Genomic DNA, 115343 nt, shown 5'->3' with positions numbered 1-115343 from the left:
ATCTGATCAATCCTCTCGTACAGGATATTCTGGCAACCGGACTTACAGGAACGACCTGTGTACTGACAAAAACAAATGATGAAGCATTGCAAATTACAGGCTTGCTTTTGAAAAACGGAATGCAGGCAAGACTGATTCAAACAAACGATGGCTTCAGCCTTTACAATCTTTCTGAGATTAGATTCTTTTTGAACAAACTAAACTTAAGAGACGATATTTTCATCATTGCAGATAACAGTTGGGAGAGAGCAAAAAGGGAACTGATAAACAGATATCATCATAGCACTAAATTACAAGTCTGCAACAACATTATAAAAGATTTTGAGGCAACTAATCCAACAAAAAAATATAAATCTGATTTGGAAGTTTTCATAAGGGAATCCAGGTTAGAAGACTTCTTTAATGAAAATGGGGAAACGATCTTCGTTTCAACAATTCACAAGGCGAAAGGCAAGGAATTTGACAATGTTTTTCTATTACTTGAAAATTTCGATATAACTACAAACGAAGCCAAACGACAGTTGTATGTAGCAATGACAAGGGCTAAACAAAACCTAACGATTCACTTGAACTCAAATTTTCTTGATCATATCTCAGCAGAAAATATGGAGCGGATTGAAGATACGGGAATTTATTTACCGCCAAACGAAATTGCAATACACCTGACTCATAAGGACGTTTGGCTGGATTATTTCCAAGACAAACAGTATCTGATTTCTCAACTTACAAGCGGAGATATTCTGATTGTCGATGAAAAAGGATGTTCAAATTCCGAAGGGCAATCGGTTTTGAAATACTCAAAACAGTTTGCCAGACAAATTGAAAACATGAAGGAGAAAAATTATGTATTAAAAAGCGCGAAGGTTAATTTCATCATTTATTGGCTGAAAGAAGATACCGATCAGGAGATTAAAATTATTTTACCCGAACTTTATTTTGAAAAAATCAGTAGTTGCTATTGTGATAAAGCTGTCTCATCGGAACCTATCGAATGAGTAAGCGACATTGACATTCAATCCGAAAACATCGATGCGGAAGGTAAATTGAAAAGCAGAACAAATCCGGATGATTAGCCTTTATTTCCCAAATACCATATTTAGAAAAATAGAGATGCTAATGACTTTTTCAACATCTATATACACATATACGGTTTAGAGGATGGCAGCAGCAGAAAAAACGGTGCGGAAAAGCCCCTGTTCGTCCAATTCGGCAGGAGTTCCCGTATGCATCACGCCCTCTCGATCCATTAACCATATCCGATCGGCATATTTCTTTGCCAGATCCAGTTCATGAGTGCTCATAACGATGATTTTCCGTTCTTCCGCATGAGCCAGATCTCTCAACATGGCACACACGCTCACCCGGTTAGGTATATCGAGGTGCGCAGTGGGTTCGTCCAATAACATGACCGGGGTTTCCTGAGCTAAAGCCCGCGCAATCATAGAGCGTTGCTTTTCTCCATCGGAAAGTTCGGAAAGATGCCGGTCGACGAATTTTGCCAAACTGCACCTTGCAAGAGCTTTTTGGACAATTGCAACATCCTGTTCGTCGAGTTTTCCCCTGAAACCGGTGTACGGATAACGCCCCATCTCGACAATCTCTCCGACTCGCAAGGCATCGCTGCCCAAGTTCCCGGTCAAAACAATCGAAATAAGCCTTGAACGTGCGGATATAGATAAATCCTTAACCGAAATATCGTCAAACAACACTGCCCCATCCAGCGGTTTTTGCTCCCCGATAATCGTTCTCATCAAAGTGCTTTTGCCACATCCGTTGGGTCCCATCAACATAATAAGTTGCCCTCTATGGGCTGTCAGATTCAGCCGGGCGGAAATAACCTTTTGAGCATTGTTTTTCACGTAACCTGTGGTAAGATTACGTATATACATGCTCTGTATGTCGTTTTTACGTGAAACCATGCTTTATCCGAAGATCTTTCCTTTATGACTTCTTTGCTTCAGGATAATGGCAATAACCACCGGAGCCCCCAACACAGCAGTGATGGAGTTTACAGGCAACACCATACCGTTAGATGGCAGATAAGAAATAATATCGCAAACAAGCATCAAACTTGATCCTAAAAGTAGCGTAGCAGGAATCAAAATACGATGATCCGATGTTCTGAGAAGTATTCTGGCAGCATGAGGAATTGCGATCCCTACAAAAGAGATAGGACCGGTAAAGGCTGTGGTTGCACCGATAATGATACTCGTGACTAAAATAACGGCAAGACTCACATGTCTTGTACGGATACCGATACTCCTTGCATAAGCATTTCCCAGTAATAAAGCATTCAGGTATTTGGGCATCAAAAGCATCAAAGTAAATCCTATCGCACATATAGGAATAAGCCATTGCAATTGAGCCCAACCGACACCGGAGAGGCTGCCGAAAGTCCAAATCAAATAGTTTTGAATGATTTCCGGATCACTGAAATACTGGAGAATAGAGACCATAGAAGAGGCAATAAATCCCACCATAACACCGACGATGAGAACGGAAACCATATCCTGAATACGAAGCGCCACCAGAGAAATAACAAACAAAACTGCCAAAGCTCCCACAATGGCAGATAAGATCATACCTGTATAAGAAAAAGAAGGAACAAGCGATAACGCCGGAAAGAGAGAGGAAGACATTAAAAAGATTGCCACACCGAGTCCGGCTCCACTACCAATACCTAAAATGGAAGTATCGGCGAGCGGATTACGAAACAACGTTTGCATGGCCAATCCTGTAACAGCCACTCCGGCACCGGCCAAAACAGCCGTAATGGCCTTAGGCAGTCTTAACTGCATGAGGATAAAATGAAAAGAAGAGTCAGACAACGGGCGCCCGGAAACGAGCGCACCGAAGTCTGACAAAGGAATAGGTATGCCGGCCATCAGAATATCGGCAATAAATGAAACCACACAGAATAAGATCATGAGACCCATCCATATCATTTGCTGCCTGTTCTTCATCACCGTCATAAACAGAAAAGGTATTAACTAAAAGAAAATAATCTTTTTAGGACTTATGCCGGCAGAAAATGTTTTTTTGAATTTACCGTTTTTGTCGAACACATGTATCTTACCGGTAGATTTATAATCCAACGGATCAGCAATATAAATATCTTTATCGAAAGGATCTATCACGATAGCACGCACATCAGAAATCATGGATGTATCTTGTAAAAAAGATTCCTTTTTCACTTTTAGAGTATTCAAATCCAAGATATTATAAGTCAAATCATTCTTCTTTTTCTCAAAATTATAGACCGTGGTAATATAGTAAGCTTTATTCCCGCTTACCGCCAAAAGGCCGGGCAAAGAACCATCGATGGCTTTTACTTTATCCGTTTTAGGATCATAAACCAAAAGACCTCCATTATCTTTAACATAATCACCATTTCTTCTAATAAGAAACTTATTGTCTTTGATCGGGAGAATAGATGTTGGATTTTTACCGACCTCTATTGTGGAAATATCACCCGTTTTCAAATTTATTTTAGAAAGTGTATTGTCGTAATTAGGATAATTCATTCCTCCGCTGTTGACTACATACACATAACCGTTTTGATAGGCTATACCTTCGGGATTTCTACCTACTTCATACAATTTAGAATCCAATTTGAGCGTAACCGTATCGATAACGCCGACATGTCCATCAAAGAAAGAAACAAAAACCTTTCCCTCTCCTGCTGCAAATTCACGCGGAGCACGATCTTTGCCAGCAGAAATCTCACCCAGCTTGTTAAGCTTTTTATCAGTAATCAGCAATCGACCGGAACCGTAAATCGAAATATAAACTTTGTTTCCATAAACCAATATATCCTGCCCGGTATCGCCCAAAGGTTCGCCATTCATGCGTTTATAATAAAAATCCGTTCCAATTTCATCATGCTTATTATACAGCATAATGGAGGTATTATTTGCCCTGAAATTTCCTTCATTCAGAATATAGGCAAAATTCGTTTTGGGATTTTCGTCCGGATTAAACTCCGGATCCTTATTGTTATCACTGTCGCAACCGATGAGGCTGAATGCAAATACGGCTACCAAAAGCAGCCAGTATTTTTTCATAAAAATCGATTTCATAATTTTCAAATTAATTGATTTGATATGTTAACTTTAATTCATAGGTACGTCCCGGCATCGGATAGAAGCGAATAACCTCATAATTTTTATCGGTCAAATTTCTGACCGTTGCCTGCAACGTATATTCATGTTTTTTGATAGAGAATGGAACAGATACGGAAACCGTATGGTCTCTGTAAGCCTTGATACGGTTATGAACCGTATTTTCGTAGCTTGAATACCGAACGCCACTGGCTATCATATTATAGCTTATGTTACAGACCGGCAAAGACAATAGCATCTGCAAACTGCCGGAATGACGGGGTATATAGGGTATCTGTGCTTTATAGACACTCTGTGAAGGGTTTGTTACGTCGATAACCTTTTGATAGCTGTAATTGCCATTAACAAACAGCTCCCAGTTTTTCTTTAACCTGAATGATGTTTGCACACTCAGATCGATACCGGAAGAATTCACTTTATCCAGATTGACCATACGCCATATAAACATGGTGGGTATGGCTACGATTTTATCTCTGACATTGTATTTGTAAGCATCGACACTAAGGGAAAGATTTGTAAACCACGAAGAAAGTGCAGCCTGATAAGTAACACCTAAATTAAACTGATGCCCATTCTCGGGATTTAAGCGGTTATTTCCGATACGATCATAATAAAGTTCATTAAAAGTAGGTAACCTGTATATCTGCTTCCAGGAAGTTCGGAAACGGATATATTCACTTTCCCATGGTTTCCATATCAAACCGACATGTCCTGTGGTGGCATATCTGTTTTTAGCCGCATCTCCTTCTTTTACGCTTTCATGGGTGAATAAAGACAATACGCCGGCAATAGCGATAATACGTGCTCCCTGATATCGGGCTTGCAGATGATTTACAGCAGTGTGCCTTGCCGGTTCGTTTTGCGCCGGCAAAGTATTAGTCAGAGTATTATACCAATAGTCCGAAGCAAAGGCAAAATGCCATCTCCGGGATCTATTGGCATTATTCAGAGATGCCGACAGATAGTATTCGTTTTCCCAATACTTATCATTCTTTTCTCCACCTTCATATTTATTGGAAATATCGCGATAGTGAGTGTAATGATGGTTATACTTCGCATATACGTTCAACCTCAACGGACTGTTATCAAAAACCTGCTCCCATCGCCCCTGCATCCTTATTTCCTGATCCCAAAGTCGTTCGTTGTTATAGTCGTTATAATAAACCACCGACCCCGGCAGTCCGCGGTTAGAATTAAGATAAGAAGTTTGCAGCGTAATCGACGTATTTCTCCAAGAGCCGAAATAATCTATCGAGGAGATCAGTCTTTTAACATCGGAATTCGTTCTCTTTCTCTCTTCTTTTCTCTTACCCAGATCGACAGTAAACGGATAATTGCCGGAAGCCTGTTCCCAATTAACCTGCCACGCTATGGAGCTGTGCTCACTCAAACGAAGTGCAGCATAAACAACAGGGTTAATCAGGGCATAAGAACCGGCACGAATAGAGACATTCAGAAGACTGTTTCTCATGTCAAAAACAGGGTGTCGGGAGGTAAGCATCAAAGCTGCAGGATTCATGGCAATACGTGCCGGCAAATCCAACTGCACGGGAGAACCGCCGGTAAGACTGATTTGCTCCAGACGGCTTAATGAGATCTGCCCCAAATCCACCTGTCCGCTACTTATATTACCAATGGCTATACCATCTACGGCCACTCCTGTCATTGTAGCATCGAGTCCGCGTACCGAAACGGTTTTAAGCCCCCCTACGCCACCATAGTCTCTGACGGTAACACCGGAAAACTGTTTAAGCGCATCGGCCAAACTCTGTATACCCATGCGCTCAAGATTTGCACGTTCAAGAGTTTGCTGCGGCACAGCCACAGACAAACCGCTCTGCTTTCGCTTCTTTTTTACATCGATATTTTTCAGATGATAGACCGTATCTCTGCCTATTGCCTCCGGGGGTTGGGGCAAATTATAATGCTGAGCAGCACTCTCCGTGGATATTGCCGTAAAAAATAAAATAGCAATAACCTTCGTAATCAATAAAAAGAGGAGAAATCTCCCTAAATATTTTTCCTTTTGAAGTATCATTATTTCTTCAAGACAATTACACGTGCCCCTAAAGATTGATTAGATGACTGACAGGGCAGGTATTCTGACTTATCACCAATGCTTTTTCTCCGATATTCAGCCTTCCCATTTTCACAGTGACTGAAATGGATTTTTACGAAAAAGCAGAGCCTTATACAATACACAATCACATAAGGATGATGCTTACAGCTACGTGTTAGTATCGGTCTCTCACCGATTTCCCTAATGGATTACGAATATAAGAATACATAAACCATTAAATTACCCCGGCAATCTATTATGCAGATAAAGATAATGCTATGTTTTCGATAAAAGCAAATATGGAAATCTTTAACAGAAGATTTCTTTTAACGACCGATAGAAAAACAGGTTGACGTGTACTGAAAAATTCTCTGCCTGATGGTTGAAAATTCTTCAGGCAAAGAAAAAAAATCCAAGTTAACTTCGATAAAAATCCGTCAGGCAGAGAATTTTAACCGTTGCGCAAAACGTTTACTTGCTTGAGGATTAATCAATTAAATAATGTCCGATATTTTATATGAATACGCCGGCCGGATTATTATTTATAATTTATCCATTCATGAAAAAATAAATTTTCACCCTTTTCACCTCCAAATGCCTTGTGAGTTGCTTCAATTCTGAATATGCAACGGTCGCCCGTAACTTTTACCGGACGATCGAATTGGATGATAAATGCCGTTTGCGACTTTCCATTTTTGCCGGTATATTCCTCGATTGTTTGAACGGAACGAACAGCCAAAGGTTCTTTATCTGCAAATAATTGGAACTGAATATCATCCTTAAGAGGTGAAATATCTTCAATATCACCGGTTTCCAAAAATTTACCCATACTCATCGGACGAACATAGGCCATTAAAAAAGGAGAGCCTCCAATAACTTCAAAAACCCGAAAACCGTATAATTCCAATCGGTCGTAACGGGGATTTATCGTTAAATCTCTGTCGGCAACTACGTTCCATGCCCAAAATTCCAAACGCAGATTTTCAGCGGTAAGAGGTTCAATACCAAACATCCGTTTAGATAATGGATGTTCATTCAGACGTATGGCAAGCAGTGCAATATATCGCCCTTTTTCCACCTCTTGGAGTTTGTAATGTCCGGTTTTGTCAGAAAAAGTCATTTTTGCCGGATTAAAATTTTTTTGCATCAATATGACGGCGCAACTGTCAATGGGATTTCCTTCAAAATCCGTAACTTGCCCTGAAATAACGATTTTATTATCATCTTGAGCAAATAGTTTGCCTCCTAAAACAAAAACCAACAACAGTAAAAGAATCCTTTTCATTTATTTCAAAACAAAATTTATACTTCATTTTCATTTCATGGTCAAGACACTATTTTCCACTTACAAATAATACAATACCATAAAAATATCTAAGCTTTCTTTTCATCCGAGTCCAGCGGTAGAACCAGATTGAGCACTACTCCTATTACAGCCGACAATCCGATACCGGTCAGAGAAAAATTACCCCATTTGAAAATAGCACCGCCGATACCGAAGGTCAGCGTAAGGGAAACGATAACAATATTTCTTGTGGAATTGAGATTAACACGGTTATGAATCATACTGGAAACGCCGGCACTGGCAATCGTGCCGAAAAGCAACAGCATGATACCGCCTAAAACAGCAGGAGGAATGGACTTCAAAAGAGCACTTATTTTACCGATAACGGAAAAAACAATCGCTGTAAAAGCTGCTATGCGGATAACCTGAGGGTTGGTGACCTTAGTCAATGACATGGCACCGGTAACTTCGGAATAAGTTGTTACAGGGGGCCCTCCGAGAAAACCGGCCACGAGGCAAGCCAACCCGTCTCCCAACAAAGTGCGATGAAGTCCCGGATCTTTGACAAAATCTTTTTGGGCAACGGTATTGACTACATAAACGTCCCCTATATGCTCAATAACCGGAGCAATAGCAACAGGAATCATATAGACGATGGGTTCCCATGAAAATTTCGGGAAACTGAACTGCGGAAGACCGATCCAGCCGGCCAATTGAACTGCACTCAAATCAATCTTGAAAAAAAGAATAGCAACAAGATAACCGACAACGATACCGGAGAAAATAGGGATCAACTTCCACAGTCCTCTTCCCCATATAGTAACGAGTATCGCCGTAAGTAAAGAAATGGCTGCCAGGATCCAATTTTCCTCTGCCATTTTCACCCCCGTTCCGGCCAAAGACAAACCGATAAGGATAATAACCGGGCCGATTACGACAGGAGGGAATAATTTGTCGACTACCTTTACCCCACGCCATTTTACCAGTGAACTGATTGCAAAATAAACCAAAGCAACACCGACCATACCGGATAATGTGCCGGCCAAGCCATATAACTCCGTCGCACTGATAATGGGAGCAATGAAAGCAAAGCTGCTGCCTAAGAAAATCGGTACTTGACCTTTGGTTACCAAATGAAAAATCAGAGTGCCTATTCCGGCGGTAAAAAGAGCAGTAGAAGGATCTAAGCCGACCAACAGGGGAACCAGTACGGTAGCACCGAAAGCTACGAATAAGAATTGGACTCCGACGAGTCCTTTTTTCACAGGGGATAGATTAACTGTATCCATAAATCAACAATTGTATTTCTCCAATGGCAAAAAAGCGTATATACTTCAACGATTCCATTTCTCTGCAAAGATAGGCCTTCAACCGGATTTTTTTATCGATTTAGTATTTGATTGTGGTAATGATTGTTGAACAGCAAATCAAACTTTAATTTATATACGGCTGTTTAGCAGAAAAACAATCGTATATGAAAATCGTAATCTTAGACGGATTTGCAGCACAACCCGGAGATCTCGACTGGAGCGAAATACAATCACTTGGAGAATGTGTTATTTATGATACCACTTCTACAGAACAACTTCACGAACGAATATCGGATGCAGAAATCGTCTTGACCAATAAGACTCCGATAAAGGCAGAAGACATGGACCGGTCACCGGAACTGAAGTATATCGGAATCATGACAACCGGAACCAACCTGATAGATATACAGGCGGCACGCGAACGCGGCATCGTGGTTACAAACCTTCCGGCTTATTCTTCGGAATCCGTTGCCCAAATGGTTTTCTCGCATCTTCTTAACATTGTCATGTCGGTAAACAAATACAATGAATTCATTCATAAAGGTCTGTGGCAAAAAGAACAGCCGATGGATATGAGGCGTGCGGATTATATCGAGGTCTATGGACAAAGCATCGGTATCGTAGGCTTCGGAAACATCGGTTCTGCTGTGGCTCGTATAGCACATGGTTTTGGTATGAGCGTCCTTGTATATACTTCCAAACCTCAAAAACAGCTACCGGCCTATTGCAAATCGGTCGGCCTGAAAGAGTTATTCTCTTCTGCCGATGTGGTAAGCCTGCATTGCCCGCTTACAGCGGAAACAAAAGGATTAGTGGATACCGATAAATTAAAATCGATGAAGCCGACAGCTATACTCATCAATACAGCGAGGGGAGCTCTGGTGGACGAAGAGGCACTAAAAACGGCCCTGATAAACGGCAGGATTGCAGCGGCAGGATTGGACGTATTATCGGAAGAACCTCCCGGCTGTGAACATCCTCTATTCAATCTTCGAAATTGTTACCTCACCCCACATGTCGGATGGGCAACAAAAAATGCATGCAGACGAATTGCAGACCATACGGCCAAAAACCTGACTGCTTTTCTTTCGGGAAATCCGATCAACACCGTTCTCCGGTAAAATCGATTGTATAAAACAATCCTGCCCGAGCCATAGATAAAATAAAACAGGCTATCCTTAAAGTTGCTCACTTTTCGGATAGCCTGTTTCTTATGATATAGAGAATATCTTTTACCTTCTCTAAAGATGATTACTCTGCACTTTCTTCTTTGTTTGCAGTCTCTTCTTCGGCTTCAGCAGATTTTTCTGCTTCATCCTTGGCATTAATCTCTTTTACATTTTCAGAGATTACCTTAAATGGAATTTCAACAGAAACTTCTTTGTGCAGACGAATTTGTGCCACGTAGTCTCCAACTTCTTTAACGGCATTTTTCAAAACGATGATCTTACGATCAACTTCAAAGCCTTTCTTAGCCAGTTCTTCTGCAATCTGAATGTTGGTTACAGAACCGAAGATTGTGCCCAAAGAACTTGTTTTAGCCTCAATAACAAGGCTTACGCCTTCCATCTTCTTAGCTTTTTCTTCAGCTTGTCTTTTGATCTCCGCGATCTTGTGAGCACGCTGTTTTAAGTTCTCAGCCAATACTTTTTTTGCCGATTCTGTAGCAACGATAGCTTTACCTTGGGGGATTAGAAAGTTACGGCCATAGCCGTTCTTGACGGTGACGATATCGTCTTTATAACCAAGATTGATTATGTCTTCTTTCAAAATAACTTGCATATTCTGTCTCCTCGTGGTTTAATTATTTCATGTTGTCTGTTACGTAGGGCAGCAAAGCCAGGTGACGGGCACGTTTAACGGCTCTTGCAACACGACGTTGGAACTTGAGTGAAGTACCGGTGATACGACGAGGCAAAATCTTACCTTGTTCGTTCAAGAATTTCTTCAAAAACTCAGGATCCTTGTAATCAATGTATTTAATACCGGCTTTCTTGAAGCGACAGTATTTTTTCTTCTTATTATCTACCGACAGCGGAGTGAGGTAGCGAATTTCTGATTTTTGTGCCATTGTTGTTAGTTCTGTTCTTTGTTAGACTGTTGTTTCAAACCTCTTCTTTTTGCAGCATATTCGGCAGCAAACTTATCTTGACGGAAAGTCAGGAAGCGGATTACGCGCTCATCGCGACGATAGTTCGTTTCGAGCAGTGCGATAGTCTGAGGTTCGGCTTTGAACTCAACAAAATGATAGAAACCGGTAGATTTTTTGTCAATAGGGTAAGCTAATTTCTTCAGTCCCCAATTCTCTTCGTTCACGATTTCTGCACCTTCTTTGCGCAATAAATCAGTGAACTTTTCTACCGCTTCCTTCATCTGAGGTTCAGACAAAACGGGAGTTAAGATGAAAACGGTTTCGTAATTGTTCATTGTTAATTAAATATTATGTGAATAACGCCCGCAAAGATACAACTTTCTAATAAAATATCAAAGAGATATATTACTTACAACAGTCAAGGTATCACAATGTTATGAGATTCATTGTGAAACTCTGTTAAGGTTTTTCTGCTATTCTACTGTCGATAAGATCGATTATAGCCTCTTTTTCTGTCGGATCAAACCAATGAATATCACCCTGCCTTTTCCACCACGTAAGCTGTTTACGAGCATAAACACGACTGTTTTTCTGTATCTGCCTGATGGCTTCTGTCAAAGAAATATCACCATCCATATAAGCAAACATTTCTTTGTATCCGACGGTATTCAATGCATTCAGATTTCTATTCTCGTAAACAGCACGAGCCTCTTTTTCCAGACCGGCTTCGATCATCTTGCAAACACGCCGGTTGATGCGCTCATACAACAAAGGACGAGGCAATATAATGCCTATCTTAAGAATATCGAACGGACGCTCTTTTTTAGCCCTGGTATGATAGCTGCTAAACGGCCTGCCCGTACTCAAACAGATTTCATAACCGTGCAGTACTCTTTTGTAATTTTTCTTATCGACATTCTTATAATAAACCGGGTCAAGGTCTTTCAACTCTTCCAATATATTCTCCAGACCTTCCTGTTCCCAACGGGTATATACCGCTTTCCTGACTTCAGGCTTTACATCCGGAATATCATCGATACCATGGCATAAAGCATCCACGTACATCATCGAACCTCCCGTAACCAAGGCAATATTGCGTTCTCGAAACAAGATGTTCAACAGACTCAAAACATCCTGTTCATAAAGACTGGCGCTATATGCCTCCGTAATAGACTTTGTGCCGATGAAATAATGTTTGCAGCTATTCAAGTCTTCTGAAGAAGGAGCTGCCGTACCAATCGGTATCTCCTTATATACCTGTCTCGAATCTGCCGAAATAACATCAATATTATAATGTCTGGCCAAAGCAATCGCCAAATCCGACTTCCCCACTCCCGTGGGGCCAATCAGAACGACCAATAAAGGTTTCTTTTCCAATGAACTAAAATAAATTGCTTTTCTCAGTATAAGTCGTTGAGGCCGGTTTCATCCAATGAGCTATACCCCTCGGCATCCAAATCGTCCACATCGACCTCTTCGTCCATAAAATCCTCTCCGAATTCATCACCGGCCCTGGCAGCAGCCGGTGTAAACTCTTCAATTGCCGGTATCGATGTTTGTTCGGGCGCATCCCCTTCGGATAAGGTCATCACAGGTTTCTTCAGCGATTTCCCCGGAATCATTTCTGCCAATACGATGAAAAAGCCTCGCTCCGCAAGCATATCGAATACATAAAACAGCTGCTGTTGCTCCTCCTCGAGCAAATCTTCCAAACGGGTTTTATCCATCGTATAGCAATCTTCATCGGAACCGGTTTCTCTTTCAAATAGCGATATCTCCAACTTCCTGTTCCATTCTTCATCGCACAAATAGAAAGTAGACAATTCGCTCTTGTCGTAATTTACACTTTCCACAATAGCATGATGAAAATCCAAAAACGAGGCATCCGAATTTATATGTATTTCGCGCTTAAAAAAGTCATCTTCTTCACTTAAAAGTACAAAACGGTATATCATAAAATCAAAATATTGAGAGTTTATTCAAATGTAAAAAATTATCCAACATCAGTAGCCTATAATTCGCTCAGCAATAGATTCGTATCCATATTTTCCAGGCTCAACCGACTAGCCTTCATCGCTTCCCAATGGGGCTTAAAGCTAACAGTTTTATCTACAAGAAAATCTTCAGTGCCGCTCTTATCAACCATTGTAAGCAGTGCCCCCACAGTCAGTTTGCTCGAATCCAAAGCCGGTAGATAATACCTCTCTTCATTCTCCCCATAATTAACCTGAATGATGGCTCCAACCTTAAGCAAAACATGAATGGCTTTATTGGCCAGCTTGATGGGTATGCAGCATTCGTTAGCCAGTTTATCTGCACGGGAAAGAGATCGTTCTCCGCCATTAACAAAACGTTTTACGATACTGGACATCATCACAATAAGAATGAAATCAAAATATCTTCTGGAAATATTTTTTGTTTCTTTCTCAAAAGCGAAGTTATCTATGTTCTGTATGGAAAAACACAACTGTGCCCCAAACAAAGTAATCGTCCACGAAAGATTGATCCAAAGCAGCAATAAGGGAAACACGGCAAAGCTCCCGTAGATTGCATTGTATTTTGAAATCCACATCACCCCGTTTATATAGAGAAACTGGAATATCTGAAAAGCAATACCCGACAAAGTACCCGAGATCAAGGCCGGCAAAAATCTTACTCTGACGAAAGGCAAAACCATATACATCACGGTAAATCCGATTATAACCATAACATACGGGGCCAAATTCAACAGATTGTTTAGAAAAGGTTGGATAAAAATATAATCTGAAAAGAATGTATTATTAAATGTTCCCATCATAATGGTAAGACCGCTCGACACTATGATAAGTAACGGAAGCAGGATCATAAAGGCCAGATAATTAACGATTTTACTTCCCCATGTTCTTCTTTTCTGAGCTTGCCAGATTTTATTGAAAGTCTCTTCTACAACTGCTATCAGGTTTATAACCGTGTAAAGTAAAATAATAAGACCTAATCCCAGAAAAAGGCCTCCCTTGATTTGAGCAAAATAATTTTCGACCGACTGAAAAGCCATTTCCAACTCATGCTGGTGACTCGGCAGATATTCCAATAAAGCACGATAAATAATTTCCTGTAGTCCAAAGCCTTTTGCAATACCTACAATAACAGCCAACAACGGCACAATGGATAAAACCGTGCTATAAGTCAGAGCAGAAGCTTCACGTCCCAAATTTTCGTTAACATACGATTTGCCGGTCATAATCAAAGCCTTGAGAGCATTAAAAAAGAAACCCTGACTTTTATTAAGATCCTCATCCGTCATCCGCCACATATCGATGGAAACGAATTTTATCCAACGAAAAATTCTTATTCGCATCCTGCGGATACTTTTTTTTATTCTATGCCTCTTTTGACTCATACACAGGAATAAATTAAAAAAGGAAGCAGCAGACCTGTAAGCCGGGTTCTGTGCCTGACGGCTCACGAGCCCTCAGGTGTCTGTCATTTATCTTGGCCATCGGTCGCCCGGTGGCTCCAGCGATCTACCCCCCGACATCGGACGAGTAACCCTCAAGCGCCGGTGTACATGATCTTACAACTCACAATTCGTACGGCATGCCTCGTCACCGAAGCATCCGGTAAGCTCTTACCTTACCTTTTCACCCTTACCTCCACTCCTTATGCACAAGGCATATACAGCGTTTTATACGGCGGTTCTTTTCTGTTACGTGCAATCTACCCTCACAGATAGCTTCCCGTTAGGAAGTGTGATACTCTATGTTGCCCGGACGTTCCTCATCGTAACGATGCGACAGACCGGTCTGCTGCTAATTATTATCTATAAAGATACGATTATCTACCTTTTTGTGACCTCGACTTTCTCAGTAGGTGCTATATTACGGTTTCTTTTTTCAACTTCCTCCACAACTCTTTGAGCCAAATGGGCAAAAGCCATACCCGTAATACTGTTTTCATTCATAGCCACAGGCTTGCCGGCATCGCCACTTTCACAGATGCTTTGTACAATCGGTATCTGTCCGAGCAAAGGTATTTCCAATTCTTCAGCCAAACGTTTACCTCCCTCCTTACCGAAGATATAATATTTATTCTCCAGTAACTCGGCCGGTGTAAACCAAGCCATATTCTCAATAAGTCCCAAAACCGGCACTTTAATTTTCTCATCCAGAAACATATTGATACCCTTCAGAGCATCAGCCAGTGCAACCTGCTGAGGGGTCGTTACCACAACAGCCCCGGTAAGCCCCAATGTCTGCACCAGTGTCAAATGAATGTCGCTTGTACCGGGAGGCATATCCAAAATAAAGTAATCCAATTCTCCCCAATTACCTTCCCGGATCAGTTGCCCCAAAGCATTGCTGGCCATAGAGCCTCGCCATAAAATAGCATTTTTCGGATCTACGAAAAATCCGATAGAGAGCAATTTAATACCTTCTGCCACTACTTCAGGAGCAATCAGTTCTTTTCCGTCCACACTCTCCAATACGGGGCGAGCATCTTCGCAGCCAAACATTTTGGGCATAGAGGGACCAAAAATATCTGCATCCAATAAACCTACTTTATAACCTGCTTTTGCCAAAGCCACCGCAAGATTGGCAGAAACCGTGCTTTTGCCTACACCGCCTTTTCCTGAAAAAACGGCAATGGTATTTTTCACATTAGGCAGGATAGGTGTTTGTTTGACTTCTTGAACTTCCGGATAAACAGCCGTTATATTTCCCTTTATCTCCACTTCGGGTCCCACATAGGTAAGAACAGCCGTTTCTGCAGCTTTGATTACCGATTTTGCGAACGGGTCGTTCGGTTTATGAAAGATAAGCGAAAAGCTCACTTTATTTCCATCAATTCTTATGTTGTCTTCAACCATCTCGGCGGTAACCAGATCTTCACCGGAACCGGGATAGCGAACTTTCTTTAATGCATCGATAATAAGTTGAGGATATAATGTCATTTTTATCTGTTTTATTTTGTTGTTGAATAATTACGCCCGAAACTTCTATAAGAGTCGAATTCGATCTCTATATCCGGCTCCGTTAATGGTATCGATTTATCTCCCGGCTTAAAACATAGATACTTTATGGTCAATCCGCGATCCAGCCATTGTTTCTCGTAATAAGTCCGTATATCGGGAACATTCAGATGTTCCATCGTAACTCCATGATACAAATCATCCGTGTCGGCCATCACAGCCAAACCGTTCAATTCGATCATCGCTTTCGTATAGGTATATAAAAAAGCACTGTCTGTCTTAAGATGTATCAGTCCTCCGGGAGAAAGCACCGAGCGGTAAATATCCATAAACCGGGTGGATGTAAGCCGTTTATTAACTTTCTTCATCTGAGGGTCCGGAAAAGTAATCCATATCTCACTGACTTCTCCGGGAGCGAAAAAACGGTCCAACATTTCAATTTCCCCCCGTACAAAGGCTGCATTTTTGAGCTGCTCTTCCAAAACAATCTTTGCACCGCTCCAAATACGTGCACCTTTGACATCCATACCGATAAAATTAACATCAGTATTCCGGCGAGCCAAACCTACGGTATACTCGCCTTTACCGCAGCCCAGTTCGATAACAACGGGATTATTATTTTTGAAAAAATCTGCGTGCCATCTACCCTTAAAAGGGAACTCCTCATTTCGTAAACGCGCAAAAGGATATTGAAGCACATGAGACATGCCTTCCAGTTCGGCAAATTTTGCCAATTTATTTTTACTCATCAGTAAAGCGCCTTCCCTGTTTTGTTGCCTACCGGTTATTCTTCGTACATGCCTATGCTTTCGCAATAAGCCATCTCGCCCAATACGACCTGACGAATATCGTCTTCTTCATATTTACCCATACCGTCTTTTTGCGCATTCTTCAGCACATAAGAGAGTAACTCATCTTCATCTATTTCCACAAATTCCTCATCGCTCTCATTGGCCAGCTCCAAAAGTCCACGGCTTTCGTAGTAATCATAAATCAGATCGATCAGATATAAAATTTGATCTTCATCGAATTTTTCTTTCAGATCCTGAGAAATATAGTTTCTTACGTATGCTACAGCCGCAGCATCATCATAAGGTATCATCTCTTCCATAACTCTATCTCTTTATAGTGAAACCAATAGTCAAAGATAAGACATATTGGGCACAACTCTATATCCGGCCAAACGTTCTACGGGCACAGAATACGAATAAAAGAGAAAAACGGCCTTAAAAAAAGGAAGTCTCTCTCTTTCAATAATATAAATACGAAGCATGAATCTATTTCTCGGCAAATTCCATCAGGTATGCCTTAATAAACTCATCGATCTCGCCATCCATCACGGCATTCACATCGCTTGTCTGATAGTTTGTCCGGTGATCTTTAACCCGCCGGTCATCGAACACATAGCTCCGTATCTGCGATCCCCACTCTATTTTCTTCTTACCGGCTTCTACCTCCGCCTGTGCCGCTCTTCGTTTTGCCAGCTCACGGTCATAAAGCTGAGAACGCAAAAGTCGCATGGCATTTTCACGGTTATCGGTCTGAGAGCGGCTTTCTGTGTTTTCGATCACGATCTCTTCCTGTTCACCGGTATCGGGGTCTTTATAGTTATAATGTAAACGAACCCCCGTTTCCACCTTGTTTACGTTCTGGCCTCCGGCACCGCTGCTGCGGAAAGTATCCCACCAAAGATCAGCCGGGTTTACCGTTATTTCTATGGAATCGTCGACTAAAGGAACGACGAAGACAGAAGCAAAACTGGTCATACGCTTGCCCTGTGCATTGTATGGCGACACTCTGACAAGCCGGTGAACTCCGTTTTCGCTTTTCAGAAAACCGTAGGCCTGATCTCCCTCTATCTGCATCGTAACCGTCTTTATTCCGGCATCATCTCCATCCTGCCAGTTCGTTATCGTCAGTTTATAGCCATGCTTATCCGACCATCTCTGATACAACCGGACTAACATTTGCGCCCAATCCTGACTTTCGGTACCTCCCGCACCTGCATTTACTTTCAGAACAGCCCCGAAATTGTCTTCTTCGGCACGCAGCATATTCTTAAGCTCGGCGTCTTCAGTAAAGGATATAGCCTGAGCATAAGCATTGTCTACCTCTTCCTCCGAAGTTATCCCCTCCTTACAATACTCAAAAGCTAACTGAACTTCCTCAACGGCGCTGTTCACTTCTTCAAAAACAGCAATCCACTTACGCAAAGTTTTCACCTTTCGCATTTGCTCTTCCGCTCTTTTATTATCTTCCCAAAAGGCGGGGTCTGCCGTTCTTAATTCTTCCTCTTTTAATTGGATACGTCTGTTATCGACGTCAAAGATACCCCCTCAGCGCATCACGGCGCTCCAACAGATCATTCAGTTGGTCTAATGTAATCATCGTATAATTTTGATTAAAAAGTAATAATATCTATTTATCTATTGTGAATAAACTCCTCCAAATGTTCGGTAACATCGTAGGTCTCGTTATACATCTCTTCAATCTCTTTTGCATAACGTTCATTGATAACCTTGCGCTTGAGCTTGAGCGTATTGGTAAGCAAACCGTTTTCTATAGAGAACGGCTCCGTCAAAATGGTAATACGCTTAACTTTCTCGAACCGTGCCAAAGATGCCTGTGCTATCTCTATATGCCCCATAAGCAACCTGTTGACCTCATGATCTCCGGCCAGATCTTCTGCAGTTCTGTTATTTACAGAAACACCTCTTTCGGCAAGTTTCTTCCGCAGCACATCCCAGTTCGGATAAATCAGAGCACTCACAAATTTGTATGTGTCTCCGATGGTTGCCGCCTGTTCAATAATGGGATCATTGAGCAAAAGCCCCTCGATCATCTGCGGAGCCACATACTTTCCATTAGCTGTTTTGAACAAGTCTTTTATCCGTTCCGTAAAATAAAGCGTTTTCCCTTCTATACGTCCGGCATCTCCCGTCCGGAAAAATCCGTCCAGTGTAAAACTTTCCTGATTAGCCTGCGGGTTATTGAAATAACCGCTTGAAATACTCGCTCCTTTAAGTAAGATTTCATTATTTGCCGGATCGATCTTCACCTCCAATTCCGGTACAATATCTCCCACGGAATAAATATCGAATTTATTTCTACTGTAACAACTTACCGTTGCGGTGCTTTCCGTAAGGCCGTACCCGCAAATTATAGGGAAATTGACCGATTGGAGAAAAACGTTAATCTCAGTGCTCAAAGGCGCTCCTGCCGTCGGGAAGAAACGCCCCTGTCCCAAGCCGAGCACCCGTTTGATTTGACTGAATACCATTTTATCATAAAACTGAAACAGCAGGGTCAATCCCAATGGAGCTCTCTTCCCTTTCGTTTCATACTCCACACGGTAACGGTTGCCTGTTTTCAGGGCATGGCGATACAGGTGCTGCAAAAATTTGGGGCTGTCATCGATTTTCTGCTGTACACCGGCATACACTTTTTCCCAAAAGCGAGGCACATTGCACATCAATGTGGGCTTTACCTTAGGCAACGCCTGCAAAATCTTTTTAGGATTGCTCAAAATAGCAACAGTAACTCCCTGGCTCAGGCAATAGTACGTCCAGGCTTTTTCAAAAATATGACTAAGCGGCAGAGCACACAAACTGGTATCCCTTGATGTGATAAAATCAAACATCTTTGTGTGTACGGTCAACTGGTGGATAAAATTGCTATGATGCAGCATGACCCCTTTACTTTTTCCCTGAGTGCCGGAAGTATAAATAATAACGGCCAAATCGGTGACTAAAGCATTAGCCGCCGAAACTTTCGCCGCAACCTCATTATGCATCGAGTCTCCCAAGCGAACGAATTCATTAAAAAAAATGGAAGTCTTGTCCTCGGGATGTAAAATGACATTTTCATCAAAGATAACAATGCGTTTTATCTGATCGGACTGTTGCTGCACGTAGAAAGCATTGTTATACTGGAATTGCTCTCCCACGAAAAGAGTTTGAATATCGCCATCCTCCACCACAAACTGAACCTGTTCGGGCGAAGCTGTCGCATACAACGGAACGGAAACGCCACGCATCATATAAATACCGAACTCCGTGTAAAGATAGCGCACCATATTTTGAGAGTATATCCCTACCCGTTCTTCCGGTTTAAGCCCTATCTGGTTAAAAGCTTTCGCCACATTGATCACTCCCCGCCGAAAATCATCACCGGTCAATTTGTCCCAATGCTGAGTCTCTTCATTATAATGTTTAAGAACTGTTTTATTGGCAAACGAATCGCAGATTCGTTGTGGAAATTCAGCCAAATGGTATATCTGCATCATTTTTATTGTTTAGAGTGAAACAACGAATAAAGATATGAACTAAGACTTTAATGCCGTAAGAACGGCTCCAGCAGCGCGTTCGGAACAAGGAGTATTTCCCAGTTTTTCATAAACATCCCGATAACCTTTGATCTGACGGGTACGCTCGGCACCTTCGGATAAAACGGCTTTCAGATGTGTGGCAATATTGTCTACCGTTACCTCATGAGCAAGCAGCTCCGGTACCACATCGAAATCCGCCACCAAATTGACCAATGAAAAATATTTAATGGGAAACAAATATCTAAATCCCCAGCGGATTATCCGGGAACCGCCGGCACGATAGCAAACGACCTGCGGAGTACCTAAAAGACAGGTCTCCAAAGTAGCCGTGCCCGAAGTAACCAGTGCAGCCCTGCTTTTCTCCACCAGTTCATAAGTGGCTCCAAAAACAATCTCCACTTTTCTGTCTTTCAAATACGGGGCATAATCTTCCATGGTCAGGCCGGGAGCACCGGCAATAACAGGCCTTACGCCACCGACTGAAGCAACGGCCTCCAGCATATACGGCAAATTGGTTGCAACCTCTTGCCTGCGACTGCCGCAGAGAATCGCCACAACCGGTTCACCTGTTTCGATATTCAAGTTCAACTTCGGCTGTGCCGTTACACGATAATTATTTACAGCATCCACACACGGGTTACCCACAAAAACCGTCTTAATGTCGTATGGCTTAAAAAAAACGGTTTCAAAAGGCAATATACACAAAAGAGTATCTACATATTTCTCCAGTATTTTCACTCGCCATCTTTTCCATGCCCATACTTTGGGAGAGATATAATAGACAACAGGGATACCCAGCAGATCGTGAACATAAGGAAGAATATACTTAAAATTGAATGTACCGAAATCCACCGGAATAACCACATCCGGATTAAATTCCCGAATAGCTGACTTCACCTTTTTTGCGGCATCTGCGATCTCACCCAAATGTCTCAGAACAGGTAGAAAACCCATATAGGCCACTTTTCTGTAATGTACTACCGGCTCGCAGCCGGCTGCTTCCGTCATCAAATCGCCACCCATAAAACGAAATTCGGCCTGCGCATCTCTGCCGGCAAGCGATTTAATAAGGTTAGAAGCATGCAAATCTCCCGAAGCTTCGCCGGTAATCAAAAAGTACTTCATTCAAAATCTTATTCGACTCGATTATCGCAGTCAACCATTTCGCACAATTCCTCCAGAAAGCGGTAATCGGTCATATCCACATTTACAGGCGTCAAAGCTACATACCCCTCTTCCAAGGCCTCCAAATCTCCGGGAAATTCCGGTGTTTTGTTAACCTGATGCCCCTGCATCCAGAAAACTTCCTTGCCGCGGGCATTGACGCTGCGCATATATTCGTTGGTAAAACGTCCATTCGTCAGCGGGCACACATGTATACCTTTCGGTTTTTCTTTGGGTACATTCATAGACAACAGCGTATTCTTGGGCAAACCGTTTTCCAAAATCATGGAAGCAATCTTCAAAGCCCACTCACAAGCGTATGTAGTATCGATTTCCTCGGCATGGTCATTCAGCGAAACGGCCAGAGAAGGAATACCGCAAACAGTTCCCTCCATGGCTACCCCCAACGTGCCGGAATAGAGCACGCAAACTCCATCATTACGTCCGTGATTGATACCCCCCACAACCAGATCCGGTTTTTCGTCCGCAAAAATCGTATTCAGAGCCAGCTTGACACAGTCCACGGGTGTACCGGTAGAGCTGTATACGGTAAGGCCTTCTTCCTGATGACGCAGCTTCATGGTAATCGGCACAACCGATGTAATAGCCGATGAAAAACCGGAGCGTGCACCGTCCGGGGCTACCACCGTCACATTGCCCAAAGGCATCAATGCTCTCATCAAAGCTTTTACTCCGGGAGCTCTGAAGCCATCATCGTTAGAGACCAATATTTCATATTTCTTTTTTTCTTTCATAGTGTCTTATCAATCTTAAATAAAATAAAAAGGGCGCAGCTCAAAAACTGTGCCCTTGAAATATTTACTGTGCATCCTCCGGGATTATGTCATCCAGTCTTACTACATATTTCAGGGCCGAATATGAAGGGATACGGTATTCCATGTTCATACTTTGCCCGTAAGCCATATACCACGGAACAATCAGTTCCACCTCGTCTCCTTTCTCCATGTTCAGCAAACCGATACGCATGCCCAGCGTTACATTTCGGCCGGAATCTCCGCGATAGACAGCAAAACGTTCGCCCGTTTCACTGGAATAATTATCATATACAAGGAAATGTTTGCCTTTCTCTCCCAATAAATATATTTTGAAATGGATGTCTACACGACTCGTAAAAATAGGCTTCTGATTCGTTTTTCCCTCCTTGAGCCATTTGGCATAAACATACTTATCGCCGATCAGACCGTCCATCGTAATGGCCTTATACTCGGCGTTGCCTTTGTATTCCCTGAAAGCTCGCTCACTGTTTAAGCGGTTTTGTTCTTCTGTATTTATTTTGTCATTACAGGATGCAAAACCCAGTAAAACAAAAAATGCCAGTAATAATTGCAGGAATTTAGTTCTATTATTCATAAGTCAATATCTATTTAATCTTCTGTAGAAGACTGCGCATGGAAACAGATTCGCCGATGATATGTCTCAATTCCGAGATATTCACACGCTCCTGTTCCATCGTATCCCGATTTCTGATTGTAACGGTATTGTCTTCCAGTGTTTGATGATCCACAGTAATACAAAATGGCGTACCGATAGCGTCCTGTCTTCTGTATCGTTTGCCGATAGAATCTTTTTCATCCATCTGACAGGCAAAATCGAAACGAAGATCTTCTATAATCTCTTCCGCTTTTTCGGGCAGCCCGTCTTTCTTGACCAAAGGCAACACGGCCAGTTTCACAGGAGCCAAAGCGGGTGGCAGCTTCATCACCACACGGGTTTCTCCATTTGGCGTGGGCTCTTCCGCATAGGCTCCGAAAATCAGACTCAGGAACAAACGGTCTACACCGATGGACGTTTCTATCACATAAGGCGTATAATTCTCACCCAACTCCGGATCGAAATATTGCATCTTCTTGCCACTGAATTCTTCGTGACGCTTAAGGTCGAAATCGGTACGGCTGTGAATACCCTCTACTTCCTTGAAACCGAAAGGCATCTTAAACTCGATGTCTGTAGCTGCATTGGCATAGTGAGCCAGTTTTTCGTGGTCATGAAAACGGTAATTACACTCTCCCAATCCAAGAGCCAGATGCCAGTTCAAACGCGTATTCTTCCAATAGTCGAACCATTTGAGTTCTTCACCGGGGCGAACAAAAAACTGCATTTCCATCTGTTCGAACTCGCGCATACGAAAAATAAACTGGCGGGCTACGATTTCATTTCTGAAAGCCTTACCGATTTGTGCTATACCGAAAGGTATTTTCATCCTTCCCGTCTTCTGTACGTTCAGGAAATTCACGAAGATACCCTGTGCCGTTTCGGGACGGAGATAAACCTTCATGGCAGAATCGCTCGTAGACCCCATCTCGGTGGCAAACATCAGGTTGAACTGACGCACCTCCGTCCAATTACGCGTACCGCTAATGGGACAAACGATCTCACAGTCCAGAATCAGTTGGCGCAAAGCCTCGAAATCGCCATTGTTCATGGCTTCGGAAAAACGGGTATGTACCTCATCGTACTTCTTCCTGTTTTCCAGCACACGCGGATTGGTTTGCCTGAATTGTTCCTCATCGAAGCTGTCGCCGAACTTTTTACGTCCTTTGGCTACCTCTTTATCTATTTTTTCCTCGATCTTAGCCAAATAATCTTCTATCAGCACATCCGCACGATAGCGTTTCTTAGAATCTTTATTGTCTATCAGAGGGTCATTGAACGCATCCACATGTCCCGAAGCTTTCCAAATCTTAGGGTGCATGAATATGGCCGAATCTATGCCCACCACATTACGGTGTAGCATGGTCATGGCCTGCCACCAGTATGTTTTTATATTGTTTTTGAGTTCGGAGCCATATTGTCCGTAATCATATACAGCCGCCAAACCGTCATAAATTTCAGAAGAAGGGAATACATAACCGTACTCCTTACAGTGAGAAACTATCTTTTTGAAAAGATCCTCTTGTTGCGCCATCGGGTCGTTCTTTTTTTATAGATAAAGTAATAATGATTATCTAAAAATCACCATTTTAATAAAACTTTTACAAAGTAACTAATTTTTATTGAATGAGGTTTACCAAAATTTCAGGGGATTGCTTAAATCAAAAGGAACATCGAAAATATTTCGCATGGAAATAACCGACGAAAAACACAACTTCTTCCGAATGCAGAAAACATTGGGAAACAAGGTTGACGTTTACTTGACGTGTACTGAAAATAAGGTTTTGAAGAAAAGCCGAAATTCTCTGCCTGACGGTTGAAAATTCTTCAGGCAAAGAAAAAAAATCCAAGTTAACTTGGATAAAAATCCGTCAGGCAGAGAATTTTTATTCTTTGCGCCATGGATTTTTATTGTCCTCAACTTTTTTCAATACACGTCACACGTCAACGTCAACGTCACACACGCCACTCATCATACCCATACCGATAAATCTTAAGTATGATAAAAACACACAATAAAACAGAGCTGCCACAGTACGGAAAAATATCTCGACTGAAAACATACCTGAATATTGCTCATCTTTTATCTCCGAAGCCCACATTAAAAAAAGCACAATAAAAGATAAGATAGCCATTAAACGTTTAATCGATAGTATTTTATATTAAGGCTAACAAGGCTTTTTGTTACCTTTGCTGCGTTGTGCATTTATATATATGGTATATTGCACACCATAAAAAAGTCAAACAACATGCTGATATAAATATGAGTTGGAAACGATTTAACCTGGTCAATAACATTCTCGGTTGGGCAACATTCCTCATCGCTGCCACCGTTTACCTCATGACCATTGGCCCCACAGCGAGTTTGTGGGATTGTGCTGAGTTTATTGCATGCGTTAACAAACTGGAAGTAGGGCACCCTCCCGGCGCTCCTTTCTTCATGCTGGTTTATAACGTAATTACTAACCTGACGGGCGATCCGACTAAAGTGGCGTTCCTTGCCAATGCAACAAGCGCCCTGCTCAGCGCTCTTACTATTCTTTTCCTTTTCTGGACTATCGGACATATGGTTCGCCGCATCATCACACCGGATGTGCGCCCGTACGATCTCGAGCCTGTACGCACCGAACTGACCCTCACCGAAAGCATCCTCATTTGGGGCAGCTCTTTGGTGGGAGCATTGCTCTACACTTTTACGGACTCTTTTTGGTTTAGCGCCGTAGAGGCGGAGGTTTATGCTTTCAGTTCGTTATGTACAGCATTGGTTTTCTGGCTTATGTTCAAATGGGAAGAGCGCAGCGAACAGCCTCGCTCGGACAGGTGGCTCATCCTGATAGCTTATTTTATGGGTATAAGCATCGGTGTACACCTGCTCAACCTGCTCTGCATACCGGCCATGGCATTGCTCTATTATTACAGACGATATAAAACTCCGAATATCAAAGGGGCTTTGATCACCCTTATCATCTCTTTCGGCATCATCGTTGTCATGATGTACGGCATTATTCAAGGCGTACCCAAAGTGGGCGGTGTTTTCGATGTATTCTTCGTGAACAACTTCGGAATGAGTTTCAACTCCGGTCTTTATATCTATCTGGTCCTGCTATCTGCCATTTTAGGCGGTACGCTATACCTTACCGACAGAGCCTCAAAAGGACTGAAACATAACGATAAACTGATGCGTGCAGGCATACTTGGCGGTGTAATGCTGATGGGCATTCCATTCTTCGGAAACGGTATGGCAATCGGTATTATACTGAGTGCAGCTTTGGCCATATTTCTTTTCACGCGGAAAAGACTCCCCATCAAACTGTTCCACACATTGCAGCTTTCGCTGGTGGTCGTACTCATCGGTTTTTCCTCTTACGGAGTTATTCTGGTACGGGCTATCGCCAACCCTCCTATGAATGAAAACAACCCACGAAATGCACTTACACTGCGCAAATATCTGGCACGCGAGCAGTACGGCAGTACCCCGCTCTTTTACGGCCCCACTTTTGCCTCGAGACCGATAGCAGTGGAGAAAAACGGCGAAGTGATTGGCGAAGCTCCGAGAGACAGCATAAACAATAAAGATAGATACATCAAATACTACGATCGTAACAAGTATATCTATCCCGCTAATGCCCAGATGCTATTTCCCCGAATCTATTCTCCTCAAGCCTCTCACATACAGGTCTACAACTCCTGGATGGGACGTGCTTACAACGACTATACGATGCCAACATTCGGAGATAACCTGCGTTTCTTCCTGACCTATCAGGTGAACTTCATGTATTGGCGTTATTTCCTTTGGAATTTTACAGGTCGTCAAAACGACATTCAGGCCGACGGTGGTTTACTGCGAGGCAATGCGATGACGGGTATCCGCTTTATAGACAACCTCTTCCTGGGCGATACTTCTAACATGCCTAAAATGACTACGGAAAACAAAGGGCACAATGTATATTATATGTTGCCACTGCTTTTGGGATTGCTCGGCATTGCTTTCCAGCTCCTCAAAGGAAAAGAAAAGGGAGCACAAAGTTTTTGGATTACATTCTTCCTGTTTTTTATGACCGGTCTGGCCATCGTATTATATGTGAACCAGACACCGCTGCAGCCACGTGAGCGAGATTATTCGTATGCGGGTTCTTTCTATGCCTTCTGTATCTGGATCGGCATGGGAGTCACAGGCCTATGGGTCATCCTGAAAAAACTGAAGATGAAAGACACGGGAGCCGCGATACTGGCATCGGCACTGGCTCTGATCGTGCCCGTACAAATGGCTTCGCAAAACTGGGACGACCATGACCGCAGCGGACGTACCATAGCACGCGACATCGGTAACAATTACCTCGAAAGCAGCGAACCGAACGGGATTATTTTCTGTTTCGGCGATAATGATACCTTCCCGCTATGGTATATGCAGGATGTGGAAGAGGTACGCCGTGACATACGTACGGTAAACCTGAGTTATCTGGGCGGAGGCTGGTACTGCAATCAAATGCAGCGTAACAACTATGACGCTCCGGCTCTGAAAATGGAATACCTCACTCCTCATTTCCTCGCTCATAACGAAATGGTGGGCATCGAAGCCGTTAAACCGATGATGGGATTGGCGGAAGGTCTGCACTTTGCCACGACAAACGAGGCAAAAACACTGCCTACGGATGTATTGGTAGCTCCGGTCAATAAAGAAAAACTACTTAAACAGGTTCCCGAACATCTGCATGAGAACATTTTGGAGAACCTCCCCATTTCGGAGCGTAATAAACGATACTTGGGGCTGGACGGATTGGGTGTGCTGGACATCATACACGGCAACGACTGGGAACGCCCGATATACTGGACGGTAGGTAGCCCACGCGATGCATTTTCCAATCTGGCGAACTTCCATGTTCAAACAGGTATGTTATGGAAATTCCTGCCTGTCAACCTGCTTAATTCGGATAGCACGAGCATAGCGCCGATCGATTTGGATCGTACCTATGATCTGGTAATGAATAAATTCAGATGGGGCGGTGCCGAGAATCCGAAGGTCTACATGGATATGACCTGCCGCAATCTGATGATGACCTACCGTACAAATGTATTCGTACCGCTGGCAAAAGGATTGCTGCAAAGAGGAGAAACGGAAAAAGCCCGTGAAGTGCTGAAAAAATGTCTGGTATCCGTTCGTCATGAAGTGGTACCGCATGACGAATTCAGCATATATCTCATGGAAGTTCTCTATGATGCAGGGTTGAAGAAAGAAGCCGATGAAGTAGCACAGCATATCGCTTCGTCTGTGATGAGCAAACTGGACTGGATGTTCGGCATGATCACCACAAAAACCGATATCTTCTTCAAACTGATGGAAGCGGGTGAGGTAGACTATGAGATGCGTAATGCTATCGGATTGATTCAAATCTGCAACAAAAAAAACAGTCAGATAGTCAATAACCTTGTACCTCGAATAGATACATACAGGCAGTTGATAGAGACTTCGTCCGAAAAAAACAAAGAGCGGAATAATCCGTTGTAAATCGACGACAATAAACAAAAACTTCGGTTCCATAAATCTGTTATCGACAGTTTATGGAACCGGTTTTCGAGAAAATATCCCTGTAAAACAAGAGACCTCAAAAACAGGGTGTACATAAAGAAAGGTGCAACATATCCCGAAACCAGTGTACACATCCAAACCGCCGGTTTTCATGTTCTTAAGACAATATCTACAGATCTCTCGATTTCACACTCATAATAGAAGCGATATCTATGATTGAACATTTTATTTGTCAGGTACCGCTCTTTTACCGGGCTCTTATCCCGGGTGGACGATGGTGCATACCCGCATACCGCGGGAAAAGCGTTTATCTGACATTCGATGACGGTCCCATTCCCGAAGTTACTCCATGGGTATTGGACAAACTGGACGAACTGGATGTAAAAGCTACTTTTTTTTGCGTGGGAGACAACGTAAGAAAATATCCCGAAGTGTTCGAAGAAATCAAACGACGAGGACATCAGGTGGGCAATCATACATTTCACCACATCAAAGGACTGGAAAAAAGCGCTCGCAGCTATATCGAGGATGTGGAAGCTGCCAACGATCTCATACACTCCCGGTACTTCAGGCCCCCGCACGGGCATTTGCTGTTTTCGCAGGTACGCGAGTTGAGCAAACGCTACGAACTGATTATGTGGGATGTAATTACACGCGACTACAACAGAAAACTCTCGCCGGAACGGGTCCTATATCACGTTAAACGCTACACCCGTAACGGTTCGATCATCGTTTTCCATGATTCGCTGAAAGCGGAAAAGAATATGCGCGAAGCCATGCCTCAGGCAGTTCGCTGGCTAAAGGAACAAGGCTACACATTTATGCGCATAGGGGATATGCGCTGATACAATAAAAAAGAACTGCCTGAGTGTATTCCTTACAGGCAGTTCTTTTTTATTTAATCGTATTCATCGCAAATCGACGACTTCAGCATGAGGATACCGGGCTTTACTTAAGCGGAAGAAAGACGAATCCGATTTTCCTCCATAAGGATCTAAGGAATGAACCGCTACTTCCATGTGTGAGCCATCGCGACCATAGATTAAGATCTTATGCGGAAGTTTCGTTTTCGTAATAAAATCGACAACAAAATATTTAAGCATCTCAGACTTTGCCGGAGTAAATCTCAAAGAGTTTCCTCCCTTGAATGCACCCTCCGTTTTCACATGAAAACCTTTAGCACGCGATGAAAGAAAAAGCAACGGATTGATCTGCAATAATTCTTCACCGGATGGTTTGGAAATCGTCAATGTATTCTCATCCTCATTATAGACAGAGAGCAATCCATCAGAATAGGCAGCAGTAATACCGCCGTACTCCAATCTGAATTTTTCTTTCTCCATATACAGCGTACCGCTAATTACAGAAACAACATCGGAAGACGTGACAGACGTTTTTGAAGTAAATGAAGTCTTTACGATCTTATCGGTAAATATCGCTTTTTCTGCATCAGCCAATATCTGAGACGGATTTTGTGCCTGCAACAGGGAAAAACAAAACAATAGTAAAACAGTAAAAATACTGTAGCGAGCGATCTGTTTCATTGTCATTCTGAATTTTGATTACATAGAGTTAGACAGCAAAAAAGCCTGTCGTTTATCAATCGAGCGTGGAAAGAAGACGGGCAAGGGACTCTTCGTCGGAAATAAGCACATCGCGGGGCTTACTGCCATCCTGCGGAGAAACGATTCCGGCAGCCTCAAGCTGGTCCATCAAACGGCCGGCACGATTGTACCCGATGTTAAACCGACGTTGTATATTACTGGTAGAACCGATCTGACTGTTAACGACCATACGTGCCACTTCTTCAAAAAGCGCATCTTTTTCTTTGGAGTTGAAGACCTTCACATTCTCATCGTTGTCGGCTATGTACTCAGGCAAATCGTACGGATGGCCGAAACTTTCCTGGCCTTCTATACACTCCACAATATCTTCGCTCTCGGGCGTATCGACGAAAGCACACTGCAGGCGAAGCATATCCTTGCCCTGATAGAAAAGCAGGTCTCCCCTACCCACCAACTGATTGGCACCGGGAGAATCCAAAATAACACGGGAGTCTATCTGGCTGAACACCTTAAAGGCTATACGTGCCGGGAAGTTGGCCTTGATAACACCGGTAATAATATCAGAAGAAGGACGCTGGGTAGCAATAACCATGTGAATACCGGCAGCCCGGGCTTTCTGTGCGATACGGGTAATGGGCGTTTCAGCCTCTTTGCCATTGGTATTCATAATAAGGTCTGCATACTCATCGACAATGAGCACGATGTATGGCATAAAATCATGTCCATCCAAACGAGACAGCTTACCCGCCATTACCATTTCATTATAATCCTTGATATTCCGCACACGGGCATCGGTAAGTTTACGATAACGGTTATCCATTTCAATACAAAGAGAATTGAGTGTAGGCACAACCTTAGACATATCGGTAATAATAGGATGCTGCACATCGGGCAGTTTCGCCAGATAATGGTTTTGCAAACCTTCATAGACACTGAACTCCAGCATCTTGGGATCGACCAAAACAAACTTTAATTCTTCCGGACGCTTACTGTACAAAAGTGAAGTAATCAACGCATTCAGCCCGACACTCTTACCCTGTCCGGTGGCACCGGCAATAAGCAGGTGCGGCATCTTCGCCAGGTCAAAAATAAAAGGCTCGTTGGTAATGGTTTTACCCAAAGCAACCGGCAAAGCCATTTTTTCTTTAATATCTTCAAAGCGTTTGGAGCCTAAAACAGAACGCATGGAAACGATCTGAGGAGAAGAGTTCGGTACTTCTATACCGATAGTGCCCTTGCCCGGCATTGGGGCTATGATACGAACTCCTTCGCTTTTGAGGCTCATGGCAATATCGTCTTCCATAGCCCGTATGCGGGAAATTTTGATACCGGCATCGGGGATCACCTCATAGAGGGTAACAGTAGGTCCGATCGTAGCTTTATGAAACGAAACGCCCAACTTAAAGCTATCCAATGTGGAGATAATTTTTTGCTTATTCGCCTCAATTTCTGCCATGTTGTGCTCCTGCCCGGAGTCGTAGTTTTTGAGTAACTCCAAAGAGGGGAAACGGAAATGTGCCAATCTTACGCCGGGGCCAACCTGAGAACGGGAAATGGTATTGATATCGACCATTTCCGTTTCGGGGGCTATCTCCACGATCATCTCATCGTCCCTTTTCTTCTCATTCCGACTTTGAAATGGGGGTACGACAGAAACCGGAGGAGTTTGAACGGTCAAAAAATCATCCGGCTCCTCATCGTCAAGAAGAGTTTCATCTTCATTGACGTTCTCCTCCTCTCTATCTGCCTCTGCATTTGACGGAGAAGTTTTTTCCTGTTTTTTTCTTCTCTTAATCCACTTCAAACCCAATAAACTGCGGAAGAAAAGGACGGCATCCTTTTTGACCAAAACCGCTATAACGATAAAAAGAGCTAACAACAACAAAACGAAACCGACGGAACCAATGGAACGAGACAGCCAAAGAGCCCAACTTTGACCGTGTAAACCACCCCAAACGAGGAAACTGTTACTGTCTACCAACCCTTGGAGCCAACCGAAAAACAAAGAGAACCAGATAGCGGCAGAAGCACAGAAAAGAAAACGTTTTACATAAGAAACACGCTCCAAAAGCCCCATCAACTTCAGACTGATCGAAACAATATAGATAAACAGAAAAACGATGCCGAAACCGAATAAACGGTTGAACAGGAAATCGCTCAAAACAACTCCCTGAGGTCCGCATTTATTGGCTACATCTATTCGCCCCAATAGAATATCTGCCCATGGTGCACCGTTGATAACACTCTGGTCTTTGCCCCCTGAAAAGAAAAAGGAGCCTAATGCTATGGAAGAATAGATAATTAAAAGGAGCAACACTGTGCCTACGATAAAACCGGCACGGTCACGACTGAAAGAAAAAGAGAGAGAATTCTTAAGCCTTTGCCATACCCGGGAAACAGATCGTTTCTTCTTTGTTGGATTTTGTCTGGATGCGGATTTATTTGATCTTCGAGTTGTTCTTTGATGCCCGGCTCGTTTCTGATTTGTCATAATAATATAAAGGAATTTAGTCCTTTACAAAAGTAATAAAGATTTGCCTTAAGCTGCATATCATGCAAGTAAGCCGCCAAAAGCTCTCTGTATTAAAGTTGCATGTTACCGAAAAGTAACATACCTTTACTGTTACCTTTCGGTAACATGCAAAAAGAAAGACAATGAAAGATCGGGATTTAACAGAAAAGAAAATTCTGGACGCTGTAGGGAATATAATTATCCACGAAGGATTCGAGAATGTAGGTGTAAACTCCGTTGCACAAAAAGCAGGAGTTTCAAAAATGTTGATTTACAGATATTTTGGCAGTTTGGATGAATTGATTACGAAATACATTCTGCAAAAAGACTATTGGATTAACATCACTGTCGATCCTGTAAAGTCATCCAACTTAAGCCGCAGCATCAAACAACTTTTTCGGCAACAAATAGCACAACTCAGGGAAGATACTACTCTGAAAAGACTTTACCGCTGGGAACTATCCGCAAAGAATGCCTCCACAAACCGACTGCGAGAAAAGAGAGAACAAAACGGTTGTCAACTAATCAAAATCGTCAGCGAATTAACACATTCATCCGAAAAAGAGGTAGCAGCTTTGGCAACCATCCTGTCTGCATCAATAAGCTACTTAGCTCTCTCTGAAGAACTTAACCCGACCTATAACGGGATAAATCTACAAAGTGAAAAAGGTTGGGAGCAAATAGCAGAAGGAATGGATCTAATCATCGATTTATGGTTAAAACAGGAACGGCAATGAAAAGACAAACGATACTATCAACTTTATTCATTTTTGTTTTTATGAGTATTATACATGCACAAAGCCCGGACTTTCTGTTTATGATCGAACAGGCGGGAAAAGCTCCATCAGGACACAATACACAACCCTGGCTATTCAAAATAAATGAACCGGTCATAGAGATTCATCCGAATTTCGAGAAATCATTGCCCGTGGTGGATTTCGACAACAGAGAGCTTTTTATCAGCCTCGGATGTGCAGCAGAAAACCTTTGTATAGCCGCAATCCACAAAGGCTACAAGCCAACAGTCTCAGTCGGCCAACAGGGTGTGATTACCATTCATCTTACCAAACAAGATACACCGGCGAATATCGAAACGTTAATAGAACAAATAGCATTAAGACAAACGAACAGAAGTATTTACAACGGGAAAATGATTGCGGAGGATACGATAAGACTATTAAAGTCTATCGACATTCATCCGGAAGTAAACATCTATTTTTATGAAAAAGGTTCTCCGGAATTCGACACCATCGCTCAATATGTATTCAGAGGGAATTTGTTACAGATGCAAGACAAAGCCTTCAAAAACGAACTACGAAGCTGGATGCGTTACAACAAAAAGCATCAGGACGAAACAAACGACGGCTTGAGTTATGCTGTTTTCGGAGCGCCCAATCTGCCTAAATTTATCGTAAAACCGATAATGTCAAAGGCAATAAACGGGAAATCGCAAAACAAAAGCGACAAGAAAAAAATCGAATCCTCATCACACTTCGTACTCTTTACAATACAAAACAACAATATTGCCGAATGGATAAACCTGGGACGAACATTAGAACGTTTTCTGCTCAAATCCACGGAATCAGGTATTGCACACGCTTATCTGAACCAACCCAATGAGATACGATTTTTGTCCAAAGAAATGGCTAAAGCCATCGATATACAAAATGGACACACAGCCATCCTGTTAAGAATAGGATATGGTAAAAAGATGCCCTACTCCAAAAGAAAAGACGTCCGTCAATTGATAATCAAAGACTGAGAAACAAGATTTGGTTCTACAATATCGAAAAGATACTTATAGAGCTACTTTATTTTTATGTGCCTGTATTTTTGAAAAAGTAAAATCAGGAAATGGCACTCCAATCCGTATCATTGCTGAAAATTAAGCGCATACGTTCTTTTAACGGAGCATAATAATCGGAAGAGAGATCGGAATCTTTGGCAAAGATACGTTCTGCCAGCTCTCTGGTGAGTTGTACCATAGCTCCGTCTCGTGCAGGATTAGCAATGCGCAGTGTCATCAACCTGCCGCTTTGGCGTGTACCGTCCAATTCTCCAAAACCTCTTAATTTCAGATCTTCTTCGGCAATCACAAAGCCGTCATTTGTTTCCACCATAATTTCCATACGCTTCCGGGTCTCTTCGGACAGGTTGCCTCCGGTAATCAGTATACAGTAGCTTTCCGCACCTCCCCGTCCCACTCGACCCCGAAGTTGATGAAGCTGCGAAAGCCCGAAACGCTCTGCTCCCTCTATAACCATAACGGTGGCATTCGGTATATCTACCCCCACCTCAATTACGGTAGTTGCCAGCAATATCTTCGCTTCGACCGAAGAAAAACGCCGCATTCGCTCCTCTTTTTCCATGGCTGTCAATCGTCCGTGCACCCATGTCAGATCAATATCGGGAAATATTTCGCAAAAAGTATTGTATCCTTCTTCCAAACTTTTATAGTCTTCGGATTCGTCGATCATCGGGTAAACGACGTAGACTTGATATCCCAGCTCTATCTGCTTCCTTAAAAAACGATAAACCGGAGCCATATCGTTATCATAATGATGAAATGTCTGCACCGGCTTCCTGCCGGGAGGCAGTTCGTCTATAACGGATATATCCAAATCGCCATAGAGTGTCATGGCCAATGTGCGGGGAATAGGAGTAGCACTCATAATAAGGATATGGGGTAAAATATCGGTACTTTTTTGCCAAAGCTGCGCTCGCTGCGCCACACCGAAGCGATGCTGTTCGTCTATGATAGCCAATCCCAGCCGGTTAAAAACCACTGTCGGTTCCAACAAGGCATGCGTACCTACCACAATACGCAGACTGCCATCGGCCAATGCAGGTAAAATGTTTTTTCTTTCCGAAACTTTTGTGCTTCCTGTGAGCAATGCTACCTCTATACCCAAAGGCTCAAGCATACGGCTGAGCGTTTTATGATGCTGACGTGCCAATATCTCTGTGGGAGCCATCATGCAGGCCTGATAGCCATTGTCCAAGGAAAGCAGCATACACATCAAAGCCACCAACGTTTTACCGCTTCCCACATCCCCCTGCACGAGCCTGTTCATCTGTTTACCGGTCAGTGTATCCTGCCGTACTTCTCGAATAACCCTTTTTTGTGCACCGGTTAACTCAAAAGGGATATGACGGGTATAAAAGGTATTGAACAGAAAACCGACTTTCTCAAATATAAATCCGTGAAAAATGGCTTTGCGATGGAATTTGAGCGATTGCAGTTTGAGTTGGAGAAAAAACAATTCTTCGAATTTTAACCGTCTGCGCGCTCCTTCCAACAGAGTTGCATTTTGTGGAAAATGAATATTGACAATGGCATCGGCATAACTCATAAGATGAATATGCTCCGTTATCTCCGGCGGTAAGGTTTCGTACAGGTACGGGGCAACCTGTTTCATCAGCGTATCCATAACAGTGCGCATGACACGGTTAGTTATTCCGGCTTTTTTCATGGCATCCGAAAGCGTATACATAGGCAAAAAGCCTCCGCTAAGCAAGTCTGCTTTCTCCATTTTATCGATTTCCGGATGTGCAATGTTATAAATACCGTTGAAGAATGTGGGCTTACCGAAAATCAGATACTGTCTTCCTATGGTCAATGACCGCTCTATTTGGCTGATATTTCTGAACCATACAAGTTCAATGGAGCCGGTTGCATCGTAAAAAGTAGCTTGCAGTCTTCTCTTTCGCCCTGTACCCACCTGTTCCATGTGGCGTATGACACCCGACAACTGTATGTGCGGCATATCGGAGGTCAGTTCTCGAATGGTATAGATACGGCTGCGATCTACATAACGATAAGGATAGTTCTGCAACAGGTCCAAATAAGTATGAACATCAAGATCCGCAGCCAGCACGTCCGCCCGTCTTTGCCCGACACCCGGCAGTCTGCTTACCGGAGTTTCCCAGATCATTTTTGCCATACTTCCATCCATCACTGCTTCTTCCTATCTTCTTTCCAACAATAATCGAGCTATTTCCATATCGACAGGATCGGTCAGCTTGATATTTTCTTGATTTCCGGCCACGGTAGCAGGGTATCGGCCGGGATATGCCGCTTCATAGACAGAAGCATCATCGGTAAATTCTGTTCGATACGGCTGTTCGTAAGCCCGGCGAATTAAAGCCAGATCAAATGTTTGCGGTGTCTGTACCATGACATATTCACTGCGTGGTACAGCCCGGCTGCTTCCGTCCTTATTCAGTTTTCTCAAACTCTCTATAAGCGGCATGACAGGAACAGCCGCACCATCTGCTTCAGCTGCTTCGAAACATCTTTCGATTGTTTCCGTGCTAACCAAAGGACGAACACCGTCATGTATTGCCACCAGACCGCTATCAACCTCCAAAGCCAGCAATCCGCTCCGGACCGAATGAAATCTGGTTTCTCCTCCGTCTGCAATCCGGTGAGGTACATCAAACCGATATTCGGCACACAGCTCTTTCCAGACTTGCTGCTGATCTTTGGGCAATACCAACACGCACTTTTCGCATAAAGCATACCACTTGCGCAGAGTATGCATCAATACCGGTTCCTTTCCTAACAGAAGAAACTGTTTGGGTATGTCCGATCCCATGCGGGAACCCCTGCCCCCTGCCACGACAATGGCATAGCGCAGGGGTTTACTGCTGTCGTTACTATTCATGAAAAAAATTTAATCGTCGCTTTCACTTTTCCCGGAAACAAAAGATTTGCCATTACTCTCATCCAAACGCGCCATCAATGTTTCCAACTGTTTATCCGTCCCGGTCAGTTTATTGCGGCAGAAAGCCACCAGTTCCACCGCTTCTTCCACCAAGCGTGTCAACTCATCTACATCAGGGTTGTTATGTTCGATAATGGCCACGATCTCTTCCAACCGTGCGGAAGCTTCATTATAGGTTCTGTTTTTACTCATAAAAATACAATGGGATTAATTTTCGGCAGAGAACATCGGATCCCATGCCGGCAATCTTACCGGTTCGGTCTTCAATAAGGCCTTAACCTTCGGAGTAACATAACGCTTATCGATAACAAGACGGAAAGTGTAGGCATCGAACCAGCGATCTGTCATGATCAAGTGACCGTTGAAGCCGTTCGTTTCACCCCAGCTGTTCTCTACCATCCATTTTGTCGGTTTCCCTTTTTGATCCAGATCCACTGCAACCAAAGTCATGGCATGAGTGGAACCGCTATCGAACGTAGCAATACGCTCTTTCTTGTTCATATTGAGATCGATACCAAGAAGCGAGTTATAGTCGAAGTTCTCCAAATCAAGATAACCTTTTTTACGGTCAAGTTCTTTGCCTACGTCGCACGAATAATACATCATCGTACTGTCTTTGAGAGAAGCAATCGCCATTTGCTTGATCTCCTCCATCGGCAAATTTACATAAGTCCAGTTTTTTCCGTCGTAGCTATGCCTGTCATAGTCGATTTCGTAAAGTTTGTTATACGGACGGGAAGGGTCGTTCATCAGCATCACGTATTCGTTGCGCATATCCCGGCCGATAAACTTGTTATAGAAACTTTGAGGCGTATAGGTTTCCGTACTGACAATATTGCCTTTGGCATCACGCAAACTATAAGTAAAAGTCTTGGGCGGAATACCTAAATTCATAACCAAAACGCGATAAACATCTTTCAAACAAGCTGTTTTCTGTTGCATCAATTCTTTTTCGGATACCCCTTTTTCGGCAGCAGCACGCATTCTGATACCGGCTTGACGCAATAAGCGAGATAGAATCTTGTTCATTTGTCCGGTGTTGTTACTGGAATATGTTTCAGGCATCACGTCTGCGGGCACCAATCCGTATTTATAAAGATTGTCGGAAACACCGGTAAACTGTCCGCCGTCTCCGATGGGGTTCTTGAACAGCCATTCTACCATCTTATCATCCATAGGTTTTTGCCGGGTATCGATAATGCCCTGAAGAAAAAGGTTGGCTTTTTCCATCTGATCCCAAAAGAAATTGTAATTGTGCGAAAAGAAGAAAGCTCCCAGCCCATAGTCCGTAATCATACGGCTGCGCAGTACGTTCAGCCCGGTAAAGAGCCAGCAACGACCGCTGCTAAGTTGATTACTGATACCTTTCGTACTTACACGGTATGTAAAATCCTGATCTATACCGCTAAACTTGTTTGCATCCAGGACCAGACTGCTCATATTGTTATTGATGATAGCATTACGCAATGCTTTTTCCGTAGGTGTGTTTCGATAAGAAGCTTCAATTTCTTTGAGTATTTCCGGACTGATGCCTCCCTGTGCAGTTTGTGCAGACAAATCAGTTCCCATGACACTAATGCTCAAAAAAGCAAAACCAAACAAGATCTTTTTGTTCATTGTAGTAGCTGAGGTTATTAGTATTTGAATTAGCAGGTGTATTATGAAAAATACACCTCGTTTATTTAAATGATATTAACTGTAAATGTAGTTAAAATCTATCGATAAAAAAGCTTACCCGAACTGTACGACCGGGCAAGCTCTTCACACTTACAAAACGTTGAGACAGGCTATTCTTGAACTTTCAGTGCTTGCGATGCTTTTGTATGACCGGAATACTCGGGAGCATAAGCACTTTGAGCCGTAGCAATACCATTTTGATAAGTCCCCGTACGTACAACCACCTGTTCGTATTGAAGTCTGTATTCACCCCTTGTCAGATGGTTGAAAAAGAAGCGCGTTTCATTGTCACGGATTTCACAGTAATATCCGGTTCCGGCTCCCCATTGATAACCGCTGATTTGCGTAACCGGCTCCAGACATGCAGGTCTCATATCATGCAGAGAAACAAAGTCCATACTACGATTCAATCCCAGAAAAATCACAGTAACAATTTTTTGTCCCGGCTTCAACATCATCCCTTCGCTCAGACGCTCCAGTTTCTCCCGGCCATCTTTCACTGTAGGGATATAAAGTTCTTTCCGTACAGTAATATCTTTGCCGGAGCTTTGTACTTTGTCCAAAGGCATTTCATAAGAGGCAAAGACTCCGCCCCAAACAGGAGACTTACGGCTATGGGAAAGGGTCAACTTCGATTTTTCCGGCACTTTATTCAAAGGAACAGTATGATTGACGACCTCACCTCTGGCGGTAAGAGTGCCATTGACCAGCGGCATACGAATTTCCAATTTATCGGGTTGCAACTTCTCTACACGGTCTTCACTGCTCAACAAAGCATATACGGCATCTGCCGTAGCTATTGTGGAAGCCCATTGCGTGGTACGTTTTTGAGCCAAAAGCCATCGTTGCATTTGAGCCACGACCTTAGGATGTTTTCTCATCATATTCAAAAGCTCTATGGTTCCCGTATGAGTGGAAAACGTTCTGTCCGTCCACCAGTATTCGCCCGTATGCAACATGGCAAAGAATGCCCCCTGTTCCTGATCCGTTGTAAGGTGCTGAATAAGGCTCTCTGTCAATTTATCCGCCAAATCCTTTCTACCCATACGATAAAAGATAATAGCTGCTTCGGGCATTTCGTAAAGAGACAGTTTCGCAATATTATCGGTCAGTATTTTCAGGAAATACCCCTTTGTGCTTTCATACCGGTCTTGTGTGCTTGCAGGACGGCTACTATCCATGGCTATAAGATATAACCAATTCAGAGTTCCGTAAGGCAAATACGGTTTTATTTTCGGATTCTTTTTTAGCTCTTTCTCAAGTTCGGTTTTCTTATTAACAGCCATTCTATCCAAAGCTCGCCACCCTTTTTCATACATTATTTGAAACTCTCTGCCGGGCTTGAACAATTGAATAAACTGTTTCTGACGTACCAGAAGAGTCATAATATATGATGTCAGATAAGCGTTAGGCTCCATACCGGGGAACCATCTCCAATTGCCATCGGAGCTTTGCAGCTCTGCCAATTTATTTTCAAGAACTTTGATCCGGCTTGCCTGCGGTCTTTGCATGAAGTCGAGAAAAGCGCGCATTCGAGCCTCTTCACTGTCGGCAACATGCAACCAGGGAGTTTGCTGCGATGTCTGTTGTTTTAATGCATCATTTCTTTTCAAAGCACTTGTATCCACCACTTTACCCAAGGCTTTACGACGGTCTGCGATCCATTGTTTAACACCCGGTTGATCGGTCAGATAAGTCGCAATATTGATACTATAAAGAGCTGATGCCAGAGATATGGCACTCATACTTTGATCGGCCGCCATAATCGGAAGTTGTTGCATGGCAAGAAAAAGAGGATTTCCCACAGCTTCCACAGTTAATCGTCCCTGTTTCGGTTGGCCTGCAGGAAATAATTTCTGCAGATCGACAACCTCCGTTTTTTCTTCATCCAATCTGAACGGAACCGTTTCGGTTACCATTACCGATGCAGGCAGTTGCGTAAGTACATGCTGTTCTCCATCGCTGAATTTTTTACTTTGAGCCATCACTCTGACACCAATAGCTTCATACCCTGCAATTGCTTCCAGAGTCAAAGCAAAGGGAAGGGAACTACCGGCTTCGACACTGAAGTCCTGTGTCTGTTTGTGGAATATGGAGTCGGTGTTCAGATCGAAAAGTTCCAGTTTAATCGACCCTTTCACCGTCTGCTTACTCATATTGCGAACGGAACCGCCGATAACACCCCGGTCTCCGAAACGAATAAAACGAGGGATATTCGGCTCTATCATAAACTCTTTGTAAGCCTCCACAAAATCTTGTTTTGTTGCGGAAAACAACTCCGGTGTATGGGCAAAAAGTTCTACACGCCATCTTGTAAGGCTTTCCGGAAGCGTGAAAGACCAGGAGACTTCACCTTTGTTATCGGTATGCATACGAGGTTTGAAGTAAGCTAATTCGTCAAAATTCTTACGAACAGACACTGCATCCTCTTTTAAATCTGCAGCATCCTCTTCTGTTCCAACGATACCTTTACTTCGCATCTTGACAGAAGAGGTTTTCATTGCCACTGCGATTTCCTCTTTTAAAAAAGTTCCTCCTTCAAAAGGCTCCAAATAAATCTCATTTTCTTGAGCATAGATATAACGTTTATCCGATGTTATGTTTCTAAGCCTGCAGTAATATTCCGGCTCCTCCAAATAAGTTTGCAAAATATTATCTGTGTTCCTCTCGATGATCATATCTAATGATGCATCGGTCATCCATGAAGCCAAATTGGCATGAGTCGCAGGTTTTCCGTTTGGCATGAGGATTTTCAACTGCCATGTTTCTTCTTTTCCGGTGAGTAATTTATTCCGGAAAGACTGCCATTGCAAATCCATCTCTTTTACCGGAAATTCGCGACTGAACTTTACACTTTTTTCATATACTTTTTTATTATCCACAAGATAAATCAGCACTTTCCGGTATTGCTCTTCAAACTGACGAGTAGGAGCCGGCAATTCAAGTCGATTCATTTTTCCCGCCTCCGGAGTTAAAGAACCGTCTTTATAAGTACCGTTCACATAGAAAATGCGATAAAAAACCTGCTTGCCGGGCAAACTTGTTCCCCAAAGCAATACCGCTTTTTGATTATCCTTATATTTTTCCTTTTCTGCGGTTGCCCAAAGCGGTTCCGGGCTCGGTATTTCGGAATCATTAGGCGAAAAAACAAAAAACTCTTTTGCGGCCTCGACCTTTTCACCTTCCGGTAAACGATATGCAGCCTCAACACGATATTTTCCGGAAGGCAAAGAGCTCAATTCCTTTGAAGTTACAATGTTCTTATTGGCATCAGCTCTCCCTTTCAAGACAACCTCATCTGCACCCCAACGTTTTATGGTATAAGAAATTTTTCCATCTACAGGCCGGTCCTGATTATTCTTGAGAAGAACAGCCCATGGCTTACGGGGAGACTCTTTGCTGATATACTCGTTCATGTCGATTTCCATCTTCACAGGTATGGCTCCAATGAACATCTCGGTGGTCTCTTCATGCGTTTCACCGGAGAGATCCGTAACCACGGCTTCAACTTTATATTTATAATAAGTATACTGATCTTTCTGATCTTCTAAAGAAACCCGATGGTCTATATTTGTAAACTGAACCGGGATTTCAAATAATCCTTCTGAAGAGGTTTTCAGAGTTCCGGATGCCAGCACTATTTCCGGTGAGTCATTATAAAAATAGTATCGCCATCCCCAATTTATCTTTCGGGCGGTAACAGTATAATTGACTGTTGCCCCCTGAATGGGAAATCCGCTAAGTTTTTTAGCGGATCCATTCACTTGGGTTTTACCGCCTATTTTATAAGGTTCTTTAAGAGGGACAAGCAATACTTCAAAAGAAGGCCTTTTATACTCCTCCACATGAATATAACAATCGCTATAATACAAATTCCGCACCTCTGCCGTTATACGGTATCTTCCCAAAAGCCTGTCGGCAGGTATCTCAAAAGAACCCTCGAATACGCCATACTTATCAGAAGAAAAGTCTTCTTTATAAAAAACTTCTCCATTAGCATCCGTAGCTTTTACCGTGACTTTTTCTCCGGTTAAAACTTTCCCGGCTTCAGGATTATAACCTATATTGTAGACAATACCGCTAAAGAAAACTTTTTGCCCGGGACGATAAATGCTACGATCAGTGAAAACACGTGTTTTTGTTTCTCTTTTTTCCGAATTGAGAGTTCCCGGGTCAAAAAAATTAAAATAATCGGAAACATAAAGGTTGTCGGTTTTGGCATCCAAATATAAATGCAACTCTCCTTCCCGATTTGCAGGAATCAATCCATACCGGTCTGTTTTAAGTTTTTCGGGAAAATCAAATTTGGGTGTTTTTTGCTCCCAACCCGACCTTTTTAAGGTGCCAATATCGATTGTCTTTTGAGTTAATGGCTGTCCGGTGGTCGAATTCAACCAATGTATTTTACAACCGTTAATTTCTGTTAACGTCAAAGCCATTGCATCAGATACTTGCAAAACGTCAAATCTTTCCTGTTTCTTATTCTGAATATCGGTGTATCCCAATCTGATAATATAAGTGCCTTTTTCCACAGGACTTTTTATCGCAATGGAGTCTGAAACGCTTTCGTAATCTGCTTTATTTACAATTGGCAGTGAAAAGGTTACATCAGGTTTTTCTCCGGAAAGGTATTTTTTGTAATCGGTATCTCCCCGGTAAAGTATGATAAGGTCAAGGAATGAAGTTTTTTTCAACCGATAAAGTTCTATTTCTGCCTTTTGTATATTACAATATTCGAGATTTACCTGTAAATCTTCATTCGGACGTATCTCACCATTATAGTTTATAATAAAATAGCTGTGAAGAATAGTCTCTTTGGCATTATAAAAAGCAGAGAGTTGATTTTTTCCTTTGTATGAAAACTGTGTCAACACTTCCTCAATAATTTCCAAGGCTTTAGCCTTCTGACTTTTTTTAACTAATGTTCTAATCAATTCTTCAGCTAAAGGCAATACGGCTTCCTTTTTTTGAAAACGGTTGTAAGCAATCGTCAATTCATCAATGATTTCATCATCGCTCCTCCAGGAAGATCTTTTATTGAATTTTACTCTAAGGAGTTGCAAGTCTATATAGTCCTCAGACGTTTTTAAGGCTTCCATCATATACTTAAAAGTCTCTTCCCAACGATTTCTCAACATATATGAACCTGTTTCGCTTTGGAGATTTTCCAAAGCATACTCCCGGTATTCAAGAGTCTCCAAAAACAATATACCTAAAAGCTTATGGGACAATTTTTCAAAGAAAAGATTTCTTTCTTCTTTTTCTATCGTAGAAAGCAACAACCTCTTATTTTTTACAATATCATCGTATAAATCGCAAATTCTTTGCAGATATTGTTGCGATGTCCATTGTTTAGGGACGATTTCATTAACCGGTTCTCCGATTGTCACCAACGGCATACGCCCACGAGAATAGCTACTAACTCTATAAGCTTCGGCATAATAAGACAGCAACAGAATTTTAGCCAGTACTTTTTCTTTTTCGGTTACCCAAGGAAGTTGTGCAGCCTCGTACAAGCGTGTAAATTTTCCCTCTATTTTTAGAGGATCTAAATATTCTTCATTGATTGTCGACACCTTTATTCCACGTATCATAGGCGCAAAACGTCGTGCTTTGCGAGCTTCCGTTTCCAGTTTATTAGCAACTTCAATGAGGCTTGCCGGCTTGCGGGGATACTCTTTTTCCAATTTGTCCAATTGGCTGGATAATATATTTACCATATCTTTTGCCTGATTTGTTTTCTTTTGTGCGAAAGAGTTGAAAGAGATAAAAAGCAACCCGACAATCATCAGGAGCGAAACGACTCTGCAATACTTCTTATTCATAGCCCTGCATTTTTATGTTTGCATAAAAGGTAATCAATAGTTTTCTAAAAAACAGAAAAGAGTTGCCCATGGACGGAGCAACTCTTTAGTTTGGTTATAAAAGTTAGCTTTTAAAGTAAAGGGTTTACCTGAATAAACACAGGAGAACGGGTTTCCTTAAAAGGACGAACATCTATCATCGAACGCATTGTCGCCGGTTCACTCTTAATAACATCTTTCTTTACGAATTCATCGAAATTAAAAGGATCGTTCTGTATCGGTTTCTTTATATAGGCACCATTGACATACTCATAATCGCTGATACGTACACCTGCAGCCTTTCGTAAAAGGATCTTCACAATGCTTTCCCGGCTCGGGGCATTGTAGTAAGGTCTGTTATCTATCATTACACTATTCTGTTCCGGTCTCCACGCTCCATAACTATAACAGTTTGCTCCTTCAATGTACTGCACACTATAACCCGGAAGATTATAGAAATGCGACCATTTTGCCTTTTGTTTATTTCCTGTCACATCGACATTGGAATAAAAACCGAATTTTTCCCAAGTTTGGAACTCCTGTTTGTTCTTTTCCGGCAAAGTAAGACCCTGATTATTGACGTACTCGTCGCACAGCCATCCAAAGCCATGCCCCCCGGCCTCGTGATGAATTAAACTGGCAAAGTCGGCTCCTCTATGTTTTTTATCTCGGCTTGTAGGACAGAGTGCAACCGTAACCCCATCGCTGTACAAATAACAAACGCCTCCGTATCGATCGATATTACAGATAAGAATAATAGAAGTATTTCTGAGTTGTTGACGAGATCGATTGAGTTTTTGTGCAATCAACCGGACTGCATTATCTGCATTATCGCCGGAAATGCGTATCGCCGATTCATCGTAAAATTCTGTATTGAAAATCGTTTTTTTGATCTTATGCTTATCCTTTTCGCTTATACCCGAATCTTCGGAATAAAGGGTCAGTCTGGTGAATTTGAAATACTCCTGATACGATTTATATGGTTCTATGTCCATAAATGCTTCCATAGCCTCTTGAACATTGTGCTCAAAAATCCCCCCGGGCACACAATCTCGAGCAGAAAAGCCATCGCCTACGATTATGATTTCATTCGGATATTTTCCCTTTGTGTTTGTTTTCAGCACCTTGATTTCTCCATCGGGAATAGAAGGAATATCGGATGCTTGATTGATTTCGATTTCAACACTCTTGCTTTCCGTATTGACATACAGAAATCCCTGGCGCACATATCCTTTATTCGGTTTTATGGCAACGGTTATCTCCGTGCTGCTTTTCCCATCTTGAGGTGTTACGGAAATCCATTCCTGAAAATTTACCGGTATATTAATCCACCAACGGGTATCCGTATTTATTTTCAGTTTCAAATTTTCTCCGGCGGCCTTTGCTGTTAAATTCCGTGGTGTTGCGGACAGTTTGATGGCACCTTGAGATACTTTTATTGTCCTTCTGCTTCCACCGCAACGAATATGTATTTGAGCCGTACGGACATCGTCCGTTTTGTTGGCTTCTACTGTAACCAAAACGGTGTTATTAGTACTGCCTTTTCGAAGATTGGTGGTACACCAGTTTTCCGTGATATCTATAGCCCAGTCCGAGCTTGCCTGAATACTGAATTGTCTCTGTCCTCCATTATGCGGAAAATCGAACGACTCCACATCTACATCCAAATAATCCACATGATCTTTTTTGGAGCAACTTACTGTCGGCAGGCAAAGAAATAATGCAAACAGAAAAATGTATATGGAAAAAAAATGTTTTGCTGACATATCAAATAAAAATATCTATGTATAGAGGTTTGCAAACAAAGATAAAAGATTAAATTATTTTACCGATGGTTTCTTGTCTTTCTCAACCTCCCAAAAATATCTGCCTGAAGTCTTTTTACTGCAGTCAGGGATAAAAAGAGAGGTTGCTCAAAAAATGGCAACCTCTCCTGTAAAAACATCGTAAAAGGGGCTACTTAACCTCCCATACAGAGCCTTGCATCAGCAGGTCATGCAATGTGCGAACCGAATTTTTACGCTTAACGGTTTCAATCTGATCAGCTACAGACCAATCATAAGTCGGAGCTTCTACATCACGGATAACGCCCATTGCCAGAGGCAGACTATCATTTTCTTCGGTTCCCATCATGGCCAACAGATAGTGAAGAGAGCGGTCTTTGGTATGTGCATCATGTACGAGCACGTCATCCATCGAATATCCTTCACCCAAAGTAACGGCCTTAAGACGGCCTTTCTCCATGACAATACCCTTAGAAAAACCTTTACCGAAAATCATCGGTTTGCCATGCTCAAGCGTAATTGTGCGCTCCTCACGAATCTCCTTAGCCGAAATACCCTGGTGAATACCATTATTGAAAATCACACAGTTAACCAGTACTTCAACTACAGCCGCTCCTTTATGTTTGGCTGCATCGACCATACATTTTTGCAAAACCTTCATTTCTACATCCAAACTGCGAGCAAAGAAATTTCCGCGTGCGCCGAGCACAAGTTCTGCAGGAACAAACGGATCTTCCACCGTACCGTAAGGTGAGCTTTTAGAAACGAAACCACGGGCAGATGTGGGTGAATACTGGCCTTTGGTAAGACCATAAATACGGTTATTGAACAAGACCATATTAATATCCACATTTCTACGCAAAGCATGAATAAAGTGATTACCCCCAATAGCCATACTGTCACCGTCTCCGGTAGCAAGCCATACCGTCAGTTCTGGATTTGCAACCTTTACCCCCGTTGCTATGGCAGCTCCACGACCATGAATGGTGTGAAATCCATAAGTATTCATATAGTATGGCAAACGTGAAGAGCAACCGATACCGGAAATTACGGCTGTATCATGAGGGGCAACGCCCAACTCGGCCATGGCTTTATGCAATGTTGCCAAAACAGCATGATCTCCACATCCGGGACACCAGCGAACTTGCTGGCTGCTTTTATAGTCTTTGAATTGATATTTTAATTGTTCTGTGCTCATGGTCTACTTCTTGTTTAGGATTTCGGTAAATGCTTCTACTAATTCATTCACAGAGAACGGCTGTCCGGTTACCCGGTTGTATTGATAAGGCACAAAGCCATCGATCTGGCCACGCAGGAACTTGGCCAACTGTCCGTTGTTCTGCTCTGCCACAACCACCTTGGAATATTTGCTTAACAATTCTTTGGCATTACGGGGCATCGGGTAAATAAAACTGAAATGAGCATGAGCAACCTTATGACCCTGCTCGCGCAATGTTTCGGTTGCGTCGTGAAGGTGACCGTAAGTTCCGCCCCATCCCACAACCAAAAGATCAGCATCGACATCACCCTCCAATTCAAGGTCGGGAATAATATCGGCCACTCTATTGACTTTTGTCTGACGGGCATCGACCATAAACTGGTGGTCATCCGGATTGGTACTGATAGCTCCCGTTTTGGGATTCTTTTCCAAACCACCCAAACGGTGCATATATTCGGGTGTTCCCGGAATAGCCCAATAACGCACATTGCGACTGTCTCTTGTAAAGGCACACCAGCCTTCCGGCTTTTGCTCAAAATGTTTTTGAACAAAATTAGGCTCAATACCGGGGAAATCTTTTTTCTCAGGAATACGCCAGGCCGTAGAGCCGTTGGCAACAAATGTATCTGTTAAAAGAATAACCGGAGTCATGTATTCCACGGCTATCTTGGCAGCCCAGTAAGCAGCTTCGAAGCAGTGAGCAGGGGTTTTGGCAGAAAGGACAGGCAGAGGAGACTCTCCATTATGGCCATAAAGGGCCTGCAACAAGTCCGTTTGCTCAGTCTTTGTGGGCAAACCGGTAGACGGACCGCCGCGCTGTACATCGATAACAACCAAAGGAAGCTCTGCCATAATGGCCAAACCAATAGCTTCGCTCTTTAGAGCCAGACCGGGCCCTGAAGTGGAAGTAGCAGCCAGATTTCCCGCAAATGAAGCTCCGATAGAAGTGGTAATACCGGCAATCTCGTCCTCAGCCTGCACTGTCTTTACACCTAAATATTTAAGTTTGGCCAACTCATGAAGAATATCGGTGGCCGGTGTAATCGGATAACTACCCAAAAACAGAGGAAGACCAGAGCGCTCGGATGCAGCCACAAGACCGTAGGCCGTAGCCTTATTTCCATTGATATCCACATAATAACCCGGCTCCTGTTCGGCTCCTACCACACGATAAGTAGACACCGAAGCATGAGTATTTGCTCCAAAATTAAAACCATCATGCAATACCTTGATATTGGCATCCCGTATTTCCGGTTTCTTGCTGAATTTGTTTTCAATAAATTCTTCTGCATGCGCCAAAGGTCTGTCCAACAGCCAGCAAAGCAGCCCCAGAGCAAACATATTCTTGGTACGAAGAGCAGCTTTGCTATCGATACCTAATTCGGCCAATCCGTCCTTTACCATAGAAGAAATAGGAGCCTTCAACACTTTTTGGGTAGAAAAACCCAACTCCTTAATAGGGTCGAAAGTGGTAAACTCGGCCTTTTTCAAATCCCCCTCCGTAATAGAGTCCGAGTCGAAAATAATAATCGAATCGGGCTTGAGGTTTTTCATGTTTACCTTCAATGCAGCAGGATTCATAGCCACCAGCACATCGGCTTTATCTCCGGGAGTATGTACCCGTTTGGTACCGATATGGACTTGGAAGCCCGACACACCGCTAAGTGTTCCCTGCGGAGCACGAATTTCTGCCGGAAAGTCCGGGAAAGTAGAAATGGAGTTACCGTACATGGCACTCAGGTCTGAAAAGATGGTTCCTGTTAACTGCATTCCGTCTCCGGAGTCTCCGGAAAAACGAATTACCACATCTTTCAGTGTCTTAACAGATTGTTGTTCAGCCATAAAATTTGTATTAGATGAAACTTTTGCCATAAAAACAGCAAGGTTAATTAAATAATTAAATCGCCCGAAAATTGTTCAGTCCGATTTGTTCAAAACATCAATAAACAAGATGTATGTTTAAGATTATCAATCGGACTTCCGAATCCTATGTTTTTTCTTTGATCATTTCTTCTTTCGATATTTTTTTACCGAACGTTTGAGATAAACAAAAGATAACCAAACACCCGTTAATGAAGCGACGATACAACCCAAAACAAGAAACCAGATGACGATTGTCCATACAGCCGGATATTTAATCAACAGTTTATACTGCAAGAAATGCAGTTCGCTGAAGATCCAGCGTTTGACCTTCCTCTTCTGGTTGAGATACCTGTAATCGCCATTTGTGGGATTAAAATAATAGAGACTGCCGTTGCCGTCTTCAACCTCAAAACGATATACCGGCAAAGGCAATGCGCCGAATGCAGACAAATAATAACGATCGTAGTCCTCCAATAGTTTCACGCTTATCGGCACATCCGTACCACGTATGCGTTTCACCACTTTCGTCCATTGCTGTTTGCTGATATTCAGAGGCTTCGGTTTTTCAACAGCAGAAGCATTCACAAAATAGGTACTGTCTGCCGTGGTTACCTTATAGAAAGGAGTTTCCGCCACATGCAGCCAATCGATTCTTTTAATATTATTATAATGAGTAAATAAATCTCTGTAATCGAGTTTATAGTCCGCTAAATGAAAAGACCGGCCATATATTTTATCGGCAGATATGCGCATAGAATTTTTACCTCCGACAACCCAGTCGGGTATTTTCTGTAAAGCTACAGCTCCACTGAAAGCCCAGGTAAAAAGAAAAATACCGAAAATCAAGCCCAGCACATGATGCCAGTAATAACTTTTTCGATGATAAGGACTACCCCATCGACCTGTTCGCCTACGCCGTATAACCAATAGACGAACTCCCAGAACGAATCCGAGCAGAATATCCAAAGCCGCTAAAGCGGCACAAATGCTCAATACGCTTATCCAAGTCTGCGTATGCTCCCGGAGAGGACGGAAATAGAACTTATGCGGAATGGAGCCGAACCACGACCAAATCCTTTCGGCGCGGGTACTTTGCTGAACCACCTGTGCCGTTTTGGAATCCAGATACACCCATGTCTTCGATTTATCGCCAAAGCGGTATAGCAACATCGGCAGATTATTCAGGTAACGGGTGTACATGGTCCACTGGTCACGGCGCTGCAAGGTGTCGATGCGCACTACAGGCGCATCGCACCACTGCCTGGCCACAAAATCACAATCTTCGGCTGTTACCGATTCAGTCGAAATATCGCCGGAACTTATCCGTTTTATGTCTCTGTCTTCGCTCTTTATATGCCACGTATTCCGCCCGAACTCATTAACCATCCATGCAGCTTGGACTTTCCCCGATAATCCGGTGGCAATTTGCCAAACGGAATCCATCGGCTGCAAGTCCGAAGGATCCAACATGGCCGAATGAGCAATTTGCTCTTTCTCCGTTGCTGCAGGAAAAGGTTTATAAATCAGTACCAAACCGGATATAAACCATATCGTTAACAATATGCCGGCTATAACACCGATAACCCGGTGCAGAACTTGCATAATGTGCCGAAGAGTTGACATTTATTGAATTATTGAAGTTTTTATGTATCAGATTTCAATGGGAACAATACGGTCAAAAGAGTACCCCATTTTAATCTTCAACCCCGGAGTAAGTTTACCGGTCACAACGTCGTAGTAGTAAACCACCGGTTGAGACTTTTCAGGGTTTACACCGATAAAAGCCTTACCGTTTTTCACAAACGAACGCTGAGAGAACGTTCCTGAACTTGCAGGCAATTTCAGGTCTGTAACCTTATTGGTGGGAATATCCAAAACAGCATAATAGCAGTTATAATTATTTCCCCAAATGGCAGGATTCATCTCATCTCCCAAACCTAAATAAGCAGGGTCCTGAATATAAAGCAAAGCTTTGCCTTTCCCTAAATTCTCAATTGTGACCAGTTTGCCGGTAGGCATATTGAAACCTTCATATGTTTTGTCAAAATCTTTTTCGCCGGCTTTGATACGCAGGATTTTACTGTGCTGAATAGTTGAACTCTTAGGGTGAGGCAATACAATAACGCAGGCCAGATAATAATCGCCCTTTTCATCGAAGAAAGATTTGCTCTGCAACAATTCACCGTAAGCCGTACCGGCCATTTTGTCAGCACGTTCTTCTTTGACCACCGCTTCTACTTTCATATCAGAAGGGTTGATAAAAGCCGCATGGAAAAATTTCCTGTCTTCTTTTTTCATCTTATTGAAAGCAAACGTGTAGATCAACTTATTGTCTGCTTTACGATAAGCCAAAAGACCGGAAGTGGTATATTCCTCTTTTCCTTTCGGAGCAGGCAAACCCTCAATAGTACCATGCTCTGTTTCTTTCATCGTTTCCGTATCTATCTTCGACCACAAAACACTCTTCTTGTCTCCGCTGGCCCCCATCAATAACAACGTTTTGCTATCTATCCAGGCAAAACAGTATTTACGCTGTGCAAATCTCGAATACGGAAACTCTTTTACAACTTTAATGGTACCATCGACAATTTCATACTTACCGAAATTGTCCTCCTTGTTGATCTGGTAGTAATAACGTCCTTTAACAATCGTTTCCATATTGAGTTTGGCCGTTACATCCGTACCTTTGTTGATAAAATCGACATCGCCTTCAAGCAGAGTGGGTACTCCGGCCACCAATTGCGAATGACTACTGCCCATACCACCGGTTCCACCTATGGATACCCAAACATCATAATGCGACTTATTGTCCAGAATAGGGTCTTTCCCGTCTTCGTCCTTATCACAGTTACATGAAAATAAACCCAACAGAAGTAAACCCAAAGTGAATAATTTCAAAACTTTCATTTTCGTCTAATTAAATTTAATATAAAAACAATCTTAATTTACAGCTAAGCGAACGCCCCGGCTTTTGCAGCTTATAATTGTCATAAAGGATACTGTCAAATAAATTATCTACCCCTATCGACACATTATAACGGCCGTCGCAAAGACTATACGTTACACCTGCACTGTGCATCCATTGCGTAGGTATTTTCCCTTTCTCCTTGAGCGTGCCATAACCGGCCCATGTAAGGTAAAACCAATGCACATAATGCAAATCATAGTTCAGCCGCAGTTCCGACCTCGGAAATATCAGGTCATGAAATCGAACTCCGGCATTACCGTTCATCACCAACCAGGGACGATTGGGCATCCGGTTATTATACGTAATTCGCAGAGAGCCATCGGGATAATATTTATCGCGGCTACGCTCATCGATATAACTGATGTTAAAAGAAGCATCGGCACGGTTTTTATAGGAATAAGCCACCTCACCCTCACCGCCAAACACACGGACACTGGATTCATTCCCGTATTGTGCCAAACCCTCGGTTTCCGATATAACAAGACGGATATAGTCCTTTACATCGCGCATAAAAAAGGTACCTTCATAAGATAACCTGTGCACATTATCAAAAACAATATTACCATAAGCACCCATATTGAGATTGTGACTACTCTCAGGCTTCAGAGCAAAATTAGGATATACGGTGGAAGCATTACCCAACAGCTCGCGTGCGGAAGGAAGACGTAAAGCATGTTCATAAGAAAGTTTGACAGCAATCCCGGGATTAAAAGCATAACGTGTAGCAAAACCATAGCCGAAATTATGCGTACTCCCCTCTCCTGCCCAATCATCGGATTTGGTGATCCAAGGCAGATCTTTTTGCTCCACCCACATTTTACTGTAGTAAGACTTGGCAAAAAAATTATTGCTCAATTTACCATCGAAAAGCAATTGTGTATAAGATAAAGAGGAAATATGCCGGTCCAAGCGATCGTTACTCGGCACGAACCCCTCATCGATATCATCGCTGCGTTTATTACTCAAACCGGAAAAACGATAATTCAAATTCAACACATGTCCGGGCATAAACGGATAGGAAAGTTTTAATCGAACAATGCTCTTGGGTCTTTCAGTCTGTCGAATGGATTTGCCTCTACCGCCCACCTCGCTCTTGTGAGTTTCCGTAAATGTACCGTCCCAGGCATATTTACGATAGGCGGTATCAATAAGCGTAGAATTATCACGAGTAAACGAAGCATATATTTCGGCAAACAGGTTATCTACCAAAAAGTTTCTCTTCTGATAGTTCAGGGCAACTTGCGAACCCTTGTCTTTCGTCTCGCCTTTACCATACACAAACGCCTGCGTTCTACCCGTTTGCAGCTCATCATCTATCCTGTTACCGGAAAGCGAAATCATGAAAACATCGGCCCAACGAAGATTGCGTACACCGAAATCCAGTTGACCGACAAGAGAAGAATAGCGGTCATGGAAACGACGTATATCCTTATTTTCAAAAATCTCTTTCTGTGCATTCCACAAACGTACGCCACGCATTATGTAATCATTCTTGCTATACTGATAAGCAATGGTAGGACGGATAAAAAAGGATGTTTTGGGAACTACGTACTGACCGTTAAAATTGATCTGATGCGATCCGAAAGAAGCGATGCCGTATGTTGCATCCAAATAATTGCGATTATCTTTCTTCGTGATGATATTTACCGCCCCACCCAAAGCATCCGTGAGTAACTCGGCAGGAACAACACCTTTGTGTATTTCGATACGTTCGACGATATTGACGGGGAGATTTTGCAGTGTAACACCACTGCCCATTGAAGAAATGGGTATACCATCCAAGAAATAACGAACAGCATTTCCTCCCAAACCGTTAATCGTCAAATCCATTTCCGAACCGACACCTCCCGATCGGCGTATATTTACACCGGTAGAGCGATCTACAATACGACTCAGGTCAATAGCGCTGTTAACCAACGGTTTGACCTCCAGCACATTCATCGAAAATCCCGCCTCCTTAATTCGACTGCCGACTCCCTTGCCATAGACATGTATTGCATCCAGATCATGTTCCATCAACTTTAAGGAGAAATTTTTAGTTTGATTGTGTCCGGATTTCAGCACCACCTTTGCCATATTGGTTTTATACCCCCCATACATGACAGCTATATCGTACCGGCCGGGAGCCAATGTAAGCGTATAGAAGCCTTTAGCGTCACTGTGAGTACCGATGGTCGTATTCAATACCCCGATAGTAGCTCCCTCAAGACCCCTTCCTTTGTTATCAGTGATACGTCCGGACAGTTTTACCGCAGCCTGTTGCGATAAAGCGATTACCGGTGTCAGGTTAAAGACCAACAGGGATATCAGGAATACTCGATAAAACAGACTCTTGGCAAACATGTCTAAAGAATATTTGGCCACCAAGAAGCAGACCGGGGAATACGATAAGTTATGAGACCGTTTATCTTATACAAAGAAAAACCTCCGACAAAAGATAAAAATGTGCTTTTGATATCTAATTTCCCCTCTTTCATCACAAACCTTAAGGCCGATAACGAAGGCAAGAAACATAAAAAACGAAAACCCTGTTTTTTCACGGGGCACATAATCTGGTCCTATTTAGACGGAGTAGTCATAGAATAAATCAGTTAAGCTTCTATTCTCCGTAGATTACACTTAATATTTACTGTTAAGGCAGGTCTTCTGACTCGGTTACGTATCTGCCTTCCCATTCCCTCCGGAAATAGTGGCAAAAGATCGATACTAACAAGCCTCTCACAAGAGGTCGTCAACCTTACAGCAGCGGGAACTGTTGCCGACTTGCACGGCATTCCCTTTTAATCCTTAGCAACAGTTTGTTACCTGGGAACCTTAACGGTGACAAAGATACTCATTATTTGGTAGTTTCCTACAAATGAGTATCTGAAAAACATTTTGCAGAAACAGAAATTCTCTTCCATAAAAAACCACCGGAAGACAGTATCTCTAAAGGCATAAAAAGATTGACTTCCCCAAAGCCATCTCTCATATAAGAGTTAAGCGGCTTTATTCGGATTAGGAGAATAAGCAGCAGGATTATTTACAAAAATATACTTTGGGGATACTCGATGTGCTCCATAAACAACCCCTGCGGAGGAGCAGCCGAACCGGCCAATGAGCGATCCTGCGCTTTGATAATGTACTCAAACTGTTCGATAGACAGTTTCCCACGACCCAATGGCAGTAATGTTCCCACTATAGCCCGTACCATTCCGCGTAAAAAACGATTGGCAGAAATCGAAAAGCAGCCCTTGCCTTCCTCCTGATGCCAAATCCATCTTGCATCTTTCACTTTGCAGAGATTGGTCTTCACATCCGTGTGCATTTTGCTGAAACTGGTAAAATCCTCATGCTCCAGAAGCAAAGCGGCAGCCCTGTTCATCAATTCAAAATCCAGAGGAGCATGTGTACGCAAAGAAAAGCGATAATCAAACGGATCTTTGGCTTCGGAAATGTAATAATGATAAGTTCGCCACAAAGCATCGAATCGTGCATGCGCTTCATCTGTTACAGGCTTAAAACAATGAATGGCGATATCGGGTGGTAAATATCCGTTTAACCGTTGCAACAGCGGTTGTATTTCATCGGGAGACAAGGGCAAATCGACATGTGCCACCATCGAACGGGCATGCACGCCGGCATCCGTTCGTCCGGCTCCAACAATGGCTACCGGCTGTCTCAACATCAACGAAAGGGCTTTTTCTATAACCTCCTGCACCGTAACGGCATTAGGCTGTGTTTGCCAACCGCTGTAGTCGGTTCCGTCGTAACTGAGATAGATAAAATAACGCATACCCGATCAGATACTGTCTATGCTTTATTTGCTGCTGTCTTCTTTTTGGAAGCAGCTTTTCCGGATGTTTTCTTTGCTGTCTTTTTACCGGCAGATTTGTTTTTTTTCTCCGGTGTATCAGATATAATTTGACGACACTGCTCCAAAGAAAGAGAGGCGGCATCTTCAACCTCCTTAGGTATCTTATAATTGCTTCCCTTATACTTGATGTAGGCGCCGAATCGTCCTGTTCTTATCTCCAGCTCAGGTTCTTCCGAGAAAGATTTCAGCAAACTTTTCTTCTCGGCCTCTTCCTTCATCTTAATCAGTTCGACAGCCTCGTCCAGGGTAATTTGTAAAGGATCCAGACTTTGCGGTATGCTCACGAACTTATTCTTATAACGCACATAAGGTCCGAAACGACCACTTGCTATCTGTACCGGATGACCCTGATATTCACCCGGAGTACGGGGCAAATCGAACAGCTTCAATGCATCTTGAAGTGTAATGGAAGTAATGGATTGCTCCGGAAGGAGTTTTGCAAAACGGGGTTTTTCGGTATCATCCCCATTACCCACCTGAGCCATAGGGCCATAGCGGCCGATACGAACAGACACCACACGCCCCTGCGGGTCTTTTCCCAATATCCGCTCACCCACACGATGCGACGGATCGAGCTCTGACGCATCTTCGACCTGCGGATGGAAATCCTTATAAAAACGATCTATCAGTTTTTGCCAATCCTGTTTTCCGGCAGCAACTTTATCAAACTGTTCTTCAACCTTGGCGGTAAAGTTATAGTTAACAATATTCGGAAAGCTTTCTATAAGGAAATCATTAACCACCACACCTATATCCGTAGGGAAAAGTTTGCTGCGCTCTGCTCCATACGATTCCGTAAGGGTCCGGGTATCTATGCTTCCGTTTTTCAGCGTCATTTCCACATAGTTTCTCTTCTCGGCCGGCTTGTCGGCACGCTCTACATACTCCCGGTTCTGAATCGTCTGAATGGTAGGTGCATAAGTAGAAGGTCTTCCAATACCGAGCTCTTCCATCTTGCGTACCAGCGTGGCCTCGGAATATCTCGACGGCCTTTGGGTGAAGCGTTCAGTAGCTGTGGCCTGAACAAGCATCAATTCATCTCCCGAATGTACCGAAGGAAGAATCTGTGCATCACCAAGCACTACGGGCTGCTCTTCATCATCATTACTTTCCAGATAAACGCCCAAAAATCCGGGAAACAGAACAACCTCTCCGTGTGCCTGAAAATTCGGTTGATTCCTGCCATGCTCTATCTCGATGGTTGTACGCTCCAATTTTGCGTCGGTCATCTGTGAAGCAATGGCACGCTTACGTATCAAATCATACAGTTTTTTCTGTTGTGCCGTACCTTCGATTTCTTCCCGATCTGCGTAAGTAGGTCTGATGGCCTCGTGTGCTTCCTGGGCACCTTTGCTTTTGGTCTTGAAATTTCTGGGCTGGTGATAACTTTCGCCCCAGGTATCGACAATAACGGATTTAATCGTATTCATCGCCAGAGAGGATAAATTGACCGAGTCCGTACGCATATAAGTTATATGCCCTTCTTCATAAAGCGATTGCGCTATACGCATGGTTTGCGAAACCGAGTAACCCAGTTTTCTGGCAGCTTCCTGTTGCAACGTACTTGTTGTAAAAGGAGGAGCCGGAGATCTTTTGCCCGGTTTTTTCTCTACGGCAGATATTCGGAACGACTCTTCCGCAATACAACTCTGTAAAAACCGGTAAGCCTCTTCCTCTTTTTCAAATCGCGTAGAAAGCTCGGCTTTCAGCTCTTCTCCCTTTGGCGTAATAAAAACAGCAGCCACCTTGTACCAAATTTCGGCTTTGAAATTCTGTATCTCACGCTCGCGCTCCACAATAAGCCGAACGGCCACGGACTGTACTCGTCCTGCAGATAAACTGGGCTTGATACGTCGCCACAAAACGGGAGAAAGTTCAAAACCCACAATACGGTCCAACACTCTCCGGGCCTGCTGGGCATCAACCAAATTGAAATCTATCTCTCTCGGATTCCGAACGGCATTTTCAATGGCCGTCTTCGTTATTTCGTGAAAAACAATTCTTCGTGTAGCTTCTTTCGTAAGCCCAAGTACTTCATAAAGATGCCATGCAATAGCCTCTCCCTCCCGGTCTTCATCGGATGCCAGCCAGACTGTTTCTGCACCCGCTGCAGCTTTTTTCAGTTCATTAACGACTTTCTGCTTATCCTCAGGCACTTCATACTCGGGTTCAAAACTATTGGCAAGATCGATACCGAGATTATGTTTCTTAAGATCTCTGATATGACCGTAACTGGATAAAACCTTATAATCTTTTCCCAAAAAAGAGCCGATGGTTTTAGCCTTAGCGGGAGACTCTACGATGACCAAGTTTTTCTGCATATAACTCCTGTTATCTTTAAACTGAAAGAATTATAAAAAAGATTTTCGGGGAACAAAGGTAATTATCTTATTATAATGTTCCTATTCAAGTTTTTATTTAACGGCTGAAATACCCTTCTATATTGTATGCCAAAAGCGTAACGCATACATTATAATAATATCAGCAAAAAAGACAATACCCCGTACAGATTGCATATCTGCATGGGGTATTTCAAAATCTTTTCAGGTCCGTTAATGATAAGACCCACAATATATCAGAGTATAATATCTGTGCCGGAACCGATTATTTCTTTTTACGATCGCCATAACGGTTCATGAACTTATCCACACGGCCGGCCGTATCTACAAGCTTAGCCTTACCTGTAAAGAAAGGATGCGATGTGCTCGAAATTTCCACTTTACAAAGAGGATAAGTTACACCATCGATTTCGATGGTCTCTTTTGTTGCGATAGTAGAACGGGTAATAAAAATGTCTTCATTAGACATATCCTTAAATACTACCGGTCTGTAGTTCTCGGGATGAATACCTTTTTTCATTATTGTAAGTTTTTGTCTTTATTTTTATCTCCTAAATTGGTGGTAACCGATAAAGAATGAGCGTTAATGGACTGCAAATTTAGTGTTTATTCTTCAATATGCAAGTAATCAGTTGCTTATATTCAGTCAATTTCGCATCAGAGGTCAAACTCTTATTACGTTCCGACACCAATCCTCTACTTTATCGACAGCTAAATATACGACTGAAACTTTGCCGATACATACAACTATCTGCCGGTTGGTACACCACCGCCTTGTCCGCCCTGAACTCCCTGTTTATTACCTCCATTCATCAGGTCATCATTAACGATACCGCGGCTTACCTTCTTGATTTGCTGCTTCATTTGTCCGAAACTGTAACGTACGGAAAAATAAATCGAACGAGCGCTCAAATTGGTAAAATGCGAATTCGTTTCAAACCCCTGCCCTTTAGATCCGGATTTATAGGTAACCTTAGACCTGAACGGCTCACTCAAAGTCAGGGATAAGTTCAGCTTCTCATTAAACAATCCTTTGCTTAATGTCATGGCAGAAAAATAATTCGAGGTGTTTTTCTGCTGAAAACCGGCGTTGGAGAAAAAGCCGCCGACCAAAAAGAGGTTCCACTGTTTCGGCATGGTAAACTGCGTACTCAAAAAGGCCATACTCCCCCACCACTCGTCGCTGCTTTTTACAGATACACTGTTGAGATAATTATATGAGGTATTGCCCTGAGCGAAAATACGCAGCCAGGCCCATGGTGTATAATTCCCGAAAAGACTAAAAGTAACACTTCGGCTTTTACCCAAATTACCGTAAGTCGTTTGTAGCAGTTGAGGATCTTTGTCATCCGTAAAAGTATAGGACTGAATAGCATTATTACTAAACGAATAAGTCACAGAAGAGTTAAATGTAAATTTACCGCTGAAACGATTATAGGTAAGCCCCAGATTATGATTGCGCTGAGCCTCCAATTCCGGATTACCGAACCGCACCGAATAGGCATTTTGCTGATTTCTGTACGGATTCATCTGTGTAACACCGGGCCTTCTTATTCTGAAGTTGTAATTCAAAGAAAACTGATTATACAAAGATGGGTTATAATTGATCCGTATCTGAGGTACCCAATCCAAAAAAGAATTCTTAAAATCGGCTTCGGACCGTTCCTTATATTTAACACTCAGTTTTCCGCCTTCCAAACGTACCCCGGCTTTCGTACTTATTTTACCTGTCCATTTGGAAGAAACCGAAAAATAAGCCGCATAGATATCCTGATTGTAATTCATAATCCCGGCATTTTTATCCTGCCCGTAAAGTGAACCGGGAACAAATGCCCCATCAGGCGAGTATCTGATCCGATACAACGGTTCGCTCTGAGACCTGCGGGCAATGTATTTGACTCCGGATTCAAGATTGTGCTTACGGGCTCCGAAGAGCGGCTTTGTGTAATCCACCTGTGCTGTATGCTCATTCATCGAAGCCTCGTTCTTTGAAAATTGCTCCGCATATTTATCAGGAAGCAAGTTGCCGCTTACCGGATCCAGCTGTTCGCGCATCAAGTTGTCTTTGGAATTATTCGGTGCATGATCGAACCGATAACTTATTGTCAGAAGTTCCCCCGGAGTAGAAGTAGCATGCTGAAAGTCCGCATTTACAGTCAGATTGCCTCCATCCATATCGGCTATACTCTTTTGTCTGTACAACGATGCAATGGTATTATTCATCAATGTACGCTCGAAGGACCCGGAAGAAGAATTGCTACCCCAAATCAAACCATTTCCGGACAGAGAAAAAAGATTCAAAGAGTCTATCTCGAAAGTAAGAGTAGCATTGAAAAAATGGTAATAATTATTCATCTTATTAGTCCCCTCATTGATACTGTGCAGATTCGGAGTTCTGGTTTCAGACCACACCTCACTCTTGGGCATTCGCTGTTTACCCAGGTTATAATTGCCGGAAAGCCCCCACTTACCTTTCTTGGCATTGAGAAAAAGGCCGGAGTGCACCGAACCGTTGTTATCCACCGATCCGTTTAGAGAACCCGAAAAGCCCACCAATCCTTGCCCCGAATCGGTAACGATGTTCAAAATGGCGCTTCCGCTTTCTGCATCGAATTTCACCCCCGGATCAGTAATGACCTCCACATTCTTGATGGAGTTGGCAGGGATACTGCGTAAAACATCTTTTGCATTCTTATCCATCATTTTGCTCGGCTTACCATTAAGGTATATTTTGAAATCGGAAGAGCCGTTTACCTGTATATTGCCCTGCCCGTCCACCGTAACCAGGGGAACTTTCCTGAGCATCTTCAATAAATCCGAAGTTTTACTCTCCGGATCTTCCTTGATGCTGTAAGATATTTTATCCACATCCATTTTGACCAACGGACGGGCTTTTCTCACAGTTATACCTTGCAGATCGGTACTCTCGCCTGCCAAAACCAACTTGCCCAATGAGAAGGATGAAGAGCCCTCGGGAATAGAAAATTCCTTTTCCAAAGTTTTCATTCCGACAAACGACACAATCAGTTTGTAGCTCTTCGCCCGCGGCAGAGCAATTCTGAACATACCCTCATTATCCGTAATCTGGTTATAAGAAAGAGTGCTATCCTGTAAAGACGGCTTAATTCGCACCGTGGCAAAAGGAACAGAAGAACCATCAGACTCCACAATATGGCCTGTGGCTTTGGTTTCTAACTTCACGTTCTTCGAGGAATTTTGGGCATACAACACATGCCCGACAGAAGACAGCAAAAAGAATGCCCCTAATATCAATCTCTTCATACCTTATTAATATATTATAAAATTCAATGACTACCTGCGTTCTACATAAGTAGTACACCAAAGATAAGAATAAATTCATTAAAACAAAATAAAATTCACTCCAACCCATTATAAAGAAAAAGGGTATAACCCATATCAGCCAATTTCAGCAAAAACAAGAAAAGGATTGTGTCAACGACCTCTTTGCAACCATAATACCGAGCAAACCCGAATCGGACATAATATGCTCTCTTTCAGAACTTTCCATTATAAAAAGAATCGTTCTCCAAACAAACAAAAATTCTCTGCCTGATGGTTGAAAATTCTTCAGGCAAAGAAAAAAAATCCAAGTTAACTTCGTTGAAAATCCGTAGCGCTAAGAGTTTTCAACCATCAGGCAGAAAATTTTTCAGTACACCTCAAGTTTCTCCAACGCTATTTTTAATAAAATATAAAATACTGATAAAAAAGCAGTTAAATAAAAGGTATCACCGGCAAACGGTAAAATCGAAATTTTCACACGAAAATCTTTTATATCATTTCATTTATATGCCTTCTCTCTTCTCTTCAAATAAACAGAACTATGATTATCCATAAGGAATAAAGAAGAAAAGCACCCAAACACTTTGTCAGTAAAAACGGAAATAAACAAACAATCACACATAAAAATAAAAAATTGGATAGCAAAACGATTGCTTATTAAAAAAACATTATTATATTTGTTACGTGGTTTTTTCATAATAGTATTAGATTTAAGGTTAACAATGCAACAAAAGGGATGTCGGGAGACATCCCTTTTGTTTCTCCGTACACGGATAACACATAGTCACAATTATCGAGAAAAAGCCTTTTCTTCACTTACTCTTTGCTCATAAAATTGTTAAAATCATACCGGATTACTATTTTTGTAACAATCACTCTAAACCATAAATATTTTCAGAAAAAAGATCATCCGAACAGAGATGCCCGGAGATAAGATTACAGATAATAAAAATAAAACATAAAAATTCCCTTTTTAACGATGAACACAGAAACAAAAAACCGTGTATTCCCTCTGAGGCGGCTTTCAAACCTGCGCCCCAACGGATCCGTATTATTGTTCGGAGCAGCTATTCTTGCCATACTGCTGGCTAATTCGGCATGGCATGAAAGTTATCAGCAATTCCTAAACCAAAAGATTGTTTTGAGTGTGGGCGGCTACAGCCTATTCGAACACAACGGACAAAACATGACCCTTTTGCAGTTTGTCAACGATGCTTTAATGGCTGTTTTCTTCTTCCTCGTAGGGTTAGAAATCAAGCAGGAAATTCTGGTAGGAGAACTCTCCAGCCCCAAGAAAGCCTTGCTTCCTGTTATAGCAGCCGTTGGGGGAATGATCGTACCGGTATGCGTGTTTTATATCATAGCCCATGACCATCCGGCTTCTTTGGGTGCTGCCATACCGATGGCTACGGATATCGCATTCGCTTTGGCCGTTCTGAGCACATTGGGCAAGAAGGTACCGTACAGCCTGAAAATCTTCCTAACGGCTTTGGCCGTAGTAGACGATATCGGGGGCATCATCGTTATAGCCATTTTCTACTCATCCCATTTCTCTTTCATGCCTCTACTCATCAGCCTGCTCATTCTTGCCATCATCACACTGGCAGGACGTGCCGGAGCCAACAACCACGTGTTTTACTATGTGATGGGCTTTATTGTTTGGACTCTTTTCCTCGAAAGCGGGGTACATGCTACCATTGCCGGTGTACTGCTTGCCATGTGCATACCGGCCAAACCTAAAGTAAACTTTCTGAAACTCCCCGTAGTATTAAGAGAACTTACTGACTCGCTGCCGAGAGAGGAACAGAAAACAAAAGCCGAAGCCGTTGTACTTTCCGAACATCAGCAACAAGTTATCAATACCATCAGATTGCGGAGTGCAAGAGCCATAAGCCCCCTGCAAAGCATTGAAGCGGAACTCTCTCCATTTGTAAACTTCTTTGTGTTACCTCTTTTTGCTTTTGTAAACAGCGGGGTCACCTTCGGAGGTATCACGGCCGAACAGTTGCTGCACGTGCCTCTGGCTATTTTCTTAGGATTACTTGTAGGAAAGACATTGGGTATCTTCGGGTTCACATGGCTAAGCATCAAGACTTCATTTTGTAAAGCTCCCACAGGCATGACCATAAAAAACCTGTTCGGCGTTTCCATTTTCGGCGGTATCGGATTTACCGTTTCTTTATTCATCGCCAACCTGTCCTACGGTGCCAAAGGCTATATGGATCTGCTTAACGAGGCCAAGATGGGTATCTTTGCCGGAACGATCGTGTCGGGTTTCTTAGGTTATATTATCTTGAACCTCATCCTAAGAAAGGAACATAAACGTGAAATGGAGGCACAAGCCAAAACCGAAGGAACGGAAGCAACAAAATAGTTTTTTTGTAACAAGCAGAATGCTGAGAGGGGCTGTGTCAAAATTGGATTTTGGCTCAGCCCCTCTCAGGTGCGTAGAGAAGTAACCTTTTCGCAAAGGCTGCAAATAACTTACCTTTGTAAAAAATAACAGACTTATGGATTCTACGAGAATTAGCAAAATAAACCGTTTGGTTCAGAAAGAACTGGGAGAAATATTCAGAGAGCAAACGTCGGCGATGCCGGGTGTGCTCGTTTCGGTAACATCAGTAAGCGTAAGTCCCGATCTAAGCATAGCCCGCGTGAGGCTGAGCCTTTTTCCGGGAGACAGGAGCGAAGAACTGCTTAAAAGCATCAAAGCAAGTACGAAACAAATCCGTTACGAACTGGGAACACGTGTAAAAACTCAATTGCGCCGGCTACCGGAACTGACTTTCTTTATCGACGATTCTCTGGACTATCTGGAACACATCGATGAGTTGCTAAAGAAATAAACTCCGGCCGTCTTCTTCTATCATGGCTTTCCCTTTCTTTGTAGCATGGCGCTACCTTTTCAGTCATAAACGACTGAATGCCGTCAACATCGTGTCGGCTATTTCTGCCGTTGCCGTTGGAATCGTTTCGATGGCTTTAGTCTGCGTGCTCTCCATATTTAACGGATACGAAGAACTTATCATGCAGCAGAGCAGTCTCCTGGATCCGGATCTGCGCATCGAACGGGCAGAGGGCAACACATTTTCCATTCACACCCCGGGCATACCGGAAGGACTGAAAACATCGGGCATAGCTGCATACAGTCAACGCCTGGCAGCACAGGGACTGGTACGCACGAAATACGGCGAGCAGGCTACAGGATTGATAGGCTACGACAGCCTCTGGCACAATGTAGTAGATCTAAAAAATGCCATAACAGAAGGAAGCCTGACCCAACGAACCCCTGACGGACAGAAAGCGCTGGCCTCCGGATTCGAATTAGCCTTGCTTCTGAATACGGGTGTGGACTTTGCCGACCCCGTACATATATACGTCCCCAACCGTTTGGGCATGATCAACCCGTTGGCGCCGATGTCTGCTTTTCGCCACACTTGTGGTTATATTACTGCCACTCTGGAAGGAGATCGCAATAACTACGATGTAAGCAACAGTCTTTTTATGCCTGTCGAAGACCTGCAAAACCTGCTGGGTTATGAATCCGGCGAAATAAACAGCATAGAAATCAGAGTGGCAGAAAATGAACGACCGGAACAAGTACAAAAAAAACTGCAAAAGGTTCTGGGTAAAGAATTTGCAGTGCTCACACAAACAGAACAACACCCGGAAATAAAAAGGCTCGTTTACGTAGAAAAATGGATGAGCTTTCTCATCCTCATCTTCATCCTGTTGCTTGCAGCCTTCAATATCATCAGCAGCCTCTCCATGCTGCTCATCGAAAAAAAACAGGATGCAGACACCATGGCCTCCATGGGAGCCACACCCCGGCAGATCAAACGAATCTTTATTATCGAAGGCACACTGATCAGCATGCTGGGCGCTGCAGGAGGTATCTTTTTAGGCATACTCATCTGCCTGATACAGCAAAAATACGGTATTATCACCTACAGTATCGGCATGGTATCGGTTCCTTACCCGGTAAGAATTGAGGCTGTGGATATGCTGATCTGCGCAGGTACCATCATCCTATTATCTCTAATCTCGGCCTTCTACCCCGTCCATTTTTTCGGCAGACACTGGCACCGTTAAATATAAAAACGGAAAAACTCTTCTTTTTAATTGTTTATTACGCAAGCTTTATCTACATTTGTTACGCTAATAAATAATTATCAGCTAACATACAATTAGTTAGTATCTATGAAATCCACAGAAATTTTGTCAGCCCTCGAGGCTCGTCACCCGGGAGAGAGCGAATTCCTCCAGGCAGTGAAAGAAGTTCTTCTATCTATTGAAGACGTTTACAACCAACATCCGGAATTTGAGAAAAACCGCATTATCGAACGTCTGGTAGAACCGGACCGCATTTTCACTTTCCGTGTGCCCTGGGTTGATGACCAAGGCGATATTCATGTTAACATCGGTTATCGCGTACAATTCAACAACGCCATCGGCCCGTACAAAGGCGGTATCCGCTTTCACCACACGGTAAACCTCTCTATCCTGAAATTCTTGGGATTCGAACAGACATTCAAAAATGCATTGACCACTCTGCCTATGGGCGGTGGTAAAGGTGGTGCAGACTTTTCTCCGAAAGGTCGTAGCGAAGCCGAAATCATGCGTTTCTGCCAAAGCTTCGTAACAGAGTTGTGGCGCAATATCGGTCCTGACACGGATATTCCTGCCGGAGACATCGGCGTAGGCGGTCGCGAAGTAGGCTATATGTTCGGTATGTACAAGAAACTCGCTCGTGAGCATACAGGTACGTTCACCGGTAAAGGCTTCGAGTTCGGCGGTTCACGTTTGCGTCCTGAATCTACAGGCTTCGGAGCTGTTTACTTTGTACAAAATATGTGTAAAGAAAACGGCATCGATTATAAAGGCAAAACATTGGCGATCTCCGGTTTCGGTAACGTTGCCTGGGGTGTTGCTCAAAAAGCCACCGAGCTTGGCATGAAGGTCGTTACCATTTCAGGCCCTGACGGCTATGTATACGATCCGGACGGTATCAATACTCAAGAGAAATTCGACGCTATGGTCGACTTGCGTAACAGCGGCAACGACGTTGTATCCGACTACGTTAAGAAGTTCCCCAATGCAAAATTCTTTGCAGGTAAGAAACCCTGGGAGCAAAAAGTAGACTTCGCAATGCCTTGTGCTACACAAAACGAGATGAACGAAGAAGACGCCAAAATGTTAGTAGCCAACGGTGTAACACTGGTTGCCGAAACATCAAACATGGGTTGTACGGCCGAAGCCAGCGAATACTATGTTGAGAAAAAAGTAATCTTCGCTCCGGGTAAAGCTGTTAATGCCGGCGGTGTTTCCTGCTCCGGTCTCGAGATGTCTCAAAATGCTATTCACTTGTCTTGGAGCAACGAAGAAGTTGACGAACGTCTCCACACCATCATGCGCGATATCCACGAGCAATGCGTAGAATACGGTCGTGAAGGCAACTATATCAATTACGTTAAGGGTGCAAACATTGCAGGCTTCATGAAAGTAGCGAAAGCAATGGTGGCTCAAGGAGTTATCTAATCCTCTTCACCTTAAATAAATTAAACCTCCGTGGAGTTTTTCACGGAGGTTTTTTGTTCTTATCCCTGTTTTACAAAAAGAAATCCCCAATAAAGTATTTCATGAAAACGGGAAACAACAAGATTTTTCAATAGAAACAGTACGGATATATTGGATTAACAAAAAGTTTACTATCTTTGCAGCGTTCTCAAAGAGAGAATATATATGGTGGTTGTAGCTCAGTTGGCAGAGCACTGGATTGTGGTTCCAGGTGTCGCGGGTTCGAACCCCGTCTTCCACCCCACCGAAGGGGCTGTGTCAAAAATGAATTTTGACGCAGCCCCTTTTAGGTTTGTCAGAATGCGTAAAGTACAAGGCACAAAGACTGAGGCTCAAGGGATCGTACTGAATTACGCGTACGAAGCCGAATGTCGCAAGCAACGTGGTAATTTGAGCATGATGACAAATCGTATTTTTATTTTATCTTGGTATACGTCAAAACAACTGTGTTTTGAAACTCTACCGAAGAAGTCGGCATAAAATTTACACTACCCTAAAACACCGCCCCGTTATGCACAGAAATAAATATCTTCAGACTCTCTTTTTATTTCTGGCTCCGATATGGAGTTTCCCGACTATCGCACAAAATGTGTATCCTTTTTCTTTTCATACCTCCGACAGCCTGGCTCTACCAGCATTAAAAGAGCTGTTATTTGAGAAACTTCCGCATGCAACAAAGCATTCATCAGAAGAAGTGCTGGAACTGCTCATTGCAGGAGACATTATGACACATGGACCGCAAATCAAAGCAGCTCTACGGGAAGATAGCACGTACTCTTTCGACGAATGCTTCAGTCTGGTCTCTCCGATCATCAATAAAGCCGACATCGCTATCGGAAATCTTGAGACGACATTAGGTGGCAAGCCTTATAAAGGTTACCCCCAGTTCAGCAGTCCGGACGAACTTGTAAACGCTCTTGTAAAAGCCGGATTCGATGTATTGACTACAGCCAACAATCACGCTGCCGACACCTACCGGAAAGGAATAAGGAGAACCATTGAAGAATTGACGAAACAGAAGGTCTTCACCACAGGAACGTTCCTTGACAAAACAGATAGAGAAAACCGCGCTCCGCTGATATTACCGGGTAACGGTATCAAAATAGCCATTCTTGCCTATACATACGGAACAAACGGGATAGCAGTTCCTCCTCCTGCAGAAGTAGCATTGATAGATACTGCCGTTATACGCAAGGAGGTGAAAAAAGCACAAAATATGGGAGCTGACTATATTTTAACGATGATACACTGGGGAATAGAATATGCAACAGAGCCAGGCAGAGCACAGATAGAAACAGCTCAATTTCTGCATGATATCGGAGTGGATGCCGTAATCGGTTCGCATCCGCACGTGGTACAACGCTCGGAAATCATACCTGCAAATGTACATAACAGAAAACAAACATTCGTACTTTACTCCTTAGGGAACTTCATCAGCAATCAGAAAGACACCCCCTCACGCGGTGGCCTAATGCTCAAGCTCCGGCTCGTTCGTCCTTACAAAAAAGCACCGATACGCACAGAGCCATCCTATCAGTATGTATGGGTAAATAAAGAAGACAACACGGGCAAAGCCCATTATAAATTATTTCCCATAAAATTAAACGACAATCCGCCAAAAGATTTACCACTTCATGACTATACAGCTTTCTCGAATTTTCAAAAAAGATACCAAAATATCCATCTGACAGAAAAAGCGACGAATACGTTCGTAATCATTCCTCCTTTACATCCGGTCGACTTGCAGGAGGTTATAAAAAATTAGGCATAAGACGGATTTCTTCTTTCCTGCCGGCGTTTACGGATACGCTCGGCCAAAACAATCGTATGCTTGAGATATGGCATCTCGTTCTTCAGAAGTTCGCTGAACGTTTGTCCTTTAAGCATCTCCATAACCTGATCCACAGGCCACCACTTGCTTTCAGACGGATTGCAGCACATCGTCAACAAATCAGGCTCGGCCACCTGCACGGCATAAAGATGCACCTGACAGGAAACCTTACCACGCTCGACATTGTAAGTAACCAAATGGCGGGGACAGGATCGCTTCACTCCGCAAAACCGTTCATCGATCAATGCCTGGGCAACCTCATCGGCACATCCATTGCCTTTTATCCAATCGGTAAAAGGAGTATCGATACAATCGCTGTCACACAGATCGCAAAGCTCACGATGTTCAAGAAATATCATATCATTACACAGAGCAACGAGCCTTACCATAGGCAACTGTGCAGATTGAATCATGGAGCCTATATCGTCCAGATCGGATCTCGGTACACGTCCCACAGGATTACCGCTGTTATCGACCAAAGGAAGCCACTCTTCCTTTTGAAGTTTCGACTTTACCATACTAAGGCTTACAACCTCAATAATATAACTCAACCACATTACTCCGGCCACTACCGATGTCAGCAGAAATTGCACAGGCGGGGCTTCGTATCTGCCATACCGCAAATAAATAGCCAAAATACCGGCAAAAGCTACAATGGCAAATAATCGCAAACGTTTGCAGATGCGTTCGTGCTCCACCATCACCAACCGCTTGTGAAGCATCTCTTTGGAAAAATCGGATATACTCATTCCCGGCATGCGGTTCTCTCTGCGCAAAAAACTCTGTGCTGCCGAGATTAGCACACAAAGGGCCAAAATAAGCCCCTGAAAATACAAAGGATGAACAACAGCTCCCTGAATACCGACAAACAACAGGCAAGACAGCGGCAGGACAAAGGAAGACGTTATCATAGTCGGCATGGAGGATAATGACTTACGGCGTATAACAAACCACAACAGACCAGACAGCCATACGGCTAACGAAACAATAATCGAAACAGATAGAGAAAAGATCACCGGTAAAGTCAACAACAACATCACCGGTAATAATCCGCTCAGCGGATTGGAACTTAACAAAGGATTTATATGAGGAGTACGATCCATTACTATATATTACATTCTTTATATACTATTAACACCAACTTCTTACAATCAGTTCAGACAACCACGCTTAAAAAACACTTCTTACACCGGTATTTTCTAGCATTGTGAAATATCAATAGGTTATAAACAGTACACGTCACACAGAAAAAGTGTAGATGAAATAAATTAATAAACTGTTCATTTTAATTATCGATTTAATGTAAGCCTGCAAGGTTTTTATAACTTTGTAAATAATCTCTCGTTAAAGATTTCTTATGAATAAAATTTTACGTTCTCTTTTCTGTATTCTTATTATAAGCATTGTAGGCACATCGTGCGAACACAAAACAAAGGGAAACACCGATAAACTAACGATTGCTGTCAGCATCACACCTCAGCAGGAGCTTCTACAAATCCTTGCAGATACATTGGTGAATATCTGGACAATTGTGCCGGAAGGAAAGAATCCGGAAATATACGACCCCACACCACAAGAGATGCGCAAACTATCAGACTGCAATGCCTATTTCTATGTAGGCGATCTCGGTTTCGAAACGGCATGGTCCGAACGTATCGGGAAATTGAACAATCGCATCCGGATATTCAGGTTGACACCTCCCCATCACCATCACGAAGGAGAGCATCACCGTCATGACGAATGCGACCCGCATGTATGGACGAGCCCCGACGGTATCTATCTGCTGGCTGAAAATATGCTGTCGGCTCTGTGTACGATAGACCCCGAAAATGAATCGGTTTATGAACAAGGGATGCAAAGGCTGTCAGAAAGCATAAACAGCGTCAGAAACAAAGTGAATGAAACATTGAAAGAAGTAACGAACAAAGCCTTTGTAATATATCACCCCTCACTGACCGGTTTTGCTCGGGAATTCGGTTTCAAACAACTGACAATAGAACAAAACGGTAAAGAGCCAACACCCGAAGACTTAAAAAGAATTGTCGACGAAGCGAAATCGTTAAACGTTAAAGTGGTGTTCATCCAAAAAGAATTCAATACCGAGCTGGCAATGAGCGTGGCTAAAGAAATCGGCGCAGAGATCGTAAAAATAGAACCGCTTTCCGCTAATTGGCAGGAACAAATTCTATCCATCTCAAAAGCTCTGGCACAACATAAATGATGAATCTTCCCCACCCTATACTTAAACTTAATGAAGCTTTCTTAGGTTATGGCAAACAGATCGTTCTTGGCCCTGTCAATCTAACCGTACAACGCGGTGAACATATTCTGATAACCGGACCCAACGGAGGCGGAAAAAGTACATTTCTGAAAACGGTGCTCGAACTAATCCCTCTTTGTGGAGGTTCGCTACAATATTTTGATTGCGGAGGCAAACCGACTGACAGTTTAAGCACAGGCTATCTGCCACAAATCAATACGCAAGACCGCTCTTTTCCAATCTCACTCAGTGAGGTCATAGATTCGGGGTTAACAAAAGGGAATAGAAAAGAACGCAAGGCTCGCGTAGAAGAATTGCTCGACGTGATTGAAATGCGTGCACTGGCCGATCGTGCAATCGGGAAGCTAAGTGGCGGACAGCTTCAAAGAGCTTTATTAGCACGTGCTCTGGCAGCTTCTCCCGAATTGCTCGTACTGGATGAACCCATGAGCTATTTAGATCAGAAATCAAGAGTTCTCTTTCAGCAGTTACTACATAAACTTGCACCCGAAGGGACAACGATTCTTTTGGTTACACACGACTATCCGCAAGAAACCAATCTCTTCAACTGGAGAAATATCGCCATAGGAGAATAACAGCTCCTCTCTTTCTACAACTCTTTAGTACAGGAAGTTACTCTGCTTCCTTTTCGAACAATGAATCGGAATTTGTCTGTTCAATCATAAACAAATCCGGTCGGCTAAGCTCTCATCACTTAACCGGCCGGACTTTATTTTATCCTCTAAAAGGATTCGATTACAAACGCACAATACCGCTGAAGCCCATAAATGCCATAGCCAAGATGCCGGCACAAATCATGGCAGCAGGTATACCTTGCATGGCTTTAGGCAAAGAGGTCTTGGCCAGCTGCTCGCGAATACCGGCAAACACCACCATTGCCAAAGTAAATCCGATGGCTGTCGAAACGGCATACACGAGACTCTGCAAGAAATTGAAATCTTTTTGAATAACCAGAATAGCCACTCCCAATACGGCACAGTTCGTGGTAATCAAAGGTAAGAATACACCCAAAGCCTGATATAGCGAGGGAGAAACTTTTTTCAGAATAATCTCCACCATCTGCACCAAAGCAGCAATAACCAGAATGAAGGCTATCGTTTGCAAATAACCCAAATTATTGGGGTCCAGAACATACTTCTGTATCAAAAAGGTTACGATAGTGGCAATAGCCATTACAAATGTAACGGCAGCACCCATACCCATAGAAGTATCGACTTTCTTGGATACGCCAAGGAAAGGACATATTCCCAAAAATTGTGCCAGAACGACGTTATTTACAAAAACCGCCGAAATAAATATTATCAGATAATACATAACTGTTTTCCTGTTTTAATGTTAAGCTTTCTGTTTGTTGCCAATAGCCGTAACCAATCCTAACAGCAACCCCAAAACCAAGAAAGCACCGGGAGCCAGAATAAAGATTAGAGAGCCATAATTCTCGGGATAAAGAGTAACTCCGAAGAATTTGCCCGTACCTAATAATTCACGCACAAAACCCAAAAGAGTTAAAGACAGGGTAAAACCAAATCCGATACCGACTCCATCGAAAACAGAGTGCAAAACATCTTTCTTGGCGGCTACAGATTCGGCACGTCCCAGCACGATACAGTTTACCACAATCAAAGGAATAAACAAACCCAAACTTTTATATAAAGCGGGAACATAGGCTTGCATAATCATTTCGAGCACCGTTACGAAACCGGCAATCACCACAATGTAAGCAGGAATACGAACCTGATCCGGAACCAGCTTTTTAATCAGGGAGATTACGGTATTGGAGCAGATAAGCACGAACATCGTAGCCAGTCCCATGCTCATTCCGTTAATAGCCGACGAAGTGGTAGCCAACGTAGGACACATACCAAGCAACAATACAAAAGTAGGGTTCTCGGTAATAATTCCGTTTTTAATAATTTTAATTGGATTCATTATTCATTCCCTCCTTCCTGTACTTTAAGAAATGCGTTATATGCGCGATTGATGGCATCGGCAAAACCGCGACTGCTAATCGTTGCGGCCGTGATGGCATCCAGTCTGCCGCCATCCTTGGAAACAGAAAGAGCTTTTTCTTCTTTCATATTCACACCGCGAAGGTCTTGAATATTTCCGGTTTTAGAAGGCTGATGAAACCATTCCTGCATCTTAGAACCCAAACCGGGAGTCTCGGCATGCTGGAGTATAGTGTAATCCACCACCTTGCCCTCGGCATCGAATCCGACCATAACGGTAAAACGGCCGCTAAAGCCATTGTTCGTATAAGTTTCAACGGCATAACCGACAGGAGCTCCGTCTTTGGTCGCCGGATAGAGGTAAACAGAATCTGCTTCTCCCTCTAAAAGAACGGACATGCGCGCTTCCGAAGGATTATTGTCAAAAGCAGGAGTAACAGCCTTGATAGCACTGATTTTGGCATTCGTCTTCGCCTCTGCAATAGGCTTGGCTGTCAATTGATGCATTCCGCCGAGGACAGCTGCTACAAGGATACAGATACCCGTAAGCGAAAGCAACATATTTGGAAGAGTTGATGCGAGCTTTTTCATTACTTGGTGCCTCCGAAATGTTTAGGTTTAAAGTAATTGTTAATCAACGGAGTAAAAGCGTTCATAATCAGGATAGCAAATGAAACACCCTCCGGATATGCTCCGAAAAGACGAATCAACACTGTAATCAGACCGATAAAACATCCGTATATCAATTGGCCGCTCTTAGACATCGGCGAGGTTACATAATCGGTGGCCATGAAAACGGCACCCAACATCAAACCGCCGGTACAAAGATGGAACCAGGGTGAAGGATAAAGTGCGGGATTTATCAAATACATCAATCCCCCAAACACAAACACCGTACCCAATATGGAAACCGGAATATGCCATGTGATGACCTTCTTCCACAGCAAATAGACAAGCCCCAAAAGAAGAGCTGCGGCACTGATTTCACCCAGAGAACCGCCATGAACCCCCAGGAACATATTCAAAACCGAAGGCATTTGATCCCAGCTTGCACCCGGCGCACCGTGGATAATACCTTTCATCAGGCCGAGCGGCGTAGCTCCCGTGGCAGCATCCATATAAGAGCCCAACTGCTGGGGTGCAGGCCACATGGTCATCTGAGCCGGGAAAGAAATCAAAAGGAACACACGACCCACCAGAGCAGGGTTAAAAATATTTCCCCCGAGACCGCCAAAAACCATCTTACCGAGGCCGATAGCCATCACAGCACCGATAACCACAATCCACCAGGGTAGATTGGAAGGCAGGTTCATGGCCAGCAACACACCGGTCAGGATAGCAGAACCATCGGCAATGGTAGCCGGGCGATTAAGCATAAAACGGGTAATCAGATACTCCACCAATATGCACACAAGCACACTGATAAGCATGACCACAGCAGCACCCAGACCGAACTGTATCAATGAAACAGCATAGGCCGGAATAAGTGCTACGAGCACCGCATACATATTCTTGCTAATGGAGTCGCCGCTATGTACGTGCGGCGAAGGAGATATAATCAGTTTGTTTTCCATAAGGCTTATTTCTTTCTTGAACGGATAATACCCATTACCGTTTGTTTACCCTGGCGGATATAGTCTAACAATGGGCGATTTGCAGGACAAGTAAAGCTGCATGAACCGCACTCGATACAGTCCACCACATAGTTTTTCTCTGCAGTCTCCCAGTCCTTGTACACCACATCGCGCATCAGAAACGCCGGGTTAAGCCCCATGGGGCATACATTCACACACTTGGCACAACGTATACAGTTTTGCATGGGCTTGCGTGTAGCCTCTTCTTTCGTTATCAGCAATACGCCGCTGGAACCTTTGGTCAGCGGCACATCCGTTGAAACCAAAGCTTTACCCATCATCGGGCCTCCGCCGATAACCTTGCCCGTATCTTCCGGCATCCCCCCTGCAGCTTCGATAATCTGAGCAATGGGAGCACCGATACGAATACGATAGTTTGCAGCATTTGCCAGTTTCTTACCTGTAACGGTACAGATACGTTCGAATAGAGGCTTGTTTTTCTGAACGGCTTCATACACGGCAAATACCGTTCCCACGTTTTGCACCACAGCTCCTTCGGAAATAGGAAGGGCACCGCTCTTAACCTGCCGTTTCATCACAGCATCGATGAGCTGCTTCTCACCCCCCTGCGGATATTTTACCTTCAAAGGCATTACCTCTACTCCGGAATAAGAGGCCGCTAAAGCTGTCATATGTTTGATAGCCTCAGGCTTATTGTTCTCAATGCCGATTACCGTTTTGGTCACACCCAAAGCCTTCATCAGGATTTGCACGCCGACCATAATTTCCTCGCCCTTGGCCATCATCAGTGCTTCATCGGCTGTCAAATAGGGCTCGCATTCCACTGCATTGATAATAAGCATCTCGGCTTTATTACCAGCCGGGATAGACAGCTTGACATGGGTAGGAAATGTTGCTCCTCCCATACCCACAATACCGCAATCGGTGATACGGGCAACGATTTCTTTGGCATCCAAAGAGATTTCCCGAACAAGCTCCGGGCTGCGGTCAATGGATGGTTCCCACTCGTCGCCTTCGACGGCAATCACCACGCAAGGTTTTTTATAACCGCTGGCATCGTAGATGGTATCCAGTTTTGCAACCGTACCCGATACCGGGCTGTGAATATTAGCAGAAACGAAACCTCCCGCTTTGGCAATCAGGGTGCCGACTTTAACTTTATCGCCTTTGGCCACACAAGCTACTGCAGGTGCTCCGATATGTTGCCCCAGAGGCACTGTGGCAGTCTTTGGCAGAGGCAAATCTACGATAGGCCTGCCTGCCGAGATTTTATTTTCGGGTGGATGAATACCCCCGAGTCGAAATGTGTTTAACATATTACTTATGCCTCTTTTGAGTTAGTATTCGTATTCTCCGGCGTTGTGGTGCCATTGGCAGTCACTGCGGCTTCCGGTTTGGCCGGTGCGGGAACACCACCTTCTGCCGGTGTTTCGGGTTTTGGTTTGCGAGGAGGAAAATTCTCTTCATGAATAGCATGCGTAGGACAAACCTCCACACACTTACGGCACAAACGGCACTTCGTGTGATCGATGTAAGAAAGGTTATTTTCAATGGTAATAGCCTCGAAATTACACTGTTTCAAACAGAGACTGCAACCGATACATGCGTTGGCACAAGCCTTCTTGGCCACACCTCCTTTGTCCTTGTTTACACAAGAAACAAATACGCGACGATTTTTAGGCCCTTTCTTGCGAAGCTCGATAATGCTCTTGGGACAAGCTTTCACACACGCACCACAAGCTACGCATTTGTCTTCCAGCACCTCCGGCAGCATCGTTTCTCTGTTGATGTGAATAGCATCGAAATCACAAGCTTTGACACAGTCGCCCAAACCGAGGCACCCGAAACTGCAATCGCTTTCACCTTTGAATAAAGTAGAAGCAATAGCACAACTTACAGCTCCGTTGTAAATATTTGTTTTGGGTCTGGCTTCGCAGTTGCCGTTGCAGCGTACCACTGCAATCATCGGGTCTGCACCGCCCGCAGCTACACCCATAATCGTAGCAATCTGATCCATTACAGGATTACCGCCCACAGGACAGCGCAATCCACTCAAATCTTCACTCTCTGCACAGGCTTTGGCAAAAGCAGAGCAACCGGGAAAACCGCAACCGCCACAGTTTGCCTGAGGCAATACGGCCGATATTTCACCGATACGAGGATCTTCCTTAACCTCGAATTTCTTCGAAATAAAGTAGAGCAGGACGGAGCCTAAGGCACCGATAATGGCCAGTACAATAATCGTAGTTAGCATAGTTCACACTCTATATTTAATTATGCATTTATTTTCTCTATTGAATAGCGCATGGTATTACGTAACCTGGGTTCTGCCAACCGAAGCAACAAATAATAAACAGTCACAGAAACCAAAGACATCAAAGCAGAAATCCCATCGTTGAGCCGAAAGAAAAGCGTGCAGACAAAAACAGTAATCAACAACAGGAGTATGGGAATAACGAAAGATAAAAGCACTGCTTTCCGCCCCATAGACGGCACTGCGTAGATATTGACCATATCGCCGGGTTTAAAATCACCGGAGGGCGTATTTATATCCAAAATACGCTCTTTGCAATCGGCACTCGAGCAGAAACCCGCAGCATGGCAACCGGCACACGCACTCCGTTGCTCCACAAGTACGCTAACCACGCCGTCGACAACACGGCTAACTTTACCCACACTCAACAATTCCTGCTTCATCTAATCGTTTAGTTTTATTGATGAGACACCCGGCTGCCAACAGCAAGCCTATTTCGACCGCACATAAGTGATTTTATCGATATTATACTAAGGCCAAAAACAGTATCACGTTCAATTGACTACAAAAGTACATAATTTTATCTATTTACTTACATCGGATCAAGAGCCAAAAGCAGGCAAAGAAAAGAGGTTTTCCTTTATAACACAAAATATGTTCGCTCAGCAGAGAACAATCTTTACAGCCTGCTATGATCAGACACAAAAAATAAAGCAAAAGGAAATCGAAAGATTTATCATCTTTTCCTCAAAAAACAGACCGCTGCCTGATAGCTCAAAAACGAAGTTAACAAGAAAAAAAATCCAAGTTAACTTCGTTGAAAATCGGTAGCGCTACGGATTTTTATCCATTGCCTGAAGAATTTTCAATTGTCAGGCAAGAATTCCAAAGGAGCCATAAGTAAATGATTCAGAGCATCATACAAACAATAAGAATATCCTTTCTTAAAAAAAGAGTTCTCCGTTTTTACTTCTGTTTTTCGGAGCTTTTCTCAAAAAAATTGCTGATAAAATCCAAACTTGAAAAGAGTGAATCCAAATAAGCAAACCCCGAAAGCCATACAAAAGACTTTCGGGGGTTGTCGTGTTTCAAGAAATACAACGAAGTTTATTCAACTCCGAACGAGCCTATTTCTTCTTAGCCCACCAAAGAGGAGTAAACACTTCGTCTTTACCACCCAGCTTTTGAACGGCTCCATTGTAACCCTGCGGGTTACCGTTCTTGATAGAACTGGGGTAAGGTATTCTTTGCGGGAAAAAGTTAACCTGAGCCACCTTATAGTTGGATTGAGTAAGTTGAGGCATCAGGGCGATAGACTTTTCAATAACAGGAGTATTGAAGAAGGGTAAACCCAAACGACGATGATCGGACCAGGCCTCCAGTGGCAACCAGGGAGTATTGGCAATGAACTTCTGGGTTATAATCTTAGTCAGACGGTCATTGTATGCAACAGTATAGAGACGGTTAGCCAACTCGGGATAATGATAATCGATCGTTCCGGGTGCTTTGGTATAACCGTCCACATAATTCATCTTAACCGTACCCTGAGGCTCTTGCACATGATCCCAGCTTACGGAAGTACCTACACGGTTATAAGAGGTAGACTTCAAATATTTATCGACATGATCGGCTCCCACAAAAGCAAAACTTTGTTTGATACCGTCTTCATAGGCTTTTTTACCGTCTTTCGGCACATTCCATCCTCTTACAGAAGCCTCTGCCAACAAAAAGTTCGTTTCCCATTCGGCAAAGAAGATACGATACTTGTGAGCTTCGTTCTTATATCCTTCACGATAGGTCATTCCCAAACGGGGCTCCGGACCGATATAATACATTAACCGATTAAGATCTCCCTTCTTTCCGTAAGAACCACCGGGGAAGATATTCCAAGTGTATTTGGCATCCAATTCCATCAGATCTTTATCCGGGTTATTAGGATCCTTAAGAGGCCTCTTGGTTGTTTTAGAATATTTATCAGCCCAGGACGGGAAATAACAGAAGTCCGGATTATCGAAGTCCCCGGGAATAGGGAATAATTTGTAAGTACGAGGATCCATAATGGCAGGAAGTCCATCCAGGAAATATTCGGAAAGCGGACTGGTGGTCAAAGTAGACAGATGTTGCTCCAGGCGCATTCCGGCATAGTTCTCTTCCTTCACATATTCATGCAGTTTGGCCGGCAAACTTTCTTTTGAATTTACACCCCCCAAACCGATAGTCAGATTACTGATAACCGGAGACACATATTGAATATTCCACTGACGGCTCATCACGTTAACCAAGGGGGCCCATTCATCGCGCATGATGATTTGGAAGCGGTCTGCTGCCTCTAAAATACCGCCTGCGGCAGCAGCTTCTTCAAAGTTTGAGCGTGCCACGTCCGGTTTCACTTCACTCAATCTCATGGCTAAACGCATACGCATGGAGTTAGCATATTTCCTCCATTTTGCAGGATTGAAACCATAAGCCTTATCCAAAGCGGAAATATCTTTATCTGATACCTCGGGAGATGATTTGAGAGCTTCAGCTGCTTCTTTCAGCTCTTTTAGCATGTACATATAAACCTCCTCCGTGGAAGAATACACCGGATCCTTTCCGGAAGAATAGTCTCCTATGGAAACAGGTCCGAAACAGTCGGTTAACTCACTGAGCAAATATACACGCCAAACCCGTGCAGCTTCGCGCATCGTTTTTTCGGCAGGACGGAATGTCCCGGATTGAATCAATTTATCGGCATGTTGAATGGCCAGATTGATGGGTTTAAGACAGTTAACCGTGGCATTACCATAATAGTTGGAAGTCCAGCCATCATCTGAACGCCCCGTTTGAAAACCATTTTCAGAGCGTTGCATCTGTGCTGCATCTTTCCAATACAAAACAAAAGAACGCTCAGACACATCCGGGTCCAACTGAGCCTGAACAATAGACTTATTCACAAGATACTCCGTCAGGATCTGCTCTTCCGTGGTATCATTGGGATTGACATTGACATCATCGAAATCGGAACAACCGGTTAGGCCAAAAAGTCCCACAACCGCCAATGATCCGAAAATATATTTAAGCTGTTTCATTTCAAATATAGGTATTGGGATTAAAATCCGAGTGTAACATTAAACATATAAGAGCTGGAAGTCGGCGATGAAGAGAACTCAAAGCCTACAGCATTTGAACCGGTAGAGAAAACAGACTCCGGATCGACTCCGTTGAGATGGCTTGAGAGCATCCAAACATTATTGCATGAGAAACCCACAGAGGCTTTTGTCAGTTTGGTTTTAGCCAGCCATTTGTTGGGGAGCGCATAATTCAAAGTAATATTGCGCAAGCGAATGGTGCTGGCATCATAGATATTGGCTTCGGTGATACCCAAGTTGCCGTTTGTGGCAGAAAGCACGCGGCCCCAATAATCCTGCACTGAAACTTCTTTCTTGTTTTCAACAAATTTGCCATTCTGCTCTACCACTCCATCCACGATAAAATCTTTGCGGTCGCCATTTATTACCGTCGCAGCAGCACTACCGGAGGACTGCAAGAAACGGTTCGTTGCAGAGTAAATCTTACCACCCAGACGTGCATCTATCAAAAAGCTCAGATTAAATCCGGCATAAGAAAAGCTATTGGTCAGACCTAAAAGAACTTTAGCCTGCTGGTCTCCCAACTTACGGGATGTATCATCGCCTAAAGGCAATCCGTTTTCGTCTACAACGATGCGACCATAGTGTTCGCTCTTTTCGTCCTCGACTCTCTTGTAGCCGCTACCCCAAATCTCGCCATAATTACCTCCTGCAATAGCCAATATCCGAACATTCTGGAACTGTCCTAAAGTATACTCCTTGATATCGCCGTAGAGAGAAATAATCTTGTTTTCGTTTCGAGACAGGTTGAGCATTGTATTCCAGGTAAAGACTCTGTTCCTGATCAGGTCGGCATTAATCATGAACTCAAAACCGCGGTTCTGAATATCTCCGGCATTGATCTTCTTATTATTGAAACCTGCTCCCGGATCTATCGGTAAGTCTAACAACTGATTACGTGCATTGCTTTTATACCATGCAAAGTCAATGCCCAATCTGTTATCGAACAGACGAACCTCCGTACCGAATTCCCAAGAGGAAATCAATTCATTTTTAACATTCGGGTCAAAGAATGTACCTCCGGTATTACCCATGGTTCCGCCGGTACCGTCTTTACCGATCTCAAAATTATTATAGAGTTGGTAAGGAGGCAGGTCGTTACCCACCTGTGCAAACGAGCCGCGAACTTTCAAGAAGTTGATCCAGCCGGGGATAGCGACATTGCTCTTACGAAGCATATCGGTAATTACCCATGATGTGCTGATGGAGGGATAAAGAAACGACCGATTGTCTTTGTGCAATGAACTGGACCAGTCGTTACGCAAGGTCCCGTCCAAGAAGAAATAACCTCCCCAGTTAAGCTGTAAAGAGCCATAAAAAGAGTTGATTTTCTTACGATTGAAATCATTGTTTACGGTAGGTTTATCCACACCGTTGTTCAATGTAAAGAGGTTAGGAACCACCAATGCCCCCGAATTGGATCGGATGGAAGTATACTTACGATCCATCATATTACCCCCGAAAGTGGCATTTATACCCAATTCTTCCCAAAGGTTGTCTTTTGAAGCCGTAAACAGGAAGCTATAGTTATTCTCATAGAAACGTTCCTGACCAAATGTAAAACGTCCGCCATGGTCTACAATCGGAGAGCCGGCATATGTCTTGGTCCATGTTTCGGTCGAATACAAATCGGAGCCGGCACGAATTTCCCCGGTCAACCAGTCTGTAAACTTATATTTCAAAGAAGCATTAAGCAGGAAACGATCTCTGGTATCGTGGTTCAGATTATACTTGGAAGCCCAATAAGGATTGACCTCGCCGCTGGAACCATACCAAAGCATAGTACCATCGGATTTGATCGCATCTTTAAAATCGCGAATATCCATAGTACGAGGCAATAAATACATCTGCAGGAATGTATTGGAAGAATTCTTTCCATTAAGCGGTCTGTTTTGAACCGATGTGCGTATATATTGCACTTTGGTATCGGTCGTCCATCTGTCATCCGGCCCAAAACTGTTCACAGCACGTGCCATCATATTGGTACGCCCGAGTTTAGCCCCCGGAATATTGCTCTTATCATTGGTCTGAGTAACGGAGGTATAAACAGAAGTCTTGCCATACTGCTGAGAGAAGGAGATATTTTCAGTGAAATTCACACCCGTATTGAAGTAATTCTTCACATTATCATATACTTGCATCCGGGTCTTCTCTCCATTCCATTTTTCGACTTCCTGTCCCGTAATCTTGGGTCCCCAGCTTGATCCGGAATCCTTATCGTAAACACCATTCGAACCTTGTCCGAAAACGCTCTGCAATTCGGGTTTCATGAACAGTGTGGTAAAAGAAACAGAAGACGAGATTGTAAGCCCCAGACCTTTGTTCTTACGTCCCGTTTTCGTGGTAATCTGAATAACACCGTTACCGGCACGCGAGCCATAAAGTGCGGCAGCCGATCCACCTTTGAGAACGGTGATATTAGCCACATCCTCGGGGTTAATGTCGGAAAGGCCGTTACCCATATCCGTATCAGGATTCCAATAGTCTGAATTGAATTTCGAGCCGGAAGTACCGGTAAAGTTATCCATAGGTACACCATCCACCACAATCAGAGGCTGATTGTTACCCGTAAGAGAGTTATGACCACGCAAAACAATCTTGGAGGAGCCGCCGGGGCCATTGCTGGAGCGAATAATCTGCACACCGGAAAATTTACCGATCAGAGAGTTCGTAATATTCGGTTCGCGCCCTTTGAGGAGCTCCTCACCCTTCACTTCTTGCATGGCATATCCAAGAGCTTTCTTCTCCCTTTTGATACCTAAAGCGGTCACGACAACCTCTTTAAGGGCAACAGACTCGGATTTCAAAACCACATGGATTTTCGTTTGTCCGTTCACAGCCACTTCCTGCGTCTTCATACCAATGTAAGAAACCACCAAAACAGCATTTCTTGAAATATTAGTAAGCGTGAACTCTCCGTTCACATCCGTCTGTACACCAACGGCTGTGCCTTTAACAAGAATACTGACACCAATTAAAGGCTCTTTCTGTTCGTCTACAACAGAACCTTTTACGGTGATCGTCGGGGATTGTTGATTTGTCGTTACCGTACTGCCCGGAATATTTGCAAAAGCTTTTCCTCCCATAGACAGTAAAGCAAGAGCAGCCATGAGCGCTATACTCTTCTTGAACGAGCTAAAAGATAATTTCATAGGCCAATTATTAAGGTATAAATAATTACAATCCAGAAAACAAAGTTTCTTAATTAAAAAGACTCGATACCCTTATTCTTAAAAAAGAGAAGAAACTCTAAAAAAAGAAAAGAGGATATATCGCACGTACAAATATAAACATTAAACATTGATTATAATATAATCCAACAATTAGGGGGCTATTAAAGCAATTTTTTATTTAACTCATGAAAGAAAAGTCATCGTCTTTTCGCCTGTCTAAAAGAGCACAAAAAATAAGGCCTGATTCTTTAACGAATTAGACCTCGAACAAATAAAAAACAATTCTAAACTTCAGCAAGGGGAAAAGCGTTCTCCGAAAAATATTACAAAACACGCAAAGCAATATGCGCACAAGCTTCGGCATCTGCCACAGCATTATGATGATTGATCAGCTCATAACCGCATGCCCGTGCAACTGTTTGAAGTTGAAAATTGGGAATTTGTTTCCCAAAATATTTACGTGCAGCCCGAAGGGTGCAAAGAAAAGACTCATGACAAAAATCCAACCGGTACATCCTTAATGCACTGAAAATACAACGTTGATCAAAAGATGCATTGTGTGCCACTAACGGCAAATCGCCAACCAAAGCCTCGGCTCTTGCCCACACATCGCAAAACAGAGGGGCATGGCAGGTATCGGCATCGGTCAATCCGTGCACCAAAGTATTATAATAGCTGTAATAATCAGGTTCCAGCCTCACTAAACTATAAAAACGCTCCGTTATTGCACCGTCTCGTACCACAACAAGCCCGACACTGCAAATACTGGTAAATTCATGATTTGCCGTTTCTACATCTATGGCTGCAAAATCTCTCATAATAAAAAGATGGTGTTTGCAAATTTAGCAAACACCATCAATAACTCATCTAACAGGTTTTATGTAAAAATACTTTCTCCATCTTTGAATGGAGTCGATATTCTACAATTCTTTTACTATTTCCATACCACGTTGAATGGCTTCGATATTCATCGGAATCAGTTTGTGGTGACGCTCGGGCAAAGACTTCATAAGTCCTTTTTCGATACCTTCAATTTTTACCACAGGAGCTTCTTTGAGCATACCGCCCAAAACAAGCATATTGAATACTTTCTGATTACCCATGTGCAAAGCTTCCTCGGTCGCATCCACTTGGCAAACCTTAATATCCTTGCGCTTCGGCAAACGGTGAATACCATTAGAGTCGAACAGCAACAAGCCACCCGGTTTTACTTTCGATTCGAACTTATCCAATGAGGGCTGGTTCAATACGATTACGACATCATATTCATTGACAACCGGAGAACTTACCGGCTCATCACTTACGATAACGGTAACGTTTGAAGTACCACCACGCTGTTCAGGACCATAAGACGGCATCCAGCTTACATTCTTACCTTCCATAAGACCGGAGTAAGCCAAAATCTTACCCATAGAGAGTACTCCCTGTCCTCCGAAACCGGCAATAACTATTTCGTATGTCATGATATTATTTCTTAATGATTATTAGTCTATGTTCTTTAGGTCGCCCAGAGGATACTTCTTGTGCATATTCTCCGTCATCCATTCGTTTGCTTTGGCTGGGGTCATCTTCCAACCCGAGTTGCAGGTGGAAACAAATTCCACCACAGAGGTACCCTTGCGGTTCATAGAGTTCCGGAAAGCTTTCTCCAAAGCCTTTTTAGCCTTACGTACGGCACCGGCCGTATGAACGCTCTGGCGGGTTACATAGCATGTACCGTCAAGTTGAGCCAACAGGTCGGATATCTTCAAAGGATAGCCGTTCAACTCTACATTACGTCCCATGGGGCAAGTGGTGGTGGGCATACCCTCCAAAGTAGCGGGAGACATCTGCCCGCCGGTCATACCGTAGATACCATTGTTTATAAAAATAATCACGATATTCTCACCGCGGTTGCACGCATGAATAGTTTCCGCCGTACCGATAGCAGCCAAGTCTCCGTCACCCTGATAGGTGAACACCATTTTAGACGGGTTCAAACGTTTTGCCGCCGTAGCCAAAGCAGGCGCACGGCCGTGTGCAGCCTCCTGCCAGTCGATGTCGATATACTTATAGGCAAATACAGAGCAACCTACAGGAGCTATACCGATGGTATCTTCCGCCATGCCCATTTCGCCAATCACTTCTGCCACTAACTTGTGAACCACTCCATGGCTGCAACCGGGGCAGTAGTGCATGGTTACATCATTAAGAAGCTCGGGTTTCCGATAAACCAGATTTTCCGGTTTTATTATATCTTTTATATCCATTTCTGTCTGTTTTATTTTCGTTTCTTATATCGTATAATATAGGTCAGCAATCTAAGCACCAAAGCAGTAACCCCGATAGTCATGAAAACGGCAGGATAAGTACGATGCCATGTAAAATAGGTGACCAGCGTGGCCACAACGAGCACGTAAAATATAATGGTCAACAAACTTTCCAATTCTTTTCTATCCATGGTTCTTTCTCAAATTACCGGCTTCGTTGCAAAACCTGTATTATATTAGGCGGAATTTAGCAGTTGAACGTTTTTTGCAAGTTTTCAAGCACTTCATCCGGAGTAAAGAGCATACCGCCCATGCGACCGTAATGAGCCACAGGCACACGACCTTCCACAGCCAGCTTAACATCTTCGACCATCTGACCGGCATTCAATTCCACAGAATAGAATCCTTTGACATGAGAGCAATGTTCCTGAATCACTTTTACAGGGAAAGGCCACAAAGTAATCGGGCGCAACAAACCGACTTTCAAACCTTTTTTACGGGCATTTTGCACCGTTTTCTGGCAAATACGGGCCGATGAACCGAAAGCCACCAAAATATAATCGGCGTCTTCCGTCATATATTCTTCGTAACGAACTTCGTTTTCTTCCATCTTTTTATACTTGGCCTGAAAACGTTCATTGTTCTTTTCCATAACGGTCGATTCCAGCTCCAGAGAAGTAATGATGTTAGGCTTTCTACCGCCCTTGCAGCCGGTTGTGGCCCACGGACACTCCTCACGGATTTGCTCATCCGTACGGCGGGGTGTAAACTCCGGCAACTTGACTTTCTCCATCATCTGACCGATAATACCGTCCGACAGGATCATAACCGGATTGCGATACTTGAATGCGAGTTCAAACCCGAGGGGAATGAAGTCCACCATCTCCTGCACCGAATTAGGCGCCAAGGTCAATAAACGGTAGTCTCCGTGACCTCCGCCCTTAACTGTCTGAAAATAGTCTGCCTGGCTGGGCTGAATCGTACCCAAACCGGGACCTCCACGCATCACATTGGCAATCACACAAGGAAGTTCGGCTCCGGCCAAATAGCTTACGCCTTCGAGCATCAAACTCATACCGGGGCTGGAAGTCGTAGTCAAAACGCGCTTACCGCAAGCAGCCCCTCCGTATACCATATTAATAGAAGCCACCTCACTCTCGGCCTGCAACACCACCATGCCTGTAGAGTCCCACGGATGCTCGGCCATCAGAGTTTCCATCACTTCAGATTGAGGGGTAATAGGATAACCGAAGTAACCATCCGCCCCGCTTCTTATCATCGAATGAGCAATTGCCTCATTGCCCTTCATCAGTCTAATTTCTTCTGACATATCTTTCCGAAAGATTAAGATTTACAAGTTAACTTTATAAACGGTTATACATCCGTCCGGGCAAACCAAGCCGCAGCTTGCACAGCCGATACAGGCTTCAGGATTCTTCATGTAAGAATAATGATAACCTTTATCATTTACTTCATCCGGATGTAGTTCCAGAGTTTTTGTGGGGCAAGCCACCACACAAAGGTTGCACCCTTTGCAACGCTGTGTATCTACAACTACAGCCCCTCTCACTTTTGCCATAACTATTTATTTTTGTTTAAGGTTAATTATTGAACGGAAGCCGTTCTTTTAATTTGTTCAAAGATACCAATAATTAAATAAAAACAAATCAAAATAGCTATTTATGAGTATATTAGAGACTAAAACCGGCAATGCTATGAGCATTTATGGTTATACCGGTTTCGGATGATGTTTTTCCGAACATTTTTTCTCAACACTTTGTTCTGCATAGAAAAGATGACATAATGTTCTTCTCCACAAACAAGGCATTATTCGGAATGACACCCACTCCGCTGTTGCATGTATTCTTTTGCTTTTGAAGGTTATTTAAGCATTATATAATTTATAAACCATAAAACGCTACAACCGATGAAACCGAATTTGTTCACCATCATCTGTGCTCTTTTGATTTTGAGCCGGAGCATTAGCGGCTATGCACAGAAAACAGCAGAAAACACTCAACCGGAAATTAATGACAGCGCCAGGTATCGCATCGTGTACCGCGCATTGCAAACTGCCCAAAAAGAACACGAGCCTCTTATCATCGGAGACTCCATGGCGCTGGAAATAGGAGACCGATGGGCCGTATATTATGATTTCAACAAAAAGATACAGGATTCGATAAAACACATGGAATCGGCATCGTTCATGATTTCTGTTAAAAGCATCTCGGTCAACAAGAAAGAGGAAGACCTGGAAGCACGTCTGCAACGACGACAACAGCCTTACCAAATATCCGGCGGAGGAAACGACAGGCAAGAAACATACCGTATCTATAAAAACAGAAATACAGGAGAAGTGATCACGATCGATAACGGCCCCACTGTCAATCCGGGAGAAAAGGGTGTCATGATCGTTACGGAAAACATTCCTCCTCAAACATGGGAAATAACAGCAGACACGCTATCCGTTTTGGGCTATAACTGCCAAAAGGCCACCACCCGGTTCAGAGGTCGTACCTATACGGTTTGGTTTACTCTGGATTTGCCAATATCCGAAGGACCCTGGAAACTGTATGGACTGCCCGGACTTATATTAAAGGCCGAAGACAGCGAAAGGCTGTTCACATTTGAAGCCATCGGACTTGAAAACATTTCCACGGAAATACCCATAGAAGTCGTTTATCCAAAAGCGAAAAAGATTGTCACCACACAGGCCGGCCTGAAACAATGGTACGATTTCAGAAATAAAAAAGACCTAAACATCACATACACCTTCCAAAACGGAAACGGGGACTACACCATTTACCCGGCCAAAAATCCGGTCAGCTATAAAAACATGGAAACGGAATTCTGATATATCTATAATATATGCTAAAACGACATATCGGATTGCTGTTTGTGCTGTCGGTCATCTCCCTGAACCTGACAGCACAAAAGAGTATATCAGGACATGTAAAAGAAGAAAAAAACGGCCGCCCCATAGGAAATGCCACCGTTGTTTTAACACCGAAAGGACAGCAACAGGTTCTGGCTTTTACACAAACACGGGAAAACGGTTATTACGAACTCAAGGCCGGTAATCTGCCCGACTCCGTTACCGTTTCCGTTCGATCGATGAACATCCTCAGCCGGTCTAAAACAATCGATACACGTCAAGTACAGCAACTCGATTTTGAGGTTTCCATGAAAACAACGGCACTGAAAGAGGTTATCGTAAAAGCTCCGAAAATACGTCAGAAAGGAGATACCCTTACCTACTCCGTGGCACAGTTTGCGGATGCTACAGATCGCACCATAGCCGACGTGCTCAAAAAGATGCCCGGCATACAGATCACACCTTCAGGACAAATTCTGTATCAAAACAAAGCCATCAGCAAATTCTATATCGAAGGCTTGGATCTTCTGGAGGGCAAATACGGCTTAGCGACCAACAACCTCGAAGCGGATAAAGTGGCCAACGTGGAAGTGCTCGAAAATCATCAACCTGTCAAATTATTGAAAGGAATAGAGATACCGGAAAGTGCGGCCATCAATCTAAAGCTCAAAAAATCGGCTCTGGGTGCTTTCTTCGCCACGGCTCAGGCAGGCATAGGTGCATCGCCCCTGCTCCTGAGCAACGAACTGGTCGGCATGCGTTTTTCCGTAAAAGCGCAAAACCTGATGGCTTACAAGGGAGATAACAGCGGACGTGATGTGAGCGAGGAGCTGATCTCCCACTACGGAGGTAGCTTGCAAGACAATTTCAGCCTGCTCCGTATCTACAGCCCTGTGCCTCCCGATATAAACCGGCAGCATTATTTCTTCAACGATGCTCACTTCGGTTCTTTCAATAACCTGAACTTACTACATAAGAATTTCACTGTCAACACCAATATCAGTTACCTCCACGATCGGGAAAAACGTAAAAGCTACACCAGACAGGAGCTTTTCGCAGACCCTGTAAACCCCGTGGTAATCATAGAAGATATGCAGTCTGCTCTGAAAAAACGGGAACTGGAAGGCTCGGTAAAAATAGAGAACAATCAGGACAATTTCCTGCTATACAACAAACTGGAGTTAACGGCCGGTCGCAACGAGTATGACGGAACAGCCGGCAATAAACAATACTACGAACAAAACCTGCAAACCCCATCTTTCAGGCTGGGTAACACCTTCGAATACACCAAAAAAAGTCGACACAACCATAGATACGCCATAAAATCGATCATAACCTATAACCAAAAAGAAGAAACACTGGGTGTAACACCTCCGTTACAGCAATTGCTGCCGGACATCGATCACAAAACCATAGAACAACGGATGCACTACTCCCATCTCTCCACGGATCATTCTGTTTCGGGGTATATAGATCGGGGCATATCGGCAGGCATCACCGGCGGTTTAGCAACCGATCACTACAAAATGAACTCCGGCCTGTACGGTGACGACAATCATTTGGAAATCGACAGTCTCAGAAATGACCTCCGAAGAGACGATATTACACTGAAGCTCTCCACTCATTTTTCCTGTAAAATTTCGGAAAATCTGAAACCCCAAATTAGCGTACCGCTACAATATAAAATGATTTACAGTCATCGGTATCTGAGCAGAGAAAAAACGAACGATGGATTCTTTCTGTTTGCCCCCACCATGAACATTCACTATAATTTTAATATGAACTGGTCTGTTTTCTCTCTTCTTTCATTTACAAAAAGCACAGGAAGTTTCGGACTGGATTTTCCGGGATATATAATGACGTCTTACCGCACCCTCTACCGTAACGATATCTTCGGAGGTACCACATACGGAGGCAGCGGTTTTCTGTCTCTATCTTACAAAAACATCTTTTCGCACCTCTTTGCCAATCTGCGCATCACCTACTCGCTCCGACGTCTGCAATATCTTACGGATGTCTATTATAAAGGTATTTTCAGCAATAACCGTCTGGTCAGGCATCCGCACAATAACGAAAGACTGGGAATATCTTTCTCAATAGGCGATCACGTGGATGCCATAGACTCCGATATTCGCCTGAGTGCAGGTTACAATATCACCAAGTCGGTAAATCTGTTTCAATCCGTCATAAAACCGTTCAAACTTCGTCATTGGCACATAGAGCCTTCCATAACCTCCAATATTGGCAAGTTTATGGTCGCAAAATACAGTTGCGAATTGACACAGACACGCAGTTCCATAGCCGGTATCGAAAGGCCGGCATCGAACCGTTGGACACAATACGCCGGTCTTTCATTCATCCCGATAAAGAAACTGATTTTGAATGCTTCTGCAAATCATTACCTGACAACTGAAAATAGGAATAAACGCCACCATGCTGTTTTCGGCAATTTGAGTGCGCAGTATACAATGCGAGACATCGAATTGCGTTTAGACTGGACAAACATCTTTAACACCTGCAAATATATCCACCGGTCATTCTCCGACATTTCTGCATACTATTCGGAATATCATTTGCGACCCTCGGAAGTAATGCTGCGTGCCCGCTTCAAATTACTTTAAATGTTTCTAAACAATGGGCTATCAGATATGTTTATTTTACATGAGATTCAACCTCATAACCCACCCAGCATACAAACCGATTTTTAATGTGAACGACAAGAGGGAGATTTTGACTACACGGGCTCTAACAAAGCACCATGCTCTCACTGCAAAAACAGTGGTATTTACATTCATGCCATCGCAATATACAAGAGTATTATTTTCACATACACCATAACCCACATCCGGAATAGAGCCTTATTCCGGATTTTCTTTTTAAGAAAACAAAACAGACAATAAACAATGGAACATTTTTACAGCAAAAGCATTGAAGATACAGCAAAAGCGTTCGAAACGAATCCGGCTTCCGGCCTCGGCAGCAACAAAGCAAAACATCTGCTGAAAAAATACGGACCGAATAAATTGGCATCCAAAAAGAAAAAAAGCGCGGCACGCATCTTCTTCGAACAGTTCAAAAGCACCATGGTGCTCATTCTTATCATCGCTGCTATCATCTCGGGGGTTGTGGGTATAATGAATAATGAAGGACTCTTGGAAAGTATTATCATCATAGCCATTCTAATCGTAAATGCTCTCATCGGAACAGTACAGGAAATCAAAGCACGGGCTTCTTTAGAGGCTCTGAACAAAATGTCCACCCCACATACCAAAGTTCTTCGCGATGGCCAGGTACGAGAAATATCAAGCGTTGAAGTGGTGCCCGGCGACATAGTTATACTGGAAACAGGGGATGTGGTACCGGCAGATATACGCCTGACAGAAAGTAAAAACCTGAAAATTCAAGAATCTGCTCTAACGGGTGAATCTGTACCTGTAGAAAAAATCTCCGATCCTTTAACTGAAGAGAAAGAAGATATCGCTCTTGGTGATCGCATCAACATGGCTTTTTCCACCGGTCTGGTTTCTTACGGTCGAGGCAAAGGTATCGTTACAGCAACAGGCATGAATACAGAAGTAGGACATATTGCAACAATGCTGGAAAATACGGAAGAAACCATGACACCGATGCAACTTCGTTTGGAACATCTCGGCAAAGTACTTGGATATGTAGCTTTGGGTTTATGCTTGATCATCTTTGCCGTAGGGGTCATTTACGGAAACGACTGGCTGAAAACGTTTATGTTGGCTGTCAGTCTGGCTGTGGCAGCTATTCCCGAAGGACTTCAGGTCATTTCCACCATGGTGCTGGCCATGGGTGTTAAGCGTATGGTTAAAATGAACGCCATTGTACGTACTATACCTTCTGTGGAGACATTAGGGAGTGCCTCTGTGATATGTTCAGACAAAACGGGCACGCTAACACAAAACAAAATGACGGTTTTGGAAGGCTGGTACAACGGCCGCTTCATTGATTTCAAAGAAAACGGCGATATTTTCAATCCGAAAAAAGCGGAAAAAACGGAAAAGCAGCTGTCTGAAACAGAAGAACTGCTTTTATCATGTGCAGTACAATGTACGGATGCCCACCTGAGTATGGAAAACGACACGATAGAACTAACAGGGGACCCAACGGAAACGGCACTTGTACATCTTGGACTGAAAATGGGATTGAACAAAAACGAGCTCGACAAAAGTTATCCGCGTGTAGCGGAGGTGCCATTCGACTCCGAAAGAAAAAGAATGACCACAATACACAAAATGGACAACGTGTTACGTACCTATGTGAAAGGGGGACTCGATGAAATACTGAGTGTTACAACCCGCATTTATCACAATGGAGAAGTACGTCCTATTACCTCGAAAGACATAGAAGAAATCAACGCCGCCAATAATGAAATGGCTTCCCATGCTCTCCGTGTGTTATCTTTTGCCTATCGAGATCCGGATAATCTGCCCGCAGAAATCCATGCAGAAACAGTAGAAAAAGAGTTGATCTTTCTGGGTCTTCTCGGAATGATAGATCCGGCAAGACCTGAAGCGATAGAGGCTGTGGAAAAATGTCGCACAGCCGGCATTCGCCCCATTATGATTACAGGAGATCATAAAATTACGGCAGTAGCCATTGCCAAAGAAATTGGGATTTATAAAGAAGGAGATACGGCTTTACTGGGAACCGATGTGGAAAAGCTATCGAATGACGAATTATTCGATACCTGTCCTAAAGTTTCTGTCTATGCACGAGTAGCGCCGGAGCATAAGGTTCGCATCGTTAAAGCGTGGCAACGTCATGGACACATTGTAGCAATGACCGGAGACGGAGTAAACGATGCTCCAGCTCTCAAGCAGGCAGATATAGGAGTAGCAATGGGAATAACCGGAACAGAAGTGTCGAAGGGTGCGTCCGATGTTATCCTGACCGATGACAACTTCGCCACCATAGTAACCAGTGTACAGGAAGGACGCCGTATCTACGACAATATCTTAAAATCGATTCAATACCTGCTGTCCACAAATGTAGGCGAACTGGTACTTATTTTCATCGCTTCGATCTTCAACCTCGGGAACCCTCTTTTACCGATTCATCTGTTATGGATAAACCTTGTAACCGACAGCCTTCCGGCACTGGGAATCAGTCAGGATCCGGCCGACAGAAATATCATGAAACGTCCTCCGCGTGATAATAAAGAAGGTGTATTTACCAAGGGGATGACGTGGCGTATTATCTACCAGGGTATTATGGTAGGGGTTCTGGCTTTAGTCGCCTATTATTTCGGCTACCGTGACGGCGGCGAAAAACTAGGACAAACCATGGCTTTCTGCACTGTTTCATTTGCCCAGCTCTTCCACGTGCGCAACCTGCATTCGATCCGTAAATACAGTTTCCAATTCAACCCACTTAAAAATCTTTGGCTCTTGGGGGGTATTTTCGGTTCATTGTCTTTGATGCTTATGGTACTGATGGTTCCGGGGCTTCGCTCTGCGTTTCGCTTAGTACCCATGGATACCTGGCACTGGTTTTTGATATTAGGACTTTCTTTTGCCCCCATACTCATCGTGAACCTCTTCAAAATGCTGGGCATCAACAGTTTTAAGAATGAACAATAAAATTTTCGAATAAGAAGGATCTCTTTCTCACCTAAACACTAAAACAAATTGAAAAAAGAAGAAAAAACAACGTGTACTGAAAAAACTCGTTGACACTCGGGGAGGTCAAAAAAGCAGTAATTATGTCTAAACATTTGACCGATTCCGGTCATCTCTGCATTTTAGAGGAATACCTCAATAGCTTTTGCAAGTACGCCATCGCCAAGAAGCACAACACAGCTCTGAGCCTTATTCAAACTCCCGGAACGAAAACCCGATGCAAATCATACATTCGGAGGAGGAAAACCTCTTGTCGATATGAAAAGAGGAGCAATCTCGAATGGTCTTCAAATCGTACTGCAAAATGAACTCCATGCAAAGAAAGAATTTTTCCGGTGTAAACCGAAAGCTATCCTAAAACGAAAATATGTAAACTCAAAATGGATTTTAGAAAAAACTTTGTAAATTTAGGTATAAACTAAGCCTCCCGGAGTGTCAATTTTCAGCACACGTCAATGATTACACGACAGACCGTATGCAAAACACTCTAAGGCGTCTAATCTATGATACATCATATGAGCAATCGTTGTTTTCACAAACAAATTCTCATTTCAACGTGGTGGCTACTGTTACTTTGCGGTACGCTTCCTTCGTTATCTCAAACGGTTATTACCGGAAGAGTCACTAACAAAAACAGTAAAGGCTTGCCCGACATATCCGTAATGCTGATGCTTCCCGCAGACAGTACCATAGTAGACTACAGTTTCACAGACGAAAAAGGGAATTACAAGCTTTCTTACAAAGGCAACAGTTCGCATTTGCTGATTACAATATCTGCATTTGATATCAAGCGAAAAACCCAACGCGTGGAAAACAAAAGCCAAACCGTAAATCTTACAACGGAAGAAGGCAGCGTTGCTCTTCGAGAGGTAGTTGTAAAACCAACCAAAATGTGGGGCGAAAAAGATACTATAAATTATTCCGTTGCAGCTTTCAAAGATAAAAAAGACATAGTTATCGGCGATGTGTTGAAAAAAATGCCCGGAATCAATGTAAAAGAAAGCGGACAAATTACCTACAAAGGTAAGCCCATAAATAAGTTTTATATTGAAAATCTTGATATGCTGCAAGGCCGGTACAGCATCGCAACCAACAATATTTCCGCCAATGATATAGCAACCGTACAAGTTCTCGAGAACCATCAACCCATAAAAGCATTGGAAAAAACAGAATTTTCCAATGATGCGGCAATCAATCTGAAAATAAAGGAAGGCAAAAAACATATTTTCGGTATGACGGCAATGCTGGGATTAGGGGTCGATAAAAGCTTGCTGTGGCAGGAAGAACTTACCGGGATGTACTTCGCCAAAGAACGCCAGCACCTGTTTACCTGTAAAACCAACAACAACGGCACGGATGCAAACAAAGAATTACGCTCGTTTACTGCTAACAATCCCATCGGAGAGCTGCAAATGACCGACGTGCAACAGCCTTCGCCTCCATCTATACGCTTTGAGCGCTACAACTTCAACACATCGCATGCAGCTACGGCAAACAACCTGTTCAAGTCAAAAAACGACGCGGAAGTAAGTGCTAATCTAATTTATTACAACAACGAAGACCGGCGGCACAGCTTCGCCCGAACATCATACATTCTGCCGGGAGAGGCTGAAAAAATTATCGAAGAGGATATTGCAGCCCGAAACAGAACCAACAATATCGAAACAGAATTTCGATACAACTTAAACAAGGATCGCAATTATTTCAATAATTATCTCAATGTTTCAGGAAGTTGGGACGATGTTTCGGGTGAAGTAAACACACGCCAATCAATAGGACAACGGTTAGATAACAAAAGTTTTTTCGCTAACAATGTTACCCATTGGATAAAACGCGGAGAAAATGAAAAAGGCATAGAGTTGATGCTCCAAAATGCCTACCGCACACAGCCGCATCACTTGCGCATTACCCCGGGATTGTACCCCGATCTCATAAACGCAGGCAAAGAATATGCCGCTCTTTTACAAAACGTACGATACAACGCTTTCGTGTCCAACAATCGATTTTCGTTTCTTTCGGCTGCAGTAATAGGTAATGTGCAGATTAACCCGACGGCAAATGTTAATGTTGAACATCAAACGTTGCGATCCGATATGGAAACAGCGGATAATAACAACGTTATTCATCCGGTTTTGAATGCCGAAATGCAAAATGACATAGCCCGGACGCATATTAATGCCGGTATCTCGCTTAACACTACATACAACGGAGACAACCTGAAAATCAGCTTTTTTATGCCTGTTACATACAAACACACCGCCATCAACAACCAACAGACAAATAGTAAAACGTTGAATGTCGGCAAATTTTATTTTCAACCGTTGCTTTCTGTACGATACACTTTCACAAATCAATTGGAGGCCAATGGCGCAGCGGGATACTACACCCGAATGCCCGGACTTGCGTTGCTTTATACGGGCTATATCCTGCAAAACTATCGGAGCATCAACAGATATGACACACAACTTTTTGATTCAAACAGTTTATTGGCTTCATTCGGTTTATCTTACAAGAACATTTTAGATATGTTTTTTGCGAGTGGGGGTATTTCGTTCAATCGCTACCATAGCGAAGGGATGTACGCTCAAACATTCGACGGGTTATTATCCGTAACCCAAGTTGCCATGCAGCCCAATGGAGGTAATTCTTTTTCAGTAAGCGGGCGGGTAAGCAAAGGCTTTGACTGGAAAGCACTGGTCTTTTCGGCAGACGCATCGTATGGAAAATATACCAGCGAACAAATGCGTCAAAACAAGTTAGTGAATTACAAAAGCCAATGGACAAACACAAGCGCATCGGTAAACTTAAAGCCATTCCGTTGGCTTAACACAGAGTATAAAGTATCGTGGGGACGCAGCAGGGGGAAGGTTAGTTCGGGAGAAAGTTTCAAGGCGATACAATCGCTTACGCAACGGGCTGTAATAGACATTTCACTTCCGTTCAGCATAAACCTCAACGGTTCATTGGAACATTATTATAACAGTGCCATTCAGGGTGACAAAAACTTCTCGCTTGCCGATTTGGGCTTGACGTATGTGAACAGAGGCGTGCGTTACTCCCTCGAATGGACAAACATTTTCAACACGGGAAAATACATTTCGGCATCTTACGGTGCGCTAAACTCGTATTATTCCGAATACGAAATCCGACCGATGGCGGTGATGCTGAAAGTGAAGTTCAAATTATTATAAAAACAGACTCAATTATATTAAGATCATGAGAGTAATAAAAAATGATATTCACTTCTTATGCAAAACAAACTTGGCTTGTTTGCCCTTACCGATTCGGGAAAATAATTGCGATGTTTGGTCGGTAAGGGCTGAGGTTTAGTAAAGAACTATAAAGTAGCGCAGATGAGAAAAATAAATATTCAAGCAAAAAAAATCTTGCATTAAGATCATATAAGACGGTTTTAACAGGATATATAACCATGAATAGATTTCTTGCAATAATTATTCTTTCATTCAATATATTTTTATTGAATGCCCAAGCTATTTTTATAACCGATGACAGTCAGCATATCCCCGTTGAACCTCAACAAGTGGATAATTATATTACGCTCGATACAGCAAAAGTCATCGTGATATATGATGTTTCGATTATAAATGATTTGAAAAATAAAGAAAAAAAAACAAGGGATATTCAAGTGTTACAAATAGGAAATAAATACTCCAAAGCATTTAGTAAATTGCAATACGATGGTGATTCTATTTATTTTTCATACCTAAAAAAAGGTGCACGAAGCGCACCTTGGTTTCAAGAAAACATCCCGCCTATTGAAGTCTATAAAAATTATGCAGAAAAGAAAACATCGGTCAGCCATCGTTTTTTTGGAGTGAGAACAGTTTATTTATACCGGGATGATTACCCTCTAAAAATTAGCTGGGATTTGACAGGAGAAAAGAAAAAAATACACTCCTACACTTGTCAGAAAGCAATCGGCACATTTCGTGGGCGCACATATGAAGCCTGGTTTACACCTGAAATTCCGTTTAAAGAAGGGCCATATAAATTTGGCAAACTGCCGGGATTGATTTTAGAAATTAGTGACACGGAAAAACACTTTGTTTATACCTGCATCTCCATCACACATCCCAAGGAAGTGGTCCCCATTAAATTCTGGAAATGGAGGTATCAGGAAATCGATCGAAAAAAACTATTCAATATATTGAAACGCGCGTACGCTAATCCGTTTCAATATCTGAAATTAAACGGAATAGAATTACACATGTCTGAAAAAGGAAAAGCAAAAAGTGTTTCTTTCCCATATAATCCCATTGAATTAGAATAACTTAGTATGGAAGGGATATTTAAAATCCGGCGATGTAAAGAGGTGCTTAGCCAACACTCCTCAGGTGACATTTGAAGTAACGGATACTTGCAATCTGAGATGTGAGTATTGCGGTTATGGAAAATTTCACTCCGATTACGATGAGAGGAAAAATCAAATACTACCTATGGAAAAGGCAACAAGGTTTTTGGATTTTCTGATTGATTTGTGGTTGCGGCTGTTGTCATAGTGGTCAACGAGGCTCTTCAACCACCGATAACGGCAATGCCAACGCAAAAAATGGTTTTTATAGTCTTGGATGTATCTGAGTATTCTCCAAAATGTCTTAGCAATCTTCGGAGGTGGGGAATATGGCAGCAAGAAAAAAAGGAAGAATGCTTTCTTCTCCCATATCGGACTAATATCCTTCATCCGTCAGTTTAGATGCACGGCAGCATTGCTAAGTACGAAAATCGTATTCTTATGAATACAGGGAAAGAAATCGTGAAGGGAACCCATTATCCCCTGTGCCATCATCCACTCGGTAGTGACAAAATCCTTATAATAATTGACTTTGAAAACTGAGTTAACAATAAAAAGAAGCATAAACATGAAAAGATTTTTAATGGTTTTAGTTTTAGCATTAGGTTTTCTTCCTGTATGTAAATCTCAACTTCCCGTTATGCCTAAGGCATTAAGCAAATATACAGTTATCGACACCGCTAAATATGTGATAACTTATAACGTTAGCATCGTAAACAATCCCGAAGAACCAGAGAAACAAGTAAAAGATGTAGTCATATTGCAAATTGGGGATAATAGCTCTAAATCGTACAGTAATCTACTTTATCAAGCAGATTCCACCGCAGCAGCATTGTTAAAAAAAGGAGCAAAAAGCATACCATTATTCCAAGATGTGGTTCCTCCGGTAATCGTTTACAAAAATTATCCCAATGGTGTAAACACAGTAGTATACCGTACTTTCCTAAGTGGCCCCATATTCAAGTATAAAGAAGTTATTCCGAAAATAAATTGGAATTTATTGCCTGACAAAAAAACGATTTTGGGGTATACTTGCCAAAAGGCTACAGCTTTTTTTCGAGGACGAAACTACGAAGCTTGGTTTACTCCTCAGATACCTTTAAAAGAAGGTCCGTACAAATTTGATGGACTACCCGGATTAATTTTGCAAATTATGGACACTCAAAAGCACTACATTTTTGATTGTGTAGGAATAGAAAAGGTAAAAAGAGAAGAAAAAATTGTTTTTTGGAATTGGATGACACAGGAAACCTCAAGGGAAAAGTTGAACAGTTTGATTAAAAGATTTCATGAACAGCCGGCAAGTGTTGCGGAAAGCTTAGGAATAAAAATATCATTTCGAGATAATTCCGGTAATGATAAAAACAAGAAATCTGTTTCATACCCTTATAATCCCATTGAATTAGAGTAAGTTAGAAAAGATATTTAAAATCCGGCGATATAAAAAGGTGTTTATCCAACACTCCTCAGGTGACATTTGAAGTAACGGATGCTTGTAATCCGAGATGTGAGTATTGCGGTTATGGGAAATTTACTTGGACTACGATGAAAGGAAGTTGCTAAAATATTCACTATTAAAGGGTGAGTATAGAGATAGCATTTTACTTTATTATTCTTTGTTCTCATTTTATTCGGCTTTCACTTTCATTTTTGTTCTTGCTCGTATTTCGAAGATTATGGCTTCTTTATAATTATCAAGCCAACTCTCTAACAACTTGCAGCCAATTCCCCTATAAGTATCTAATAGTACTCCGGGTACAAAAGATTTGGTTCCATCTTTACTTACAAGTTCCTTAAATAAAGGTTATTGCATCTCTGTCATGAACTTCCAATACCTCTTGGGCATGTGTTGGCGTTGGAGCTTAAGGTTTATACGCTCCCGGATGGTTGTACTCCGAAAATATTGCTTCCACATTTTTTGAAAAAACAGCTCTTCCTCCGACAACTTTTCATCATCCAGTTTCGGTTGTTTCAATGCGCGCAAATCTTCCGGAGAAAAAGAAATTTGACAAACCGCCTGCCTGTCATAATATACACCGGTATTCCGACCGACATCGTAAATAATCCATTGCTGATCTGCATATCTGGATTTGAAATGGGGAACGATCAGAGACAAAAGATTGAAGCGGGGAGAGACGGGAGAAAAATAAATATCATCGGCCGTTTTCTGGAAGCGAATGAACTGAATGAGCCTCTCCGATTCGGCATGTACTTTTTGGGTGATTTCTCTAATCCTGATGACTCCGGCATCTCCGAAGTTCATCTCATACCCTTTGGGATGGTCGATAATCTTACAAATGTAGCGGAAAAGCAACATTTCGATTTCGGGAAGTTCGGACAGCCAAGTCATAAGCACCATGTTTTGAGCAATGCGCGATAATTTTTTTTCCAAAACCGACCATACTCGCCACGCTTTCTCTTTTTCCGTTTTCACATGATACAGGTTGTTGATAAAAAGAGGTATTTGGGACTGCTCCGAAAGGATATCATCCGGGGTTATCCTGTGCTCATAGGCAAAGAAAACACAGGAAAGAATGCCATCAAAGGTCTTATCATAAACGAATAGCGTCATGTCTGTATCGTTCGATGCTGTCTAAAAGTATTAACCCTAAAATTTCATTGGTCAATCGCCCCAGATTATCGGCATCTTAACCCATTTTTCTGCAGGTTTCTTCTCCGGGCTTTGAGCCACCTGCCTGCGAATATATTCCGGGGTTACTTCATGAATCGTTCGCATGGGCAGATCCCGGCAAACGATAAAGTATTGGGCTCTTTTCATGACTACCCCTATTTTCTTGAGCTGAAAAAAATCCAGCCGGCCAAATCGCCGTGAGGAAAGGATCAGTTTTGCCGATTTCACCCCGACACCGGGCACGCGAAGAATCGATTCATAAGGCGCCGTATTCAAATCGACCGGAAAGAACTCCGGATGCCTAAGTGCCCAACTCATCTTAGGGTCTACGTCAAGCTCCAAATCCGGATGAACGTCATCGACGATCTCATCGAGATGGAATTGATAAAAACGCATCAGCCAGTCTGCCTGATAGAGACGGTTTTCCCGAACCAGAGGGGGCTTGACAACGACAGGCAAACGGCTGTCGGTATTGACCGGAATATAGCCTGAATAGTATACCCTCTTGAACGAAGGCCGCTTGTACAGGGCAGAGGCAAGAGACAGGATTTGTTTATCGCTATCCGGTGTGGCACCGATAATGACCTGTGTGCTTTGGCCTGCGGGAACAAATCTGGGAGCAGCCCTGAATTTCCGGCGATCTTCCATGCTCTCCAGCATCCCCTGCTGAATAAAACGCATCGGAGCAAAGACGCTGGCATAGTCTTTTTCGGGAGCAAGCAACTTCAGATTTTCTTCCGACGGTATTTCGAGGTTGACACTCATCCGATCTGCATAGGTTCCGGCTTTCGCCACCAGTTCCTGACTGCAGCCGGGAATGCTTTTCATGTGTATATAACCGTTAAAACGATACACTTCCCGCAGAAGTTTTATCGTATGCAACATCTGCTCCATGGTGTAATCGGGGTTCCGTACGACACCGGAGCTGAGAAATAAACCTTCGATATAATTCCGGCGATAAAACTCGATGGTAAGCTCGGCTAATTCTTCGGGAGTAAAGGCCGTTCTCCTTACATCGTTACTCCTTCGATTGGAGCAATAGGCACAATCATAAATACAATGATTGGTCAGCAGAATCTTAAACAGCGACACACATCGACCATCCGGAGTAAAACTGTGACAGATACCCCAACCGGAAGCATTGCCGATACCTCCTTCGGTATTCCGGCGGGAAGACCCGCTGGATGCACAGGAGACGTCGTATTTTGCTGCCTCTGCAAGTATTTTCAACTTTTGTATCGTGCTCTCTTTCATTGTAGATTATGCCTTTACCTCCAAGTTCGAAACATTTCTTTGAACAGAATATACGGATTATAAAATTATCTGTAAAATTATAAAACACATTGTTTGATCGGAATAAAAGAGTACGATATTTACAAACACCGAATTTTTCCTGTGGCCTTCAAATCACACTTGCAGCATTCACATTATTCTCCCGAATGAATCCTTTTTCGCTGAGACAAAAAATAGAAACGAAAAAACGACTTAAGAAAAATCATGAAAAAACCTCCGGCCAAGTAATATCGGTCTGGAGCTCATCCCACACCTCAGCATTACTATTCCGGAGGTCATTCTAATCACACAAACTATATTATGGCATAGTCTGCACGGTGCCCCTGCCCGGCACCTTTCCTTTTGGGGGAACATTTTAGGATCAAGAGTAATACAATAAACAAGAGTCCTGATCCATAGCTTTCCTCGAAGCCGCAGAAAAGTTTTGCAGGTCTTCTGGCTCATGACCTCGGGTCTTTGGCCTTCCCCCCGGCACAGAACCGGGAGTGGATTCCAACACCCTGTTGGCGGTCATTCACAGCAGCGGGACTGCTCGGGATTTACACCCGATTCCCTTTTAAGCCCATACGACACAAACTCACGTCTTCACGTATGCGCACAAAACTTATCACAAATATAGCTTTTAATCTTTAATTGCTATAATTTCTATCTCCACCAAACCGTTTTTGGGAAGAGTTTTGACTGCAACCGCCGAGCGTGCGGGGAAGTCTCCTTCAAATTGACTTTCGTATACCCTGTTCATGGCTGCAAAGTCACCCATATCCGCCAGAAAGCAGGTCGTCTTGACAATGTGTTTCATTTCTAAGCCGGCCTCGGACAAGATAGCACGGATATTACGGAAAACCTGAGCGGTTTGCTCGCTCACGTCTGCCGACACAAAATCGCCGGTAGCCGGGTCGATACCCAGCTGACCGCTGGCATAAAGCATATTGTTATTTACTAAAACAGCCTGACTGTAAGGGCCGATGGCTGCGGGAGCATTGGTTGTTTTGATTACTTTTTTCATTGCAGTAAATTTTATGGAATTATCAATTATCTAAAGTTTCTTGTCTGAGTACTTCGTAAAGCATGATACCGGCTGCCACGGAAACATTGAGCGAACCGATAGAACCCTTTTGCGGAATGGCTACGATGCTGTCTGCCATACGCAAAGTTTGCTCAGAGGGGCCTACGTCTTCCGCTCCCATAACAATACCCACAGGAGGCAGGAGACACTCGTCCGTGTACATCGTGGAAGATTTTTCCGAAGCGGCAATAACCTTGATGCCGCTGTTGCGGAGCAATGAAATAGCAGCAGGAATCGTGCTTACCCGGCATACCGAAATACGGCTAAGAGCACCGGCCGACGTTTTAATGGCATCAGCCGTTACCGATACACTCCCGCGCTCGGGTATGACGATGGCATCGGCTCCCGCACACTCTGCAGAGCGGGCAATGGCTCCGAAATTGCGCACATCGGTAATTCCGTCCAAAAGGATTATGAACGGCATCTTACCCTCTTCAAAAAGAGCAGGAATGAGCATCTCCAGATTAGCATACTCGATATCCGACAAGAAGGCTACCACTCCCTGATGATTTTTCATCGTAATCCGGTTCAGTTTCTCTTCGGGAACAAACATCACAGGGATAAGCCTCTTCTTGGTAATCGATATGATTTGCAGAGCCTCTTCGGTGCGCAAGCCCCGTCTCATAAAGATCTTATCGAACTCCTTTCCGGCGTCTAATGCTTCCAGAATAGGATGAATGCCGTATATCAGGTTCTTTTTCATTCTTTTCTATCGTGATTTTTTAATTAGTTCACCGGCTGCCGCCAGTGCAACAGGACTGAGGTTGCCACCGCTTTGCATACGTGCCACCTCTTGTATTCTCTCTTCGTCTTCCAGTTTTTTTATCCGTGTACGCGTCTGACCTTCAGCAACGTCCTTATAAACAAAGAAATGTTCCTTGCCGGCTGCTGCAATCTGGGGCAGATGAGTAACGGCCACAACCTGCATCACTGCCCCCATTTCGCGCATAATAACCCCGATGCGTTCGGCAATATCGCCCGAAACACCGGTATCTATTTCGTCGAATATAATCGTGGGAAGACTCTTATGCTTGGCAATCAATGCTTTGAGAGTAAGCATCAGGCGCGCCACTTCTCCGCCCGAGGCAATCCCGGCCACCGGCTCGGGCCGGATATCGGGGTTGGCAGAAAAAAGGAATGTAGCCGAATCGAATCCATCCTTTCCGGGCTGTTCGCTCCGTTCCATATCCACCTCGAAACGAATGTGAGGAATACCCAGCTTGCTTAACTCTTTTACAACATGGGAAGAGACTGTGCGGGCAGCTTCGCTCCTCATACGGTGCAGTTGCTCTCCCTGTAATACGAGTTGTGCACGACAGTCTTCTATCCGGCGCTCTATCTCTTCTATCCGTTCGTCGTAATGCTCGATAACTCCCAACCGACGGGACAATTCATCCTGAAGTATCAGTAATTCGTCTGTCGTCTGTTTCTTGTGTTTCATTAACAGCGAGTTGATCAGATCAATGCGATCGGAAACCAAAGCGAGTCGCTCAGGATCATAATTGATCTTCTCATTCAAAGCATCCGTTTCCGAAACGATATCGTCCAATTCGACCGAACAGACATGCAACCTCTCCTGCAACTCTTTCACTGCCGTCATGTATTTGGAAGCCTGCTTCAAAGCCTCCGAAGCAACATGCAAAGCGGCAGATGCACCTCGCTCATCATCCGTAAAAGCCTGATAAAAACGGGTCAGTTCCTGTTTGATTTCCTGAGCATGCGCCAATTCTCGGGCTTCTTCCTCCAATCCGGGCAATTCATCAGGCTGCAGGCCGGCCTCTACCAGTTGATTATACTGAAAGGCCAGATAGTCATGCTCCTGAATATCCTGTTCCCGCAATGCTTTTAATTCCGTAGCTTCTCTCTTCAATGCCTCGTAAGCCGTGAATGTTTGCCGGTAGCGATTCAACTCCTCCCGGTCGGAAGCAATGGTGTCCAACACATCCAATTGGAACGAGGTGTTGGAAAGCAACAGGTTTTTATGCTGAGAGTGAATATCAATGAGCACTTCGCCCAAACTTTTCAAAAGAGATAGCGAAGCAGGCGTATCATTGACAAAAGCACGGCTCTTGCCATTGGAAGAAATTTCCCGGCGAACGATACACGCATCATCATCCGGCTCAATGTCTTCCTGTGCAATCAAATCCCACACCGGTTTACCCGGATTGGAAAAGACGGCCTCGATAACGCACTTCTTAGCACCCGGTCTGAGCATTGTGCTATCCGCACGTTTACCTGTAAGCAATCCCAAAGCTCCGAGTATGATACTTTTACCGGCACCCGTTTCTCCTGTAACCACGGAAAAGCCCGAAGTCGGCTCGTAGACCAGTTCATCAATCAGTACAAAATTGGATATGTAGAGAGACTTTAACATGACTGTCTGCTTATGAATCTTTCAGTTTGGCATAAATATTCTCATCAGTAGGATACAAACGTTTGAGTATCTCGTATGCCTTGAGTTTCTGTTCTCTTTCGGCTTTTTCCAAAAGCCCTGTTACCTCCCAAAGTTTGGCGTTGCCGAAAAGACGAACGAACAGGTTTCCCGGATTATCCGTATTTACCCGATCCAGTGCTTCCAATACTTCCATAACTGTATGTCTGGCCTCAATCGGGTTCAACGTCATCCGGTCCAATGCCCGGCGATGATAGTTATACCAGACCTCGCGCAAAACACGTGCATACTCCCCTGTCAGCGATGAAGTCAAAGCTCCACGGTTAGAACTCAATTCGTCCGCCCGCCAACCCTCCCAGCTCAAATGACCGGTGGAAAGGTCTTTAATCTTGACCAGATTTTGCAACTCCTCTTCACCGTCCAACAAGCCGAAACTATCCATATTGAGTCCGATAATCAAACAGGCATAAAAAGCAGTGGCAGCAGTTAAATTGTCATTCAATCTGTCCGGATTATACTCAAGCAGATCATATTGCTTATAATCGAAGTTTAACTGACGGTCTTTGACAACCAGCATGGGGGATGAATAAGAAGACTCATAGACCGGGCGGCGCGAGCTGACTGTCAGATGAGCTTTGTAAGCTCCCTGATCGGATCGTCCCTGAATCTCCAAATAGAAATGACACGGGATGCGCTCTTCGGGAGCAAAAATATATCGAGTCCATCGTGTACGGTTCAGCAGCTCTGAAAGATCGCGCTGCAACGTCGAAAAAACCTCGGCATCCGCACTGCCTAATTTAGTCGTATTGATGTTTACCGTTGCCGCCAGTTCTTGAGCTTGGAGTTTGTAACAAGAGGATGAAACAAACAATGCTCCAATCAGAAATAAAAAAGAATAAGGCAAACGTGTGAACATAACCATCTACTGAAGTTTCCGAACGAGATAATCGGCCAAATCGGCAGCCACTTCCGTCTTGCTCTTTAGCGGGAAGCTATCCTCCAGCCCACTCCTGTCGATGAGAGTTACCTTATTGGTATTACCACCGAAGCCTGCTCCCGCATCCTGCAAGGTATTCAACACGATAGCATCAAAATTCTTGACCTCCAGCTTTCGTTTTGCTTCCGTCAAACCGCGGTCGGTCTCCAGTGAAAATCCCATGAAAAACTGGCCTTCATGTTTTTCCTGTCCTAAAGTAGCGGCAATATCAGGATTACGTTTGAGCAGGAGCTCCATATCGCCTTTCTGTTCACGCTTAATCTTACTGTCCGATCGCTCCGCGGGGCGATAGTCTGCCACTGCTGCTGTAAAGACAGCTGCATGACACAGGGAAACAACCTTCCGGCATGCTGCAAGCATTTCTTCCGCACTCTCCACCCGAACCGTGTTAATCCCTTCTTCAGGTATTTCGACAGACGGCCCCAGTACCAAATCGACTTGAGCTCCGCGCCGATAAAGCTCATTGGCTATGGCAACACCCATTTTACCGGTGCTGTAATTACCGATAAACCTTACGGGATCTATTTTCTCATACGTCGGTCCGGCTGTGATAAGTATCCGCTTCCCGGAAAGAATCTGTTTTTTATTGAAAAAGGCCTCCAAAACCGCCACAATCTTCTCCGGTTCTTCCATACGTCCTTTGCCTACCAGATGGCTGGCCAATTCGCCCGATGCCGGCTCTATAATCAAATTGCCGCGCTTACGCAGGATTTCCAGATTATCGGTAGTGGAAGGATGTGCAAACATATCCAAATCCATGGCCGGAGCCACAAAAACCTGTGCTCTGGCAGAGAGGTAGGTGGTCACAAGCATATTGTCGGCAATACCGTGAGCCATTTTGCCGATGGTGGCTGCCGTAGCAGGAGCCACAAGCATAGCGTCGGCCCACAAACCCAAATCCACATGGCTGTTCCACGTACCGTCGCGATTACTGAAAAACTCCGAAATAACAGGTTTGGAGGTAATTGCAGATAACGTAATGGGAGTAATAAACTCTTTACCGGCAGGAGTAATGACGATCTGCACTTCGGCTCCGCATTTAATGAGCAAACGTGCCAGAACAGCAGCTTTGTAAGCAGCAATACTACCGGTAATACCCAATACGATATGTTTACCTTGGAGAGATGAAGACATCTGTAGTATGAATTTTGGGAAAATGTTTATTGATTCAGCCGGAAGCCCGGAGATACTGTTCTCATCCTTTCTTCCGTTGATTATATTCCAGAAAATATTTGGTAAAATAACGCTTTGTATCCTGAGTAAACTGTGCGTTAAGTACCCAGGAGTAATAACTCGGATCCGTCTCGAAGATCTGCATCAGACTCTTACCTTTATACTTTCCGAAGTTTACAACAGGTTCACCTTGCTCGTTACGTACCAGACAGCCGGCAAAGTCGATCGTATTGTGATAGCGGGATATTTCATCCAGCTGTTTCATGTCGTGAGGCAAATCGGGATACCGCTCCAACTGCGCCAGGAAAATTTCCATTGTGGCCAAAGTATCCGCCTCTGCCGAATGAGCTTCGACATGCTCCTTATCGCAATAATATTTATAAGCAGCTGAGAGTGTCCGCGGCTCCATCTTGTGATAGATGGTCTGAACATCTATCTGGTTGGCACTACTGAAATCGACATCCACCCCGGCACGCAAAAACTCTTCCACTAACAGGGGAAGGTCGAAACGGTTTGAATTGAATCCGGCAAGATCGCACCCTCTGATAAACTGATACAAGCTCTTGGCTACCTGCTTAAATGTGGGACAATCTTTTACATCCTCATCGGTTATACCATGAATGGCCGTAGTTTCTTCCGGGATGTGACATTCGGGATTTATACGCCTGGTCTTCACTTCACGCGAACCATCGGGTAGCAGCTTCACGATACTGATTTCTATGATGCGGTCTTCAGCGACACGCACTCCCGTCGTTTCGAGGTCAAAGAAGACAATAGGCTTATTCAGTTTGATATTCATTATTCCCCAATCAATTTCATCGGAATAACAAGGCCGCACAATTCGATACCGTCGGGTGTTTCCGTAGGCAAAATAAGACCGGCACGAGTCTGATCGGCCAGACAAATAGTAACCTGTTCGCTATCCATGTTTTGCAGCATGGTGATCAACATACTCGAATCGAAACCGATACGGATATTTACATCTTCGACGGAACAGGAAGCCGGCACGCGTTCTTCGGCGGCAATGGAGAAATCCACGTCATTGGCCGATATTTTAATCTGTTCGCGGTTTATTTCCAGACGAATGAGGCCGCTGGCCTGATTGGCAAAAACCGATACACGCTTAATAGCTGAAAACAAAGAAATCCGGTCGACGGTGATGGCGTAAGGATTATCTGCCGGTATTACGCTGTTATAGTTCGGGTAACGTCCCTCCAAAAGGCGTGCGGAAAGAGTATAACCGGACAGTTCAAAAATCGCATACTCATGATTAAAAGAAAGCAGCACATTACCGTCTTCACGCGGCAGAAGCGTCTTAGTCAAAAGAGCGGTGGCTCGATCCGAAAGGCAAAACGAAGTTCGGATATTACTTTTAATATTATGGTCGGTATATTTGATCAGAATATGTCCGTCAGAAGCCACAAAGACCATATTGTCTTCAAAGATATCCAAATGTACTCCGGTCATGATGGGACGTCTTTCATCCTTGCTCGTAGCATTCTGTGTGGCACTTAACCCGTTGAGCAACTGTTCGGCTGTCAGCTCTACCTTCTGGATATTACCCTCCAGAACAGGAGCAGCGGGGTAAACGTCGGCACTGTCTACGACAAAGCTGTACTGTCCGTTATTATAAGTAATCAAAGCATCATGAGATTCGCTGTTCACCGACACCTCGATTGGCTGATCTGCCAACTCCTTGATAGGATCCAGTATCATTCGCTCTGCAACGAGGAAAGCACCGTTTTCCCCATGGTTATTCACTTCGAGAGAGGTTGTAACGCGGTTGGCAATATCCGCAGCCGTCAAGGTAAGCACATTTCCTTCGATAGAGAAAAAGATACTACCCAAAACCGGCATAGCCGTTGTACTTTTGGGCGAAATAGCACGTGCACAAGCCTGCAAGTGCTGCATAAGTTCATTGCTCGGTACGGTAAATTTCATAATGCTGATGATTTATATTTTATTCTAATGTACAAATATAACGATTTAAGAATGTAAGAGGATTAGAAATTCAAGAATGGACAGCGTAAAGCAATCTTACCGAAAAAAAAACGAACGCGATCACCTGTGATTATTTTTCTGCCATGGGAAAGACTGAAATTCTCTTGCCTGATGGTTGAAAATTCTTAGCGCAATGGATTTTCAACGAAGTTAACTTGGATTTTTTTTCTTTGCCTGAAGAATTTTCAACCATCAGGCAGACTTTTTTTCAGTACACGTCACCACGTCAAACTAAATAAAAACGAAAGTCCCGGTATTGATTTTTACCCAATACCGAGACTTTTCAATTCTTTACAGCAAGAATCTACTCTAAATTAATTTATAGCAAGTTTCGATTTACTGTCATAGACCTCTTCTATTTCCGCTTTTTGCTCAATCATCGTCATACTCCTTGATATTGAATCTGGAATCGAACTTGATTTCCACATCATTATTCAGTTCCACCTCATATCCTCGACGGTCACGATAGATTTCTACAATACTGCTGTGAGGATAGTGACGCTCCATATAAGCTATAATTTGCGAAGGAACGATCCCCAAAGGAACAGCATTTTTAATACAATCGACTTTTTCCCATTTTCCATTCCTTGTAAACTCGACCTTGGAACCATCCACAAAATAAACTGCATACTTCTTGAAAATCATTGTTCCTTCGGATTTGATAAAAGAAATATCTTTTTCAGCAAAATAAGAATGGATGAAATCCCGTACAATACGAGGCAGTTCATTTAACTGCAGAGGACGAAGTGTATTGTCTTTCGCATAAACAGTCTCTCCTGAAGAAAAGAGCGAGCGGCTAAAGAAAAGAGCAAAGATCAGAAACAGTTTGAGTCTCATTATTACAGCATTCGTTTTATCTATCGTATCCTATAAATTTGAAAGTTTTAGCATCGAACTTGATTTCAATACCGTTTGCCAATTCTACTTCATAGTGGCGACGGTTGCGTGAAATTTGCACAATTGAAATATTCGGATGTTTCTTCGACACAAACTGTTCGATCTTAGCCGGCACAATACCTTTGGGAATAGCAAGGCGACCGCCGTCAACTTCTTTCCACTCGCCATTTTGGTCGAATTCGAGTTCAAAACCGTTACGCATACGTACTTCGTAAGACTTTTTACCTTTATCGTTATCTACTTCTACCGAAACGACATCTGCCTCATTAAAGTATGTACGGATAAATTTACGGGCAGTCGAAGGTAGTTTGCTCAAATCGATGTGAGTATCATCTTGATCGAAGTCATCATCAAAATCTCCGTCATCATCCATATCATATCCGATAACTTCAAAGGTTTTGGCATCGAACTTGATTTCAATGCCGTTTGCCAGTTCTACCTCATAATGATAACGGTTGCGTGAAATCTGAACAATTGAAGTATTCGGATGCTTCTTCGACACAAACTTTTCGATCTTAGCCGGTACAATACCTTTGGGAACAGCAAGGCGACCGCCGTCAACCTCTTTCCACTCGCCATTCCGGTCGAACTCGAGTTTGAAACCGTTACGCATGCGCACCTCATAAGACTTCTTATGATCATCATTGTCTTCTTTCACAGAAACAACATCGGCTTCATTGAAATATGTGCGGATAAACTTGCGCGCAGCAGAAGGAAGTTGGCTTATATCAATCGGACGTTCATCGTCATCATCATCTCTGTCATAGCTGATAACTTCAAAAGTCCGGGCATCGAACTTAATCTCGATACCGTTTGAAAGTTTTACTTCGTAATCCGAACGATCACGAGAAATTTTCACAATAAAGGCATTGGGATGGTTAGCCTTTACAAAGGTTGCTATCTTAGCGGGTACAACGGACTGAGGAACCTCTTTTCCTTCACCGTCGATTTCTTCCCAATGACCATTATGGTCAAAATCAACTTTGATACCGTTATTCAACATCACTTCATAAGATTCGGAAGGAGTTTCAATATCTTTCCTGGCATAGACCACCTGTATTCCATCGAAGTGGGTACGAATAAATGCCTGCGCATTGACAGGGAGCTCAAAAGTGTCTACGGGCTGATGATCCTCCCGGTTGGTACACGCACTAAAGCCGATAATCCAAAGAATCCCCGATAAGAGAATTAATAATATCGATTTTGTCTTCATAGTTTCTAACTGTTAAAAATTAATAATCGTTTTCCATTTAGTTTATCATAAATATTTGAGTTCGCATCAAACTTCATCTACGATTGGATTCTGCCTTTGTTGAGGTTCTTCAGAAAAGATACGAACTCAAAGAGCTGATGGGACAGGGTAAGGCTCACAGTGTGCCTTAAAATCAAAAACAGGGAGATGTCTTTTCAAAAAAATCCTTTCATATTATTTCAATTTTTCCGATTGACTGTATCACAAAGATGCAGACCAAAACTGAAAAAAATATGAAAAACTGTAATTTCTAAAAGAAGAGATTTACTTAACGATCATTTCTACAGGAAAAGATATTTGAAAACGATGCAGATCGTTTACATAAGAATAAGAAACATTCATCCTGTAATTTTTGCAAATAGATTCCACCAAGGACAGCCCGAGACCGGTAGATCCCTCGCGATGAGAACCCTGATAGAAACGCCGGAATATGTAATCGGAATTAAGAGCACAAGCCGCTCCGGTATTAGATATGGATATCCTGTCGTTGTCTACGGACAAGTATATCCGACCCCGGGGGAAATTATGAGTATAGGCATTTTTGATCAGATTACTGAAAAGTACCGTGGCCAGAGTTTCATTCATATTAAGAATAAGCGCCGAATTATGCTCGATATTACACGAAATTTGAAGATATTCGTACGCTTCGCCAAAATCGACTAAAATAGAAGCTAAAAGGTCATTGATATCAATTCGTGAAGTTTGAGCAAACTGGGCATTCTCTATCCTTGTAAGAAGCAATAGTGTCCTGTTAAGTTTTGAAAGATTTTCAATGGACTGTTTTGCCTTAAGAAGCTGTGTGAGCTGTTCCTCGCTAAAGCCGGCATCATCCATCAGCAACTCCAGACGATTTTGAGCTATAGCAATAGGCGTTTGAAGTTCATGAGAGGCGTGACCGATAAAAAGACTTTGTTGCTCATAGATTTCGGCATTCCGGCGAAAACTTTGCCAAAGAGCCTCGGACAGTATTTTGAACTCATAAGTGCCATAATCTCTTTTTAGGGGAAGGGTATCTTTGGATAAGGTAAGGTTTTCTATCCAACTTACCATATCGTGGAGCGGTCTAAGGCTGTAACGCTGTACAAACGAATTGACCAATATGATTGTCAACAATAAAAGTATATACAGAAAAATAAGCCAGTACAGGATTGTTTCCTTAAGATCTTCTTTCTCGAAAGTAGGAATCATCACGGAAAGTTGAAAATATCGCCCTTCCTGATTCTTAAAAATTGTACGAAAAGTACGTGCCGGCTCGGTCTCTTTTTTAGACTGCAAATAGACCATCTCATCCATAAAAAGCGTAGAGGGATTTCCGACTGCATACTCCTCAGAGACTTCGATGAGATGATAGCTGTTATTCGTTCCATTTTCATTCTCCGGAAGTTTCTCTCCCGTAAGCGCACGAACGATGATAAAGTCGGCATACTCTTCAAGAGCATCATCGGTCTCATCATTGATTTCATCCACGATGATATAATAAAACAGGGTGCCCCACCCCGCAAAGCAAATCAGAAGGACCCATGAAAGCTGTAAAGATATACGATGCAGTAACTTCATTTAATAATCAATCTGTATCCTAATCCATAAACCGCCTTGATTTCAATATCGGCCTGTGCATCATTCATTTTTCGACGAAGATTCTTTATCTGTGCATAAATAAAATCGAAATTATCTGCCTGATCGATATGATCGCCCCATACGGCCTCGGCAAGGCGAATCTTATCTATCAAATGATTCGGACGTGTCATAAAGTATCGAAGAATATCGTATTCCTTCCGGCTTAAATCGAGTTTATGGTCGGCAACATACACGTCAAAATTTGCGGTATCGATACGCACATTACCGGCCGTTATATCATTATCGCCTTTAAGATCTTTCCTGCGGATGACATTACGAATACGGGCATTGAGTTCTGCAAGGTGGAACGGCTTGGACAAATAGTCATCGGCTCCCAAATCGAGCCCTGCAATCTTATCGTCTACGGAATCTTTAGCCGAGATGATTATAACGTTTCCGTCTTTACGAATATCTCGAAGTTTTCTCAGCAGTGTCAGCCCATCTCCATCCGGCAACATGATATCGAGCAGGATGCAGTCATAGCCATATTCCATAACCTTAGCCATTGCACCATGATAAGTATCGGCACACTCAACAACGTACTGCTCTTTCTTGAGAAAAGAAACAAGAACATCCCTCAGAGAAGGTTCATCTTCGACTATCAAAACTTTCATAAACTTTCTATTTGCGTAAAAAGCAATGCTCATTACGAAACAATTGTATAAAAATAAGTACAAATTCTGAAAATATCCTGAAGCTGATCGGAGTGTTTCAAACAATAAAACAGTTAAGAAGAGGAATACCGTTTTTCACGAATCATACCCGGCCTCTTTGCAGAAAAGAATCACATACAAAACAAAAAAGGTGTAAATCGCACTCTACTCGATTTACACCTTCTTGGCGGTATGGACGGGACTCGAACCCGCGACCCCCTGCGTGACAGGCAGGTATTCTAACCAGCTGAACTACCACACCGTTGCTTAAAAGAGATCTCTCTTATTTTGCTTGGCAAAGATATGATGTTTTTTTATTTTCTACAAACTATTTGAAAAATATCTATCTAAAGACATCAAAAACAAAAAAGGGGCTGTGTCAAAATGAATTTTGGCGCAGCTCCTTTTAGTTTTGGTTTGTGGTTGGTTAAGCCACCGGTTTTAGCCTTTGAGGGATATTTTTGTGTTTTTCGAGGAGGTGGAAGCGCATGAGGCCGAGATTGAGGGTTGATATAGGTCTTTTGGGAGTGTTTTTCGCCTTTCGAGCAACCTTAGCACATAGTTTCTTCAGATTAAAGGCCATAGCTAGAAAGGCGAAGTCCATCTTGACCTGCTCT

87 protein-coding genes, 2 tRNA genes, 1 other RNA gene and 3 riboswitches (1 of these 93 running past the window's edge) are annotated in these 115343 nt (G+C 43.2%); of the genes, 20 read left to right on the top strand and 70 right to left on the bottom strand.

The genetic code is table 11. The annotated features are described in order from the left end of the window. Positions 1-995, top strand: the 3' portion of a protein-coding gene (locus A3GI_RS0106150; RefSeq protein WP_018360597.1) for a 3'-5' exonuclease. 148 nt of this gene lie to the left of the window's left edge; only the last 995 of its 1143 coding nucleotides appear in the window; the start codon falls outside the window, past its left edge; the stop codon is at positions 993-995. Between the two features lie 156 nt (positions 996-1151). Here the strand turns inward: A3GI_RS0106150 and A3GI_RS10745 are convergent, their stop codons facing one another. The 6 genes from A3GI_RS10745 to A3GI_RS0106120 all read right to left on the bottom strand — a co-directional run bounded on the left by A3GI_RS10745 (position 1152) and on the right by A3GI_RS0106120 (position 8754). Further along, on the bottom strand, positions 1152-1889 hold the full coding sequence (locus A3GI_RS10745) for an ABC transporter ATP-binding protein (RefSeq protein WP_162151352.1): 738 nt from the start codon (positions 1887-1889) through the stop codon (positions 1152-1154). A gap of 33 nt (positions 1890-1922) precedes the next feature. Beyond that, positions 1923-2972 (bottom strand): FecCD family ABC transporter permease, encoded by a 1050-nt coding sequence (locus tag A3GI_RS0106140; RefSeq protein ID WP_018360595.1) that lies wholly within the window; start codon positions 2970-2972, stop codon positions 1923-1925. A gap of 18 nt (positions 2973-2990) precedes the next feature. Further along, positions 2991-4064 (bottom strand): YncE family protein, encoded by a 1074-nt coding sequence (locus tag A3GI_RS0106135; RefSeq protein WP_147277716.1) that lies wholly within the window; start codon positions 4062-4064, stop codon positions 2991-2993. A gap of 25 nt (positions 4065-4089) precedes the next feature. Next, entirely contained in the window at positions 4090-6159 is a 2070-nt protein-coding gene (locus tag A3GI_RS10740) for a TonB-dependent receptor (protein WP_018360593.1), read from the bottom strand. A 37-nt stretch (positions 6160-6196) separates the two neighbouring features. Beyond that, a riboswitch (cobalamin riboswitch) is annotated at positions 6197-6439 on the bottom strand. 279 nt (positions 6440-6718) lie between these two features. Beyond that, positions 6719-7465 (bottom strand): carboxypeptidase-like regulatory domain-containing protein, encoded by a 747-nt coding sequence (locus tag A3GI_RS0106125; protein ID WP_018360591.1) that lies wholly within the window; start codon positions 7463-7465, stop codon positions 6719-6721. 89 nt (positions 7466-7554) lie between these two features. Continuing rightward, positions 7555-8754, bottom strand: coding sequence for a uracil-xanthine permease family protein (locus A3GI_RS0106120; protein WP_018360590.1), 1200 nt, complete (start codon positions 8752-8754; stop codon positions 7555-7557). 185 nt (positions 8755-8939) lie between these two features. Here A3GI_RS0106120 and A3GI_RS0106115 point away from each other — a divergent pair, with 185 nt between their 5' ends. Further along, complete coding sequence (locus A3GI_RS0106115; protein WP_018360589.1) at positions 8940-9896, top strand: D-2-hydroxyacid dehydrogenase; 957 nt, start codon at positions 8940-8942, stop codon at positions 9894-9896. Positions 9897-10026: 130 nt separating this feature from the next. Here the strand turns inward: A3GI_RS0106115 and rplI are convergent, their stop codons facing one another. From rplI to A3GI_RS0106035, 16 genes are all read right to left on the bottom strand, one after another. Further along, on the bottom strand, positions 10027-10557 hold the full coding sequence (gene rplI, locus A3GI_RS0106110) for a 50S ribosomal protein L9 (protein ID WP_018360588.1): 531 nt from the start codon (positions 10555-10557) through the stop codon (positions 10027-10029). Positions 10558-10579: 22 nt separating this feature from the next. Continuing rightward, on the bottom strand, positions 10580-10846 hold the full coding sequence (gene rpsR / locus A3GI_RS0106105; protein ID WP_018360587.1) for a 30S ribosomal protein S18: 267 nt from the start codon (positions 10844-10846) through the stop codon (positions 10580-10582). A 5-nt stretch (positions 10847-10851) separates the two neighbouring features. Further along, positions 10852-11202, bottom strand: coding sequence for a 30S ribosomal protein S6 (gene rpsF / locus A3GI_RS0106100; RefSeq protein ID WP_018360586.1), 351 nt, complete (start codon positions 11200-11202; stop codon positions 10852-10854). A 124-nt stretch (positions 11203-11326) separates the two neighbouring features. Continuing rightward, positions 11327-12244, bottom strand: a complete 918-nt coding sequence (miaA, locus tag A3GI_RS0106095; protein ID WP_018360585.1) for a tRNA (adenosine(37)-N6)-dimethylallyltransferase MiaA — start codon at positions 12242-12244, stop codon at positions 11327-11329. A 23-nt stretch (positions 12245-12267) separates the two neighbouring features. Continuing rightward, positions 12268-12822 (bottom strand): IS1096 element passenger TnpR family protein, encoded by a 555-nt coding sequence (locus tag A3GI_RS0106090; protein WP_018360584.1) that lies wholly within the window; start codon positions 12820-12822, stop codon positions 12268-12270. A 56-nt stretch (positions 12823-12878) separates the two neighbouring features. Beyond that, positions 12879-14204, bottom strand: a complete 1326-nt coding sequence (locus A3GI_RS0106085; protein WP_018360583.1) for a YihY/virulence factor BrkB family protein — start codon at positions 14202-14204, stop codon at positions 12879-12881. A 63-nt stretch (positions 14205-14267) separates the two neighbouring features. Further along, positions 14268-14656, bottom strand: an RNA gene (gene rnpB, locus A3GI_RS11240) — RNase P RNA component class A. 28 nt (positions 14657-14684) lie between these two features. Beyond that, complete coding sequence (locus tag A3GI_RS0106080; RefSeq protein ID WP_018360582.1) at positions 14685-15797, bottom strand: Mrp/NBP35 family ATP-binding protein; 1113 nt, start codon at positions 15795-15797, stop codon at positions 14685-14687. Between the two features lie 11 nt (positions 15798-15808). After that, positions 15809-16564 carry a tRNA (guanosine(46)-N7)-methyltransferase TrmB gene (trmB, locus tag A3GI_RS0106075; protein WP_018360581.1) on the bottom strand — a complete coding sequence of 252 codons (756 nt, stop codon included), beginning with the start codon at positions 16562-16564 and terminating at the stop codon, positions 15809-15811. 35 nt (positions 16565-16599) lie between these two features. Next, the gene (locus A3GI_RS0106070; RefSeq protein ID WP_018360580.1) at positions 16600-16926 is read right to left on the bottom strand and encodes a hypothetical protein; all 327 of its coding nucleotides are present in this window, start codon (positions 16924-16926) and stop codon (positions 16600-16602) included. A gap of 166 nt (positions 16927-17092) precedes the next feature. Beyond that, positions 17093-18203, bottom strand: a protein-coding gene (prfB, locus tag A3GI_RS0106060) for a peptide chain release factor 2 (RefSeq protein ID WP_115087327.1) whose coding sequence is annotated in 2 segments (ribosomal slippage) — positions 17093-18139 and positions 18141-18203 — 1110 coding nt in all. Because the reading frame shifts where the segments join, the coding sequence is not laid out codon by codon here. Between the two features lie 34 nt (positions 18204-18237). Continuing rightward, a complete protein-coding gene (locus A3GI_RS0106055) occupies positions 18238-20097 on the bottom strand; it encodes an AMP-dependent synthetase/ligase (RefSeq protein ID WP_025079424.1) in 1860 nt (619 codons plus the stop codon). A 42-nt stretch (positions 20098-20139) separates the two neighbouring features. Then, the gene (gene lpxB, locus A3GI_RS0106050) at positions 20140-21267 is read right to left on the bottom strand and encodes a lipid-A-disaccharide synthase (RefSeq protein WP_018360576.1); all 1128 of its coding nucleotides are present in this window, start codon (positions 21265-21267) and stop codon (positions 20140-20142) included. Between the two features lie 8 nt (positions 21268-21275). Then, positions 21276-22061 (bottom strand): 5'/3'-nucleotidase SurE, encoded by a 786-nt coding sequence (surE, locus tag A3GI_RS0106045; RefSeq protein ID WP_018360575.1) that lies wholly within the window; start codon positions 22059-22061, stop codon positions 21276-21278. 64 nt (positions 22062-22125) lie between these two features. Further along, positions 22126-22677 (bottom strand): FKBP-type peptidyl-prolyl cis-trans isomerase, encoded by a 552-nt coding sequence (locus tag A3GI_RS0106040; protein ID WP_018360574.1) that lies wholly within the window; start codon positions 22675-22677, stop codon positions 22126-22128. A 10-nt stretch (positions 22678-22687) separates the two neighbouring features. Next, the gene (locus A3GI_RS0106035; RefSeq protein ID WP_018360573.1) at positions 22688-24232 is read right to left on the bottom strand and encodes a glycine--tRNA ligase; all 1545 of its coding nucleotides are present in this window, start codon (positions 24230-24232) and stop codon (positions 22688-22690) included. 729 nt (positions 24233-24961) lie between these two features. Here A3GI_RS0106035 and A3GI_RS0106020 point away from each other — a divergent pair. Both A3GI_RS0106020 and A3GI_RS0106015 read left to right on the top strand, forming a co-directional pair. Next, the gene (locus tag A3GI_RS0106020; protein WP_018360570.1) at positions 24962-28204 is read left to right on the top strand and encodes a glycosyltransferase family 117 protein; all 3243 of its coding nucleotides are present in this window, start codon (positions 24962-24964) and stop codon (positions 28202-28204) included. Positions 28205-28437: 233 nt separating this feature from the next. Beyond that, on the top strand, positions 28438-29070 hold the full coding sequence (locus tag A3GI_RS0106015) for a polysaccharide deacetylase family protein (RefSeq protein WP_018360569.1): 633 nt from the start codon (positions 28438-28440) through the stop codon (positions 29068-29070). Positions 29071-29133: 63 nt separating this feature from the next. Here the strand turns inward: A3GI_RS0106015 and A3GI_RS11235 are convergent, their stop codons facing one another. After that, positions 29134-29775 (bottom strand): LolA family protein, encoded by a 642-nt coding sequence (locus tag A3GI_RS11235; RefSeq protein ID WP_115087325.1) that lies wholly within the window; start codon positions 29773-29775, stop codon positions 29134-29136. Positions 29776-29824: 49 nt separating this feature from the next. Then, positions 29825-32281 (bottom strand): FtsK/SpoIIIE family DNA translocase, encoded by a 2457-nt coding sequence (locus A3GI_RS0106005; RefSeq protein ID WP_018360567.1) that lies wholly within the window; start codon positions 32279-32281, stop codon positions 29825-29827. A 164-nt stretch (positions 32282-32445) separates the two neighbouring features. Here A3GI_RS0106005 and A3GI_RS0106000 point away from each other — a divergent pair, with 164 nt between their 5' ends. Then, a complete protein-coding gene (locus A3GI_RS0106000; protein ID WP_018360566.1) occupies positions 32446-33039 on the top strand; it encodes a TetR/AcrR family transcriptional regulator in 594 nt (197 codons plus the stop codon). Positions 33040-33080: 41 nt separating this feature from the next. Beyond that, entirely contained in the window at positions 33081-34064 is a 984-nt protein-coding gene (locus tag A3GI_RS0105995; RefSeq protein ID WP_238319952.1) for an Acg family FMN-binding oxidoreductase, read from the top strand. Positions 34065-34149: 85 nt separating this feature from the next. On the opposite strand, the gene recG is transcribed toward A3GI_RS0105995, so the two are convergent. The 15 genes from recG to A3GI_RS0105915 all read right to left on the bottom strand — a co-directional run bounded on the left by recG (position 34150) and on the right by A3GI_RS0105915 (position 61860). Continuing rightward, positions 34150-36246, bottom strand: a complete 2097-nt coding sequence (gene recG / locus A3GI_RS0105990) for an ATP-dependent DNA helicase RecG (protein ID WP_026215972.1) — start codon at positions 36244-36246, stop codon at positions 34150-34152. Positions 36247-36270: 24 nt separating this feature from the next. After that, positions 36271-36969: a 2-C-methyl-D-erythritol 4-phosphate cytidylyltransferase gene (locus A3GI_RS0105985; RefSeq protein ID WP_018360563.1), complete on the bottom strand. Its 699-nt coding sequence runs from the start codon at positions 36967-36969 to the stop codon at positions 36271-36273. A 9-nt stretch (positions 36970-36978) separates the two neighbouring features. After that, positions 36979-37221 (bottom strand): exodeoxyribonuclease VII small subunit, encoded by a 243-nt coding sequence (xseB, locus tag A3GI_RS0105980; protein ID WP_018360562.1) that lies wholly within the window; start codon positions 37219-37221, stop codon positions 36979-36981. Between the two features lie 15 nt (positions 37222-37236). Continuing rightward, positions 37237-38646 (bottom strand): C1 family peptidase, encoded by a 1410-nt coding sequence (locus A3GI_RS0105975; protein ID WP_018360561.1) that lies wholly within the window; start codon positions 38644-38646, stop codon positions 37237-37239. A 170-nt stretch (positions 38647-38816) separates the two neighbouring features. After that, complete coding sequence (locus tag A3GI_RS0105970; RefSeq protein ID WP_026215971.1) at positions 38817-44531, bottom strand: alpha-2-macroglobulin family protein; 5715 nt, start codon at positions 44529-44531, stop codon at positions 38817-38819. Between the two features lie 110 nt (positions 44532-44641). Then, positions 44642-46225, bottom strand: a complete 1584-nt coding sequence (locus A3GI_RS0105965; RefSeq protein WP_162151351.1) for a BACON domain-containing protein — start codon at positions 46223-46225, stop codon at positions 44642-44644. 280 nt (positions 46226-46505) lie between these two features. Continuing rightward, positions 46506-47531, bottom strand: a complete 1026-nt coding sequence (locus tag A3GI_RS0105960) for a 2-oxoacid:ferredoxin oxidoreductase subunit beta (protein WP_018360558.1) — start codon at positions 47529-47531, stop codon at positions 46506-46508. A 3-nt stretch (positions 47532-47534) separates the two neighbouring features. Beyond that, the gene (locus A3GI_RS0105955) at positions 47535-49394 is read right to left on the bottom strand and encodes a 2-oxoacid:acceptor oxidoreductase subunit alpha (protein ID WP_018360557.1); all 1860 of its coding nucleotides are present in this window, start codon (positions 49392-49394) and stop codon (positions 47535-47537) included. Between the two features lie 162 nt (positions 49395-49556). Further along, a complete protein-coding gene (locus tag A3GI_RS0105950; RefSeq protein WP_025079421.1) occupies positions 49557-51017 on the bottom strand; it encodes a PepSY domain-containing protein in 1461 nt (486 codons plus the stop codon). A 48-nt stretch (positions 51018-51065) separates the two neighbouring features. Continuing rightward, the gene (locus A3GI_RS0105945) at positions 51066-52322 is read right to left on the bottom strand and encodes a hypothetical protein (RefSeq protein WP_018360555.1); all 1257 of its coding nucleotides are present in this window, start codon (positions 52320-52322) and stop codon (positions 51066-51068) included. 16 nt (positions 52323-52338) lie between these two features. Further along, positions 52339-54726, bottom strand: coding sequence for a TonB-dependent receptor (locus tag A3GI_RS0105940; protein ID WP_036869832.1), 2388 nt, complete (start codon positions 54724-54726; stop codon positions 52339-52341). 276 nt (positions 54727-55002) lie between these two features. After that, a riboswitch (cobalamin riboswitch) is annotated at positions 55003-55215 on the bottom strand. Positions 55216-55405: 190 nt separating this feature from the next. Next, positions 55406-56158 carry a tRNA pseudouridine(38-40) synthase TruA gene (gene truA, locus A3GI_RS0105930; protein ID WP_018360552.1) on the bottom strand — a complete coding sequence of 251 codons (753 nt, stop codon included), beginning with the start codon at positions 56156-56158 and terminating at the stop codon, positions 55406-55408. 17 nt (positions 56159-56175) lie between these two features. Then, positions 56176-58560 carry a type I DNA topoisomerase gene (gene topA, locus A3GI_RS0105925; protein WP_018360551.1) on the bottom strand — a complete coding sequence of 795 codons (2385 nt, stop codon included), beginning with the start codon at positions 58558-58560 and terminating at the stop codon, positions 56176-56178. 283 nt (positions 58561-58843) lie between these two features. After that, positions 58844-59098: a type B 50S ribosomal protein L31 gene (locus A3GI_RS0105920; protein ID WP_018360550.1), complete on the bottom strand. Its 255-nt coding sequence runs from the start codon at positions 59096-59098 to the stop codon at positions 58844-58846. Between the two features lie 227 nt (positions 59099-59325). After that, on the bottom strand, positions 59326-61860 hold the full coding sequence (locus A3GI_RS0105915; protein WP_018360549.1) for an outer membrane beta-barrel family protein: 2535 nt from the start codon (positions 61858-61860) through the stop codon (positions 59326-59328). A gap of 1000 nt (positions 61861-62860) precedes the next feature. Between A3GI_RS0105915 and nhaA the strand changes: the two genes are divergently transcribed. The 6 genes from nhaA to A3GI_RS10715 all read left to right on the top strand — a co-directional run bounded on the left by nhaA (position 62861) and on the right by A3GI_RS10715 (position 69223). Beyond that, entirely contained in the window at positions 62861-64255 is a 1395-nt protein-coding gene (gene nhaA, locus A3GI_RS0105905) for a Na+/H+ antiporter NhaA (protein WP_018360547.1), read from the top strand. Between the two features lie 136 nt (positions 64256-64391). Then, positions 64392-64727, top strand: coding sequence for a 30S ribosome-binding factor RbfA (gene rbfA, locus A3GI_RS0105900; RefSeq protein ID WP_018360546.1), 336 nt, complete (start codon positions 64392-64394; stop codon positions 64725-64727). 22 nt (positions 64728-64749) lie between these two features. After that, positions 64750-65973 carry an FtsX-like permease family protein gene (locus A3GI_RS0105895; protein ID WP_018360545.1) on the top strand — a complete coding sequence of 408 codons (1224 nt, stop codon included), beginning with the start codon at positions 64750-64752 and terminating at the stop codon, positions 65971-65973. Between the two features lie 108 nt (positions 65974-66081). After that, positions 66082-67419, top strand: a complete 1338-nt coding sequence (gene gdhA, locus A3GI_RS0105890; protein ID WP_018360544.1) for an NADP-specific glutamate dehydrogenase — start codon at positions 66082-66084, stop codon at positions 67417-67419. Positions 67420-67626: 207 nt separating this feature from the next. Then, positions 67627-67702, top strand: a tRNA-His gene (locus A3GI_RS0105885). Positions 67703-67969: 267 nt separating this feature from the next. Next, positions 67970-69223, top strand: coding sequence for a CapA family protein (locus A3GI_RS10715; RefSeq protein ID WP_018360543.1), 1254 nt, complete (start codon positions 67970-67972; stop codon positions 69221-69223). Here the strand turns inward: A3GI_RS10715 and A3GI_RS0105870 are convergent. Further along, complete coding sequence (locus A3GI_RS0105870) at positions 69220-70392, bottom strand: hypothetical protein (protein ID WP_018360542.1); 1173 nt, start codon at positions 70390-70392, stop codon at positions 69220-69222. The genes A3GI_RS10715 and A3GI_RS0105870 overlap by 4 nt on opposite strands. Before the next feature lie 254 nt (positions 70393-70646). Between A3GI_RS0105870 and A3GI_RS0105860 the strand changes: the two genes are divergently transcribed. Both A3GI_RS0105860 and A3GI_RS0105855 read left to right on the top strand, forming a co-directional pair. Beyond that, on the top strand, positions 70647-71510 hold the full coding sequence (locus A3GI_RS0105860) for a metal ABC transporter solute-binding protein, Zn/Mn family (protein WP_018360541.1): 864 nt from the start codon (positions 70647-70649) through the stop codon (positions 71508-71510). Beyond that, positions 71507-72145, top strand: a complete 639-nt coding sequence (locus tag A3GI_RS0105855; RefSeq protein ID WP_235304056.1) for a metal ABC transporter ATP-binding protein — start codon at positions 71507-71509, stop codon at positions 72143-72145. The genes A3GI_RS0105860 and A3GI_RS0105855 overlap by 4 nt, the downstream gene beginning before the upstream one ends. A 160-nt stretch (positions 72146-72305) precedes the next feature. Here A3GI_RS0105855 and rsxA read toward each other — a convergent pair whose 3' ends face one another. From rsxA to A3GI_RS0105775, 15 genes are all read right to left on the bottom strand, one after another. Then, positions 72306-72884, bottom strand: a complete 579-nt coding sequence (gene rsxA / locus A3GI_RS0105850) for an electron transport complex subunit RsxA (RefSeq protein WP_018360539.1) — start codon at positions 72882-72884, stop codon at positions 72306-72308. 21 nt (positions 72885-72905) lie between these two features. After that, a complete protein-coding gene (locus A3GI_RS0105845; RefSeq protein ID WP_018360538.1) occupies positions 72906-73499 on the bottom strand; it encodes an RnfABCDGE type electron transport complex subunit E in 594 nt (197 codons plus the stop codon). Then, the gene (locus tag A3GI_RS0105840) at positions 73499-74110 is read right to left on the bottom strand and encodes an RnfABCDGE type electron transport complex subunit G (protein ID WP_025079416.1); all 612 of its coding nucleotides are present in this window, start codon (positions 74108-74110) and stop codon (positions 73499-73501) included. The genes A3GI_RS0105845 and A3GI_RS0105840 overlap by 1 nt, the downstream gene beginning before the upstream one ends. After that, positions 74110-75093, bottom strand: a complete 984-nt coding sequence (locus A3GI_RS0105835; RefSeq protein WP_018360536.1) for an RnfABCDGE type electron transport complex subunit D — start codon at positions 75091-75093, stop codon at positions 74110-74112. The genes A3GI_RS0105840 and A3GI_RS0105835 overlap by 1 nt, the downstream gene beginning before the upstream one ends. Positions 75094-75098: 5 nt before the next feature. Next, entirely contained in the window at positions 75099-76430 is a 1332-nt protein-coding gene (rsxC, locus tag A3GI_RS0105830; protein WP_018360535.1) for an electron transport complex subunit RsxC, read from the bottom strand. Between the two features lie 5 nt (positions 76431-76435). Continuing rightward, on the bottom strand, positions 76436-77368 hold the full coding sequence (locus A3GI_RS10710; protein ID WP_018360534.1) for a Fe-S cluster domain-containing protein: 933 nt from the start codon (positions 77366-77368) through the stop codon (positions 76436-76438). Positions 77369-77388: 20 nt separating this feature from the next. Further along, positions 77389-77811 carry a SoxR reducing system RseC family protein gene (locus tag A3GI_RS0105820; protein WP_018360533.1) on the bottom strand — a complete coding sequence of 141 codons (423 nt, stop codon included), beginning with the start codon at positions 77809-77811 and terminating at the stop codon, positions 77389-77391. A 684-nt stretch (positions 77812-78495) separates the two neighbouring features. Then, a complete protein-coding gene (locus A3GI_RS0105810; RefSeq protein WP_018360530.1) occupies positions 78496-80439 on the bottom strand; it encodes a SusD/RagB family nutrient-binding outer membrane lipoprotein in 1944 nt (647 codons plus the stop codon). 20 nt (positions 80440-80459) lie between these two features. Then, positions 80460-83651, bottom strand: a complete 3192-nt coding sequence (locus A3GI_RS0105805) for a SusC/RagA family TonB-linked outer membrane protein (protein ID WP_115087323.1) — start codon at positions 83649-83651, stop codon at positions 80460-80462. Positions 83652-83995: 344 nt separating this feature from the next. Then, positions 83996-84490, bottom strand: coding sequence for a 3'-5' exonuclease (locus tag A3GI_RS0105800; RefSeq protein WP_018360528.1), 495 nt, complete (start codon positions 84488-84490; stop codon positions 83996-83998). A gap of 102 nt (positions 84491-84592) precedes the next feature. Continuing rightward, positions 84593-85135 carry a 2-oxoacid:acceptor oxidoreductase family protein gene (locus A3GI_RS0105795; protein WP_018360527.1) on the bottom strand — a complete coding sequence of 181 codons (543 nt, stop codon included), beginning with the start codon at positions 85133-85135 and terminating at the stop codon, positions 84593-84595. A gap of 21 nt (positions 85136-85156) precedes the next feature. After that, a complete protein-coding gene (locus A3GI_RS0105790) occupies positions 85157-85921 on the bottom strand; it encodes a thiamine pyrophosphate-dependent enzyme (protein ID WP_018360526.1) in 765 nt (254 codons plus the stop codon). An 11-nt stretch (positions 85922-85932) separates the two neighbouring features. Then, positions 85933-86112, bottom strand: coding sequence for a hypothetical protein (locus tag A3GI_RS0105785; RefSeq protein ID WP_018360525.1), 180 nt, complete (start codon positions 86110-86112; stop codon positions 85933-85935). Positions 86113-86168: 56 nt separating this feature from the next. Then, entirely contained in the window at positions 86169-87251 is a 1083-nt protein-coding gene (locus A3GI_RS0105780) for a 3-methyl-2-oxobutanoate dehydrogenase subunit VorB (RefSeq protein ID WP_026215965.1), read from the bottom strand. 21 nt (positions 87252-87272) lie between these two features. Next, positions 87273-87500 carry a 4Fe-4S binding protein gene (locus A3GI_RS0105775; protein WP_018360523.1) on the bottom strand — a complete coding sequence of 76 codons (228 nt, stop codon included), beginning with the start codon at positions 87498-87500 and terminating at the stop codon, positions 87273-87275. Between the two features lie 348 nt (positions 87501-87848). On the opposite strand from A3GI_RS0105775, the gene A3GI_RS11230 reads away from it, so the two are divergent. The 6 genes from A3GI_RS11230 to A3GI_RS11220 all read left to right on the top strand — a co-directional run bounded on the left by A3GI_RS11230 (position 87849) and on the right by A3GI_RS11220 (position 100164). Beyond that, complete coding sequence (locus tag A3GI_RS11230) at positions 87849-88775, top strand: GLPGLI family protein (RefSeq protein ID WP_018360521.1); 927 nt, start codon at positions 87849-87851, stop codon at positions 88773-88775. A gap of 14 nt (positions 88776-88789) precedes the next feature. Beyond that, on the top strand, positions 88790-91417 hold the full coding sequence (locus A3GI_RS0105765) for a carboxypeptidase regulatory-like domain-containing protein (RefSeq protein WP_018360520.1): 2628 nt from the start codon (positions 88790-88792) through the stop codon (positions 91415-91417). Positions 91418-91699: 282 nt separating this feature from the next. Further along, entirely contained in the window at positions 91700-94402 is a 2703-nt protein-coding gene (locus tag A3GI_RS0105760; RefSeq protein ID WP_018360519.1) for a calcium-translocating P-type ATPase, PMCA-type, read from the top strand. Positions 94403-94944: 542 nt separating this feature from the next. Further along, positions 94945-97632, top strand: a complete 2688-nt coding sequence (locus A3GI_RS0105755) for a TonB-dependent receptor (RefSeq protein WP_238319949.1) — start codon at positions 94945-94947, stop codon at positions 97630-97632. 239 nt (positions 97633-97871) lie between these two features. Beyond that, positions 97872-98732: a GLPGLI family protein gene (locus tag A3GI_RS11225; RefSeq protein WP_018360516.1), complete on the top strand. Its 861-nt coding sequence runs from the start codon at positions 97872-97874 to the stop codon at positions 98730-98732. Positions 98733-99321: 589 nt separating this feature from the next. Continuing rightward, positions 99322-100164, top strand: coding sequence for a GLPGLI family protein (locus A3GI_RS11220; RefSeq protein WP_018360514.1), 843 nt, complete (start codon positions 99322-99324; stop codon positions 100162-100164). A gap of 393 nt (positions 100165-100557) precedes the next feature. Here the strand turns inward: A3GI_RS11220 and A3GI_RS0105735 are convergent, their stop codons facing one another. The 15 genes from A3GI_RS0105735 to A3GI_RS11735 all read right to left on the bottom strand — a co-directional run. Beyond that, positions 100558-101325 carry a TIGR03915 family putative DNA repair protein gene (locus tag A3GI_RS0105735; RefSeq protein WP_018360513.1) on the bottom strand — a complete coding sequence of 256 codons (768 nt, stop codon included), beginning with the start codon at positions 101323-101325 and terminating at the stop codon, positions 100558-100560. Between the two features lie 51 nt (positions 101326-101376). Further along, positions 101377-102639: a putative DNA modification/repair radical SAM protein gene (locus tag A3GI_RS0105730; protein ID WP_018360512.1), complete on the bottom strand. Its 1263-nt coding sequence runs from the start codon at positions 102637-102639 to the stop codon at positions 101377-101379. A 447-nt stretch (positions 102640-103086) separates the two neighbouring features. Then, a riboswitch (cobalamin riboswitch) is annotated at positions 103087-103296 on the bottom strand. Between the two features lie 4 nt (positions 103297-103300). Then, positions 103301-103684, bottom strand: a complete 384-nt coding sequence (locus A3GI_RS0105725; RefSeq protein ID WP_018360511.1) for a RidA family protein — start codon at positions 103682-103684, stop codon at positions 103301-103303. A gap of 22 nt (positions 103685-103706) precedes the next feature. Further along, the gene (gene rlmB / locus A3GI_RS0105720; protein WP_018360510.1) at positions 103707-104447 is read right to left on the bottom strand and encodes a 23S rRNA (guanosine(2251)-2'-O)-methyltransferase RlmB; all 741 of its coding nucleotides are present in this window, start codon (positions 104445-104447) and stop codon (positions 103707-103709) included. Between the two features lie 6 nt (positions 104448-104453). After that, positions 104454-106118, bottom strand: a complete 1665-nt coding sequence (recN, locus tag A3GI_RS0105715; RefSeq protein ID WP_018360509.1) for a DNA repair protein RecN — start codon at positions 106116-106118, stop codon at positions 104454-104456. Positions 106119-106128: 10 nt separating this feature from the next. After that, a complete protein-coding gene (gene porD, locus A3GI_RS0105710) occupies positions 106129-107058 on the bottom strand; it encodes a type IX secretion system protein PorD (RefSeq protein ID WP_018360508.1) in 930 nt (309 codons plus the stop codon). Further along, entirely contained in the window at positions 107059-108267 is a 1209-nt protein-coding gene (coaBC, locus tag A3GI_RS0105705) for a bifunctional phosphopantothenoylcysteine decarboxylase/phosphopantothenate--cysteine ligase CoaBC (RefSeq protein WP_018360507.1), read from the bottom strand. It lies immediately after the preceding gene. Between the two features lie 61 nt (positions 108268-108328). Continuing rightward, positions 108329-109105 (bottom strand): 3'-5' exonuclease, encoded by a 777-nt coding sequence (locus A3GI_RS0105700; protein ID WP_018360506.1) that lies wholly within the window; start codon positions 109103-109105, stop codon positions 108329-108331. Beyond that, entirely contained in the window at positions 109105-110247 is a 1143-nt protein-coding gene (gene dnaN / locus A3GI_RS0105695) for a DNA polymerase III subunit beta (protein WP_018360505.1), read from the bottom strand. The genes A3GI_RS0105700 and dnaN overlap by 1 nt, the downstream gene beginning before the upstream one ends. A gap of 432 nt (positions 110248-110679) precedes the next feature. Continuing rightward, positions 110680-111144: a PepSY-like domain-containing protein gene (locus A3GI_RS0105690; protein WP_018360504.1), complete on the bottom strand. Its 465-nt coding sequence runs from the start codon at positions 111142-111144 to the stop codon at positions 110680-110682. A gap of 16 nt (positions 111145-111160) precedes the next feature. Next, positions 111161-112417, bottom strand: coding sequence for a PepSY-like domain-containing protein (locus A3GI_RS11215; protein ID WP_018360503.1), 1257 nt, complete (start codon positions 112415-112417; stop codon positions 111161-111163). A gap of 303 nt (positions 112418-112720) precedes the next feature. Further along, on the bottom strand, positions 112721-114013 hold the full coding sequence (locus A3GI_RS0105675; RefSeq protein ID WP_018360502.1) for a sensor histidine kinase: 1293 nt from the start codon (positions 114011-114013) through the stop codon (positions 112721-112723). After that, complete coding sequence (locus A3GI_RS0105670; RefSeq protein ID WP_025079415.1) at positions 114010-114687, bottom strand: response regulator transcription factor; 678 nt, start codon at positions 114685-114687, stop codon at positions 114010-114012. The genes A3GI_RS0105675 and A3GI_RS0105670 overlap by 4 nt, the downstream gene beginning before the upstream one ends. Positions 114688-114911: 224 nt before the next feature. Continuing rightward, positions 114912-114988: transfer RNA gene (locus A3GI_RS0105665), tRNA-Asp, on the bottom strand. A gap of 165 nt (positions 114989-115153) precedes the next feature. Continuing rightward, a partial coding sequence (locus A3GI_RS11735; protein WP_018360500.1) for a hypothetical protein occupies positions 115154-115343 on the bottom strand: 190 nt, incomplete at its 5' end.

Origin of the sequence: Porphyromonas macacae DSM 20710 = JCM 13914 (assembly GCF_000379945.1) — a bacterium.
GTDB classification, from domain to species: domain Bacteria; phylum Bacteroidota; class Bacteroidia; order Bacteroidales; family Porphyromonadaceae; genus Porphyromonas; species Porphyromonas macacae.
This window is presented reverse-complemented; position numbering and strand designations above follow the sequence as displayed.

What these genes read in the sequence shown, in the direction of transcription:
- A3GI_RS10745 (WP_162151352.1), bottom strand. Translation starts at nt 1,889, where the DNA reads ATGTATATACGTAATCTTACCACAGGTTACGTGAAAAACAATGCTCAA.
- A3GI_RS0106140 (WP_018360595.1), bottom strand. Translation starts at nt 2,972, where the DNA reads ATGACGGTGATGAAGAACAGGCAGCAAATGATATGGATGGGTCTCATG.
- A3GI_RS0106135 (WP_147277716.1), bottom strand. Translation starts at nt 4,064, where the DNA reads ATGAAAAAATACTGGCTGCTTTTGGTAGCCGTATTTGCATTCAGCCTC.
- A3GI_RS10740 (WP_018360593.1), bottom strand. Translation starts at nt 6,159, where the DNA reads ATGATACTTCAAAAGGAAAAATATTTAGGGAGATTTCTCCTCTTTTTA.
- A3GI_RS0106125 (WP_018360591.1), bottom strand. Translation starts at nt 7,465, where the DNA reads ATGAAAAGGATTCTTTTACTGTTGTTGGTTTTTGTTTTAGGAGGCAAA.
- A3GI_RS0106120 (WP_018360590.1), bottom strand. Translation starts at nt 8,754, where the DNA reads ATGGATACAGTTAATCTATCCCCTGTGAAAAAAGGACTCGTCGGAGTC.
- A3GI_RS0106115 (WP_018360589.1), top strand. Translation starts at nt 8,940, where the DNA reads ATGAAAATCGTAATCTTAGACGGATTTGCAGCACAACCCGGAGATCTC.
- rplI (WP_018360588.1), bottom strand. Translation starts at nt 10,557, where the DNA reads ATGCAAGTTATTTTGAAAGAAGACATAATCAATCTTGGTTATAAAGAC.
- rpsR (WP_018360587.1), bottom strand. Translation starts at nt 10,846, where the DNA reads ATGGCACAAAAATCAGAAATTCGCTACCTCACTCCGCTGTCGGTAGAT.
- rpsF (WP_018360586.1), bottom strand. Translation starts at nt 11,202, where the DNA reads ATGAACAATTACGAAACCGTTTTCATCTTAACTCCCGTTTTGTCTGAA.
- A3GI_RS0106090 (WP_018360584.1), bottom strand. Translation starts at nt 12,822, where the DNA reads ATGATATACCGTTTTGTACTTTTAAGTGAAGAAGATGACTTTTTTAAG.
- A3GI_RS0106085 (WP_018360583.1), bottom strand. Translation starts at nt 14,204, where the DNA reads ATGCGAATAAGAATTTTTCGTTGGATAAAATTCGTTTCCATCGATATG.
- A3GI_RS0106080 (WP_018360582.1), bottom strand. Translation starts at nt 15,797, where the DNA reads ATGACATTATATCCTCAACTTATTATCGATGCATTAAAGAAAGTTCGC.
- trmB (WP_018360581.1), bottom strand. Translation starts at nt 16,564, where the DNA reads ATGAGTAAAAATAAATTGGCAAAATTTGCCGAACTGGAAGGCATGTCT.
- A3GI_RS0106070 (WP_018360580.1), bottom strand. Translation starts at nt 16,926, where the DNA reads ATGGAAGAGATGATACCTTATGATGATGCTGCGGCTGTAGCATACGTA.
- A3GI_RS0106055 (WP_025079424.1), bottom strand. Translation starts at nt 20,097, where the DNA reads ATGCAGATATACCATTTGGCTGAATTTCCACAACGAATCTGCGATTCG.
- lpxB (WP_018360576.1), bottom strand. Translation starts at nt 21,267, where the DNA reads ATGAAGTACTTTTTGATTACCGGCGAAGCTTCGGGAGATTTGCATGCT.
- surE (WP_018360575.1), bottom strand. Translation starts at nt 22,061, where the DNA reads ATGAAAGAAAAAAAGAAATATGAAATATTGGTCTCTAACGATGATGGC.
- A3GI_RS0106040 (WP_018360574.1), bottom strand. Translation starts at nt 22,677, where the DNA reads ATGAATAATAGAACTAAATTCCTGCAATTATTACTGGCATTTTTTGTT.
- A3GI_RS0106035 (WP_018360573.1), bottom strand. Translation starts at nt 24,232, where the DNA reads ATGGCGCAACAAGAGGATCTTTTCAAAAAGATAGTTTCTCACTGTAAG.
- A3GI_RS0106020 (WP_018360570.1), top strand. Translation starts at nt 24,962, where the DNA reads ATGAGTTGGAAACGATTTAACCTGGTCAATAACATTCTCGGTTGGGCA.
- A3GI_RS0106015 (WP_018360569.1), top strand. Translation starts at nt 28,438, where the DNA reads ATGATTGAACATTTTATTTGTCAGGTACCGCTCTTTTACCGGGCTCTT.
- A3GI_RS11235 (WP_115087325.1), bottom strand. Translation starts at nt 29,775, where the DNA reads ATGACAATGAAACAGATCGCTCGCTACAGTATTTTTACTGTTTTACTA.
- A3GI_RS0106005 (WP_018360567.1), bottom strand. Translation starts at nt 32,281, where the DNA reads ATGACAAATCAGAAACGAGCCGGGCATCAAAGAACAACTCGAAGATCA.
- A3GI_RS0106000 (WP_018360566.1), top strand. Translation starts at nt 32,446, where the DNA reads ATGAAAGATCGGGATTTAACAGAAAAGAAAATTCTGGACGCTGTAGGG.
- A3GI_RS0105995 (WP_238319952.1), top strand. Translation starts at nt 33,081, where the DNA reads ATGAGTATTATACATGCACAAAGCCCGGACTTTCTGTTTATGATCGAA.
- recG (WP_026215972.1), bottom strand. Translation starts at nt 36,246, where the DNA reads ATGGCAAAAATGATCTGGGAAACTCCGGTAAGCAGACTGCCGGGTGTC.
- A3GI_RS0105985 (WP_018360563.1), bottom strand. Translation starts at nt 36,969, where the DNA reads ATGAATAGTAACGACAGCAGTAAACCCCTGCGCTATGCCATTGTCGTG.
- xseB (WP_018360562.1), bottom strand. Translation starts at nt 37,221, where the DNA reads ATGAGTAAAAACAGAACCTATAATGAAGCTTCCGCACGGTTGGAAGAG.
- A3GI_RS0105975 (WP_018360561.1), bottom strand. Translation starts at nt 38,646, where the DNA reads ATGAACAAAAAGATCTTGTTTGGTTTTGCTTTTTTGAGCATTAGTGTC.
- A3GI_RS0105970 (WP_026215971.1), bottom strand. Translation starts at nt 44,531, where the DNA reads ATGAATAAGAAGTATTGCAGAGTCGTTTCGCTCCTGATGATTGTCGGG.
- A3GI_RS0105960 (WP_018360558.1), bottom strand. Translation starts at nt 47,531, where the DNA reads ATGAGCACAGAACAATTAAAATATCAATTCAAAGACTATAAAAGCAGC.
- A3GI_RS0105955 (WP_018360557.1), bottom strand. Translation starts at nt 49,394, where the DNA reads ATGGCTGAACAACAATCTGTTAAGACACTGAAAGATGTGGTAATTCGT.
- A3GI_RS0105950 (WP_025079421.1), bottom strand. Translation starts at nt 51,017, where the DNA reads ATGCAAGTTCTGCACCGGGTTATCGGTGTTATAGCCGGCATATTGTTA.
- A3GI_RS0105945 (WP_018360555.1), bottom strand. Translation starts at nt 52,322, where the DNA reads ATGAAAGTTTTGAAATTATTCACTTTGGGTTTACTTCTGTTGGGTTTA.
- A3GI_RS0105940 (WP_036869832.1), bottom strand. Translation starts at nt 54,726, where the DNA reads ATGTTTGCCAAGAGTCTGTTTTATCGAGTATTCCTGATATCCCTGTTG.
- truA (WP_018360552.1), bottom strand. Translation starts at nt 56,158, where the DNA reads ATGCGTTATTTTATCTATCTCAGTTACGACGGAACCGACTACAGCGGT.
- topA (WP_018360551.1), bottom strand. Translation starts at nt 58,560, where the DNA reads ATGCAGAAAAACTTGGTCATCGTAGAGTCTCCCGCTAAGGCTAAAACC.
- A3GI_RS0105920 (WP_018360550.1), bottom strand. Translation starts at nt 59,098, where the DNA reads ATGAAAAAAGGTATTCATCCCGAGAACTACAGACCGGTAGTATTTAAG.
- A3GI_RS0105915 (WP_018360549.1), bottom strand. Translation starts at nt 61,860, where the DNA reads ATGAAGAGATTGATATTAGGGGCATTCTTTTTGCTGTCTTCTGTCGGG.
- nhaA (WP_018360547.1), top strand. Translation starts at nt 62,861, where the DNA reads ATGAACACAGAAACAAAAAACCGTGTATTCCCTCTGAGGCGGCTTTCA.
- rbfA (WP_018360546.1), top strand. Translation starts at nt 64,392, where the DNA reads ATGGATTCTACGAGAATTAGCAAAATAAACCGTTTGGTTCAGAAAGAA.
- A3GI_RS0105895 (WP_018360545.1), top strand. Translation starts at nt 64,750, where the DNA reads ATGGCTTTCCCTTTCTTTGTAGCATGGCGCTACCTTTTCAGTCATAAA.
- gdhA (WP_018360544.1), top strand. Translation starts at nt 66,082, where the DNA reads ATGAAATCCACAGAAATTTTGTCAGCCCTCGAGGCTCGTCACCCGGGA.
- A3GI_RS10715 (WP_018360543.1), top strand. Translation starts at nt 67,970, where the DNA reads ATGCACAGAAATAAATATCTTCAGACTCTCTTTTTATTTCTGGCTCCG.
- A3GI_RS0105870 (WP_018360542.1), bottom strand. Translation starts at nt 70,392, where the DNA reads ATGGATCGTACTCCTCATATAAATCCTTTGTTAAGTTCCAATCCGCTG.
- A3GI_RS0105860 (WP_018360541.1), top strand. Translation starts at nt 70,647, where the DNA reads ATGAATAAAATTTTACGTTCTCTTTTCTGTATTCTTATTATAAGCATT.
- A3GI_RS0105855 (WP_235304056.1), top strand. Translation starts at nt 71,507, where the DNA reads ATGATGAATCTTCCCCACCCTATACTTAAACTTAATGAAGCTTTCTTA.
- rsxA (WP_018360539.1), bottom strand. Translation starts at nt 72,884, where the DNA reads ATGTATTATCTGATAATATTTATTTCGGCGGTTTTTGTAAATAACGTC.
- A3GI_RS0105845 (WP_018360538.1), bottom strand. Translation starts at nt 73,499, where the DNA reads ATGAATCCAATTAAAATTATTAAAAACGGAATTATTACCGAGAACCCT.
- A3GI_RS0105840 (WP_025079416.1), bottom strand. Translation starts at nt 74,110, where the DNA reads ATGAAAAAGCTCGCATCAACTCTTCCAAATATGTTGCTTTCGCTTACG.
- A3GI_RS0105835 (WP_018360536.1), bottom strand. Translation starts at nt 75,093, where the DNA reads ATGGAAAACAAACTGATTATATCTCCTTCGCCGCACGTACATAGCGGC.
- rsxC (WP_018360535.1), bottom strand. Translation starts at nt 76,430, where the DNA reads ATGTTAAACACATTTCGACTCGGGGGTATTCATCCACCCGAAAATAAA.
- A3GI_RS10710 (WP_018360534.1), bottom strand. Translation starts at nt 77,368, where the DNA reads ATGCTAACTACGATTATTGTACTGGCCATTATCGGTGCCTTAGGCTCC.
- A3GI_RS0105820 (WP_018360533.1), bottom strand. Translation starts at nt 77,811, where the DNA reads ATGAAGCAGGAATTGTTGAGTGTGGGTAAAGTTAGCCGTGTTGTCGAC.
- A3GI_RS0105810 (WP_018360530.1), bottom strand. Translation starts at nt 80,439, where the DNA reads ATGAAACAGCTTAAATATATTTTCGGATCATTGGCGGTTGTGGGACTT.
- A3GI_RS0105805 (WP_115087323.1), bottom strand. Translation starts at nt 83,651, where the DNA reads ATGAAATTATCTTTTAGCTCGTTCAAGAAGAGTATAGCGCTCATGGCT.
- A3GI_RS0105800 (WP_018360528.1), bottom strand. Translation starts at nt 84,490, where the DNA reads ATGAGAGATTTTGCAGCCATAGATGTAGAAACGGCAAATCATGAATTT.
- A3GI_RS0105795 (WP_018360527.1), bottom strand. Translation starts at nt 85,135, where the DNA reads ATGACATACGAAATAGTTATTGCCGGTTTCGGAGGACAGGGAGTACTC.
- A3GI_RS0105790 (WP_018360526.1), bottom strand. Translation starts at nt 85,921, where the DNA reads ATGGATATAAAAGATATAATAAAACCGGAAAATCTGGTTTATCGGAAA.
- A3GI_RS0105785 (WP_018360525.1), bottom strand. Translation starts at nt 86,112, where the DNA reads ATGGATAGAAAAGAATTGGAAAGTTTGTTGACCATTATATTTTACGTG.
- A3GI_RS0105780 (WP_026215965.1), bottom strand. Translation starts at nt 87,251, where the DNA reads ATGTCAGAAGAAATTAGACTGATGAAGGGCAATGAGGCAATTGCTCAT.
- A3GI_RS0105775 (WP_018360523.1), bottom strand. Translation starts at nt 87,500, where the DNA reads ATGGCAAAAGTGAGAGGGGCTGTAGTTGTAGATACACAGCGTTGCAAA.
- A3GI_RS11230 (WP_018360521.1), top strand. Translation starts at nt 87,849, where the DNA reads ATGAAACCGAATTTGTTCACCATCATCTGTGCTCTTTTGATTTTGAGC.
- A3GI_RS0105765 (WP_018360520.1), top strand. Translation starts at nt 88,790, where the DNA reads ATGCTAAAACGACATATCGGATTGCTGTTTGTGCTGTCGGTCATCTCC.
- A3GI_RS0105760 (WP_018360519.1), top strand. Translation starts at nt 91,700, where the DNA reads ATGGAACATTTTTACAGCAAAAGCATTGAAGATACAGCAAAAGCGTTC.
- A3GI_RS0105755 (WP_238319949.1), top strand. Translation starts at nt 94,945, where the DNA reads ATGATACATCATATGAGCAATCGTTGTTTTCACAAACAAATTCTCATT.
- A3GI_RS11225 (WP_018360516.1), top strand. Translation starts at nt 97,872, where the DNA reads ATGAATAGATTTCTTGCAATAATTATTCTTTCATTCAATATATTTTTA.
- A3GI_RS11220 (WP_018360514.1), top strand. Translation starts at nt 99,322, where the DNA reads ATGAAAAGATTTTTAATGGTTTTAGTTTTAGCATTAGGTTTTCTTCCT.
- A3GI_RS0105735 (WP_018360513.1), bottom strand. Translation starts at nt 101,325, where the DNA reads ATGACGCTATTCGTTTATGATAAGACCTTTGATGGCATTCTTTCCTGT.
- A3GI_RS0105730 (WP_018360512.1), bottom strand. Translation starts at nt 102,639, where the DNA reads ATGAAAGAGAGCACGATACAAAAGTTGAAAATACTTGCAGAGGCAGCA.
- A3GI_RS0105725 (WP_018360511.1), bottom strand. Translation starts at nt 103,684, where the DNA reads ATGAAAAAAGTAATCAAAACAACCAATGCTCCCGCAGCCATCGGCCCT.
- rlmB (WP_018360510.1), bottom strand. Translation starts at nt 104,447, where the DNA reads ATGAAAAAGAACCTGATATACGGCATTCATCCTATTCTGGAAGCATTA.
- recN (WP_018360509.1), bottom strand. Translation starts at nt 106,118, where the DNA reads ATGTTAAAGTCTCTCTACATATCCAATTTTGTACTGATTGATGAACTG.
- porD (WP_018360508.1), bottom strand. Translation starts at nt 107,058, where the DNA reads ATGGTTATGTTCACACGTTTGCCTTATTCTTTTTTATTTCTGATTGGA.
- coaBC (WP_018360507.1), bottom strand. Translation starts at nt 108,267, where the DNA reads ATGTCTTCATCTCTCCAAGGTAAACATATCGTATTGGGTATTACCGGT.
- A3GI_RS0105700 (WP_018360506.1), bottom strand. Translation starts at nt 109,105, where the DNA reads ATGAATATCAAACTGAATAAGCCTATTGTCTTCTTTGACCTCGAAACG.
- dnaN (WP_018360505.1), bottom strand. Translation starts at nt 110,247, where the DNA reads ATGAAATTTACCGTACCGAGCAATGAACTTATGCAGCACTTGCAGGCT.
- A3GI_RS0105690 (WP_018360504.1), bottom strand. Translation starts at nt 111,144, where the DNA reads ATGAGACTCAAACTGTTTCTGATCTTTGCTCTTTTCTTTAGCCGCTCG.
- A3GI_RS11215 (WP_018360503.1), bottom strand. Translation starts at nt 112,417, where the DNA reads ATGAAGACAAAATCGATATTATTAATTCTCTTATCGGGGATTCTTTGG.
- A3GI_RS0105675 (WP_018360502.1), bottom strand. Translation starts at nt 114,013, where the DNA reads ATGAAGTTACTGCATCGTATATCTTTACAGCTTTCATGGGTCCTTCTG.
- A3GI_RS0105670 (WP_025079415.1), bottom strand. Translation starts at nt 114,687, where the DNA reads ATGAAAGTTTTGATAGTCGAAGATGAACCTTCTCTGAGGGATGTTCTT.